At 71.8% G+C, this 113,552-nt stretch carries 101 protein-coding genes, 3 pseudogenes and 1 riboswitch (2 of these 105 running past the window's edge); of the genes and pseudogenes, 63 read left to right on the top strand and 41 right to left on the bottom strand.

The features are described from left to right. Both AC5L38_RS05660 and AC5L38_RS05665 read left to right on the top strand, forming a co-directional pair. Window positions 1-2,390 carry the 3' portion of a serine/threonine protein kinase gene (locus tag AC5L38_RS05660; RefSeq protein ID WP_495241684.1) on the top strand. Its footprint begins 262 nt before the window's first position, so 2,390 of the gene's 2,652 nt are visible here — the last part of the coding sequence; its start codon lies off the left edge, out of view; its stop codon occupies window positions 2,388-2,390. A gap of 1 nt (window position 2,391) precedes the next feature. Further along, window positions 2,392-3,144 (top strand): maleylpyruvate isomerase family mycothiol-dependent enzyme, encoded by a 753-nt coding sequence (locus AC5L38_RS05665; RefSeq protein WP_495241685.1) that lies wholly within the window; start codon window positions 2,392-2,394, stop codon window positions 3,142-3,144. A 336-nt stretch (window positions 3,145-3,480) separates the two neighbouring features. On the opposite strand, the gene AC5L38_RS05670 is transcribed toward AC5L38_RS05665, so the two are convergent. Both AC5L38_RS05670 and AC5L38_RS05675 read right to left on the bottom strand, forming a co-directional pair. Then, window positions 3,481-4,791: an FAD-binding oxidoreductase gene (locus tag AC5L38_RS05670; RefSeq protein WP_495241686.1), complete on the bottom strand. Its 1,311-nt coding sequence runs from the start codon at window positions 4,789-4,791 to the stop codon at window positions 3,481-3,483. Then, window positions 4,788-5,687: an LLM class flavin-dependent oxidoreductase gene (locus AC5L38_RS05675; RefSeq protein ID WP_495241687.1), complete on the bottom strand. Its 900-nt coding sequence runs from the start codon at window positions 5,685-5,687 to the stop codon at window positions 4,788-4,790. Before AC5L38_RS05675 ends, AC5L38_RS05670 begins: the two co-directional genes overlap by 4 nt. 64 nt (window positions 5,688-5,751) lie before the next feature. Between AC5L38_RS05675 and AC5L38_RS05680 the strand changes: the two genes are divergently transcribed. Both AC5L38_RS05680 and AC5L38_RS05685 read left to right on the top strand, forming a co-directional pair. Beyond that, window positions 5,752-6,135 carry a winged helix-turn-helix transcriptional regulator gene (locus tag AC5L38_RS05680; RefSeq protein WP_495241688.1) on the top strand — a complete coding sequence of 128 codons (384 nt, stop codon included), beginning with the start codon at window positions 5,752-5,754 and terminating at the stop codon, window positions 6,133-6,135. A gap of 357 nt (window positions 6,136-6,492) precedes the next feature. After that, window positions 6,493-7,218: an SIMPL domain-containing protein gene (locus tag AC5L38_RS05685; protein ID WP_495241689.1), complete on the top strand. Its 726-nt coding sequence runs from the start codon at window positions 6,493-6,495 to the stop codon at window positions 7,216-7,218. 136 nt (window positions 7,219-7,354) lie between these two features. Here the strand turns inward: AC5L38_RS05685 and nadA are convergent, their stop codons facing one another. Next, window positions 7,355-8,509 carry a quinolinate synthase NadA gene (gene nadA, locus AC5L38_RS05690; RefSeq protein WP_495241690.1) on the bottom strand — a complete coding sequence of 385 codons (1,155 nt, stop codon included), beginning with the start codon at window positions 8,507-8,509 and terminating at the stop codon, window positions 7,355-7,357. 211 nt (window positions 8,510-8,720) lie between these two features. Here nadA and AC5L38_RS05695 point away from each other — a divergent pair, with 211 nt between their 5' ends. Beyond that, window positions 8,721-9,074, top strand: a complete 354-nt coding sequence (locus AC5L38_RS05695) for a HesB/IscA family protein (protein ID WP_030910261.1) — start codon at window positions 8,721-8,723, stop codon at window positions 9,072-9,074. A gap of 220 nt (window positions 9,075-9,294) precedes the next feature. Then, the gene (locus AC5L38_RS05700; RefSeq protein ID WP_495241691.1) at window positions 9,295-10,281 is read left to right on the top strand and encodes a carbohydrate kinase family protein; all 987 of its coding nucleotides are present in this window, start codon (window positions 9,295-9,297) and stop codon (window positions 10,279-10,281) included. Window positions 10,282-10,378: 97 nt separating this feature from the next. Here the strand turns inward: AC5L38_RS05700 and AC5L38_RS05705 are convergent, their stop codons facing one another. The 3 genes from AC5L38_RS05705 to AC5L38_RS05715 all read right to left on the bottom strand — a co-directional run bounded on the left by AC5L38_RS05705 (window position 10,379) and on the right by AC5L38_RS05715 (window position 12,303). Further along, the gene (locus tag AC5L38_RS05705) at window positions 10,379-10,801 is read right to left on the bottom strand and encodes a CBS domain-containing protein (protein ID WP_495241692.1); all 423 of its coding nucleotides are present in this window, start codon (window positions 10,799-10,801) and stop codon (window positions 10,379-10,381) included. Between the two features lie 61 nt (window positions 10,802-10,862). Next, window positions 10,863-11,132, bottom strand: coding sequence for a sulfurtransferase TusA family protein (locus AC5L38_RS05710; protein ID WP_389914373.1), 270 nt, complete (start codon window positions 11,130-11,132; stop codon window positions 10,863-10,865). Between the two features lie 34 nt (window positions 11,133-11,166). Continuing rightward, complete coding sequence (locus AC5L38_RS05715) at window positions 11,167-12,303, bottom strand: cysteine desulfurase family protein (RefSeq protein ID WP_495241693.1); 1,137 nt, start codon at window positions 12,301-12,303, stop codon at window positions 11,167-11,169. Between the two features lie 218 nt (window positions 12,304-12,521). Here AC5L38_RS05715 and ctaC point away from each other — a divergent pair, with 218 nt between their 5' ends. From ctaC to AC5L38_RS05735, 4 genes are all read left to right on the top strand, one after another. Further along, window positions 12,522-13,268, top strand: a complete 747-nt coding sequence (gene ctaC, locus AC5L38_RS05720; protein ID WP_495241694.1) for an aa3-type cytochrome oxidase subunit II — start codon at window positions 12,522-12,524, stop codon at window positions 13,266-13,268. 32 nt (window positions 13,269-13,300) lie between these two features. Continuing rightward, entirely contained in the window at window positions 13,301-14,926 is a 1,626-nt protein-coding gene (gene ctaD, locus AC5L38_RS05725; protein ID WP_495241695.1) for an aa3-type cytochrome oxidase subunit I, read from the top strand. After that, complete coding sequence (locus tag AC5L38_RS05730; RefSeq protein WP_495241696.1) at window positions 14,923-15,318, top strand: cytochrome c oxidase subunit 4; 396 nt, start codon at window positions 14,923-14,925, stop codon at window positions 15,316-15,318. Before ctaD ends, AC5L38_RS05730 begins: the two co-directional genes overlap by 4 nt. A gap of 156 nt (window positions 15,319-15,474) precedes the next feature. Further along, the gene (locus AC5L38_RS05735) at window positions 15,475-16,710 is read left to right on the top strand and encodes a L,D-transpeptidase (RefSeq protein WP_495241697.1); all 1,236 of its coding nucleotides are present in this window, start codon (window positions 15,475-15,477) and stop codon (window positions 16,708-16,710) included. 235 nt (window positions 16,711-16,945) lie between these two features. On the opposite strand, the gene qcrB is transcribed toward AC5L38_RS05735, so the two are convergent. Genes qcrB through ctaE form a run of 4 tightly spaced genes read right to left on the bottom strand, consistent with a single transcriptional unit; the run spans window position 16,946 to window position 21,168 of the window. Continuing rightward, window positions 16,946-18,610, bottom strand: a complete 1,665-nt coding sequence (gene qcrB, locus AC5L38_RS05740) for a cytochrome bc1 complex cytochrome b subunit (RefSeq protein ID WP_495241698.1) — start codon at window positions 18,608-18,610, stop codon at window positions 16,946-16,948. Further along, entirely contained in the window at window positions 18,610-19,722 is a 1,113-nt protein-coding gene (gene qcrA / locus AC5L38_RS05745; RefSeq protein ID WP_495241699.1) for a cytochrome bc1 complex Rieske iron-sulfur subunit, read from the bottom strand. The genes qcrB and qcrA overlap by 1 nt, the downstream gene beginning before the upstream one ends. Next, complete coding sequence (qcrC, locus tag AC5L38_RS05750; protein ID WP_495241700.1) at window positions 19,719-20,534, bottom strand: cytochrome bc1 complex diheme cytochrome c subunit; 816 nt, start codon at window positions 20,532-20,534, stop codon at window positions 19,719-19,721. The genes qcrA and qcrC overlap by 4 nt, the downstream gene beginning before the upstream one ends. Before the next feature lie 16 nt (window positions 20,535-20,550). Further along, window positions 20,551-21,168, bottom strand: a complete 618-nt coding sequence (ctaE, locus tag AC5L38_RS05755; RefSeq protein ID WP_362873241.1) for an aa3-type cytochrome oxidase subunit III — start codon at window positions 21,166-21,168, stop codon at window positions 20,551-20,553. 195 nt (window positions 21,169-21,363) lie between these two features. Between ctaE and AC5L38_RS05760 the strand changes: the two genes are divergently transcribed. The 3 genes from AC5L38_RS05760 to AC5L38_RS05770 all read left to right on the top strand — a co-directional run bounded on the left by AC5L38_RS05760 (window position 21,364) and on the right by AC5L38_RS05770 (window position 24,024). Then, window positions 21,364-21,762 carry a DNA-binding transcriptional response regulator gene (locus AC5L38_RS05760; RefSeq protein ID WP_362677922.1) on the top strand — a complete coding sequence of 133 codons (399 nt, stop codon included), beginning with the start codon at window positions 21,364-21,366 and terminating at the stop codon, window positions 21,760-21,762. 29 nt (window positions 21,763-21,791) lie between these two features. Continuing rightward, a complete protein-coding gene (gene trpD, locus AC5L38_RS05765; protein WP_495241701.1) occupies window positions 21,792-22,862 on the top strand; it encodes an anthranilate phosphoribosyltransferase in 1,071 nt (356 codons plus the stop codon). A gap of 298 nt (window positions 22,863-23,160) precedes the next feature. Then, window positions 23,161-24,024, top strand: a complete 864-nt coding sequence (locus AC5L38_RS05770; RefSeq protein WP_495241702.1) for a sensor histidine kinase — start codon at window positions 23,161-23,163, stop codon at window positions 24,022-24,024. Here the strand turns inward: AC5L38_RS05770 and AC5L38_RS05775 are convergent. The 3 genes from AC5L38_RS05775 to AC5L38_RS05785 all read right to left on the bottom strand — a co-directional run bounded on the left by AC5L38_RS05775 (window position 23,967) and on the right by AC5L38_RS05785 (window position 27,415). Further along, window positions 23,967-24,254 carry an Lrp/AsnC family transcriptional regulator gene (locus AC5L38_RS05775; protein ID WP_495241703.1) on the bottom strand — a complete coding sequence of 96 codons (288 nt, stop codon included), beginning with the start codon at window positions 24,252-24,254 and terminating at the stop codon, window positions 23,967-23,969. The genes AC5L38_RS05770 and AC5L38_RS05775 overlap by 58 nt on opposite strands. A gap of 55 nt (window positions 24,255-24,309) precedes the next feature. Continuing rightward, window positions 24,310-26,034 (bottom strand): DEDD exonuclease domain-containing protein, encoded by a 1,725-nt coding sequence (locus AC5L38_RS05780; RefSeq protein ID WP_495241704.1) that lies wholly within the window; start codon window positions 26,032-26,034, stop codon window positions 24,310-24,312. Window positions 26,035-26,257: 223 nt separating this feature from the next. Continuing rightward, complete coding sequence (locus AC5L38_RS05785) at window positions 26,258-27,415, bottom strand: phosphotransferase family protein (RefSeq protein WP_495241705.1); 1,158 nt, start codon at window positions 27,413-27,415, stop codon at window positions 26,258-26,260. A gap of 150 nt (window positions 27,416-27,565) precedes the next feature. Between AC5L38_RS05785 and AC5L38_RS05790 the strand changes: the two genes are divergently transcribed. From AC5L38_RS05790 to AC5L38_RS05820, 7 genes are all read left to right on the top strand, one after another. Next, entirely contained in the window at window positions 27,566-28,888 is a 1,323-nt protein-coding gene (locus tag AC5L38_RS05790; protein ID WP_495241706.1) for an NYN domain-containing protein, read from the top strand. 47 nt (window positions 28,889-28,935) lie between these two features. Further along, complete coding sequence (locus AC5L38_RS05795; RefSeq protein ID WP_495241707.1) at window positions 28,936-29,568, top strand: hypothetical protein; 633 nt, start codon at window positions 28,936-28,938, stop codon at window positions 29,566-29,568. 225 nt (window positions 29,569-29,793) lie between these two features. Beyond that, window positions 29,794-30,750 (top strand): C40 family peptidase, encoded by a 957-nt coding sequence (locus AC5L38_RS05800; RefSeq protein ID WP_495241708.1) that lies wholly within the window; start codon window positions 29,794-29,796, stop codon window positions 30,748-30,750. 762 nt (window positions 30,751-31,512) lie between these two features. Then, window positions 31,513-31,672: riboswitch (cyclic di-AMP (ydaO/yuaA leader) on the top strand. 169 nt (window positions 31,673-31,841) lie between these two features. Next, complete coding sequence (locus AC5L38_RS05805) at window positions 31,842-32,321, top strand: C40 family peptidase (RefSeq protein ID WP_495241709.1); 480 nt, start codon at window positions 31,842-31,844, stop codon at window positions 32,319-32,321. 183 nt (window positions 32,322-32,504) lie between these two features. Next, window positions 32,505-33,344, top strand: coding sequence for a hypothetical protein (locus tag AC5L38_RS05810; protein ID WP_495241710.1), 840 nt, complete (start codon window positions 32,505-32,507; stop codon window positions 33,342-33,344). Next, window positions 33,341-34,618 (top strand): M48 family metallopeptidase, encoded by a 1,278-nt coding sequence (locus AC5L38_RS05815; RefSeq protein ID WP_495241711.1) that lies wholly within the window; start codon window positions 33,341-33,343, stop codon window positions 34,616-34,618. The genes AC5L38_RS05810 and AC5L38_RS05815 overlap by 4 nt, the downstream gene beginning before the upstream one ends. After that, complete coding sequence (locus AC5L38_RS05820) at window positions 34,615-35,739, top strand: glycosyltransferase family 4 protein (RefSeq protein ID WP_495241712.1); 1,125 nt, start codon at window positions 34,615-34,617, stop codon at window positions 35,737-35,739. Before AC5L38_RS05815 ends, AC5L38_RS05820 begins: the two co-directional genes overlap by 4 nt. A gap of 140 nt (window positions 35,740-35,879) precedes the next feature. On the opposite strand, the gene AC5L38_RS05825 is transcribed toward AC5L38_RS05820, so the two are convergent. Next, the gene (locus tag AC5L38_RS05825; protein WP_495241713.1) at window positions 35,880-37,673 is read right to left on the bottom strand and encodes an AMP-dependent synthetase/ligase; all 1,794 of its coding nucleotides are present in this window, start codon (window positions 37,671-37,673) and stop codon (window positions 35,880-35,882) included. A 216-nt stretch (window positions 37,674-37,889) separates the two neighbouring features. Between AC5L38_RS05825 and AC5L38_RS05830 the strand changes: the two genes are divergently transcribed. From AC5L38_RS05830 to AC5L38_RS05860, 7 genes are all read left to right on the top strand, one after another. After that, a complete protein-coding gene (locus tag AC5L38_RS05830; protein ID WP_495241714.1) occupies window positions 37,890-38,657 on the top strand; it encodes a metallophosphoesterase family protein in 768 nt (255 codons plus the stop codon). 168 nt (window positions 38,658-38,825) lie between these two features. Beyond that, on the top strand, window positions 38,826-39,263 hold the full coding sequence (locus AC5L38_RS05835) for an SRPBCC family protein (protein WP_344749467.1): 438 nt from the start codon (window positions 38,826-38,828) through the stop codon (window positions 39,261-39,263). 67 nt (window positions 39,264-39,330) lie between these two features. Continuing rightward, entirely contained in the window at window positions 39,331-40,503 is a 1,173-nt protein-coding gene (locus tag AC5L38_RS05840; RefSeq protein ID WP_495241715.1) for an ArsA family ATPase, read from the top strand. Further along, a complete protein-coding gene (locus tag AC5L38_RS05845; protein ID WP_495241716.1) occupies window positions 40,493-41,704 on the top strand; it encodes a hypothetical protein in 1,212 nt (403 codons plus the stop codon). Before AC5L38_RS05840 ends, AC5L38_RS05845 begins: the two co-directional genes overlap by 11 nt. Window positions 41,705-41,730: 26 nt before the next feature. Further along, complete coding sequence (locus AC5L38_RS05850) at window positions 41,731-42,675, top strand: ROK family glucokinase (protein WP_495241717.1); 945 nt, start codon at window positions 41,731-41,733, stop codon at window positions 42,673-42,675. 276 nt (window positions 42,676-42,951) lie between these two features. Beyond that, on the top strand, window positions 42,952-43,827 hold the full coding sequence (locus tag AC5L38_RS05855; protein WP_495241718.1) for an endonuclease/exonuclease/phosphatase family protein: 876 nt from the start codon (window positions 42,952-42,954) through the stop codon (window positions 43,825-43,827). 251 nt (window positions 43,828-44,078) lie between these two features. Further along, window positions 44,079-45,101 (top strand): hypothetical protein, encoded by a 1,023-nt coding sequence (locus tag AC5L38_RS05860; protein WP_495241719.1) that lies wholly within the window; start codon window positions 44,079-44,081, stop codon window positions 45,099-45,101. Between the two features lie 66 nt (window positions 45,102-45,167). Here AC5L38_RS05860 and AC5L38_RS05865 read toward each other — a convergent pair whose 3' ends face one another. Together AC5L38_RS05865 and AC5L38_RS05870 are read right to left on the bottom strand one after the other, a co-directional pair. After that, window positions 45,168-45,644, bottom strand: coding sequence for a hypothetical protein (locus AC5L38_RS05865; protein ID WP_495241720.1), 477 nt, complete (start codon window positions 45,642-45,644; stop codon window positions 45,168-45,170). A gap of 66 nt (window positions 45,645-45,710) precedes the next feature. After that, window positions 45,711-46,475, bottom strand: a complete 765-nt coding sequence (locus AC5L38_RS05870; protein ID WP_495241721.1) for an alpha/beta hydrolase — start codon at window positions 46,473-46,475, stop codon at window positions 45,711-45,713. 149 nt (window positions 46,476-46,624) lie between these two features. On the opposite strand from AC5L38_RS05870, the gene AC5L38_RS05875 reads away from it, so the two are divergent. Then, window positions 46,625-47,365, top strand: coding sequence for a lysophospholipid acyltransferase family protein (locus AC5L38_RS05875; RefSeq protein ID WP_495241722.1), 741 nt, complete (start codon window positions 46,625-46,627; stop codon window positions 47,363-47,365). A 175-nt stretch (window positions 47,366-47,540) separates the two neighbouring features. Here the strand turns inward: AC5L38_RS05875 and AC5L38_RS05880 are convergent, their stop codons facing one another. Beyond that, on the bottom strand, window positions 47,541-48,548 hold the full coding sequence (locus AC5L38_RS05880) for a LacI family DNA-binding transcriptional regulator (protein ID WP_495241723.1): 1,008 nt from the start codon (window positions 48,546-48,548) through the stop codon (window positions 47,541-47,543). A gap of 246 nt (window positions 48,549-48,794) precedes the next feature. On the opposite strand from AC5L38_RS05880, the gene AC5L38_RS05885 reads away from it, so the two are divergent. Further along, a complete protein-coding gene (locus tag AC5L38_RS05885; protein ID WP_495241724.1) occupies window positions 48,795-50,837 on the top strand; it encodes a bifunctional aldolase/short-chain dehydrogenase in 2,043 nt (680 codons plus the stop codon). Between the two features lie 94 nt (window positions 50,838-50,931). Beyond that, a complete protein-coding gene (locus tag AC5L38_RS05890) occupies window positions 50,932-52,464 on the top strand; it encodes a rhamnulokinase (RefSeq protein ID WP_495241725.1) in 1,533 nt (510 codons plus the stop codon). Between the two features lie 94 nt (window positions 52,465-52,558). On the opposite strand, the gene mmuM is transcribed toward AC5L38_RS05890, so the two are convergent. After that, window positions 52,559-53,431 (bottom strand): homocysteine S-methyltransferase, encoded by an 873-nt coding sequence (gene mmuM / locus AC5L38_RS05895; protein WP_495241726.1) that lies wholly within the window; start codon window positions 53,429-53,431, stop codon window positions 52,559-52,561. 190 nt (window positions 53,432-53,621) lie between these two features. On the opposite strand from mmuM, the gene AC5L38_RS05900 reads away from it, so the two are divergent. Further along, window positions 53,622-54,113 (top strand): SigE family RNA polymerase sigma factor, encoded by a 492-nt coding sequence (locus AC5L38_RS05900; protein ID WP_495241727.1) that lies wholly within the window; start codon window positions 53,622-53,624, stop codon window positions 54,111-54,113. Beyond that, window positions 54,110-54,883 (top strand): hypothetical protein, encoded by a 774-nt coding sequence (locus AC5L38_RS05905; RefSeq protein WP_495241728.1) that lies wholly within the window; start codon window positions 54,110-54,112, stop codon window positions 54,881-54,883. Before AC5L38_RS05900 ends, AC5L38_RS05905 begins: the two co-directional genes overlap by 4 nt. A gap of 165 nt (window positions 54,884-55,048) precedes the next feature. Here AC5L38_RS05905 and AC5L38_RS05910 read toward each other — a convergent pair whose 3' ends face one another. Both AC5L38_RS05910 and AC5L38_RS05915 read right to left on the bottom strand, forming a co-directional pair. Next, window positions 55,049-57,400, bottom strand: a complete 2,352-nt coding sequence (locus tag AC5L38_RS05910) for a VIT domain-containing protein (RefSeq protein ID WP_495241729.1) — start codon at window positions 57,398-57,400, stop codon at window positions 55,049-55,051. Continuing rightward, window positions 57,397-58,320, bottom strand: coding sequence for a MerR family transcriptional regulator (locus AC5L38_RS05915; protein WP_495241730.1), 924 nt, complete (start codon window positions 58,318-58,320; stop codon window positions 57,397-57,399). Before AC5L38_RS05915 ends, AC5L38_RS05910 begins: the two co-directional genes overlap by 4 nt. 126 nt (window positions 58,321-58,446) lie before the next feature. Here AC5L38_RS05915 and AC5L38_RS05920 point away from each other — a divergent pair, with 126 nt between their 5' ends. The 6 genes from AC5L38_RS05920 (at window position 58,447) to AC5L38_RS05945 (ending at window position 64,418) form a co-directional block, all read left to right on the top strand. Beyond that, entirely contained in the window at window positions 58,447-58,914 is a 468-nt protein-coding gene (locus tag AC5L38_RS05920) for a Dps family protein (RefSeq protein ID WP_495241731.1), read from the top strand. A 274-nt stretch (window positions 58,915-59,188) separates the two neighbouring features. Further along, complete coding sequence (locus AC5L38_RS05925) at window positions 59,189-59,638, top strand: MarR family winged helix-turn-helix transcriptional regulator (RefSeq protein WP_495241732.1); 450 nt, start codon at window positions 59,189-59,191, stop codon at window positions 59,636-59,638. Further along, window positions 59,616-62,054: a PEP/pyruvate-binding domain-containing protein gene (locus tag AC5L38_RS05930; protein ID WP_495241733.1), complete on the top strand. Its 2,439-nt coding sequence runs from the start codon at window positions 59,616-59,618 to the stop codon at window positions 62,052-62,054. Before AC5L38_RS05925 ends, AC5L38_RS05930 begins: the two co-directional genes overlap by 23 nt. Before the next feature lie 188 nt (window positions 62,055-62,242). After that, on the top strand, window positions 62,243-62,797 hold the full coding sequence (locus tag AC5L38_RS05935) for a DUF421 domain-containing protein (protein ID WP_495241734.1): 555 nt from the start codon (window positions 62,243-62,245) through the stop codon (window positions 62,795-62,797). A gap of 52 nt (window positions 62,798-62,849) precedes the next feature. Continuing rightward, window positions 62,850-63,563: a hypothetical protein gene (locus AC5L38_RS05940; RefSeq protein WP_495241735.1), complete on the top strand. Its 714-nt coding sequence runs from the start codon at window positions 62,850-62,852 to the stop codon at window positions 63,561-63,563. 342 nt (window positions 63,564-63,905) lie between these two features. Further along, complete coding sequence (locus AC5L38_RS05945) at window positions 63,906-64,418, top strand: copper chaperone PCu(A)C domain-containing protein (protein ID WP_495242072.1); 513 nt, start codon at window positions 63,906-63,908, stop codon at window positions 64,416-64,418. A 61-nt stretch (window positions 64,419-64,479) separates the two neighbouring features. Here AC5L38_RS05945 and AC5L38_RS05950 read toward each other — a convergent pair whose 3' ends face one another. The 3 genes from AC5L38_RS05950 to AC5L38_RS05960 form a co-directional block, all read right to left on the bottom strand. Further along, a complete protein-coding gene (locus tag AC5L38_RS05950) occupies window positions 64,480-65,223 on the bottom strand; it encodes a matrixin family metalloprotease (RefSeq protein ID WP_495241736.1) in 744 nt (247 codons plus the stop codon). 164 nt (window positions 65,224-65,387) lie between these two features. Beyond that, a complete protein-coding gene (locus AC5L38_RS05955; protein WP_495241737.1) occupies window positions 65,388-66,533 on the bottom strand; it encodes a cation:proton antiporter in 1,146 nt (381 codons plus the stop codon). Window positions 66,534-66,537: 4 nt separating this feature from the next. After that, window positions 66,538-67,017 carry a cation:proton antiporter regulatory subunit gene (locus tag AC5L38_RS05960; RefSeq protein ID WP_495241738.1) on the bottom strand — a complete coding sequence of 160 codons (480 nt, stop codon included), beginning with the start codon at window positions 67,015-67,017 and terminating at the stop codon, window positions 66,538-66,540. 49 nt (window positions 67,018-67,066) lie between these two features. Here AC5L38_RS05960 and AC5L38_RS05965 point away from each other — a divergent pair, with 49 nt between their 5' ends. Next, window positions 67,067-67,474 carry a nuclear transport factor 2 family protein gene (locus AC5L38_RS05965; protein ID WP_495241739.1) on the top strand — a complete coding sequence of 136 codons (408 nt, stop codon included), beginning with the start codon at window positions 67,067-67,069 and terminating at the stop codon, window positions 67,472-67,474. Between the two features lie 85 nt (window positions 67,475-67,559). Here the strand turns inward: AC5L38_RS05965 and AC5L38_RS05970 are convergent, their stop codons facing one another. The 6 genes from AC5L38_RS05970 to AC5L38_RS05995 all read right to left on the bottom strand — a co-directional run bounded on the left by AC5L38_RS05970 (window position 67,560) and on the right by AC5L38_RS05995 (window position 75,886). After that, window positions 67,560-70,892, bottom strand: coding sequence for a KAP family P-loop NTPase fold protein (locus AC5L38_RS05970; RefSeq protein ID WP_495241740.1), 3,333 nt, complete (start codon window positions 70,890-70,892; stop codon window positions 67,560-67,562). Window positions 70,893-71,158: 266 nt separating this feature from the next. Beyond that, window positions 71,159-72,043 (bottom strand): ABC transporter ATP-binding protein, encoded by an 885-nt coding sequence (locus tag AC5L38_RS05975; RefSeq protein WP_495241741.1) that lies wholly within the window; start codon window positions 72,041-72,043, stop codon window positions 71,159-71,161. Next, window positions 72,024-73,073, bottom strand: coding sequence for a taurine ABC transporter substrate-binding protein (locus AC5L38_RS05980; protein WP_495241742.1), 1,050 nt, complete (start codon window positions 73,071-73,073; stop codon window positions 72,024-72,026). The genes AC5L38_RS05975 and AC5L38_RS05980 overlap by 20 nt, the downstream gene beginning before the upstream one ends. Window positions 73,074-73,093: 20 nt before the next feature. Continuing rightward, window positions 73,094-73,939, bottom strand: a complete 846-nt coding sequence (locus AC5L38_RS05985; RefSeq protein ID WP_495241743.1) for an ABC transporter permease — start codon at window positions 73,937-73,939, stop codon at window positions 73,094-73,096. Continuing rightward, window positions 73,936-75,018, bottom strand: a complete 1,083-nt coding sequence (locus AC5L38_RS05990) for an LLM class flavin-dependent oxidoreductase (RefSeq protein WP_495241744.1) — start codon at window positions 75,016-75,018, stop codon at window positions 73,936-73,938. Before AC5L38_RS05990 ends, AC5L38_RS05985 begins: the two co-directional genes overlap by 4 nt. Window positions 75,019-75,238: 220 nt before the next feature. After that, the gene (locus AC5L38_RS05995) at window positions 75,239-75,886 is read right to left on the bottom strand and encodes a TetR/AcrR family transcriptional regulator (protein ID WP_495241745.1); all 648 of its coding nucleotides are present in this window, start codon (window positions 75,884-75,886) and stop codon (window positions 75,239-75,241) included. 108 nt (window positions 75,887-75,994) lie between these two features. Between AC5L38_RS05995 and AC5L38_RS06000 the strand changes: the two genes are divergently transcribed. Beyond that, entirely contained in the window at window positions 75,995-78,232 is a 2,238-nt protein-coding gene (locus AC5L38_RS06000; RefSeq protein ID WP_495241746.1) for an MMPL family transporter, read from the top strand. A 152-nt stretch (window positions 78,233-78,384) separates the two neighbouring features. On the opposite strand, the gene AC5L38_RS06005 is transcribed toward AC5L38_RS06000, so the two are convergent. After that, window positions 78,385-79,305, bottom strand: a complete 921-nt coding sequence (locus AC5L38_RS06005; protein ID WP_495241747.1) for a bifunctional helix-turn-helix transcriptional regulator/GNAT family N-acetyltransferase — start codon at window positions 79,303-79,305, stop codon at window positions 78,385-78,387. 150 nt (window positions 79,306-79,455) lie between these two features. On the opposite strand from AC5L38_RS06005, the gene AC5L38_RS06010 reads away from it, so the two are divergent. Together AC5L38_RS06010 and AC5L38_RS06015 are read left to right on the top strand one after the other, a co-directional pair. Next, complete coding sequence (locus tag AC5L38_RS06010) at window positions 79,456-80,493, top strand: lactonase family protein (RefSeq protein WP_495241748.1); 1,038 nt, start codon at window positions 79,456-79,458, stop codon at window positions 80,491-80,493. 266 nt (window positions 80,494-80,759) lie between these two features. Further along, window positions 80,760-81,785, top strand: coding sequence for a 6-phosphofructokinase (locus AC5L38_RS06015; RefSeq protein ID WP_495241749.1), 1,026 nt, complete (start codon window positions 80,760-80,762; stop codon window positions 81,783-81,785). A gap of 192 nt (window positions 81,786-81,977) precedes the next feature. On the opposite strand, the gene AC5L38_RS06020 is transcribed toward AC5L38_RS06015, so the two are convergent. Continuing rightward, window positions 81,978-82,835 (bottom strand): MHYT domain-containing protein, encoded by an 858-nt coding sequence (locus AC5L38_RS06020; RefSeq protein WP_495241750.1) that lies wholly within the window; start codon window positions 82,833-82,835, stop codon window positions 81,978-81,980. Window positions 82,836-82,912: 77 nt separating this feature from the next. Between AC5L38_RS06020 and macS the strand changes: the two genes are divergently transcribed. The 3 genes from macS (at window position 82,913) to thiI (ending at window position 86,209) form a co-directional block, all read left to right on the top strand. After that, window positions 82,913-84,040: a MacS family sensor histidine kinase gene (gene macS, locus AC5L38_RS06025; protein ID WP_495241751.1), complete on the top strand. Its 1,128-nt coding sequence runs from the start codon at window positions 82,913-82,915 to the stop codon at window positions 84,038-84,040. 201 nt (window positions 84,041-84,241) lie between these two features. After that, window positions 84,242-84,871, top strand: a complete 630-nt coding sequence (locus AC5L38_RS06030) for a response regulator (protein ID WP_495242073.1) — start codon at window positions 84,242-84,244, stop codon at window positions 84,869-84,871. A gap of 135 nt (window positions 84,872-85,006) precedes the next feature. After that, window positions 85,007-86,209 (top strand): tRNA uracil 4-sulfurtransferase ThiI, encoded by a 1,203-nt coding sequence (gene thiI / locus AC5L38_RS06035; protein WP_495241752.1) that lies wholly within the window; start codon window positions 85,007-85,009, stop codon window positions 86,207-86,209. A 23-nt stretch (window positions 86,210-86,232) separates the two neighbouring features. Here the strand turns inward: thiI and AC5L38_RS06040 are convergent. Next, window positions 86,233-86,378 (bottom strand): annotated as a pseudogene (locus AC5L38_RS06040) (3-deoxy-7-phosphoheptulonate synthase); the annotation flags it as partial. A gap of 122 nt (window positions 86,379-86,500) precedes the next feature. On the opposite strand from AC5L38_RS06040, the pseudogene AC5L38_RS06045 reads away from it, so the two are divergent. Further along, window positions 86,501-87,739 (top strand): annotated as a pseudogene (locus AC5L38_RS06045) (RNA-guided endonuclease InsQ/TnpB family protein). Here the strand turns inward: AC5L38_RS06045 and AC5L38_RS06050 are convergent. Beyond that, window positions 87,717-87,908: pseudogene (locus tag AC5L38_RS06050) on the bottom strand (3-deoxy-7-phosphoheptulonate synthase); the annotation flags it as partial. The pseudogenes AC5L38_RS06045 and AC5L38_RS06050 sit on opposite strands and share 23 nt — an antisense overlap. A 68-nt stretch (window positions 87,909-87,976) precedes the next feature. On the opposite strand from AC5L38_RS06050, the gene AC5L38_RS06055 reads away from it, so the two are divergent. The 3 genes from AC5L38_RS06055 (at window position 87,977) to AC5L38_RS06065 (ending at window position 90,791) form a co-directional block, all read left to right on the top strand. Next, entirely contained in the window at window positions 87,977-88,639 is a 663-nt protein-coding gene (locus tag AC5L38_RS06055) for a sulfite oxidase-like oxidoreductase (RefSeq protein ID WP_495241753.1), read from the top strand. Between the two features lie 48 nt (window positions 88,640-88,687). Next, window positions 88,688-89,917, top strand: a complete 1,230-nt coding sequence (locus AC5L38_RS06060) for a histidine kinase (RefSeq protein WP_495241754.1) — start codon at window positions 88,688-88,690, stop codon at window positions 89,915-89,917. A gap of 76 nt (window positions 89,918-89,993) precedes the next feature. After that, a complete protein-coding gene (locus tag AC5L38_RS06065) occupies window positions 89,994-90,791 on the top strand; it encodes a LytR/AlgR family response regulator transcription factor (protein WP_495241755.1) in 798 nt (265 codons plus the stop codon). Window positions 90,792-91,847: 1,056 nt separating this feature from the next. On the opposite strand, the gene AC5L38_RS06070 is transcribed toward AC5L38_RS06065, so the two are convergent. Then, entirely contained in the window at window positions 91,848-92,687 is an 840-nt protein-coding gene (locus AC5L38_RS06070) for a deoxyribonuclease IV (protein ID WP_495241756.1), read from the bottom strand. A gap of 415 nt (window positions 92,688-93,102) precedes the next feature. Here AC5L38_RS06070 and uraD point away from each other — a divergent pair, with 415 nt between their 5' ends. From uraD to alc, 9 genes are all read left to right on the top strand, one after another. Beyond that, window positions 93,103-93,753 carry a 2-oxo-4-hydroxy-4-carboxy-5-ureidoimidazoline decarboxylase gene (uraD, locus tag AC5L38_RS06075; protein ID WP_495241757.1) on the top strand — a complete coding sequence of 217 codons (651 nt, stop codon included), beginning with the start codon at window positions 93,103-93,105 and terminating at the stop codon, window positions 93,751-93,753. After that, the gene (gene uraH / locus AC5L38_RS06080) at window positions 93,750-94,079 is read left to right on the top strand and encodes a hydroxyisourate hydrolase (RefSeq protein ID WP_495241758.1); all 330 of its coding nucleotides are present in this window, start codon (window positions 93,750-93,752) and stop codon (window positions 94,077-94,079) included. The genes uraD and uraH overlap by 4 nt, the downstream gene beginning before the upstream one ends. A gap of 1 nt (window position 94,080) precedes the next feature. Beyond that, window positions 94,081-95,001, top strand: a complete 921-nt coding sequence (gene pucL, locus AC5L38_RS06085) for a factor-independent urate hydroxylase (protein WP_495241759.1) — start codon at window positions 94,081-94,083, stop codon at window positions 94,999-95,001. A 6-nt stretch (window positions 95,002-95,007) separates the two neighbouring features. Next, a complete protein-coding gene (locus AC5L38_RS06090) occupies window positions 95,008-95,883 on the top strand; it encodes an FAD binding domain-containing protein (protein WP_495241760.1) in 876 nt (291 codons plus the stop codon). Continuing rightward, window positions 95,883-96,356: a (2Fe-2S)-binding protein gene (locus AC5L38_RS06095; protein ID WP_495241761.1), complete on the top strand. Its 474-nt coding sequence runs from the start codon at window positions 95,883-95,885 to the stop codon at window positions 96,354-96,356. Before AC5L38_RS06090 ends, AC5L38_RS06095 begins: the two co-directional genes overlap by 1 nt. Before the next feature lie 137 nt (window positions 96,357-96,493). Beyond that, complete coding sequence (locus tag AC5L38_RS06100; RefSeq protein WP_495241762.1) at window positions 96,494-97,864, top strand: 8-oxoguanine deaminase; 1,371 nt, start codon at window positions 96,494-96,496, stop codon at window positions 97,862-97,864. 333 nt (window positions 97,865-98,197) lie between these two features. Then, on the top strand, window positions 98,198-99,439 hold the full coding sequence (locus AC5L38_RS06105; protein WP_495241763.1) for a glycerate kinase: 1,242 nt from the start codon (window positions 98,198-98,200) through the stop codon (window positions 99,437-99,439). Window positions 99,440-99,463: 24 nt separating this feature from the next. Continuing rightward, on the top strand, window positions 99,464-100,777 hold the full coding sequence (allB, locus tag AC5L38_RS06110; protein ID WP_495241764.1) for an allantoinase AllB: 1,314 nt from the start codon (window positions 99,464-99,466) through the stop codon (window positions 100,775-100,777). A gap of 64 nt (window positions 100,778-100,841) precedes the next feature. Then, window positions 100,842-101,843 (top strand): allantoicase, encoded by a 1,002-nt coding sequence (gene alc / locus AC5L38_RS06115; RefSeq protein ID WP_495241765.1) that lies wholly within the window; start codon window positions 100,842-100,844, stop codon window positions 101,841-101,843. An 18-nt stretch (window positions 101,844-101,861) separates the two neighbouring features. On the opposite strand, the gene pknB is transcribed toward alc, so the two are convergent. The 4 genes from pknB to thiO form a co-directional block, all read right to left on the bottom strand. Beyond that, complete coding sequence (gene pknB, locus AC5L38_RS06120; protein WP_495241766.1) at window positions 101,862-103,802, bottom strand: Stk1 family PASTA domain-containing Ser/Thr kinase; 1,941 nt, start codon at window positions 103,800-103,802, stop codon at window positions 101,862-101,864. Between the two features lie 75 nt (window positions 103,803-103,877). Next, window positions 103,878-104,684, bottom strand: coding sequence for a thiazole synthase (locus AC5L38_RS06125; RefSeq protein ID WP_495241767.1), 807 nt, complete (start codon window positions 104,682-104,684; stop codon window positions 103,878-103,880). 6 nt (window positions 104,685-104,690) lie between these two features. Continuing rightward, complete coding sequence (gene thiS / locus AC5L38_RS06130) at window positions 104,691-104,891, bottom strand: sulfur carrier protein ThiS (protein ID WP_344745009.1); 201 nt, start codon at window positions 104,889-104,891, stop codon at window positions 104,691-104,693. Continuing rightward, complete coding sequence (gene thiO / locus AC5L38_RS06135; protein WP_495241768.1) at window positions 104,888-106,174, bottom strand: glycine oxidase ThiO; 1,287 nt, start codon at window positions 106,172-106,174, stop codon at window positions 104,888-104,890. Before thiO ends, thiS begins: the two co-directional genes overlap by 4 nt. 326 nt (window positions 106,175-106,500) lie before the next feature. On the opposite strand from thiO, the gene AC5L38_RS06140 reads away from it, so the two are divergent. The 3 genes from AC5L38_RS06140 to thiE are packed head-to-tail and all read left to right on the top strand — an operon-like array spanning window position 106,501 to window position 108,723. After that, window positions 106,501-107,679: an NAD(P)/FAD-dependent oxidoreductase gene (locus AC5L38_RS06140; RefSeq protein ID WP_495241769.1), complete on the top strand. Its 1,179-nt coding sequence runs from the start codon at window positions 106,501-106,503 to the stop codon at window positions 107,677-107,679. Window positions 107,680-107,729: 50 nt separating this feature from the next. After that, entirely contained in the window at window positions 107,730-108,104 is a 375-nt protein-coding gene (locus AC5L38_RS06145; protein WP_495241770.1) for an Rv2175c family DNA-binding protein, read from the top strand. Continuing rightward, window positions 108,082-108,723: a thiamine phosphate synthase gene (gene thiE, locus AC5L38_RS06150; RefSeq protein ID WP_495241771.1), complete on the top strand. Its 642-nt coding sequence runs from the start codon at window positions 108,082-108,084 to the stop codon at window positions 108,721-108,723. The genes AC5L38_RS06145 and thiE overlap by 23 nt, the downstream gene beginning before the upstream one ends. 101 nt (window positions 108,724-108,824) lie before the next feature. On the opposite strand, the gene AC5L38_RS06155 is transcribed toward thiE, so the two are convergent. Further along, window positions 108,825-109,892: a polyprenyl synthetase family protein gene (locus tag AC5L38_RS06155; RefSeq protein ID WP_495241772.1), complete on the bottom strand. Its 1,068-nt coding sequence runs from the start codon at window positions 109,890-109,892 to the stop codon at window positions 108,825-108,827. 429 nt (window positions 109,893-110,321) lie between these two features. Here AC5L38_RS06155 and metF point away from each other — a divergent pair, with 429 nt between their 5' ends. Further along, window positions 110,322-111,254, top strand: coding sequence for a methylenetetrahydrofolate reductase [NAD(P)H] (gene metF / locus AC5L38_RS06160; protein ID WP_495241773.1), 933 nt, complete (start codon window positions 110,322-110,324; stop codon window positions 111,252-111,254). A 138-nt stretch (window positions 111,255-111,392) separates the two neighbouring features. Here the strand turns inward: metF and AC5L38_RS06165 are convergent, their stop codons facing one another. Both AC5L38_RS06165 and AC5L38_RS06170 read right to left on the bottom strand, forming a co-directional pair. After that, window positions 111,393-111,941 carry a GNAT family N-acetyltransferase gene (locus AC5L38_RS06165; RefSeq protein ID WP_495241774.1) on the bottom strand — a complete coding sequence of 183 codons (549 nt, stop codon included), beginning with the start codon at window positions 111,939-111,941 and terminating at the stop codon, window positions 111,393-111,395. Between the two features lie 402 nt (window positions 111,942-112,343). Beyond that, window positions 112,344-112,820 carry a YbaK/EbsC family protein gene (locus AC5L38_RS06170; RefSeq protein WP_495241775.1) on the bottom strand — a complete coding sequence of 159 codons (477 nt, stop codon included), beginning with the start codon at window positions 112,818-112,820 and terminating at the stop codon, window positions 112,344-112,346. A gap of 119 nt (window positions 112,821-112,939) precedes the next feature. On the opposite strand from AC5L38_RS06170, the gene AC5L38_RS06175 reads away from it, so the two are divergent. After that, a protein-coding gene (locus tag AC5L38_RS06175; RefSeq protein WP_495241776.1) for a L,D-transpeptidase family protein crosses the window boundary here: on the top strand, window positions 112,940-113,552 show its 5' portion. 200 nt of this gene lie beyond the right edge of the window; the window shows 613 of its 813 coding nt (coding positions 1-613); the start codon lies at window positions 112,940-112,942; its stop codon lies beyond the right edge, outside the window.

Consider the following 113,552-nt stretch of genomic DNA (forward strand, 5'->3'; position numbering starts at 1 on the left):
ATCGCCCGTACATCATCAGCGAGTACATCGACGGCCCGACGCTCGACGCGGTCGTGGAGACCGAGGGGCCGCGCGAGGGGGCGAGCCTGCACCGCCTGGCGATCGGCACGGTCACCGCGCTCGTCGCCATCCACCAGGCGGGGATCGTGCACCGCGACTTCAAGCCTTCCAACGTGCTGCTGGCCCCCGACGGCCCCCGGGTGATCGACTTCGGCATCGCCAAGGCGCTCGACCGGACCTCCACGCTGACCGCGATGGCGATCGGCACCCCTTCGTACATGACCCCCGAGCAACTGGCCGGGGAGAACGCGGGCTCGCCCGCGGACATGTTCGCGTGGGGCTGCACGATGGTCTTCGCGGCCACCGGACAGCCGCCGTTCGGTACGGACAGCCTTCCGGCGATCTTCAACCGGATCATGAACATGGAGCCGGACCTGGGGGCGATCACCGATCCGGCGCTGCGCGACCTGGTCGGGCAGTGCCTGTCCAAGGACGCCGCCCAGCGGCCCGCCGCGGGTGAGGCGCTGCTGCGGCTGCTCGGCCACGCGGGCGGCCCTGGTGGCGCGGGTGGCGCGACCGGTGCCGCGACGCCCACCGCGCCGCGCGGCATCCTCGCCGAGGGCTCGGCCGCCGCGGCGCAGCAGACCGGCCCGAGCTCGGGCGGGAACGACCCCGGGAACCCCGGGGACACCGTGTACGGGCAGCGACGCCCAGACGACGACCGTGCCCGGTGGGACCACCGGCAGGACTCCGGGCCGCAGCCGTATCCCCAGCAGCCGCATCCCCAGCAGCGGTTCGCCCAGCAGGGCGGGCCCGGCGAGGGCTACCCGGCGCAGGGCCCGCAGGGCGGTCCCGCCGGTTACGCCCAGCACCATCCCCAGCAGTCGGACCCGCGCGGTCAGGCCCCGCACCTCCAGCAGTCGGACCCCGGTGGTTACGCGCCGCATCCCCAGCAGTCGGACCCGCGTGGCCAGGCTCCGCACTCGTGGCAGCCGGACTCCCGTGGCCACGCCCAGAGCCCCGAGCACGCTTCGCAGCCGGACCCGCGCGGTCACGCCCAGCAGTCCTGGCCCCACGGTTCCCCGCAGCAGGGGCCGCCTTCCACGCGGTCCTTGCCCGGCGGGTATCCCGGCCCCGACGGCTACGCGGGCGGCTTCCCCCCGCAGGGCCCCGGGTACCAGCAGCCGGGATATCCGGGACATCCAGGCCACCCCGGGTCCCAGCCCCACGGCGGCCCCGCGACCTACCCCTCCTCCTCCCCGGAGGGCGCCCCGTACCGGAACCCCGGCGCGCCGGCGTACCCGGGACAGGCGGCCCCCGCCCGGAGCGGGCGCCGGGTGTGGCCGGCGGTCGTGGGAGGCGTGCTGGTCACCGCCCTCGTGGCCGGGGGCGTCGTGCTGGCGCTGCGCGGCACCACCCCCGACACGCCGGGGACCACCCGGGCGGACACCACGCCGGCCGCGCGCACCCCCGCTCCCGCCGCCCCGACGGTGCCGGAGGCCGACAGCACGATCAAGCTGCCCGGCAGCTCGCTCACGCTCCACGAGAGCGACCAGGACCCGATCAAGCTGAGCTCCTACAGCCTCGACTGGGACAAGACCCTCTACGTCCGCGAGCAGGGCGGCGAGCGGTTCGTCAAGAACGGCAAGTACTTCCAGTACACGGTCAACGCCGAGGGCACCCAGGCGCTGGGCACCGACCGGATGTACGACGCGCAGAGCTACGCGATTGTGTCGATCGTCGATCATCGATCCGGCGCGGCGAGTAGGATCAGGATCACCAAGGCGCCGGTCTACCCGACGCTGCCGCAGTGGTCGCCGGACGGCAGACGCGGCCTGGTGACCCTCTACGAGGCGGTCGGCGACATCAGCAAGGAGTACGGCTTCGCGATCATCGACGTCGCCACGAAGAAGGCGAAGGTCGTCCGCGTGAAGGAGAAGGACGCCGGCAAGTGGAGCTATTTCTGGCGGGGCGACGGCCGGGCCGTCGGCACCTGGGCGCTCACCGGCAAGACCCAGCGCATCCGCTTCTACGACACGCAGGGCACCGTGCTGCAGACCCTGCTGGACGTGGGCACCCCGATCACGGTCGAGGGCGACGACATCTCCCCGTCCGGCTCGTCCCTGCTGACGTACTGCAAGGAGAGCAAGAAGGAGATCTGCGTCTGGTCCACCGGCTCCGACGCCCCGGCGAAGGTGCGGATCCCGTTCGAGACGGAGCGGCTCATCGGCTGGTACGACGACGAGCACATCGCGGGCTGGCGGCGAAAGGGCTCCGGCTACGAGGCGGTGGTGTTCGACTTCAAGGGGAAGGTGCAGCGGTTGCTGGCCACCAGCACCGATGCCAAGGAGTACGAAAAGCAGTTCATGCGCTTCACGCGAGAGGGTTGACATGAGGGAGTGGACCCACGCCGAGCACGCCGCGGCCGCCGCCACGGAGATCGCCCGCATGGCCGACGTCCTGAAGGGGCGTGACATGTCCGTCTCCGTGCTGACCTGCCCCGGCTGGGACCTGGCGAGGCTCGTCACGCACACCGGAGGCGTGCACCGGTGGGTGGCCGCCATGGTGCGCGACCTGGCCGAGCGGCGCCTCGACCGCGACGGCATGGACCTGGGCCTGCCCGCCGACCCGGCCGGCTACGCCGCCTGGCTCGGCGAGGGGGCCACCTTCCTGCCCGAGGCGTTGCTGTCGCAGGACCCGCAGGCGCCGATGTGGACCTGGAGCGGGGACAAGCGGGTGCGGTTCTGGTCGAGGCGGATGCTCCACGAGACCCTGGTGCACCGGGTGGACGCCGAGCTCGCGGTGGGCGTCCCCGTCGTGATCGACGAGGACGTGGCGGCCGACGGGGTCGAGGAGTTCCTCGACGTCCTGCCGTACGCGAAGTGGAACCCGGAGGTGGCCGAGATCAGGGGCGGGGGCGAGACGATCTCCCTGCAGGCCGACACCGGGGCCGGGTGGGTGATCACCCTCGATCCCGACCGCTTCCACCACCGGCGTTCCCTGCAGCCGGGCACGGTGACCGTGCGCGCCGCCACGTCGGCGGACCTGATGCAGGTCGTGTGGGGGAGGCGCAGCCCCGACGACTACGCCATCGAGGGCGACGGCGGGCTGCTGGGCTGGTGGCGAGGCCTCACCCGGCTCTAGGGCCACGACCCGGTAGTGCTTTGCCGGGCCGGCCTGTTGCGGGGTGGTTCGACGCGGGCGTGATCCCCGGACGGCTCGCCCGTACCCTCGGTGACCCGCTGTGCCGTTCCCGCCGCCGAACGGCATCGTCCCAGGTGGCGGTCGGCCGTGGGGATGCTCGATGAGCTCACCGCGTGGGGGGTGACGCCTCGTCCGAGCCGATCGGCCGGCACGAATGGGCGGGAGCCGGAGACACGGCGTCCTTTCGGCCCGAGGCAGGCTCGCGGTACTCCGGTTCGAAGGAGCCCCGCGCATCGGCGCCTGCTCCTCCGCGGCGGGTATGGCGAAATCCTCGCCCTACGACTGCCACGAGGTTCGGAAGATCCCGTCCGGGTCGTAGCGGTGCCAGAGCCGGCGGACCCGGTCGCCGGTCGCGCCCGGGTAGATCCGCTCGAAGGCGCTCTTGTCCGGACGGCCCTCGAAGTTGACGTACGTCCCGTCGACCCGTTCGGCCAGGGGCTGCCAGACGGCGTCCAGTGCCGCGCCGCGTCCCGGAGGAAACACCGTGGCGACCACCAGCGTGCCGTGGCGCCGGTGCGCGTAGGCGGTCGCATCCGGCGGCACGTCGTTGACCGCCCCGCCCACGGACCGCATCTGGATCATCGGCCGATGTGGGTCGCGCATGACGGCCGCGATCGTCGCGGCGTCCTGGTCGGTCATGGCCGTCAGCAGCCCGTTGGTGGTCGTGGTGGGCTGCTGGCCGACGTTGGCGTGCAGGTGCGCCGTCGACATCAGGGAGGAGTACGGGATGATCTCCGCGTGCTGGTCAAGCGTGGCGCCGATGCGGAGCAGCGGCTCGACCGCCCTCCGCAGCCGTCGCTCGCTCCCGTCGGCGACCACGGCGGTGATGGACGCGACCAGGGAGCGGTCGTCCGGCAGCAGGTTGACGAGGGTGGACAACTCGCGCGGCGCTTCGGCCAGGTAGTCGGCCCAGCGCCGCAGGACGCGGCCGTCCCGGTCGAGCGGCACGGTGATCTGCGCGTACCCGACGTCGCGCAGTTCGGTCGCCTCGATCTCGAAGGCGGTCACGATGCCGACCCCGGAGCCGGCGCCGCGCACGGCCCACAGCAGGTCCGGTTCGTGTTCGGCGTCGGCGCGCACGACGGTGCCGTCGGCCAGGACGACCTCCGCCGCGTGAAGGTGGTCGATGGTCAGCCCATACTGGCGAACCAGCCAGCCGATGCCGCCGCCGGTGGTCAGGCCGCCGACGCCGACGTTCCCGTAGTCGCCGGAGCTGATCGCCAGCCCGTACGGCGCGAGCGCCTGGGCGACCTGCGCCCAGCGGGCCCCCGCCTGGATCCGGACGAGCCGCGCCGCCCGGTCGAGCACCTCGACGCGGTTCAGCGCGGACAGGTCGATGACCACTCCGCCGTCGTTGGAGGAACGCCCGGACAGGCCGTGACCACCGCTTCGCACGGACAGCGGCAGGCCCTGCTCGCGAGCGAACCCCAGCGCGGCGACCACCTCCGAGGTGTTCTCGGGAACCAGCACGCCGGCGGGGGCGGCCACGGTCGTGTATGTGGAGCGCAGCAGCGGGTACCGCTGGTCTCCGGGGACGACGAGCCTGCCCTCGAGGGCGGCCGGGAGCGGAGACAGCCTGGCGGTCATCGCTGCCCCCGAATCCGGCCGACGCGCTCACGGACGGCCGGGACGACCTCGGCGGCGAACACGTCGAGCTGCGCCCGCGTTTCGGCCACCGGCCAGAAGATGAACGTGTCGAAGCCCAGCTCGACCGCCCATTCGGTGAGCGTGTCCGTCCACAGGCTCACATCCCCGACCAGCCCGGGTCCGCCACGGAGGCCGCCGATCGCGCCGATCACGTTGTAGATCCTCCGGATGTCGGCGGGGACGCGCCCCGCCATGAGAGCCGCCTCGTCGACGATCTTCTGTTTGGCGGGTACCTGGTCCGGCGTGACGTAGATGTTGAGCGGGGAGATCCAGCCGTCACCGGCGCGGCCGGTCACGTCGAGCATCTTGGGCCCCTGGCCGCCGAGCCACAGCGGAATGGGGGAGGGCGGCACCGGGCCCGCCTTGTACCCCTCGATCGTGTGCTGGTCGCTGAGCAGCCGCACGCCGCCGCCGCCCAGCGCGGCCCGCATCACGCGCAGGGACTCCTCGGTGTAGGCGACCATCTCGCCACCGGCGCGGCGCCGGCCGCCCATGCCGGCGATGGCGTCGGCGAACGCCCCGCCACCGACCCCGAGGACGGTCCGCCCCCCGGCCAGCACTCCGAGCGAGGCGGCCGCCTTGGCCAGCATGGCCGGTGGACGCAACTGCAGGTCCGCGACATCGGTGAGGAACGAGATGCGCTTCGTCCGCGTGGCCATGTGGGTGATCAGGGTCCAGGTGTCCAGGTGCCCGGGTTGGTAGGCGTGATCCTGGACGGCCAGGTAGTCCAGCCCCTTCTCGTCGGCGGCGTTGGCCAGCCGCCTGGTCTCGTCAAGCCGGTCGGCTTCTGGGTCGAGGCTGAGCCCGAAAGTTAAGGTGTGTCCGTAATCGGTCATGGCTTCATACTTCACACGCCTGTACCGTTAGGCAAAGGCAAGGTTAGCCGCTAATCTTTAGTAAGTGAACGTCAAAACGCCGCGGAGTGCACACCCCGCCCAGCCGGACATCCACGAACCGAGCTGCCGCAGCTTCCAGGGCATCGTCGAGCTCGTCGGCCGCCGGTGGACCAGCGCGATCCTGCTCGCCGGCCTGCGCGGCGCCCGCCGATTCGGCGAGTACCGCCTGTCCGTGCCGGGAATCTCCGATCGGCTGCTCACGCAGCGGTTGAAGGAGCTGGAGCACGAGGAGCTGATCTCCCGCACCGTGATCCCCACCACGCCGGTACAGATCCGCTACGAGCTTTCCCCCGACGGCGAGGAGCTGATGAGGATTCTGCATCCGCTGGTGGACTGGGGCCACCGGCGCCGCGCGGCGGATGCGGATCGATCCGCCGACGCCGTGTGAAGCGACGCCGGACTGCCGCGCAAGCCCGGGAACCGAGCCTCGCGCACCTGTGACAGGTGAGAGCCGATGTCCGGGACCAGGTGCCTGCGCCGGGTGTCGGGCATCCGGCGGACACCACCCGCTCCGCCTCACTCAATGAGAGATTTGTCATGTCCGTAATTCACGGCATCGCGATCGAGTGCGGAAGGGGTGAGCTCGCCCCCGGGCACGCCGGTATCCCTTCGCCGCCGATCGCCGTGATCCGGCCGGAACCCGGCCCGGCCGGCGGCAAAACACCTCCTCGGGATTCGGCCAAGACACGACAGGGCCCGCGCAGCGCTCGCCGCCGCGACCGGGGCCCCGTGGTGCCATGACTTTATGATCAAGATGTCTCAGGCGGTCGCCTCGGCCGTGCTCGTCTCCACGGGACTGTTCTGCGCCGGTCTGCCCGGCGGCACCGCGTTCGCCGACTCCACGCCTCAGGCGGTGACCGCGGAGGGGAACCGCCCCCAGATCACGATCGTGGGAGAGGGCAGCGTGTCCACCACCCCCGACATCATGCGGCTGGACACCGGCGTCGAGGTGCGCCGGCCCACCGCGGGGGCGGCGTTCACCGCCGCCCGCGACGCCGCCGCCGCCCTGACGCGGGCGCTGCTCGCGGCCGGGATCGCACGCAGGGACCTGCGGACCGACGAGCTGACCCTCGGTCCCGAGTACAAGGAATACCCCACGATCTCCGGCTACCGGGCCACGCAGGGCATCGAGGCGATAGTGCGCGACATCGACGACGCGGACGAGGTGGTGGAGGCGGCGGCCGCGGCCGGTGAGGCGGTCCGGCTGAACGGCATCTCCTTCGAGGTGTCCGACAACCGTGTGCCGCTCAGGCTGGCGCGCGACATCGCCTTCAGGGACGCCCAGGCCCGCGCCACGCAGTACGCCAGGCTCGCCGGCCGCGCGCTCGGCCGCGTCCTGGAGATAAACGAGCAGAACGTCACCCCGCCGACGCCGATCGCCGGCTTCGCCGCGGCCGTCGACAGGGCGTCGATCAGCCCCGGCCGCCGGGACGTGTCGGTCAGTGTCAAGGTGGTCTACGAGCTCGAATAGGCCCCGCTCACGCGGTGCTCCCCCGACCCCGGGTACGCGACAGGTCCCCGGCACGCGACGGGCCCCGGCGGGTCACCACCCGCCGGGGCCCGTCCACGCGTCGCTGAGATCGCGGAGATCGCCGAGATCGCCGAGATCAGGGCAGGGCCAGCATCCGGTCCAGGGCGACCCCGGCCCAGTGGGCGGTGTCGGCGTCCACGGTGATCTGGTTGACGACCTGGCCGGCGGCGAGCGACTCCAGCGCCCACACCAGGTGCGGGAGGTCGATCCGGTTCATCGTCGAGCAGTAGCAGACCGTCCGGTCCAGGAACGTCACGTCCTTGTCGGGGAACATGGCGCCGAGCCTCTTGACCAGGTTCAGTTCGGTGCCCACCGCCCAGGAGGACCCGGCCGGAGCCTCCTCGATCTTCTTGATGATGTACTCGGTCGAACCGACGTGGTCGGCCTTGGTGACGACCTCGTGCCTGCACTCGGGGTGGACCAGCACGTTGACGCCGGGGATGCGGGCACGGACGTCGTCCACGCACTCGGCGCTGAAGCGGCCGTGCACCGAGCAGTGACCCTTCCAGAGGATCATCTTGGCGTTCGCGAGCTGCTCGGCGGTGAGGCCGCCGTTCGGCCGGTGCGGGTTGTAGACGACGCAGTCGTCCAGCGACAGGCCCATCTCCAGCACCGCGGTGTTGCGGCCCAGGTGCTGGTCGGGCAGGAAGAGCACCTTCTCGCCGCGTGAGAAGGCCCACTCCAGGGCGCGCCTGGCGTTGGAGGAGGTGCACACGGCGCCGCCGTTGCGCCCGCAGAACGCCTTGATGTCGGCGCTGGAGTTCATGTACGTGACGGGGACGGTGATCCCGGCGATCCCCGCGTCCTCCAGGGCCTCCCAGCACTCCTCCACCTGGTCGAAGGTGGCCATGTCGGCCATCGAGCACCCGGCCGCGAGGTCGGGCAGCACGACCTTCTGGGAGTCCGACGTGAGGATGTCGGCGGACTCGGCCATGAAGTGCACGCCGCAGAAGACGATGTACTCGGCGTCGGGGCGGGCCGCGGCCTCCTTCGCGAGTTTGAACGAGTCGCCGGTCACGTCGGCGAACTGGATGACCTCGTCGCGCTGGTAGTGGTGGCCCAGCACGAAAACCCGGTCGCCGAGCGCCGCCTTGGCCCTCCTGGCGCGCTCCACGAGCGCCGGGTCGGAAGCCGACGGCAGCTCGCCGGGACAGTCGACGCCGCGCTCGCTGTGCGGGTCGACACCTCTGCCGAGGACGAAGAGCGGAAGCCCGGTCTCGGTGGTCGTCATGGCCACACCCCCTTATCGTCGAAGTGACGACTAATGATGACACACGAGATTGGGGCTTTATTCCGGGGGAGGGGGGTTTGTCCAAGGACGGATGTGTCTGTCGTCTCAGGAATGTGTACAGGGGGACGGGTGTTGGTAGCGTCTGAGAAGGACGTCATAAACAGACAGCCGCTCCCGGGGAGCGGCTGACGCAGACGCGGGAGTCACCAACATGTCGGTTGAGAGCAGCGAGACCACGGCGCAGGGTCTGATCCTCAGTTCCGCGGCCGCGGCGAAGGTCAAGAGCCTGCTGGAGCAGCAGGGCGAGGAAGGTCTCCAGCTGCGCGTGGCCGTGCAGCCCGGCGGCTGTTCCGGCCTGCGCTACCAGCTCTTCTTCGACGACCGTTCGATGGACGGCGACGTCGTCTCCGACTTCGACGGCGTGAGCGTGGTCACCGACCGGATGAGCGCTCCCTACCTCGTGGGCGCCACCGTCGACTTCGTCGACACGATCGAGAAGCAGGGCTTCACGATCGACAACCCCAACGCCACCGGCTCGTGCGCCTGCGGCGACTCGTTCAACTAGGCGAACCGGCGGGTTGGGCCAAGGCAGGCCGAACCGGCGGGAACATCCGGCCCCGCGGGGTGACATCGGTCACCCCGCGGGGCTTTCGCGCGCCCGATCGGGGTAGTCCGTGGGGTACGAGCGGGGCGCGGGAAAGGTCGCGTATTCTTGCGTGGCTCAACTTCCCGCGTGGCCCAATCGCCCACGTTCCGAAGATGCAGACAACGAGGAGAAGAACCCCGTGCGCATCGCCGTCACCGGCTCAATCGCGACCGATCAACTGATGACCTTCCCGGGCCGCTTCAGCGACCAGCTCATCGCCGGTCAGCTCGACCGGGTTTCCCTGTCGTTCCTCGTGGACGACCTGCAGGTCCGCCGAGGCGGCTGCGCGGCCAACATCGCGTTCGGGATGGGCTGCCTGGGGCTCACGCCCCTCCTGGTCGGCGCGGTCGGTGCGGACTTCGCCGACTACCGCTCCTGGCTGGAGCGCCACGGTGTCGACTGCGACTCCATCCACGTCTCCGAGACCCACCACACCGCCCGCTTCCTGTGCACGACCGACGAGGACCACAACCAGATCGCGTCGTTCTACACCGGCGCGATGGCCGAGGCCCGTCTCATCGAGCTCGGCCCGGTCGCCCAGCGGGCCGGCGGTCTCGACCTGGTGCTGATCAGCCCCAACGACCCCGAGGCGATGCTCAGGCACACCGCCGAGGCCCGCCAGCGCGCCATCCCGTTCGCGGCCGACCCCTCCCAGCAGCTCGCCCGCATGCCCGGGGAGCAGATCCGCGAGCTGGTCGACGGTGCCGCCTACCTGTTCGGCAACGACTACGAGAAGGGCATGATCGAGCAGAAGACCGGCTGGAGCGACGAGGAGATCCTCGACCGCGTCGGCGTCCGCGTCACCACGCTCGGTCCCAAGGGCGTCGTCATCGACCGCAAGGGCGAGCCGTCCCTGCACGTCCCCCCGGCGCCCGAGCTCGGCAAGGCCGACCCCACCGGTGTGGGCGACGCCTTCCGCTCCGGTTTCCTGGCCGCCCTGGCCTGGGGCCTGTCCCTGGAGCGCTGCGGCCAGGTCGGCAACCTCACCGCCACCCACGTCCTGGAGCAGGTCGGCGGCCAGGAGTACGAGCTCGGCCAGAAGGTCTTCCTGGAGCGCTTCGCCGACGCCTACGGCGCCGACGCCGCCGCGGAGGTGGCCCCCTTCGTGAAGTGCCACCACGCCTGAGCCGCCGGGCGGACCACCGGCCGGGCCGTCGCCCGGCGGTGGCCCGGCCGCTGTCGCCGTACGGCGACCGCTGTCAGACGCTTGTGTGGGCCGGGTGTCAGCCGCTCGCGTAGACGCGGTGCACGAACTCGGCCAGCTTGTCGTCGGGCAGTTTCCTGGCCAGGTCGGCCTCGGTGATCATGCCGACGATGCGGCCGTCCTCGATCACCGGCAGCCGCCGGATCTGGTTCTGCTCCATCTTGTCCAGAGCCTCCTCGACACCCGCCTCCGAGGACACCCAGACCAGGCCGGTCGCGAGGTCTCCCGCGGTCATCTTGGAGGGATCGAGCCCCCGGGCCACGCACTTGACCACGATGTCGCGGTCGGTGATGATCCCCTTCAGCCGGTCGTCGCTGCCGCAGATGGGCAGCGCGCCCACGTTCATGTCCCGCATCATCTGTGACGCCCGGTCGAGTGTCTCGTGTGCCTCGACGCACCGGACCCCGGTGTGCATCAGATCTCTGGCCGTCTCACCGCTCATGCCGTCCCCCCGAACCGTTTGACGTGTTTCCGGGGGAGGTCATACCCAATTTCAGGACATGTCAGTAATTGCGGCGCACGTGGATGGCCCAGCCGCGCTCAGGGAGCTCGTGGCTGCCCACGTGGTGGTGCGACTTCAGCCGGCACCAGGCGGGGATGTCGGTGACGGCGGCCGGATCGTCGGCGAGGACGGCGACGATCCCGTTGCGCGGCACGTCGTTGATCTGCGCCGCCAGCATGATGATCGGGATCGGGCACTTCTTGCCCAGCGCGTCGATGGTCAGGGCGGGAGGCTGTGCCGATCCCGCCGGAGTGGCCTGACTGGACGTCATCGCGTCTTCACTCCCGAAAGTCCCCGAATGTTGATCAAAGCTTGACACCCGCCTCCTCGCGGATCCTCCGGACCGCGTCCGGCAGGAAGGCGAGGAAACGGTCGACATCCGTCGCCGAGGTGCCCCGGGGAAGCGAAACGCGGACGTTTCCGTGCGTGAGCACGCCCATGGCCTCCAGAACATGCGACGGACGAAGCGTACTCGCCGTACAGGAGCTGCCGGACGATACCGAGAACCCGGCCTTGTCGAGTTCCGTCAGCAGGGCCTCACCTTCCACGTAAAGACACGAAAAGGTGACGATGTGCGGTGCTCGTGCGACCGGGTCACCGATGACCTCGACGTCCGGGACCAGCCTGGGGACCTCGGTCCTGACGCGGTCCACGAGCGCCGAGAGCCTGGCCGACTCCGTGGCCGACTCGGCCACCGTGGCGCGCAGCGCGGCGGCCGCCGCGACGATCGCCGGCACGTTCTCGAATCCGGGGACCCTGCGGCGCTCGCGGTCGTCCTCGGGCAGGGGGGTGCGCCACCGGGTGCCCTTGCGGACCACCAGCACGCCGACCCCCGCGGGGCCGCCCCACTTGTGCGCGCTGGCGGCCAGCACCGACCAGCCGGGGGGCAGCGGCATCCTGCCCGCCGTCTGGGCCGCGTCCACCAGCAGCGGCACCCCCGCCTCGGCGCACGCCGCCGCCGCCTCGGCGACGGGCTGGAGCGTCCCGACCTCGTGGTTGGCGCTCTGCAGGCAGGCCAGGGCCGTGCCCTCGGCGCGTACCGCCTCGCCGAAGACCTCCGGGTCGACCGCGCCGGTGATCCCGACGCCGACCGTCTCGACCGAGCCGCCGTCGCGCTCGTGGACGCCCGCCGCGTGCAGCACGCAGGAGTGCTCCACGGCCGAGGTGACCAGGCGGCGGCCGGCCCGGTGGCGGCCGCGCAGGGTGCCGAGCACGCCCAGGTGCACCGCCTGGGTGCCGGAGGAGGTGAACGAGACCTCGTCGGCCCTGGCGCCCAGGGCTTCGGCCACCTCGGTCCGCGCCTGTTCCAGTAACATCCTTGCCCGGCGGGCGGAACCGTAAAGCCTCGCGGGGTCGGCCCAGCCGACGTCGAGGGCCGCGATGAGAGCCTCGCGCGCCTGGGGGTGCAGCGGCTCCGTGGAAGCCGCGTCGAAGTACGCCACGTCCCCAATCGTCGCACCACACGCGGTGCGGGCGGGGGCTGCGGGGGAGGGCGAGGGGTGTCCGCGCTAATGTGTCCCCCAGCGTGAAGCTGTGAACTACGAAATCTTGAATGTGAACAAACGACCGCCCAGGAGCGACTCCTGGGCTTCATCTGTGGGGTAGGCGATCCGTGAGTCCGACCCGCCGTTCTGCACGGCGTCCGTTGGCCCGCCGCCGGGTGCCACGCGCTGCCGCTCTGGCGCTGCTGCTGGTTTCCCTGACGGCGTGCAGTGCCGAAGACTGGTCCCGAGGGGGCCTGCCCGAGGGCGTCACCAAGCAGTCCGACGCCGTTCAGAATCTGTGGAACGGCTCCTGGATCGCCGCCCTCGCCACCGGTGTGGTCGTGTGGGGTCTGATCCTGTGGTCCGTTGCCTTCCACCGCAAGAAGAAGCACTCCAAGGAGGAGCTGCCGCCCCAGGTGCGGTACAACCTCCCGATCGAGATCCTCTACACGGTGGTGCCGATCATCATGGTCGGCGTGTTCTTCTTCTTCACCGCGCGGGACCAGAACTACCTCAACGAGATGTCCGGCAAGCCTGACGTGAAGGTCAAGGTCGAGGGCTTCCAGTGGAGCTGGCGCTTCACGACGGAGTACAACGGCAAGACCGTCCAGGTCGTCGGCGAGCCCGCGGGGGACTACATGCAGGGCCCGCAGCTGGTGCTGCCGGCCGGCAAGAAGGTCGAGTTCGACCTCCACTCGCCGGACGTCATCCACTCCTTCTGGGTCCCGGCGTTCCACTTCAAGCGCGACGTGATCCCCGGCGTGAACAACAAGTTCGAGGTCGACACCGTGAAGAAGGGCGTCTACGCCGGCCGCTGTGCCGAGCTCTGCGGCGTGGACCACAGCAGGATGCTCTTCTCGGTGAAGCTCGTCGACCCGGGCGAATTCGACACGTACATCGCTAGTCAGGCGGGTGCCCAGTGACCGCGCACAACGAATCCCTCCCTCTTCCCCCGGTGCCGACCCGTAAGGGCTCGATCATCACGAAGTGGGCGTCGTCCACCGATCACAAGATCATCGGACATCTCTATCTGATCACCTCGTTCATCTTCTTCCTCATCGGCGGCGTCATGGCGCTGGTCATGAGGGCGGAGCTGGCGCAGCCGGGTCTTCAGTTCACCAGTAACGAGCAGTTCAACCAGCTGTTCACCATGCACGGCACCGTCATGCTGCTGATGTTCGCGACCCCGCTGTTCGCGGGCTTCGCCAACGAGCTCATGCCGCTGCAGATCGGCGCCCCCGACGTCGCCTTCCCGCGACTGAACATGGTCAGCTACTGGCTCTTCACCTTCGGCAGCACGATCGCGCTGGCGGGGTTCATCACCCCGGGCGGCGCGGCCAGCTTCGGCTGGTTCGCCTACGCCCCGCTGTCGGACGCCATCTACTCCCCGGGAGTCGGCGGCGACCTGTGGATCGTGGGCCTCACCATCAGCGGTCTGGGCACGATCCTCGGCTCGGTCAACTTCATCACCACGATCATCTGCATGCGCGCGCCCGGCATGACGATGTTCCGCCTGCCGATGTTCACCTGGAACGTCCTGCTCACCTCGATCCTGGTGCTGATGGCGTTCCCGGTGCTGGCCGCCGCGCTGCTCGCCCTGGAGTCCGACCGCAAGCTCGGCACGCACATCTTCGACTCCCAGACCGGCGGCGCGCTGCTCTGGCAGCACCTGTTCTGGTTCTTCGGCCATCCGGAGGTCTACATCATCGCGCTGCCGTTCTTCGGCATCGTGACCGAGGTGCTGCCGGTCTTCAGCCGCAAGCCGCTGTTCGGCTACATCGGCCTGGTCGGCGCGACGATCGCCATCGCGGGCCTGTCGATCACCGTGTGGGCGCACCACATGTTCCCCACGGGACAGGTGCTGCTGCCGTTCTTCTCCTTCATGACGTTCCTCATCGCGGTGCCCACCGGGGTGAAGTTCTTCAACTGGATCGGCACCATGTGGCGCGGCCACCTGTCGTTCGAGTCGCCGATGCTGTTCTCGATCGGCTTCCTGGTGACCTTCCTGTTCGGCGGCCTGACCGGCGTCATCCTGGCCTCCCCGCCGCTGGACTTCCAGGTCTCCGACTCCTACTTCGTGGTCGCGCACTTCCACTACGTGGTCTTCGGCACCGTGGTGTTCGCGATGTTCGCGGGCTTCTACTTCTGGTGGCCCAAGTTCACCGGCAAGATGCTGAACGACACGATGGGCAAGATCCACTTCTGGACGCTGTTCGTCGGGTTCCACACCACGTTCCTGGTCCAGCACTGGCTCGGCGCGCAGGGCTTCCCGCGCCGCTACGCCGACTACAGCCCGATCGACGGCTTCACCGACCTCAACATGGTCTCCTCGGTCGGCGCGTTCCTGCTGGGCGCCTCCACGCTGCCGTTCCTCTACAACGTGTGGAAGACCCACAAGACCGCGCCGCAGGTCACCGTGGACGACCCGTGGGGCTACGGCAACTCCCTCGAATGGGCGACCTCCTGCCCGCCGCCGAGGCACAACTTCACCTCGCTGCCCCGGATCCGGTCCGAGCGCCCGGCGTTCGACCTCAAGCACCCGCACATCCCGGCCGATCGTGAGCTGGAGGAGGTCCGATGAAGGTCCAGGGCTGGTTGTTCATCCTCTGCGGCGTCTTCTTCGCCGCCGTGGACGTCGTCTACTGGTACTGGTCCAAGGAGCCGGTCGGCACGACGGCGATGGCCATCTCGGTGGGCTTCGCGTTCATGATCGGTTACTACCTCATGTACACGGCCCGCCGCATCGGCGAGCAGCCGGAGGACGACAAGCAGGGCGAGATCAGCGACGGCGCCGGGGAGCTCGGCTTCTTCAGCCCGCACAGCTGGTGGCCGCTCTTCGTCTGCCTCGCCGTCGCCCTCAGCGCGGTCGGCCTGGTCATCGGCTGGTGGCTCTTCCTGATCGGCGTTTTCGCGATCGTGATGAGCATGATCGGCTTCGTCTTCGAGTACTACCGGGGCAACTTCTCGCACTGACCCCGCGTTCCACCGCCACCTGAGCGGGCCACGGAGAAGCTTCCGTGGCCCGCTTTTTGGCGTTTATTTGGGGCTCAAGGTGGATGTCTTATGTGGTGAACCGCTTACTCCGGGTAATAACTGAATCAGTGGTTCAGTCCGGACAGGGGAGTTCATGTGGGGCACGCGATCCGGGGTTCGAGCCAGGGAGCGGGACTGCTGACCCTCGCGCTGGTGACGGCCTCCTGCTCGGGAAACACCGCCGTACAGGGCGGTCAGACGCCACAGGCGTCGCAGAACTCTCCCGCCGCGGCCGCCGCGGCCGTCGTCACCGTGACCCCCCTCGACAAGGCCAGGGGCGTTCCCACGGACACGCCCATCCTGATCGCCGCGCAGGGCGGCACCCTGCGGCAGGTCGTCGTCAGGGCCGTGAAGGGCGCCAGGAGCGTCCTGCCGGGCGTTCTCAGCGTCGACGGCACCCAGTGGCGCAGCCGGGGCAACGCGGCCCCCGGGACCTCCTACGAGGTCTCCGTGACGGCCGTCAACCCGGCCGGCGCCGTCACCACCACGACCTCCTCCTTCTCCACGGTGCGCAAGCGCGAGACCTTCGCGATCGAGAACTTCATGCCGGGCAGGGACTCGACCGGCCTGACCGTCGGCGTCGGCATGCCGGTGATGATCACCTTCGACCGCGACGTCTCCGACCGGGTCTCCATCGAGCGCAACCTGCTCGTCCGTACCTCCAGGCCGGTCCTGGGGGCGTGGCACTGGTTCGACAACCGCAACGTGCACTTCCGCCCGAAGAAGTTCTGGCCCGCCGGCACGAGGGTCCGGGTCGAGGCCCGCCTGGCGGGGGTGCGCGGCGGCAGAGGCCTGTACGGAGCGGCGAACAAGACCGTCAACTTCAAGATCGGCCGCTCGCAGATCACCAAGGGCAGCGTCCAGTCGCACCACCTCACGGTGAGGCGCAACGGCAAGGTCGTCCGCGAGATGCCCATGAGCGCCGGGCAGGGCGGCAACTGGAAGTACCACACGACCAGCGGCGTGCACCTGGCCATGTCACGGGAGAACGTCACCGTCATGACCTCCCCGGGCATCGGGCCCGGTTCCCCCGGCTACTACCAGCTGACCGTCTACGACACCGTCCGCATCTCCAACAGCGGCGAGTACATCCACAGCGCCCCGTGGTCGGTGGGCTCCCAGGGCAACTCCAACGTCAGCCACGGCTGCGTCAACGTCAGCCCGAGCAACGCCAAGTGGTTCCTCGACAACACCCTGATCGGGGACCCGATCATCATCACCGGCTCGCCCCGCGTCCTGGAGCCCCTGAACGGGTGGGGTCACTGGCAGGAGAGCTGGAAGGAGTGGCTCAAGTGGAGCAGCCTCAAGCACTTCGACAGCGACGACGTCTGACCGGCGGTCTCCCCTCAGGTCCTCTCAGGTCCTCTGAGGTCTCCTGAGGTCTTCTGAGGTGCCGGAGGCGAGGGGCGGTCCCTTCGAACGCCCCGGCCCGTGAAAGGCCCGCAGGGGCCTCCTGGGGGCTTCCCGGGGGCCTCACGGCAGCCCGGTTCGTCCGGTGAGGCGCAAGGCGAAGGGCCCGGACACCATGTGGTGTCCGGGCCCTTCGTGTGGCGTCAGCCGTGGTGGATCAGCGGGTCAGGGACTTGTCGTCTCCGGCCTTGCCGACCGCCGCGTGCTCCTCGTGGTCCTCGCCGTGGCCGTGGCCGTCGTCGAGCGGGATCTTCTCGCCGCCGTACGCCGCGCTCATCTTGGCGCGCAGCTTGCCGAGCGGGCCGCGCATCCCCTTGGACGGGATGTCGTCGCGGTTCTTCGGGTCCGTGCCGCCCCCGGAGACGATCGGGATCGCCTCCTTGCCCCGCATGTGGGCCTCGATGGCCTCGTGCGGCGGGACGTGGACCTCGATGTACTCGCCGTGGGGCAGCCGCTTGATCACACCGGACTCCACGCCGTGGCTGATGATCGCCGCGTCGCTGCGCTGCAGGCCCAGGCAGGTCCGGTAGGTGATGATGTACGCCAGCACGGGACCGGCGATCACCAGGAACCGGCCCGCGTAGGTCGTCCAGTTCAGCGAGATGTGGAAGAACGCGGAGATCTCGTCGTTGGCGCCCAGCAGCCACAGGACGCCGTAGAACGTGACCGCCGACATGCCGATCGCGGTGCGGTGCGGGTTGTTGCGGGGACGCTCCGCGACGTGGTGCTCGCGGCGGTCGCCGGTGACCCACTGTTCGATGAACGGGTACAGCGCCAGGCCCGTCATGACGATGCCCATCGGCACCAGGGCCGGGATCAGCACGCTCATCGCGAGCGTGCCCCCCGCGCCGCCGAAGAGGTTGATCTCCCAGGCGGGCATCAGGCGCAGCGAGCCTTCGAGGAAGCCCATGTAGAAGTCGGGCTGCGAGCCCGCCGAGATGTCGGCCGGCGTGTAGGGGCCGAACAGCCAGATCGGGTTGATCTGGGCGAAGGTCCCCAGCAGCGCGATGACACCGAAGGTGAACATGAAGTAGGCGCCGGCCTTGATCATGAAGGCCGGGTAGAACGGCGCGCCCACCACGTTCTCGTTGGTGCGGCCCTTGCCCGGCATCTGCGTGTGCTTCTGCACCCACATCAGGATCATGTGGGCCGAGATGAGCGCGAGCAGGATGCCCGGGATGAGCAGGATGTGCAGCGAGTAGAAGCGGGCGATGACGTCCTCGCCCGGATACTCGCCACCGAAGAGGAAGAAGGTGATCCAGGTGCCGACCAGCGGCAGCGAGATCGCCACACCCTCGGTGATCCGCAGACCGGCGCCGGAGAGCAGGTCGTCGGGCAGGGAGTAACCGGTCAGGCCCTCGGCCAGCGCCAGCGTCAGCAGCAGCACGCCGATCAGCCAGTTGAGCTCGCGGGGCTTGCGGTAGGCGCCGGTGAAGAACACCCGGAGCGCGTGCACCATCATGCCGCCGATGAACAGCAGGGCCGCCCAGTGGTGCATCTGCCTCATCAGCAGGCCACCGCGCACGTCGAAGCTGATGCTCAGCGCCGACGCGTACGCCTCGGACATGGTGACGCCCTGCAGCGGGCCGTACGAACCGGCGTACTCGACGTGGCCCATGCCGGGCTTGAAGAAGAACGTCAGGAACGTGCCGGTCAGCAGCAGGATGATGAACGAGTAGAGCGCGATCTCACCCAGCAGGAACGACCAGTGGTCCGGGAAGATCTTCCGCAGGTTGCGGCGGAGGAAGTTCCCCGCGCCGATGCGGTCGTCGACGAAGGTGCTCGCACCCTCGATGGGCTTGGGAACGGTCTCGATGCTCATTACTGTTGGGCTCCGTTCTCACGGACCTCGGCCTCGGCGTCGCCGCGCTCCCAGAAGCTGGGACCGACGGGGACCGCGAAGTCCGCCGTGGCGACGAGATATCCCTCATTGTCGACGGCGATCGGCAGCTGAGGCAAAGGCCGGGCGGCCGGGCCGAAGATGACCTTGGCGCCGTCGGCGGCGTCGAAGGTCGACTGGTGACACGGGCACAGGATGTGGTGGGTGGTCTGCTCGTACAGGGCCGCGGGGCAGCCGACGTGCGTGCAGATCTTGGAGTAGGCCACGATGCCTTCGGGTGCCCAGTTCAGGTTAGTCCCGGACTTGAGCTCCTCGGGACGGAACTTGATCAGGATCAGGGTGGCCTTGGCCAGCGCGTTCAGGTCGTGCTCGTACCCCTCGGGCACCACGGAGAGGATGCCGCCGGGGGAGTTGAAGTCGGCGGCCCTGATCGGCGAGCCGCTTCCCTCGACGATGAGCTTGCGCGGCTTGCCGTCCTTGGTCTTCTCGCCCCAGACGGTGTGCCGCAGCTTGGCCGGGAAGTTGGTGTGGCTCGGGCCGAGGTCGCGCAGCAGGACCAGCGGGGCCAGGCCGAGCGGGGCGGCGGCGGCCAGCAGGGTGCGGCGCAGCAGCGGGCGCTTGACGAGACCGCTCTCGTTCGCCCCCTGCAGGAAGGTCTCGGCCACGTACGACCTGGTCTCGGGGTCGGAGGCCATCGCGTGGCGCTCCTGGACCAGGTTGTACTTGGGCATGACCAGGCGGACCCAGGTCGTCAGGCCCGCGGCCAGCCCGAGCAGGGCCAGCGTGAGTGTGCCGCCCAGCGCCAGGTTGGAGACCTGCGTCTTCTCGATGTCGCCGACCTGGAAGACGACGTACGACACCACGAAGCCGATGCCGCCCAGGAAGGCGACGACGAAGCAGAGAGCGGCGTACCGCTCGCCCTTCCTCGCGGTCGCCTCGTCCTGCGGGACCACCCCGGGCACCTGGACGACGTCCGTCTTCTTCGGCTCGTCACGGCCGAGAAGTGAGGTGCTCGCCGCCGGGGAGGGGGTGCCGATCACGCGCTTGGGCGCGCGCTCCTCCGGCTGTTCGATGTCGTGATTGTTGTCAGTCATTTGGCCTGTCGCCTCTTCGCGGTGATCCAGATGGCAGCCAGGGAGAGGAGGCTGAGCCCGACGACCCAGGCCACCAGACCCTCCGTGACCGGGCCGATGCGGCCGAGACCGGCGCCGCCCGGGTTGGGCTCCTCACGCACGCCCACGATGTAGGCGATCATGTCCCGCTTCTGCTCGGGGGTGATCATGCTGTCGTTGAACACCGGCATCGCCTGCGGGCCGGTGACCATCGCCTCGTAGATCTGCCTCTCGGTGGCCGCGTGCAGCGGCGGCGCGTACTTGCCCTGGGTGAGGGCTCCGCCGGCGCCGACGAAGTTGTGGCACTGGATGCAGTTCGCGCGAAACAGCTCCCCGCCCTTGGACTTGTCGCCCTTGCTCGCGTCGACCTGCTCGGCGCTCGGGACGGTCGGGCCGCCGCCGAGGGACTGGATGTAGGCGCCGAGCTGCCGGACGGTGTCGTCGTTGACCCAGGGCGCCAGGGGCTTGCGCGGTGCCTGCGCGCCGGGGTTGGCCAGGGGCATGCGGCCGCTGCCGACCTGGAAGTCCACGGAGGCCGCGCCGACGCCGATCAGGGTCGGACCCTGGGCGGTGCCCTCGGCGTTGAGGCCGTGGCAGCTGGAGCAGCTTCGCTCGAAGAGTTTCTTGCCCTCGGCCACGTCGTCGGCCCTGCCGGACGCGATGGCGGCGTCGGCCTGCCGGCTCGGGGAGACCGCGAGCGCGACGGTGTAGATCCCGCCGATCAGGCCCAGGGCCAGGAGCAGGACGGCGTATCTCGCGAGGGGATGCCGCCGCCCAGCGGTGATCCTATTCACAGAGATCCCCGATTCCTTAGTGAATGCCATAGATGGTTACGAAAAGGCCAATCCAGACCACGTCGACGAAGTGCCAGTAGTAGGACACGACGATCGCGCTGGTCGCCTGCTCACGGGTGAAGCGCTTCGCGGCGTACGTGCGTCCCAGCATGAACAGGAACGCGATCAGTCCACCGGTCACGTGCAGGCCGTGAAAGCCCGTGGTCAGGTAGAACACGGAGTCGTACGCGGAGTGCGACAGCGTGTGCCCCTCGTGGACCAGCTGGCTGTACTCGTACAGCTGGCCGCCCACGAACACGGCGCCCATCAGGAAGCTGACGACGTACCAGAAGCGCAGCTTGGCGACCTGGCCCTTCTCGGCGGCCCACACGCCCAGCTGGCAGGTCACACTCGACAGGACCAGGATGATCGTGTTGGCCAGGGCGAACGGGATGTTCAGGTGGGCCTCGGGCCAGGGCAGGCCCTGGCCGATGCTCACTGACCGGATGGTGAAGTACATCGCGAACAGCGCCGCGAAGAACATGAGCTCGGAGGACAGCCAGACAATCGTCCCGACGCTGACCAGATCGGGTCTGCGGGACGAGTGTGCTGTCGTCGTCGTTGAAATTGCGGATGCTGTCGCCACGGGCAGCATTATTGCGGCTCTCCTGCTCGGGTCGCCGCACGACCCCCCGATAGCGGGTGCACACGTCCCCTCAAAGTGGACGTATGGGGCAATTCGCCCGGCACTGACTCCAGCCTGGGTCTCCGGACCGGCTGACCGGTAGCATCCCAGGTGACCATACATCGACGAGGGATAGTGAGCGCGACCGTGAGCACCGACGACAAGATGAGGGTCCTCGTCTACAGCGACGACGCGAGCACCCGCGAGAAGGTGCGGCAGGCGATCGGCCGTCGCCCCGCAGGCGACGTGCCCCTCGTGGAGATCGTGGAGTGCGCCACCCACGCCAAGGTCGTCCAGCACTTCGACTCCGGAGAGATCGACGTCGCCGTGCTCGACGCCGAGGCCCAGCCGGCCGGCGGCATGGGCGTGGCCCGCCAGGCCAAGGACGAGGTCCACGACTGCCCGCCGATCTGCCTGCTGATCGCCCGCCGCGACGACCGCTGGCTGGCCGAGTGGTCGCGCGCCGAGGCCGTCGTGCCGCAGCCGATCGACCCGGTCGTCCTGGCCGAGACCGTCGCCGACCTGATGCGCCGCCGCCTGTCCACCCGACTGCCCGCCCGGTAGACCCCCCGAAAACCCCCCTGGAGACCTCCATGGACGCGCGTACCACCTGGCCCGCGCTGCTGTCCGCCCTGATCGCGGGCGAACACCTGACGGCCGACGAGGCCGCCTGGGCGATGAACCAGATCATGTCCGGCTCCGCCACGTCCGCCCAGATCGCGGGCTTCGCGGTGGCGCTGAGGGCCAAGGGCGAGACGGTCGCGGAGGTGACCGGCCTGGCGCGCACGATGCTGCAGCGGGCCACCCCGCTGTCGGTCGAGGGGCCCGTCGTCGACGTCGTCGGCACCGGCGGCGACCGGGCCCACACCGTCAACGTCTCGACCATGGCCGCGATCGTGGCCGCGGCGGCGGGGGCCAGGGTCGTCAAGCACGGCAACCGGGCCGCCTCCTCCTCCTGCGGCGCCGCCGACGTGCTGGAACACCTCGGGATCGTGCTCGACCTGGCCCCGGCCGACACCGCCAAGGTCGCCGTCGAGGCCGGGATCGCCTTCTGCTTCGCGCCGGTCTACCACCCGGCGCTGCGCTTCGTGGGCCCCACGCGCAAGGAGCTCGGCGTCCCCACGATCTTCAACTTCCTGGGCCCGCTGACCAACCCGGCCAGGCCCGCCGCCCAGGCGATCGGCATCTTCGACTCGGGGATGCTCCCCACCGTCGCGGGCGTCTTCGCCGAGCGCGGGGTCTCCGCGCTGGTCTTCCGGGGCGACGACGGGCTGGACGAGCTCACCATCGCCACGACCTCCACGGTCTGGGTGGTGCGCCAGGGCGCCCTTGAGCAGGTCGTCTTCGACCCGGCCGCGCTCGACATCCCCAGGGCGGCGCCCGACGCGCTGCGCGGCGGGGACGTGGTCTTCAACGCCCAGGCCGTACGCGACCTGGTCGGCGGCAAGACGGGGCCGGTCCGTGACGCGGTGCTGCTGAACGCCGCCGCCGCGCTGGTGGCCCTCGACGGCGCGGGGGAGGGCGCGGACGACGGCGCCGGCGACGACCTGAACGCCGCGATGGCCGTGGGGTACGAACGCGCGACCCGGGCCGTCGACTCCGGCGCCGCCGCCGAGACCCTCGACCGCTGGGTCCAGGTCAGCCAGGCCCTGAAGTCCTCCTGATCTTCGGCCGCCGGATCCGGGCCGGACGGGTCCTGAAGTCGTCTTGACCTTCGGCCATCGGATCCGGGCCGGACGGGTCCCGAAGTCGCCCTGATCTTCGGTCGCCGGATCCGGAGCGGGCCCGGCGCCGAGGTCGTCCTGACTCCCGGCTTCCGGACCCGGGTCGGGCGGGCCTCGAAGCCGTCCCGGCCCTCGCCGGGAAACCGTGCCGGTGCCGGACGTCCTCCGCTCGTGGGCGGACACAAGATCCGCCCACGAGAGGATGTGTCACCCTGAGTGACCGTTCTAGATTGCGGTCATGTGGCGTGCTGACCTCCTGAACGAGCAGATGTTCCCCATCCTGCTGTCGTGCGCGGCCCTCGTACTGTGCGCGGTCGTGGCGAGCCTGGCGTGGGAGCGCAGGCTCCTGCTGCTGAGGCTCAGGTCGTGGGAGGCCCGGTTCGCCGACCAGGGGGAGGCGCTGGCCGGTGCCCAGCTCGCCGAGAGGCGGGCGCGCATCGCCCGCGAGCTGCACGACGTCGTCGCCCACGGGATCAGCATGATGACGCTCGGGGTGGGCGCCGGTCGGATGATCATGGACAAGGACCCCGAACGGGCCAGGGAGACCCTGAGGGTGGCCGAGGAGTCGGGGCGCCAGGCACTCGTCGAGCTCCAGCGCACCCTGTCGCTGCTCGACCTCGACGGCCTCTCCGCGGGCAGGACGCCCCAGCCCAGGCTGTCCGACCTCCGCGACCTGCTCGCCGGGGTCAGGGAGCGGGGCCTGCGGGTGGACATGGTCGAGGAGGGCAGGCCCGCCGAGGTCGGGCTCGCCCTCGAACTGGTGGCCTACCGCATCGTCCAGGAGGCGCTCGACAACACCCTGCGGCACGCCGGCGCCCGCTCGGCCCGCGTCACGCTGCGCTGGCGGCCGGGCTTCCTCGACGTTCTCGTACGCGACGACGGCAGGACCGTCCCCGCGGCGGTCGCGGGGCACGGCCTGCTCGGCATGCGCGAGCGCGCCACCCTCTTCGGCGGGACGCTGGCGGCCGGGACCCTGCCCGCAGGGGGCTTCGAGGTGCGGGCGCGGCTGCCCACCGCGGGCGAGGTCGGCGAGGCGGGTGAGGATCAGTCGGACTCGCCGAGGCCGATCGAGAAGGCGGCCTCCAGGTCGTGCCGCGAGTAGGCGCGGAAGGCGACGTGGGTCTCGGTGTGCAGCACCCCGTCCACCTTGTTGATCCGGCCGGGGACGACCTCGGCGATCTCCTCGTAGGAGGGGACGCGGACCATGGCCATCAGATCGTACTCCCCGGTTATGGAGTAGACCTCGCTCACCCCGTCGATCTCGGCGACCGTCTGGGCGACCTCGGAGATCCGGTCCACCTCGGCGTTGATGTGAACGATCGCGGTGACCACGAGCTTCCTCCTCGTTGAGTGCGGCTTTCCGCCTCAGAAGCTATCAGCGCGGGCCTCAGCGCAGCGGGCGGCCCTCGCGCGCGCGACGCGGCTCGGCCGTCTGGTAGGCGCGGTCGATGCGGGCCTTGAGCCGCCCCGCGCCCGAGACGGGCAGGCTCCAGGTGCCCTCCACCTGCACCAGCCGCACCCCGGGGGACTCCAGCCAGCGCAGGACGCACTCGGTCTCCTCGGCGCTGGCCGCGTGGACCGGCCCCGGGCCCGGCGGCACCGTCTCGGCGGTGGCGGTCAGCGCCTCGACGAACGGGGTGGGGTGGGCGCCCTTCGGCATCACCCCGGCCGAGGCGAGCCGTCCGTACCGGATGACGTGGATCTCCCAGGCGCCGCCGGTCAGGGGGGCGGCGGCGACCATCTGGGGGATCGCGGTCAGTGAGCGCAATCGCTGCATGCGGGCCGAGGTGCGGACGTAGGAGGCGAGCCGGTCGCGGTCGGCGGCGGCCTCCTCGTAGCGCTGGTCGAGGGCGAGCCGCTCCATCCTGGCCTCGATCGCGGAGAAGACCGGGGCCGCGTCCAGCTCCATCGCCCGGCGGGCCGCCACGACGTGCACGGCGTACTCGCCGGGGCTCTGGCGGCCCTCGCACGGGGCCCCGCACTTCCCGATCTCGGCGAGCGCGCAGGCCGAACGCCTGGTGCGCGGGGTGATCCGCTCGGTGCACTGCCGCAGCGGGACCGTCTCGTGCAGGGCCGTGCGGGCGTCCTCGGCGGCGCGGGTGCTGTTGAACGGGCCCAGGTAGGAGGCCTCGTCGTCCTTGACCTCGCGGACGACCGACAGGCGGGGGAACGGCTCGTCGGTCAGCTTGAGCCAGAACATCTTCTCGGGGAAGCGCGACCTGCGGTTGTAGCGGGGTTTGGCCGAGCCGATCAGCCGCAGCTCCCTGACCTCCGCCTCCAGCGAGGTCGCGCAGGCGATCGACCTGACCCGCGCGGCGATGCCGATCATCTCGCGGACGCGCGGCCTGGTCTCGCTCGCGGTGAAGTAACTGCGCACCCGGTTGCGCAGGTTGGTGCTCTTGCCGACGTAGAGCGGGTCGCCGCCCTCGTCCTCGAACACGTAGACGCCGGGGCCCGCCGGAACCGAGTCGGCCAGGTGCCGCTTGCGGCGCTGCTCGGGGGTGGGGGCGCGGACGAAGCCCTTGAGCTCCTCCAGCGTGTGCACCCCGAAGGAGCCCGCCCGCTCCAGCAGGGCGTGCAGCACGTCGACGGTGGCCCGCGCGTCGGCGAGCGCCCGGTGACAGGGCTCGGTGTCGCTGAAGATCCTGGCGAGCGTGGACAGCTTGCAGTTGGGCGCCTCGTCGCGGGTCAGCAGCTTGCGGGCCAGGTCGACGGTGTCGACCACCTGGTGGGCCGGCGGGGGATACCCGTGCGCGGCGCAGGCCGCCCTGACGAACCCCAGGTCGAACCCGGCGTTGTGCGCCACCAGGGTGGAGCCGGCCGCGAACTCCAGGAAGGACGGCAGCACCGCCTCGATCCTCGGCGCCGCCACCACCATGCTGTCGGTGATGCCGGTCAGCACCGAGATGAACGGGGGGATCGGCGAGCCGGGGTCGACCAGGGTGGCGAACTCGCCGAGCACCTCGCCGCCCCTGACCTTGACCGCCCCGATCTCGGTGATCGCGTGTTCGCCCGCCGAGACGCCGGTGGTCTCCAGGTCGAACACGACGAAGGTGATCTGGCCGAGCGGGGTGCCCAGCTCGTCGAGTGTTCCCTGCACGGCGTAGTCCACGACTCACGACCATAGAAGCCCCGACCGACATTTATCGCACCGGGCCCTTCCCTGGCCGGTGCGCGCCGGGTGCCGGGAGAACCCCCGCCGCACAGGTCCGCGGGGGTTTCCGGAGGACCTCGGAGGACCTCGGCTCCGGTTCGGCTCCGGTGGGCCCGCGAGGGTCTTCCGAGGGCTCCGGAGGCCCCGGCACCGACAGGTCCGCGCGGGTTTCCGGAGGGACTCAGCTCCAGTGGCTCCCGTCCAGCATCCGTTCGAGGAGGGCCCGGTGCATCACCAGGTCGTCGGGGTCGTCGGGCATGGCCTTCTCGCCGAAGTGGACCTGGCGCTGCCAGATGCGGGCCATGATGATGCCGTGCCGCAGGGCGGCGTACGTCTCGTAGAACTCCATGTCCCGAGGCTTGTATCCCGTCATCTCGTGGTACGTCTGGCAGACGTCCTCGCGCCGCATGAAGTCCGGCATCCCCGGCAGTCCCATGAACTCGGTGATGTCCTGGAAGAAGGTGTGCAGGAAGATCATCCAGGAGATGTCCAGCTCGCGGGGGGCGATCGTGGCCATCTCCCAGTCGAGCACCGCCACCGGGGTGAAGTCGCGGTACATCACGTTCCCGATGCGGGCGTCGCCCCAGTTCAGCACGTCGGGCCCCGGGGCGGCGGGCCAGTGCTCCTCCAGCCAGCCGAACGCCCGCTCCAGCAGCGGGACGGGCGTCGAGCCGTGCGCCCACTCGTAGTAGGCCCGCTGGTCGTCGACGTGCCCGCGCAGCGCCGTGCCGTCGGTCCCGGAGATCTCCAGGGGGCGCAGTTCCTCGGCGGTGAACGGGGTGTCGTGCAGCCTGGCCAGGATCTCGACGCTGTCGCGCTGCAGCCGGTGGCGGTCGGCGGGGGAGGCGTCCAGCAACCAGCTTTCGAAGGTGTAGGGCATCACGTCGGGCGGCACGTCGCCGGTGAGCCGCTCCATCACGAAGAACGGGGCGCCCATGGGCCCGGGGTCGGGCTCGTACCACAGGGCCCGGGGCGCGAGCACGCCCGCGCGCTCCCTGACCAGCCGCATCACCTCGTACTGCCTGCCGAGGTCGTAGCCGGGGAAGACCGGCACCGCCTCGCTCGCCGGGGCCAGCCTGGCGACGCACGGGATGTCGTGCTCGCCCTCGGCGGAGGTCCAGGAGGCGTCGAAGAGCAGGGTCTCGCTGGACATGCCGTTGCCCGAGGGGCGGGACAGCGGGGAGAGTGTGACGGGGGACCCCACCCTCCCCGCGAGCCACGAGCGCATCCGCTCCCCCAGCTCCTCGAGGTCGCGGGTCGAGGTGCGCATCTCCTCGGCCCGCCGGCCACGCTCGTTCGTCGGCTCGTCCATCGCGCTCTCCCGGGTGGCGTGCGTCACAGGTGATCCGCACAGTCGTAACCCAGCAGCAAGCGCTTGTCCACAAAGGGTTCACGACCTCGTCGGCCGCCGGTCGATTTACGGTCAGGTCGGGGTCAGGGTGCGGTAGCCGTACCCTTGACGTGAAGACCGATCCGAGTAGGGGCCGTGATGAGTTCAGCCGGAGAGGGCCTGTCTCGTCCGTTACCCGAGCAGGTCCGCTTACATGTCGTGGAGCTGGCCTCCCAGATTCTCGGTTCGATGCCCGCCGCCTCCGTCCCGCTGCCCCTGAAGGGGATCGCCAAGTTCGACCCCCGCAAGCGGGCCAGGCTGGGCGGGGCGCCGATCGCCGCGCAGCTGGAGACCGACAAGAAGTTCCGCGAGCTCGTCGCCGAGACGCTGACCGAGGGCTGGCCCGAGCTGGTCGCGAGCCTCGCCGAGGGCACGGTCCCGCCGGCGGCCGAGCCCGTCATGGTGGCCGCGGCCGCCTACCTGACCCGGCCGCCCGGCTGGGCGGAGATGGTCGAGACGGCCCGCGCCGACCTGGAGCGGTCGGCCGCCGTCGCCGAGGGCTCCGCGCAGGAGCAGACGGTCTCCCGGCTGCGCGAGCAGCTGGCCGCCCAGAAGACCGCGGCCAAGGAGGAGTCCGAGCGGCTGCGCGAGCAGCTCAAGACCTCGCGCTCGGAGGTGTCCGACCTGCGCCGCAGGCTGCACGACGCCCGTGAGCGGACCAAGGCGGCCGAGGCGCGCGCCGCCGCCGCCCAGGAGGTGGCCGAGGAGGCGAGGACCGTCGCGCTCTCGGCCGGAAGCACGGTCGAGAGCGAGCTGCGCCGCCTGCGCGAGCGGCTGGCCGACGCCGAGCGGCAGCTGGAGTCGACGCGCAGGGCGGCCCGCGAGGGCCGCAGCGTCGAGGACACCAAGGTGCGCATGCTGCTCGACGCCCTGCAGGACGCCGCCGCCGGGCTGCGCAGGGAGCTCGCCCTGCCCTCGGGCATCCACCGCCCCGCCGACTCCGTGGCCTCGGTGGCGCCCGGCAGGCAGGGTGTCCAGGCGGTCCCCGCGCGGGCGCTCGCCGACGACGACCCCGCCCTGCTCGACCAGCTGCTCGCGCTGCCGCAGATCCACCTGATCGTCGACGGCTACAACGTGACCAAGACCGGTTACGGCACGTTCACCCTGGCCGACCAGCGCAGCCGCCTCCTCACCGGTCTCGGCGCCCTCTACGCGCAGACCCGCACCGAGCTGACCTGCGTCTTCGACGGCGCCGAGCTGAACGGCCCGGTCCCGGTGTCGGCGCCCAGGGGGGTGCGCGTGCTGTTCAGCGCCCCGAACCAGATCGCCGACGACCTGATCCGCCAGCTGGTCCGCGCCGAGCCCGCCGGGCGCGCGGTCGCGGTGGTCTCCTCGGACCGCGAGGTGGCCGAGTCGGTACGCAGGATGGGCGCCAGGCCGGTGCCCTCGGTGCTTCTTCTCAGACGTCTGGGGCGCGCGTAAACCTTTCGGGGTCGCCGGGCATCGGATCACCCAGGAGGTTCGATTCGATGAAGAAGATCATAACGCTCGCCCTCGCCGTCCTGGCCGCCGGAGCGACCGTCACCGCGCCCGCGGCGGCCACGACGGCCGCCGTCCCCAGAGGCTTCCTGCTGTACGAGAAGGACGCCGCCAAGAAGGACGACGACCCCGAGACCAACTGGAAGGTCGCCAACTCGGCGAGGACCAGGCTGGCCGTCAACCCGTGTGACAGGAGCACACTGGCCGCGACCGGCCGGGTGGCCGCGCGGACGGTGACCTTCACCGGCGTGCCGGACTTCATGAAGGTCGAGCAGGTGATCCTGTACGGCTCGCGGGCCTCGGCCGTCGCGGCCGTCGCCCAGGTGCGCGCCGCCCTGGCCCGGTGCGGGGCCAGGGCCGGCTCGGGCTCCGGTTACCGCTACGCCTCCTCGCGCCTGACCGGGCTCGGCGACGAGGCGCTGAGGGTCTCCGGACAGGTCTACTACGGGAAGAAGGCCGGGGTGGGCGGCGACCGGAGCGTGCTGGTCAGGAAGGGCAACGCCGTCGTGGTCTACCTCTGGGCGGGGGAGTACTCCAAGCCCGCGAGGAGCGACTGGACCGTCCAGCTGCGCGACGCCAGGAGGATGACCGCCAAGATCTGCGACATCGCCACCTGCGGGTAGCGCGAACGGGGTCGAGGCCGGGCGCTCCCCGTGACCGGGGGGCGCTTCCGGGTGGCGGGACGGCCGCCGCCGGTCGCGGGTAAAGCGCTTCCACCTGCGAATAAGGAGCAAACCCGGCGAAAAGGTGAGTCAATCATTACTTCTTCTGTACTATTCGCCGCAGGTCTGGTGCAGTCGGGAGGCGTTGACGTGGCCGTGGCGGGTTTGCCGGTTGGACTGATTCGGATGCCGGTGGCGGCCGGGCTCGCCCTCGCGTTGCTGATGATGCCGGTCGGCGGAGCGTTCGCCGAGCCGAAGCCGACGCTCGCCCAGGCCAAGAAGAAGCTGGACAAGCTCAACGAGCAGGCCGACCAGGTCGTCGAGAAGTACAACCAGGCCTCGGAGAAGTGGAAGCGGGCCAGGAAGAAGTACCGCACGCTCAACGACGACCTGAGCCGCCAGAACGAGCAGGTCGCCGGGCTGCGCAAGGAGCTCGTCACGATGGCGGTCAGCACCTACCAGGTCGGGGTGATCAACGGCTGGGAAGGCATGATCTACCAGAGCGACCCCGGCGCGCTGCTGAGCGGCCTGGCCGCCGCCGACCAGATGTCCACCTCCCGCGCCCAGTCCCTGAGCGCCTTCGACGAGGCCACCAAGGCGCTGCGGACCAGTCGCGACCAGGCCAAGGACGCGCTGGCCGAAGCCGACGAGACGCGTGACGACCTGGCCAAGGAGAAGGCCAAGGCCGACAAGATGGTCAGGGCCCAGACGAAGCTCCTGCGCGAGCTCAACGTCTTCAAGACGGGCAACCCCGAGAGCTCCGGACTCCAGTACAACGGCTCCGCCTCGGGCAACGCCCGTGCCGCCCTGCAGTTCGCCTTCGCCCAGATCGGCAAGCCCTACCGGTACGGCGGCACGGGTCCCAGCGGCTGGGACTGCTCCGGCCTGGTCCAGGGGGCCTGGCGCAGCGGGGGGGTCAGCCTTCCCCGTACGACCTGGGAGCAGTGGAGCTGGGGCGCGAGCCGCAAGGTGTCGCTGAGCGAGCTCCAGCCGGGCGACCTCATCTTCAGCGAGGGTCTCGGCCACGTCAGCATGTACGCGGGCGACGGCAACATCGTGCACGCCCCGCAGACCGGTGACGTCGTGAAGGTCGTCCCGCTCTCCTCCTACGGCCGCCGCATCGTCGGAGCCGTCCGCCCCTGAGCCCTGCCCGCCGAGCCCTGAGCGGGGCCGATGGGTTCCGGCTCCGGCGCGTGGTGACGGTGGACGTCTCCCGGGTGCCCGCGCCGTCCGGAGCGGGCTCCCAGGGCCTGGGCGCGTGTCCTCCGTCCTGAGAGCGCATCGGGTTCGTGCGGGCTCCCCTTGAGGACACGTGCCGGGGCCCGGGTGGGCTCCGCCCTGAGAGCGCGCAGGGCCCTCACTGAGGCGTTCACACCTCGCCGTGCGCTCCACCGGCTCCCCGGCCCCTGGGAGGCCGCCAGGCTCCACCGCGTCCCGTGCCCGCGCGATCGGGGGGCCGGGTGAACCGATGTCCGTCCTGGCGCTCGGCGCCGCCGGTTTTGAGGTCGTTCGGGCGGATTTCCGGAGGTCGATCCATGGTGCCGGCACGTGCGCGCAGGGGCCGAGAGGCCCGATCGTCCGGGGGCGGCGCATTCTAAGGCCAAGCCTCAGGCGCGGCGATGTGATGAATATTACAGAAATCACTATTAATCAGAGTGATGCCGGTCGTGTGACGAGGGTCATATCTCAATAGCATAAATAGCCATTTAGCAGGGGTAACAGGAAGATCAAGAGGGCTGTCCGGTCACCCGATTTGGCGAATGCTTTGCCGAAAGTTGGAGATCGGGGTAACTTCTGGCGTCGCGACGTGCAAGCCACGCCGTCGCGGCGAATGTCGGTCTTCGGGCCGGTGTCCCTATAGAAATCCAACCGGCCGCCGCGCCCCCACCCGGGGGCAGGGCTCATCACGGCGGCCCGCCGAATCTATGCAGCCAGGAGGCATGGAACCGGGGACCCAAAAGGCCCAGCACAGTGTGGCCAGGGGTGAATCGGCACATTTGTGCCGTAGGGCATCTTCCAAGCCCGAACCCGTCAGCTAACCCGGTAGGCATCAGTGGAAGTCCCAAGGAGAAATCCTGTCTACCACCCCGTACAACCCCCGTCTGTCGCGCCTTTTCCGCCTTTCCATCGGCGGTATCGCCCTCACCCTGACCGCCTCAGCCGGAGCGGTCACCCTAGGGCCCACGGCGGCGCAGGCGGTGGCGGACGGCCCCTCGGAGATCTTGTTCAACAGCGTGACCGACGCCTCCGAGAAGGCCGAGAGCACCAAGAAGACCGCCCCTCGAACCGTGACCACCGCGACCAGGGCCAAGGCCAAGGGCAAGGTCGGGAGGAGCAAGGCGGCACTGCAGAAGGTCCGGGCCGGTAAGGCGGTCTCGGCGGCCAAGAAGCAGATCGGCGACCCGTACCGGTGGGGAGCCTCCGGTCCCGGAGCGTTCGACTGTTCGGGGCTCGTCCGGTACGCCTGGCGCAAGGCGGGCGTGTCCCTCCCCAGGATCACGCACAGCCAGTACAGGTCGATCAAGAAGAAGGTCTCGTGGAGCAAGCTGCGCCCCGGTGACCTGATGTTCTTCAGTGGGAAGGGCCACGTCGGCATGTACGTCGGCAAGGGCAGGATGGTCCACTCGCCGAGCAGCGGCAAGACGGTCCGTGTCGTGAGGCTGGCCGGCTACTACAGGTCCTCCTTCGCAGGAGCGGCACGGCCCGGGGGCTGAGCCCCGCACGGAGCCCGGGCACGGAGCCCGGACTACGAGGCCTGAGCGAGAAGCCCAGGCCCGGAATCCGAGTACGGGCACCGAGCCCGCGTCCGGGCAGGCGTCCGAGCACGCAAGAGCGGCCCCGGCCCTCCACCAGGAGGGCCGGGGCCGCTCCATGCCGGTCGAGTACCATCGGCTCGTATGTCCGTCCCGAAAGGGCGCCGCGCCGTGCTCGCCGGGATGCTGGCGCTGATGAGCGCCGGTCCGTTCGCCGGGACGGGCCCCCTCCTGGCCGGAGCCGCACCGCTTTTGCCCGACGCCCCTCACGGCCCCCGGACACCTCCGCGCGACCCTCACGATCTGTGGCCGGGCGCCGCGGTCACCGTCCGGGGAGAGCACTCGCTCGTGATCGGCCACGGCGTCCCGGCCGCCGTCCTGCGGGATCTGGCGGCCAGGGCCGACCGGGCCCGCGCGACGGTCGCGGCGATCTGGGGGCCGGTCCACGCGGTGGTCCTCTTCCCCGCCACCGACGCCGAGGCCGCGTCGCTCGCCGGGGCCGGGAGCACCCGCGGCCTGGCCGCGATGGCGACCGCGGACCGGGTGATCGTCCTGCCGTCGGGATACGCCCGGCTCACCGGGACCGGCAGGGATGTCGTGATCACCCACGAGCTCGCCCACGTGGCCACCGGCGCGACCCGGGGCGGCCGGGTGCCGATGTGGCTCTCGGAGGGCTTCGCCGACTACGCGGGCTACCGTGACGCCGGGCTCGCGGTGCGCACGGCCGCCGCGGAGCTGGCCGCGGAGGTGCGCGCGGGCGTCCTGCCCGCCCGGCTCCCCGCCCCGGCCGACTTCGCCCCCGGCGCGCCGCGGCTCGCGCAGGCGTACGAGGAGGCGTGGCTCGCCTGCAGGTTCGTCGCGGAGCGCTTCGGAGAGAAGGCCCTGGTGAGGCTCTACGGTAGCGATGTCGGGAGCACGCTCGGCCTGCCGGTGGCCGAGTTCACCGGAGCCTGGCGCGACTACCTCAGGGAGGAACTCACGTGACGCTGAGCACGACGGACACGCCCCCGGGCGTGCGGTCGGCGGGGTGGGCGCTGGCCGTCCTGGGGGTGGTCACGCTGGCGGTCGTGGCGTTCACCACGCCCTGGCGGGCACTGCCCGAGGGGGCCCCGCCCGTCGTTCCCGATCCGGCCCGTGACTTCACCGCCGAGCAGATCGCCAGGGCCGAGAGGTTCGACGCGCTGGTCAGCCTTCCCGGCTACCTGTCGCTCGGCCTGACGCTGGTCGTGGCGGGGGTGCTGGTGGCCACCCCGCTGGGCGCGCGGCTCGCCGACCGGCTGCCGGGGCCGTGGTGGCTGCGGACGCTCCTCGGCGTGCTGGCGCTGTCGGCGGCCGTGGCGATCCTGCGCTGGCCCCTGGGGATGTGGTCGGAGGGCTACCTGCGCGACTTCGGGCTGTCCACCCAGGCCTGGCCGGCCTGGTCGGCCGACCGGGCCAAGAGCACCGGCATCGGCACCGCGCTGACCGCGATCATGGTGCTGGCGGTGGTCGCCCTGGCGCGGCGCTACCGGCGCTGGTGGATCCCCGCGTCGGCCGGGGCGTTCGTGCTGACCGTGGCCGCCTCCTTCGCCTACCCGGTGCTCGTCGAGCCGGTCTTCAACGACTTCAGGCCGCTGGAGGCCGGACAGCTTCGCGACGACCTGCTCGCCATGGCCGCCAGGGACGGCGTGCCGGTCGAGAACGTGCTCGTCGCCGACGCCTCCCGGCGGACCACCGCGCTCAACGCGTACGTCTCCGGGTTCGGCGCGACCCGCAGGATCGTGGTCTACGACACGCTGCTCCGCGCGCCCGCCGACGAGGTCGAGCTGGTGGTCGCGCACGAGCTGGGCCACGCCAAGGCGGGCGACGTGCTGTCGGGCACGCTCGTCGGCGGCCTGGGCGCGGCGTTCGGGGCGTGCCTGCTCTACGCGGTGACCTCGGCGGGTGTCGTACGGCGCCGGACGGGGGTCGCCTCGCTCGGCGACCCGAGGGCGGTGGGCCTGGTCATGGGGATGCTGAGCCTGGCGACGGTCCTGTCCGGACCGGCCCAGAACCTGGTGAGCAGGCAGATCGAGGCCCGGGCGGACGTGCACGCGCTGGACCTGACCAGGGACCCGGCGACGTTCGTCGCCATGCAGAAACGGCTGGCGGCCACCAATATTTCGGATTTGTCGCCTGATCTAGTCGAATATGTACTTTATGCATCGCATCCCACGACGCCGCAGCGCATCGCCCTGGCACGCTCCTGGGCCGGGCTGAACGGCCTGCCCGAACCGTGAGCCGCACGCTGGTCGTCACGAACGACTTCCCGCCCCGCGCGGGGGGGATCCAGTCGTTCGTGTACGGCCTCATCGCCCGCCGCCCGCCCGGCTCGGTCGTCGTCTACGCCCCCCGGTGGGCCGGCAGCGCGGCCTTCGACCTGCGCCAGCCGTACCCCGTCGTGCGGCACCCCACCTCGCTGATGCTGCCCACGCCCGCCGTCGCCCGCCGGGCCGCCGGGCTGGTCGCCGAGTTCGGGTGCGACAGCGTGGTCTTCGGGGCGGCGGCACCGCTCGGGCTGCTCGCGCCCCGGATGCGCGAGGCCGGGGCCCGCCGCGTCGTCATGGTCACCCACGGCCACGAGGCGGGCTGGGCCGGCGTCCCGGCCGGCCGCCGGGTGCTCGCCAGGATCGGGGCGGACGCCGACGTGGTCACCTACCTGGGGGAGTACACCCGGCGGCGGCTGGCCCGGGTGATAGCCGCCGACAAGCTGGTGCGGCTCGCGCCCGGCGTCGACACGGAGGTCTTCCACCCCGGGGCCGGAGGGGAGCGGGTGCGCGCGCGACTCGGCCTGGGGGAGCGGCCGGTGGTGGTCTGCCTGTCCAGGCTGGTGCCGCGCAAGGGCCAGGACACGCTCCTGCGGGCCTGGCCCGCCGTGGTCGGGGACGTGCCCGGCGCGGTGCTCCTGATCGTCGGCGGGGGCCCGTACCGCAGGACCCTGGAGCGGCTGGCGCGGCCGATGGGCGGTTCGGTCAGGATCACCGGCCCGGTGCCGGAGGCGGAGCTGCCCGGCCACCTCGCCGCGGGCGACGTGTTCGCCATGCCGTGCCGTACCCGCCTGGGCGGCGTCGACGTGGAGGGGCTCGGCATCGTCTACCTGGAGGCCTCCGCCAGCGGCCTGCCGGTGGTGGCCGGTTCCTCCGGCGGCGCCCCCGACGCCGTGCTGAACGGGGAGACCGGCCTGGTCGTCGACGGCACCCGCCCCGACGAGGTCGCGGCGGCCCTGGTCGGACTGCTCAAGGACCCGGCCGGGGCGCGCGCGATGGGGGAGCGCGGGCGCGAGTGGGCGGCGCGCGAGTGGAACTGGGACCTCGCCGCCTCCCGCTTCGCCCGCCTCCTGGAGCCCGCGGAGACTCCTTAGCCGTACGGAGTCTCAGCCGTACGGAGTCTCAGCCGTACGGAGTCTCAGCCGTACGGAGTCTCAGCCGTACGGAGTCTCAGCCGTACGGAGTCTCAGCCGTACGGAGTCTCAGCCGTACGGAGTCTCAGCCGTACGGAGTCTCAGCCGTACAGGGAGTCGACCTGCTTGGCGAAGTCGCGCATCACGATGTTGCGCTTGATCTTCAGGGTCGGGGTGAGGTGCCCGCTCTCCTCGCTGATGTCGATGGCGAGGATGGTGAACTTCTTGATCTGCTCGGCCTTGGAGACGAACTTGTTGGCGCCGTCCACCGCCTTCTGCACCTCGGCGACGATCGCCGGGTCGGAGCTGAGCTCGGTGAGGTCCGCCCCCGCCTTGCCGTTGGCGGCCTTCCACTGCTCCAGGGCCTCGACGTCGAGCGTGACGAGCGCCGCGACGAACGGCCTGTCGTCGCCGACCACCATCGCCTGGCTGATCAGCGGGTGGGCGCGGATGTGGTCCTCCATCGGGGCCGGGGCGACGTTCTTGCCCGCGGCGGTGACGATGATCTCCTTCTTGCGCCCGGTGATGCGGAGGTAGCCGTCCTTGTCGAGCTCGCCGATGTCGCCGGTGTGGAACCAGCCGCCGGTGTCGATCACCTCGGCGGTGGCCTCGTCGTTGTTCCAGTAGCCCTGGAAGACGTGGCGGCCCTTGACGAGCACCTCGCCGTCGTCGCCGATGCCGATGGTGACGCCCGGGAACGGCTTGCCGACGCTGCCGATCTTGTTGGCGCCCGGCATGTTGACCGAGGACGGCGCGGAGGTCTCGGTGAGGCCCCAGCCCTCCAGGGTCTCGATGCCCACGCCGCGGAAGAAGTGGCCGAGCCGCTCACCGAGGGCGGAACCGCCGGAGACCGCCGTCGTCAGCCTTCCGCCGGTCGCGGCGCGGATCTTGCCGTAGACGAGCTTGTCGAACAGCGCGTGCTTGATCTTGAGGCCCAGCCCCGCGCCGCCCGCCGACTGCGCCCTGCTCCAGGCGACGGCGGTGTCGGCCGCGGCGTGGAAGATCTTCCCCTTGCCCTCGGCGGTCGCCTTCTGCTCGGCGCCGTTGTAGACCTTCTCGAACACGCGGGGCACGCCCAGCAGGAACGTGGGCTTGAAGGCCTGCAGGTCGGGCGCGACGTTCTTCATGTTGGGGGTGTGCGCGAGGATCGTGCCGGTCTCGATCAGCACGATCTCGATGATGCGGGCGAAGACGTGCGCGAGCGGCAGGAAGAGCAGCGCCGCCCTGCCGTCCACGACGAACAGGCGCTCCAGCGGGCCGTTCGCGACGTTCCTGGCGGTGAACAGCAGGTTGTCGTGGGTCAGGCTGCAGCCCTTGGGCCTGCCGGTGGTGCCCGAGGTGTAGACGATGGTCGCCAGGTCGGCGATGCCGCGCCCGGTCCTGCGCTCGGCGAGCGTGTCGTCGGAGACCCCGGCGCCGAGCGCGGTGAGCTCGTCCAGGGCGCCGCCCTCGATGCGCCAGACGTTCTTCAGGCCCGGCAGGCCGGAGGCGTCCTCGCGGATGGTCTCCTCGTGCGACTCCAGCTCGGCGAACACGGCCTTCGCGCCGCTGTCGGAGATGATCCAGGCGACCTGGTCGGCCGAGGAGGACTCGTAGATCGGCACGCCGACCGCCCCGGCGCTCCAGATCGCGTAGTCGATCACGGTCCACTCGTAACGGGTGCGCGACATCAGGGCCACCCGGTCTCCGGGCTCCACCCCCGCGGCGATCAGGCCCTTGGCCACCCCGGCGACCTGGTCGCGGAACTCCCTCGCGGTGACGGCCTTCCAGTCGTCGCCGACCTTGCGCCGCAGGGCGACGACGTCGGGCTCCTCCTCGGCACGCTTGAACACCGTGTCGGTGAGGTTGGCGGAGGGGGGGACATCCACCAGCACGGGGACGCTGTACTCGCGCACGGGTCACTCCTGGAGACGCACGATCGATGGGCTGCCTGGAAGCTATCGCGATAAGTTACGCATGGGTAAATTCGTCACCCAGGCGTTATGAAGAGGGATTTCACCGTAGCAACTACCGTCGCGCCGGACCTTCGGCCGCGCCGTGCGTCCCGTCGCGCTCTTTGCTCGCGCGGTTCATCACATATGGCCGGATTTATTGGTAGTTAGGATGTTCGCATGCGGGTCCATGTCGTCAGCGATGTGCACGGAAGAGCCGATGCGCTGGCCCGCGCGGGGGACGGTGCCGACGCGCTGATCTGCCTGGGTGACCTGATCCTGTTCGTCGACTACGAGGACCACTCCCAGGGCATCTTCGCCGAGCTCTTCGGGGCCGAGCGGGCGGGGGAGTTCATCGCGCTGCGCACGGCCAAGCGGTTCGACGAGGCGCGGGCGATGTCCTCCGCGCTGTGGGCCTCGCTGGAGGGCGACCCGCGCGACCACATCGAGCGCTCCGTCCGGCGGCAGTACGGCGAGATCTTCGCCGCGATGCCGACTCCCGCGTACCTCACCTACGGCAACGTGGACCTGCCGCTCTACTGGCCCGAGTACGTCCGTGAGGGCCATCACGTGCTCGACGGCGAGACAGTGGAGATCGGCGGCCTTCGCTTCGGCTTCGTCGGGGGCGGGCTGCGCACCCAGTACCGGACGCCGTACGAGATCGACGACGAGGAGTTCGCGCGCAAGGTCGAGGCCGTCGGCGAGGTCGACGTGCTCTGCTGCCACATCCCTCCCGCGATCCCCGAACTGCTCTACGACGTGGTCGCCCGGCGCTTCGAGCGGGGCAGCGAGGCCACCCTGGAGGCGATCAGGCGGACCCAGCCGCGCTACGCCCTGTTCGGCCACGTGCACCAGCCCCTCGCCGCCCGCACCCGGATTGGCAGGACCGAATGCCTCAACGTGGGGCACTTCCGGAACAGGGGCGTCCCCTACGTCCTGGAGTGGTAGCCGCGCGCTCCTCCCGTGTCCGGCGTCCCGTGTTCGAGGGGTGCCCCCTAGACGAGAGCGGCGGGCTCGCGGGGTGTCCGCTTCCCGCCACCGCTTCCCGCCACCGCCGCGGCCGTGCCCGGCCCCGCCGGGCGTACGCGGACGATCGTGAAGCAGTACGGTTGCCCCATGGCTGATCGCACCACCTCCAGCATCAAGATCGGCGCGGACCGGTCGACCATCATGACGGTCATCGCCGACTTCCCCTCGTACCCGGAGTGGGCCGGGCAGGTGAAGGCCGCGCGCGTCCTCTCCACGGGCGAGGACGGCCGGCCCGAGACGGTCCGGTTCGTTCTCGACGCGGGCGTGATCAGCGACGAGTACACCCTCCGCTACACCTGGCACGACGACGAGTCCGTCGACTGGAGCATCGCCGAGGCGGGAAAGATGGTCTCCGGGCTCACCGGGAGTTATCGTCTTGCCGACGCGGGCAACGGCACCGAGGTGACGTACGAGCTCGCCGTCGATCTCAAGGTGCCGATGATCGGCATGATCAAGCGGAAGGCGGAGAAGGTCATCATCGACACCGCCCTGAAGGGGCTGAAGAAGCGCGTCGAGACCCCATGAGGGAGCCGGGCGCGCGGCACGGCGCGGTCGCGGAGCGGAGCCCCGCGCCGTCCCGCCGGGAGGTGGCGTGAGCAGGGTCCTGCTCTTCACCGGCAAGGGCGGCGTCGGCAAGACGACCGTCGCCGCGGCCACGGCCACGCTCGCCGCCCGCTCCGGCCTGAAGACCCTGGTGGTCTCCACCGACACCGCCCACTCGCTGGCCGACGCGCTCGGCGTGCGGGCCGGCGGTGAGCCCACGGAGATCGCGCCCGGCCTCTCCCTCCACCAGGTCGACACCCAGCGGGCGCTGGAACGCCAGTGGGGCGAGCTGCGCGACTACGCCAGGGGCGTCTTCGCCGAGCTGGGCCTCGACGAGGTGACCGCCGAGGAGATCACGGTGCTGCCCGGCGCCGAGGAGGTCATCGCGCTGCTGGAGCTGCGCGAGCAGGCGCGCACCGGGCTGTGGGACGTCATCGTCATCGACTGCGCCCCGACCGCCGAGACGCTCCGGCTGCTCGCCCTGCCCGAGGCCCTCGACTGGCACGTGAACCGGCTGCTGCCCATCGGCAGGCGGCTGCTGAGCACCATCTCCCCGCTGGTCCGCCGCCTGGCGCAGGTCAGCATGCCGGAGGACCACGTGATCGGCGCGGGCGAGCGGCTCCACCGGGGGCTGATGGAGGTGCGCGAGCTGCTCACCGGGCCCGGCGCGAGCGTCCGGCTGGTGCTCACCCCCGAGGCCGTCGTGCTCGCCGAGGCCCGCCGCACGCTCACCTCCCTCAGCCTGTACGGCTACCGGGTGGACGCGGTGATCGCCAACCGCGTCTTCCCCTCCGAGGGCGCCGACCCGTGGCGGCAGAAGTGGGTGAGTGCCCAGGCCCGGCACCTGGCCGAGGTCGAGGAGTCCTTCGCGCCGCTGCCCGTGCACCTCGTGCCGTACCTGGAGGCCGAGCCCGTCGGCCTCGACGCGCTCGCCGCCGTCGCCGAGGCCATGTACGGCGAGGGCGACCCCTTCGCCCCGCCCTCCGTGGACCCGCCGCTGCGGATCACCGCCGAGGGCGAGCTGATCCTGGCCCTGCCGCTCGCGGACAAGGACGAGGTGGATCTGGCGCGCAAGGGCGACGAGCTGATCGTCAACGCCGGTTCCTACCGCCGGGTCCTGGCCCTGCCCGCCGCACTGGCCCGCAGGTCGGTGCGGGACGCGGCGCTCCGGGATGGGTTTCTCCGGGTACGGTTCGAATCGGGAGGGCCTGATGACCGATAACACGAACGACGCAGAGAAGACCCCGAAGCCGCGCGCGCCGAGGAGGCCACGGAAGGCCGCCGCCGTGACTCCGCCGTCCGAGGCCGCAGGCGTCGAAGGCGCCGAGAGCACCGGGGCCGCCGGGGCCGCCGGGGCCGCCGGAGACACTGCGGGCGCCGAGAGCGCCGAGGGTGCGAGCAAGGTCCAGAAGGGCCGCCGCACGGCGAAGACGACCGAGGGGAAGACGACCCAGAAGGGGCGGGGCGCCGGCTCGGCCGGGAAGTCCCCGAAGGGCGGGCGTGCCGGCTCGTCCGAGCCTCTCGAGCCCGTCGAGCCCGTTGTGCGGATCGAGCAGGTCGAGCGGGTCGAGGCCGTCGAGGCCGTCGAGCGGCCGGAGAACGCGGGGAAGCCCGCGCGGGCCGAGCGCGTCGAGAAGGTCGCGCATCTCGAGGTGGTCGAGGTGGAGACCGTGGCCGAGGCCGCGCCTTCCGGGCGGACTTCGGGCTCCGAGCGGGGCCCGGGCTCCGAGCAGGTCCCGGGTTTCGAGCCGGGCGCGGGCACCGAGCCGAGCGCGGGCACCGGGCGGGCCTCGGGTTCCGCGCAGGCCGATCGCGACGCGCGCGCCGAGTGGTTCGAGCGCGCCGAGCGGGCCAGGCGTGAGGAGCGGACCGGATGGACCCCGTGGGCCAGGCCCGGCGACCGCGCCGGGTCCGCGGAGCGGGAGAAGGACGCCACGGCCGGGGAGCGGGCGCGTGACGAGCAGCGGTCGCAGGGCGGGTCGCAGGGCGCGTCCCAGGGTGCGTCCCAGGGTGGCAAGGACCCGCTGGGCAACGCCGCCGAGGAGGCGTTCAAGCTCTTCGACACGCTGCAGCGGAAGGCGACCAGGGAACTGCGCAAGAACCTGATCAAGGGCACGATGACCGGGGTCGGCGGCGCGTTCTCCGGTGGTGGCCGAGGAAGAAGAGAGCGGGACGTGTGGGAGGAGGCGGTCTCGGAGCATGAGGAGTACATCTGCCGGGCCTGCCCCGTCTGCCGTGCGATGGCCGCGCAGCGCGAGGCGGGCGGTGGCGGTGCCGTCACCGACCACCTCATGCAGGCGGGCACCGAGCTGTTCGCCGCCTTCAAGTCGGCCGTCGACGGACTCGGCAAGCCCGCTCCCGCACAGCGGGAACGGGAGCGCGAGCGAGGAGACACCCCCGTGGAGCACATCGACCTGGGGTGAGCCCAGGGGGAGAGGATGAATGGACAATGGCGCTGACCATCGGTGTGGACATTGGCGGTACGAAGGTCGCGGCGGGAGTCGTCGACGAGGACGGCCAGATCGTCGAGCATCTTTTGCGACCCACCCCGGCGGAGAATCCGGACCAGGTCGCCCACACGATCGGTGACGCGATCCTGGAGCTCTCCAAGGGCAGGGAGATCGAGGCCGTCGGTCTCGGCGCGGCCGGGTTCGTCGACGAGACCAGGTCCATTGTCCGCTTCGCCCCCAACCTCGCCTGGCGCGAGGAGCCTTTGCAGAAGAAGGTCTCCGACATGGTCGGCCTTCCCGTCGTGGTGGAGAACGACGCCAACGCGATGGCGTGGGGCGAGGCCAGGTTCGGTGCCGGTCGCGGCGAGACCCACCTGGTGTGCGTGACCGTCGGTACCGGCATCGGCGGCGGCATCGTTCTCGACGGCTCCCTCTACCGGGGGCGCTGGGGCATGGGCGCCGAGCTCGGCCACATGCAGGCGGTCCCCGGCGGGCGCCTGTGCGGGTGCGGCAACCTCGGCTGCTGGGAGCAGTACGCCAGCGGGAACGCCCTGGTCAGCGAGGCCAGGAGGATCGCCGAGGCCGAGCCGGACAAGGCCGTCAAGCTCCTGGAGATCGCGGGGGGAACGCCCGACCAGATCGAGGGCCAGGAGGTCACCGAGGCCGCCAGGCAGGGTGACCCGGCCGCGCTGGCCGCGTTCTCCTCGATGGCCCGCTGGGTCGGCCAGGGCCTGGCCGACCTCGCGGCCGTCCTCGATCCGGGCTGCTTCGTCCTCGGCGGCGGCGTCTCGCGTGCCGCCGACCTGTGGATCGACGAGACCCGCGAGTTCTACAACACTCATCTGAGCGGCCGGGGACACCGCCCGCTGGCCGACATCCGCTGCGCCGAGCTCGGCGCCTCGGCGGGCCTGGTGGGCGCCGCGGACCTCGCCCGCAGGCGCTGACCCGTTCCCGGCGCGCACCGGCCGCCCACGTACCCATCGGTGCGGGCGGCCGGTGCGTCCGGCGGTGAGCGTGCCGGTCGGGGCGGACGGCTGATGCGTACGGTCACCCGCGTACCCACATGGGTGCGGGTGGCCTTCGCATCCGGCGGTGAGCGTGCCGGTCGGTGCGGGTGGCCTTCGCGTCCGGCGGTGAGCATGCCTGTTGGGGCGGGTGGCTGGTGCGGCCGCTGGTGCGCGGTTATCCTCGCGGCACGCGTCGCGAAGTGAGGTGCCGTGGTGCTCAGGATCGCCAGCTACAACGTGCGCTCCATGAAGGACGACGTCCCGGCGCTGGGGCGGGTGGTCGCCGCCCTCCGCGCCGACGTGCTCTGCGTGCAGGAGGCGCCCCGGTTCCTGTGCTGGCGCCGCAGGCGAAGGCGGCTGGCCGCCTTCGGCGGGCTGTCCGTGGCCGCGGGCCGCCGCAGGGGCGGGGTCGCCGTGCTGACCGGCCCCGGGGTGCGGCTGCTGCACGGGGAGGGCCGTCTCCTGAAGTCCTTCTTCCCGCTGGAGCGGCGCGCCATCGCGATCGCCGTGGTGGAGGCGGAGGGATGGCGGCTCGCCGTCGGCTCCATCCACCTGGACCTCGACGAGAACGCCCGGCACCACCACGCGGACGAGGCGGTGAGGTTCCTGCGGGAGGTGGCCGACCGGTTCGGCGCGCTGCCGGTGCTGGCGGGAGACATCAACGAACAGTCCGGCCAGCCGAGCTGGCGACACCTCGCCGAGCGGCTGACCGACTGCTACCCGGTCTCGCCGCGCGGTGACGGCTTCACCTTCCCCGCCAGGGGCCCGCACAAGCGGATCGACGCGATCTTCGCGGTCGAGGGCCTCTCCGTGCTCTCCTGCGGCGGGGTCGACGCCGACCCCGCCGACCTGGTGGCCGCCACCGACCACCTGCCGGTGATCGCGGAGCTGGACCACTCGCGCCCTGGGACCGACGAGCCGGGCCGTCCGCGCCCGGAAGCCGACGTTCCCCCGGACCCCGCCCCGGACGCCGCTCCCGGTACGTCCCCGGCGGGGTCCTCCGGCACCGGCGACCACGCGGGCGCCGCGCGGGGCGAGCCCGATCCCGGCCTTCCGGGAGAGCCGGGGGAGCCGAAAGAGCCGGGGTGACCGGCGTCCCGGTGCCGGGGAAGGACGGGGAAGGACGGGGAAGGAGGCGAGGAGGGCGGCGAAGGACAGGGCGTCTTTCCAGATCGTGCCGGTCAAGTGGGGAGACCGGCACACGGGGAGAGCATGAGCCCCGTACCATTTGAAACATGACCCGTCGCCTTCCGCGGCGTGCGCTGGTTCTTTGCGCGGGAGGCCTGCTTCTGCTGTCTCCGCAAACGTTCCCAGCCCATGCCGATCCCGTCAGCCCGCCCGTGGCCGAGGCCTGGCAGGCTCCGGTCAGCGCGGGCCTGAGCAGTGACGGGTCGCTGTCCGACGTGGCGGGGGTCTCGGCCACGAGCGTGTGGGCGGTCGGCCAGCAGAGCGTCTGGGACGTCTGGCAGAGCCGAGGCGCGATCACCCACTGGGACGGCACCTCCTGGAAAGAGGTCGGCATCCGCAACGACCCGACCGGTGCCGGGCCCCTGCGTTCCGTGACGGTGGCCTCGGCGACCGAGCTGTGGGCCGTCGGCGAGGGGCACGACGGCCTCCCCTACCTGGCAAAGGGGGACGGGGCGTCCTTCGACCGGGTCATCGTCGACAAGCTGCACTCGGGCGACTGGCTGGGCGGGGTGGCGGCCGTTCCCGGCCGGATGGTCGCGGTCGGCCGCCGCGACAAGCTGCCCATGATCGTCACCGGCGCGGGGTCGAAGTGGAAGCTCACCCACCTGCGCGACCGGGGCACGCTGTACGGGGTGGCGCTGTCGGGCAGGAGCGACGGGTGGGCGGTGGGCGACACCGGCGGCAGGCCATTGATCATGAGGCAGTCCGGCGGGCGTTGGAAGACCTTCAAGGCCCCCGACATCCCCGGCGGATACCTGCGTGACGTCCACCTCGACGGGCCCAAGCGGGCCCTCGCCGTCGGCGGCGTCTACCGGGAGGCCGGCGGGATCGTCCCGCTGGTCCTGTCGTGGAACGGCAAGAAGTGGTCCCGGCTGTCCCTCCCCGACGGCGACGTCCGGCTGTACGGGGTGACGGGTGACCGCAAGGGGCACTTCTGGATCTCCGGGGTCGACCTGGAGCGGCCCGGCGAGGCGTTCCTGCTCCGGTACGACGGGCGCGCGGTCAAGGCGCTGCGCGGTCCGGAGACGGCCGCCCCCCGGACGGTGCGGCTCCAGTCGGTGGCCTACCTGCCGGGCACCGGCACCGTGTGGACCGTCGGCCACGTGGTCGACGCCTCCGGCAAGTACACCGACGTGATCGAGCGCTTCGGCACCTCCGAGCGCGCCAAGCCGTAGTCCGGCGACGGTCACGACCGGAGGTCCGTCCGCTGGGTGAAGCGGTTGCGACCGGACGAGACCCGCTCAGATGACGGCGCCGTCGTCCCAGCCGGAGTCGTTGGGCGGGCCGTCGCCCATGCGGACCACCAGTGCCACGAAACCGCCGATGAACGCGGCGACCGCGGTGAAGAGCATCCACCCCTGCAGGTGCCAGTTGAGCGCGGCGCTCAGCAGGAGGTAGGCGGGGCCGCCGAACAGCGCCAGCCACGCGATCTTGGTGGTGGCGTCGGTCTTGGGCAGCGGGGGCGGGGGCGGGGGGACGTAGTGCCCTTCCTCGTCCTCGCCGCCGGACTGTTCCGTAGCGGACTCGGCGTCGTCGGAGAGGTCGTCCTCCCGCAGGAGGTCCTCCTCGTCCGACTGTTTGATCACCCGTCGCGGAGGCTCGGCCGGGAGGTTCTCACTGTCCGGCCACGGCTGATCCGCCGAGTCACGCTCGGCGGTGTCGTTGAAGGACGCGACGATCTGACGCCAGACCTCGTCCTCATCGCTTTGAGGTGTCACCTAGCTGGGCCCGTTGTTCATCGGCCGATCACTTTCTCCCGGAGACCACGCATCCCCCGCCGGCGATCAGTCTCTCTGCAAGGGTACAGACGCGTTCGCGGTGATGAACTCCAGGCTCCCCGCAAAGATCCGATCAGCATCGTTGTCAAGCGTCGCGACGTGATAGCTGTCGGCGAGCTCCACCACATTCAGATTCCCCCCGGTCAGCCTCTCACGCAGAATACGCACACTCCCCGGTTTCACAACATGATCCTGCGGACTATGGAAAACCAGGACGGGCTGGGTGATCTTACCCAGCTCCGACCGGGTCAACGACCACAGCCGCAGGAGGGTGGCCGCGGCCTTGACCGGCGTACGCGTGTAGCCGAGTTCGGTCGCCCCCTCCTTCTTGATGTCCCCGGCGACGCCGGGCACCGACGCGACCACGAACTTGAGCAGCGGCGCCAGCTTGAGCAGCGGCACGTCGTTGACGATCGACGGGTTGACGACCACCAGCCCCTTGATCCCGTCGCCGTGCACCTCGGCCAGCCGCAGCGCCATGCACCCGCCGAGCGACAGTCCCATGACGAAGACCTCGGCGCAGCTGCCGCGCAGGTCGGCCAGGGCCTTGTCCAGCTCCGCGTACCAGTCCTCCCAGCGGGTGCGGGCCATCTCCCGCCAGGTGGTGCCGTGGCCGGGCAGCCTGGGCAGCGCCACCGTCATGCCCGCCGCCGCCAGGTATTCGGCCCAGGGGCGCAACGACTGCGGCGATCCGGTGAATCCGTGGCAGAGCAGGACGCCGATCTGTCCTCCCGCATGGTGGTACGCCTCCGCACCGGGCATGACTGGCATCGCGGCTCCTAGTAAGGTTCGCCCGATCGTCGCACGACTGGGACGTGTTTTGCGAGAGGTCGATTTGGGTGGTTCGGTGGGGTAGGTGACCGGGATCGGAAGTGGGAGGATAACTCCAGGTCCACGCCTGTCAACCGAAGGAGCATCGAGTGTTCTACTGGGTGGTGAAGGCCATCCTCTCGCCCTTCCTCCATCTGATTTTCCGTCCCTGGGTGGAGGGCGTGGAGAACGTGCCGAAGCAAGGGCCGGTGATCCTGGCCGGAAACCACCTGTCGTTCGCCGATCACTTCTTCGGCGCGCTGTTCCTGCGACGCAAGGTGATCTCCCTCGGCAAGTCCGACTATTTCACCGGCCGCGGCCTCAAGGGGATGATGAGCAAGGCCTTCTTCAGCGGTGTCGGCACCGTCCCCATCGACCGCTCCGGAGGCAAGGCCAGCGAGGCGGCGTTGCGCACCGGCAAGCGCATCCTCGACGAGGGCCACGTGCTCGCCATCTACCCGGAGGGCACCCGCTCCCACGACGGCCGCCTCTACAAGGGCAAGACCGGTGTGGCCCGCCTGGCGCTGGAGTCGCGCGTGCCGGTCATCCCGTGGGCGATGGTCAACACCTTCGAGATGATGCCCCCGGGCAGCGTCCTTCCCAAGATGGGCATCCGTCCCGGGGTGAAGTTCGGCAAGCCGCTCGACTTCGCCCGCTACTACGGGATGGAGGAGGACCGCCTCGTCCTGCGCGCCGTCACCGACGAGATCATGTACGCGCTGATGGAGCTCTCCGGCCAGGAGTACGTCGACAAGTACGCCGCGAGCGCCAAGGTCGAGGCCGCCCGCGCCGCCAAGGAGGCGAAGGAGGCCGCCAGGCAGGCCGCCAAGGAGGCGCGCAAGCGCCCCTGACCCGGGACGCCCGGGGCGCCCAGGGGCGCCCGGGGTCACCGGGCGAGCGGGACCACCGGGCGAAGCGGGATCAGAGAGCGAGCGGGACCACCGGGCGAAGCGGGGTCACCGGGCGAGCGGGACCACCGGGCGAAGCGGGGTCACCGGGCGAGCGGGACCACCGGGCGAAGCGGGATCAGAGAGTCGACTCGCGGATGACCAGCTCGGGCTGGAACATGATCTGCTGATGGGCGTGTGAGTCGGGGTTGTCGCACTCGTCCAGCAGCAGCTCGGTGGCGACCCGGCCGAGCCGGTGGGTCGGCTGCCGGATGGAGCTGAGCGAGACCGTCGACGCCGAGGCGAAGTCGATGTCGTCGTAGCCGATGAGGGAGATGTCCCGGGGGACCCGCACGCCCGCCTGGAGCAGCCCGCGCAGCATGCCCAGGGCGAGCAGGTCGTTCGCGCAGAACACGGCGTCGGGCAGCCGCCCCTCGGCGATCAGCTTCTCCGCCGCCTGCTGTCCCGACCTGGCGTTCATCGCGCTCATCGGGATCTCCTCCAGCGTCTCGCGGGGGTCGCGGCCCGCCGCGGTCAGCGCCCGCTCCGCGCCGATCAGGCGGTCGGCGCACTGGCGGATGGTGAGGGGGCCGGTGACGTAGGCGATCCGCTCGGCGCCGGTGGACAGCAGGTGGGAGACCGCCAGCGAGCCGCCGGTGATGTCGTTGACCGCCACCGAGCACTGGTCGGCGCGTTCGGAGGGGTGGTCGACCAGCACCACGCTGATGCCGCGCTCCTTGAGCTGGTCGAGCTTGGCCAGGTTCGCCCCGGCGGGCGTGATGAGCACCCCGCGGACCCGCTGCTCGGCGAAGACCAGCAGGTTACGCTCCTCCTTGAGCCGGTCGCCCGAGGAGTTGCCCAGGATCACCGCGTACCCGCGCTCGCTGGCCACCTCCTCGACGCCGGCGGCCACGTCGGTGAAGAAGGGGTTGCCGATGTCGATGACCGACAGGCCGACGGTGCGGCTGTGTCCGGCCCGCAGGCTGGAGGCCGAGCCGTGCCGGACGAACCCGAGGTCGCGGATGGCCTCCTCGACCCGGGAGCGGGTGGACTCGGCGACCTTCTCCGGACGGTTGAGCACGTTGGACACCGTTCCGGGGGACACCCCGGCCCGTGCCGCGACTTCCTTTATGCTCACCGAACTCATGTGCATTGATTAAAACGTAACAACCGTTGGTTCGCCAGTCAGGGTCGTACTTTCGGCCCGGCTGACGGCTTTCGGCCCGCGATCCGACGTGACGGCGTTGACAGTGCCGTACGTGTCACATAGCTTTTTCACCGTTGTTAAAACGTTTTTAAGAAGATCTCACCTCGCCTCGCCCCCGGGCCTCCCACAGCGGCCCCGCCGGGTGTCCGCGGGGATGACGGGTGAACGAGCGAGCGGAGAGGTGCCATGACGTCGCCGGTTGAGGAACTGCTGCAGCGGTCGCACGCGCTGGGGGCCGATCCGCGGAACACGAACTTCGCGGGGGGCAACACCTCGGCCAAGGGGACGGCGGCCGACCCCGTGACCGGTTCCCCGGCCGAGGTGATGTGGGTCAAGGGGTCCGGGGGAGACCTGGGCACCCTGGCCGAGCGGGGCCTCGCGGTGCTGCGGCTGGACCGCCTGCGGGCGCTGGCGGGGGTGTATCCCGGGGTCGAGCGCGAGGACGAGATGGTCGCCGCGTTCGACTTCTGCGCCTTCGGCACCGGCGGCGCCGCGCCGTCCATCGACACCGCGATGCACGGCCTGGTGGACGCGGCGCACGTCGACCACCTGCACCCCGACGCGGGGATCGCGATCGCCACCGCCGCCGACGGGGAGGCGCTGACGGCGCGGATCTTCGGCGACCGGGTGGTGTGGGTGCCCTGGCGGCGGCCCGGCTTCCAGCTGGGGCTGGACATCGCGGCGATCAAGAAGGACAACCCCCTGGCGATCGGGTGCGTTCTCGGCGGGCACGGCATCACCGCCTGGGGCGACACCTCGGCCGCCTGCGAGGCCAACTCGCTGGAGATCATCCGCGCCGCGGAGGCGTACATCGCCGAGCACGGCGGGGCGGAGCCGTTCGGGCCGGTGCTCGCCGGGTACGAGCCGCTGGACGAGGAGGCGCGGGCCGAGCGGGCGGCGGCGCTGTTCCCCGTGGTGCGCGGGCTGGCCTCCACCGACGCCCCGCAGGTCGGCCACTACACCGCCACCGGCGAGGTGCTGGACTTCCTGTCGCGCGAGCGCCACCCCGAGCTGGCGGCACTGGGCACCTCGTGCCCCGACCACTTCCTGCGGACCAAGGTGGCCCCGCTGGTGGTGGACCTGCCCGCCGGCGCGCCGATCGAGGACGTGGTCGCCCGGCTGCGGGAGTTGCACGCCGCCTACCGCGAGGAGTACGCGGCCTACTACCGGCGGCACGCCGTGGAGGGCTCGCCCGCGATGCGGGGAGCGGACCCGGCGATCGTGCTGGTGCCGGGGGTGGGCATGTTCTCCTTCGGCAAGGACAAGCAGACCGCGCGGGTGGCCGGGGAGTTCTACGTCAACGCGATCAACGTGATGCGCGGGGCCGAGGCGCTCTCCTCGTACGCGCCGATCGAGGAGAGCGAGAAGTTCCGGATCGAGTACTGGGAGCTGGAGGAGGCCAAGCTGCGCCGGATGCCTCCCGCGCGCCCGCTGGCGACGCGGGTGGCCGTGGTGACCGGCGGCGGCTCGGGCATCGGGGCGGCGACCGCGCGCAGGCTGGCGGCCGAGGGGGCGTGCGTGGTGGTGGCCGACCGCGACCTCGGCGCCGCGAGCAAGGTGGCCGCCGAGCTGGGCGCGAAGGCGTACCGGCCGGAGGACGTCGCGGTCGCGGTGGAGGTGGACGTCACCGACGAGGCGCAGGTGGCCGCCGCGCTCCGGGCGGCGGTGCTGGCGTTCGGCGGGGTTGACCTGATCGTCAACAACGCGGGCCTGTCGCTGTCGCGCTCGCTGCTGGAGACCAGCGTGGCCGACTGGGACCTGCAGCACGACGTGATGGCCCGCGGGTCGTTCCTGGTCTCCCGGGAGAGCGCCAGGGTGATGATCCCCCAGGGGATGGGCGGGGAGATCGTCTACATCTCCTCCAAGAACGCGGTGTTCGCCGGACCGAACAACGTGGCCTACGGCGCGGCCAAGGCCGACCAGGCGCACCAGGTGCGGCTGCTCGCGGCCGAACTCGGCGGGTACGGGATCCGGGTCAACGGGGTCAACCCCGACGGGGTGGTGCGCGGGTCCGGCATCTTCGCCTCGGGGTGGGGGGCCAACCGGGCGGCGGTGTACGGGGTGCAGGAGGAGAAGCTGGGCGAGTACTACGCGCAGCGCACCCTGCTCAAGCGCGAGGTGCTGCCCGAGCACGTCGCGGGGGCGGTCTTCCAGCTGACCCAGCTCACCCAGACCACCGGGCTGCACATCCCGGTCGACGCGGGCGTCGCGGCGGCCTTCCTGCGCTGACCCCGTCACACGTCCCCGGTTCCCCCGTGCGGCTCCTGCCTCGCCGGGCGGGGGCCGGGGACATCCCTGATCTCAACTCCTGAAAGGGGCTCGCATGCAGTCGGCACCGGGGACCGGACGGCCCGAGGGGACCAAGCGGACCAAGCGGACCGGGCGGACCGGGCGGTACGCCGCGGTCGACCTCGGCGCGTCGAGCGGCCGGGTGGTCGTCGCCGAGGTCGGGCCGGACACCCTGGAACTGCGCGAGGCGCACCGTTTCGCGAACGTGCCCGTCCGGGCCGGCGGCACGCTGTACTGGGACATCCTGCGGATCTACCGGGGCGTGCTGGACGGCCTGCGCGCGGCGGGTCCTGTCGACGGCATCGGGATCGACTCCTGGGCGGTCGACTACGGGCTCCTGGACGAGGCCGGGGTGCTGCTCGGCAATCCCGTCCACTACCGCGACGCCCGCACCGAGAGGACGACCAGCCAGGTCCCCTTCGAGGAGCTGTACGCCCGCACGGGCATCGCCCGCCAGCCGTTCAACACCATCCACCAGCTCGCCGCCGAGCCCCGGCTCGCCTCGGCCGCGACGCTGCTGCTCATCCCCGACCTGATCGCGTACTGGCTGACCGGGGAGGTCGGCGCGGAGCTGACCAACGCCTCCACCACCCAGCTGCTCGACGCCAGGACCCGCCGGTGGGACACCGTGCTGACGGACGGGCTGACGGGCGGGCTGACGGGCGGGCTCGGGTCCGCGGCCGGGGTACTGCCGCCGATCCGGCGTCCCGGAGAGGTGATCGGCCCGCTGACGCCGGAGGTCGCGGGCGAGCTCGGGCTCTCCCCGGACACCCGGGTCGTCGCGGTCGGTTCCCACGACACCGCCTCCGCGGTGGCGGCGGTCCCCGCGGAGAGCGAGCGGTTCGCCTACATCTCCTGCGGCACCTGGTCGCTCGTCGGCGTCGAGCTGGACCAGCCCATGATCAGTGAGGAGGGGCGGCGGGCCAACTTCACCAACGAGGCGGGCATCGACGGCACCGTGCGCTACCTCCGCAACGTCACCGGGCTGTGGCTGCTGCAGGAGTGCATCCGCACCTGGGAGGCGGAGGCGGGGGAAGGGCGGGTCGACCTGGAGGAGCTGCTCGGGCAGGCCGCCCTGGAGGAGCCGTTCCGGTCGGTCGTGGACGCCGACGACCCGGTCTTCCACCCGCCCGGCGACATGCCCGGACGCATCGCCGACTTCTGCCGCCGTACCGGCCGGCCCGTGCCGGAGACCCGCGCCCGGATCGTCCGCTGTGTGGTCGACTCCCTGGCGCTGGCCCACCGGGCGGCGGTCGAGGACGCCCGGCGGCTCACCGGGCAGGCGGTGGACACGATCCACATCGTCGGGGGAGGCTCGCGCAACGCGCTGCTCTGCCAGCTCACCGCCGACGCCTGCGGCCTCCCCGTGGTCGCGGGCCCCGTCGAGGCCACCTCGATCGGCAACGTCCTGGTCCAGGCCAGAGCCGACGGGGTCGTCTCCGGAACCCTCGGCGACCTGCGCGCCCTGATCCGGCGCACCCAGCACCTGGAACGCTACGAGCATCGTCCCGATGCCGTGATCCCGCCCGTGGAGACGTTCGGCGGGTCAGTTCCCGCCGGCGGGTGAGTGAGGGGGCGCCGCCGGATCCCCGGGGGTGTGCGGCCGGGGATCCGGCGTTCGTCCGCGGGCGTGTGACGCGCGCGGGGGGCGGGTCAGGCCCTCACGGGGTGTCCGACCCGGTGAGGTGGGCGCGGATCTGGCGGATGTGCTCCGGAGTGGTACGGCAGCAGCCGCCGACGAAGGCGGAGCCCGCGGCGGTCCACCCGGCCGCGGCCTCCCCGAACTCCACCGGGTCGGCCAGCCCGAGCCAGCGCCGGTTCGCGGAGTCCCAGACCTCGCCGGAGTTGGGGTAGACCATGGTGGGCTTGCCCTTGATCTGCGAGATCAGGCTGAGCACGTGGCGCGGTGCGGTGCAGTTGACGCCGATCGCGATCACCTGGGGGTTCCCGGCGAACAACCCCGCGGCCATCTTGAGCGGGGTGCCGTCGTTGATGTGCTCGCCGTCGCGGCAGGAGAAGCTCACCCACGCCCGCATCCCCGGCGTCTCGGCGAGCAGCCGCCTCAGCGCCCTGGCCTCGGTGTAGGACGGGATGGTCTCGCAGGCCATCAGGTCGGCCTCGCTGTCGGCCAGGATGTGCCAGCGGTCACGGTGCCAGTCGGTCAGGCCGTCCTCGTCGAGGTCGTAGTCGCCGGTGTACTCGGCACCGTTGGACAGGTAGGCGCCGTACGGGCCGACGCTGGCGGCCACGGTGCCCGAGCCGTGGGCGTCCCTGGCCTGGGCGGCCAGGTGCACGGAGAGCAGGATGAGGTCCTCGGCCTCGGTGGCGCTCAGGCCGCGCCGTACGAACGCGGGGATGCTCGCCTGGTAACTCGCCGTTATCGCCACCTCGGCGCCCGCGTCGAAGTAGTCGAGGTGCGCCTGCCGGATCACGGAGGGGTTCTCCAACAGGAGTTTCGCCGACCAGAGGTCGTCTCGCAGGTCCGCGCCCAGCTCCTCCAAATGGGTGGCCAGGCCGCCGTCCAGAATCACCATCCCGCTACTTTATGTGGAGCGGCCGGGGTTGGAACCCCGCTCCGCCCGCCCTTGGTCCCGCTCTGTCCCATATCGGTCTCGCGGCATCTTCACCTACACGTCACTTCTCGCTGTCGTCCGAACCGGCTCGCCGCCGAGTAGATGCTTGTGAGGCTTCAAGACGGAGGAGGCTTCAGGACGGAGATCGCGAATGGACGACGGGTTCGACGGTTATGTGGCGACGCGTTACGAGCGGCTCCGACATACGGCGTACCTGCTCACCGGGAACAGGGCGACCGCCGAGGATCTCGTGCAGACGGCGCTGGCCAAGGCGTGGGTGGCGTGGCGGCGGATCGAGGGCGACCCCGACCCGTACGTGCACCGCATCATCGTCAACACGCACGCCTCCTGGTGGCGCAGGAAGTGGCGTGACGAGGTGCCCGCCGAGCACCTTCCCGAGCGCGCCGACCCGCGGGACTTCACCGCCGAGGTCGGCAGCCGCCAGGTGCTCCGGGAGGCGCTCGGCGGCCTGTCGAGGCGGCAGCGCGCGGTCATCGTCCTGCACTACTTCGAGGAGCTCACCCTCGCGCAGTGCGCCGACGTGCTCGGCTGCTCCCTCGGCACGGTGAAGACCCAGCTCGGCCGGGCGCTGAGACGCCTGCGCGTCCATTCGGAGATGCAGACGACGGGAGCGAGGCGATGACCCACACCGAGGACGAACTGCGCGCGGCGCTGGCCGAGGACGTTTTCGAAGGTCCCCCCGACGTGCGGGAGATCGTACGGCGCGGCCGTCGCATCAGGCGGCGCAGGGCCGTGGCGGGCGTGGCGGGCGCGGCGCTGGCGGTGGCCGCCGTGGCCGTCGTGGCCTTCCCGGTCCAGGGGCTGTGGAGGGACGCGGAACCGGTGGAGAAGGAGCCGCCGACGGCGGCGAGGATCTCACCGCCGTCCGCCCTGCCCGCCCAGGACCTCCTGGACGCCCCTCTGATCACGTCGTACGGCTCCACGACCGTGCCCGGCAGCACGACGGTCACGTTCCGGCCATTGAGCGCCTTCACCTCGTACATGGTCGTATGCGCCGATCCGAAGGCGGTGGTGGTGATCCGGAAGGACGACGGAAGCGGTTCGGTCGGCGCGTGTAGAAAGGACGGCCTGTACGGCTACAACTTCGATCGCACCATCTCGTTGGAGCGGCCCCAGCGTCTCAGGATCTGGGTCCTGCCCGGTGACGTGATGATGGATTCTCCCGGAATCCCCCCGGACTCGTACGACGGCTGCAAGGTGGTCAGGAAGGAGGTGGGTCTGTGTGACGGCAAGTACATAGTGTCGGAGTTGCTCGAACCGGGAGTCGTCGAACGGGTGTTCGCCGAAATCGAGCGGCGACCGGGGCGGTGGGCAGTCGGGGTCTACGATCAGGCGGACAGGACCGGACCGCCGAGGCCGACCCCGACGAGGACCGTCACCGTCGAACCGTGAGGAGGGCGAACCCCTCCGCCGGCAGGTCCGGAAACCGGCCCGATGCGGGCTCTTCGCGGGTGTTCGTGCCCGGAGGTGGTCCGGTGACCGTTCGAACGGTCACCGGACCACCTCCGGACCGGCCGCCTCAGATGGCGGCTGTTGCCCGGCGCGGGATCGGGGAGGTCAGCGCTTCCAGAACGGGCGCCGCTTGGCGGGGCCCGCCAGGGACTCCAGGACCTCCTCGGCCCGCCGCCACAGGACGTCCACGTCCCCACCGGCCCGCAGCTCCTCGGCCAGGGCCGCCAGCTCCGCGTGGCCGCCGAGGTAGGCGACCAGGGCCGCGAGGCGGCTGCCCAGGTCCTCCAGCAGGCGCAGCCGCTCGGCGGCGGGCAGGGAGGCCGCGGCGCGCAGCCGCTTCAGCTCCTCGGCGAGCTGCTCCCTCGGCGGGTCCTGCTGCGTGCCCTGCTTCGGGGGAGCCCCGTCCGGCGCGGGGTGGCGCATCATCCGGGCGCGGTCGCCGAAGCCTCCGGCCGCCGCGTCCTGCGGCAGGCCGCCGCCGAGCGGGCTCGCCGCGAACCTCGGCGCGGCGCCGGGAGCGGCCATCCCGGGCGGGCCCATGGGCGCGGGGGGCGGCGGGGCCGCCGCGCTCTCGAAGGACATCGAGGTCATCATCATCGGAGCGGCTGCGGGGACCGGGTTCTCCCAGCCGCTGGGCAGCTCCACGGGCTGGATCACCCGGTGTCCCGGGCCGCCCTCGGCGACCACCTGCGTGTCGACCGCGACGAAGGCGGTGAAGCGGCAGAGCACGCCGTACCTGAGCGAGGTCTCGACGATCTCGGCCTCCAGCGACCGGTCACCGGCCGCGTAGCGGTCCTCCAGGGCCCGCAGCCGCGCCCGCGCCCAGATCGCCCGTACGGCGGGATTGTCCACCACGGACGCGGTGACCCTCCGCTCCCACGGCGAGCCGTCGGCGCCCAGGCCCCGCACGGTCAGCGCTCCGGCGGCCGTGCCGCGGTAGCGGCCGAGCACGGTGAGCGGGACGCCCGAGTAGATCGAGCCGACGTGGCTCACCGTCTCGGTGACCAGGTCGAGCCCGTCGGCCTTGAGGGACAGGTCGGTGACCAGGGGGGCGCCGATGCGGCGGTGGATGTGCTCCATCGCCTCGTCCAGCCGGTCCTCGGACTCGACCAGCTCGCACCTGCCCCCGCCCAGCCCGGCCAGCCTGCCCAGGAAACCGGCGTTGACCGCCCTGTCGATGCCGACCGTGTGCACCCGCACCCCGGCGAGCGCGGCGCCGAGCCGCTCCAGGATCTGGTCCTCGTTGCCGACCTGCCCGTCGGTGACGAGCACCAGCACCCGGTCCCCGGCGGAGTCGGCGAGCAGCGCGGCGGCCCGCTCCAGCGGTGACAGCATCTCGGTGCCGCCGCGCGCCTCCAGCCTGGCCAGGTGCTCCACGGCCCGGTAGCGGTTGCGGTCGGACGCCTCGCAGAGCCCCTCGCCGAGCTCGTCCGGGTACTCCACGACGGTGTCGAAGGAGAGCACCGCGAACCGGTCGTCCGAGGTGAGCGTGTCGACGATGCGCGCGGCGGCGCGACGGGCGGCCACCATCTTCCAGCCGGTCATGCTGCCCGAGCGGTCGAGGACCAGCACCACGTCCTTGGCCCGGCCGCCGGCGGGCGCCGGTTCGGGGACGACGGTCAGCGTGAACGTGCCTTCCCCTTCGCTGTTCTCGTCGGGAGCCAGCGCGAGGGAGGTGGAGGCGTCGAAGGCCAGGCGCAGGATGAAGTCGCGGTCCAGCCGCTCACCCGGCTGGAGGCGGATCACGGTGCCCTCCTCCCGGACCACGTGCAGGCTGGAACGGACCTCGCGCAGCTCCAGCCCCGCCGGGTCGACCGAGACGGCGAGCGACAGGCGGACCGGGTTGGGGAAGCCGGGCAGCAGCACCGGCGGGGTGATCCGGGAGGCGTCGGGGACCGCGTCGGTGTCCGGGGCCCAGCCGTCGCCCGCGCGCTCGCCGTCCAGCGGGGTGCCCGGGATGTAGCGGGGGGCGACGACCAGCGGGAAGCGGAAGGTGGCCGCGCCGTCCTCGTACGGGAGGGGCTGGTTCAGCGTGAGGTGCACGGTGACCCGCTCGCCCGGCACGATGTTGCCGACCCTCATGGTGAAGACGTCCGGCCGGTCCTCCTCGGCGATCGCGGCACGCTTCCCCTGGGAGATCGCCTGGTCGTAGTCGGCCCTGGCCTGGCCGCGCTCCTTGAGCACGCCCTCGATGACCCGGCCGTCGGCCTCCATCCTGAAGGCGGTCACGGCGGCCCGGTCGGGCAGCGGGAAGACGTACGTCGCCTCGAGGGCCACGTCGTGCGGGTTGCGGAAGCCCTGGACCACCTCGACCCCGGCGCTCAGGCCGGACACGGCGGCGGTGACGTCCACGCTCTCCAGCGGCAGGTTGCCGCGCTCGGTGCTGAGCGCCCCCAGCCCGGCGTCGGGGACGGGCAGGCACTCCTCCGGCGGCAGTGTTGTGATCGAAGTGGTCATGCGCTAATTCCTTCCGGAGGTGTGAGGCCGCGTTCGCGAAGGAGCGACAGGAGCCCCTCCGCGGCGGCGGCGATCTCGGCGAGGTCATCGGGTGTGGGGGCGTGTCCGCCCGTGTCGAGCATCAGCGTCACGCCGTCCGCCAGCCGCACGCCGTGGACGAGCACGGCCTCCGGGGCGTACGGCGCGGGGGGCGGAGCGCCGCCGGGTGCGCTCCGGACCGGCGGGACTTCGCCGGAGGAGGCGGAGGAACCGGAGGTGGCGGGAGAGGGCGGGACTTCGCCGGAGGAGGCGGAGGAAGCGGAGGCGGCGGGAGGTGGCGACGGGGGAGGCGGCGGGGGAGGCTTCGGCGGAGCCGGGGCGGTGGCACCCGGGACGGTGGCACCCGGGACGGTGGCACCCGGGACGGTGGCACCCGGGACGGTGGCACCCGGGACGGTGGCACCCAGGACGGTGACCTCCGAGGTGGCGGGCGCCGAGGTGGCGGATGCCGGGGCGGCGGACGGCCCGGCCCAGAAACGCGGGCGTGCCGGCCTGGGGAAGCCGGTCTCGGCCGGAGGCGCGGGTGAGGACTCCGGCGGGTGCTCAGGCGGGTGCTCCGGCGTGTGTTCCGGTGCGGGCTCGGGGAGCCGGGCGATCGACTCCAGGGTCTGGTCGGTGGCCCCGGCCAGCTCGGCCTGGATCTCGGCGATGCTCCGGCCGTCGGACTGGCGCCGCTTGACGGCGACGATCTGGAGCAGGTGGCGCCTGCCGTACACGGCCACGCGGCCCCTGCGGGCCAGCGGGGGGTCGAGGAGGCCGATCGTGGAATACCAGCGGATGAGGCGCTCATTGGGCATGTCCCTGACCCGCCCGTTGAGCTGGGCGGTGGGGGCCAGCGCGGCGGATGCCCGCCCGGCCAGTTCACCGATGGTCCATTCCATGCCTCGATAGTGACACTGTCATCGTGACAGTGTCAACATGATGGCCGGAGTAGGGAGGCGGGTAGATGGGTACGGACATTTCGTAGCAAAGGGGAAACTAAGCTCGAAACAGGGGGAGGACGCTTCATGTCCGCGATCACCAGCCCACTCAAGCCAGAAGACAAGAAGACCATCGCCGTCGTGCTCCAGGGGGCTCTCGTCGACCTGCTCGACCTGTCGCTCTTGACCAAGCAGGCCCACTGGAACGTGATCGGCCACAACTTCCGGTCGCTGCACCTGCAGCTCGACAAGATCGTCTCGTCGGCCAGGAAGCACGCGGACACCGTCGCCGAGCGCGCGGTGGCCCTCGGGTGCAACCCCGACGGCCGGGCCTCCACGCTCACGAGCACCAGCGAGGTGCCGCAGCTGGAGTCGGGCTACCTCAACGACGGCAAGGTCGTCGCCGCCATGACGGACATGCTCGGGTCCATCATCCGCCGGATGCGCGAGCGCATCGAGGCGGCCGAGCAGCCCGACCTGGTCACCCAGGACCTCCTCATCGAGATCACGCAGGACCTGGAGAAGCACCACTGGATGATCGAGGCCCAGCGCTAGACCGTCCTTCGAGGCGCCCCGGCCCGTGAGGGCCGGGGCGCCTTTCGCGTTCCCGGCGCCTTTTCTGCGCTTCCGGGGTGTGTCGGCGCGGCGGCCTCCGGCTGTGTCGGCGCGGGGGCTTCCGGGTGTGTCGGCGCGGGGAAGGGGAAACCCGGCCCGGTTCGGGTCCGGTCATCCCGCCGGCCGGCACCGCGGCACCCGCTGAGAAGGGGCTCGACGACCGGCTGCCGGCGGGTTAACTTATTGCTAGTTCGCAACTAGTGCGGGATGGCAAATGAGTGATCGGGAGCGTCTTCTCGAACTGTTGGCCTCGATGCAGCGCGACCTGATGCCGTCGCTGGTGCGGATGCACGAGAGCGACGACCTGAGGATGCTCGACAGCGTCATGCTCCAGGTCCTCGACCGGGGCGGCGCGCCGACCGTGAAGGAGCTGGCGGCCCTGATCGGCAGGTCGGTCTCGCGGACCAGCAGGATCGTCGACGGCCTCGTCCGGCGCGGGCTCGCCGAGCGCTGCGAGGACGAGACCGACCGTCGCGTCCGCAGGATCCGCATCAGCGAAGGGGGCGCCGCGGTCCTGCGGAGGGTCCGCGCTGTCCGCATCGACGGGCAGATGGCGCTCTGGAACCAGTTCACGGAGGAAGAGCGGGGGATCGTACTCCGCTCCATGGAGATCTACGCGAAGGCCGCGAGGAGGATACGGGATGAGACTGATCCACCTATCTGAGATCGATCCCTCCATGACCGGCCTGGTGGGCGGCAAGGCCGCCGGGCTGGGTGGGATGATCAAGGCGGGTGAGCGCGTTCCGGACGGTTTCTGCCTGACCACCGAGGCCTACACGTCCCGTGATCTCCCGGAGGACGAGCTGGTCGACGCCTACGAACGGCTCGGCGGCGGGCGCGTGGCGGTCCGCTCCAGCGCCACCGCCGAGGACCTGCCGTACGCCAGCTTCGCCGGTCAGCAGGACACCTACCTCAACGTCGAGGGCGCCGGCCCGCTCATCGACGCGGTCCGCAAATGCTGGGACTCCCTGTACACCGAACGCGCCGTGGCCTACCGCGCCGCGGCGGGCATCGACGACGCCGCCATGGCCGTGGTGGTCCAGCGCATGATCGATCCCGTGGTCGCCGGTGTCCTGTTCACCGCCAACCCGATCACCGGCTGCCGCACCGAGATGGTCGTCGACGCCGCCCCCGGCCTGGGGACCGCCATCGTCGACGGCACCGTCGTCCCCGACCACTACGTCCTCGGCCACCCGCCGCCGGCCGTACCCGACGGCGGCGGGTGCCTCGGCGGGCGGCAGCTCGAAGAACTGCGGGAGGCCGGGCGGCGGCTGCGGGAGCTCTTCGGCTCGCCGCAGGACATCGAGTGGGCGATCGATTCCGCCGGCACGCTGTGGCTGCTGCAGTCCCGGCCGATCACCACCCTGTTCCCCGCCCCGCCGGACACCGGCGACATGCGGCTCTACCTTGAGTTCGGACACATCCAGGGGATGCTCCGGCCGACCACCCCGATGGGGGTGTCGCTGCTCAAGACGAGCTCGGGCGTGTGGTTCAAGGCCGCGGGCGCCACGGTCGATCCGCGTGATCCGCTGCCCCGGCTGATCGCCATCGGCGGGCGGCTCTACTTCGACCTGACCGACTTCATCCGCAACAGGTCCATGCGGAAGCGGCTGGGGGCATCGCTGCAGGTGTACGGGCCGCGGGTGCAGGGCGCCGTCGAGCGCGTTCTGGACGATCCGCGGTTCGCCCCGCGCGGCGGCCTGCCGTTCCGTCTCGGCAGCGCCGTGAGGATCACGCTGCGGCTGGCACCCGGTGCGGTCTTCGGACTCGCCCGTAGCCTGGCCAGGCCGGACGCCGCCCGGGCCAGGGCCTACCGCGCCGTGGAGGAGATCAAGCGCCTGACCGTGCCGCCGAGCGAAGCGGCCACGTCGGCCGAGCGGCTCCGCTGGGTGGTCGAGGACTCCCACCGGGCGGTCATGAGTCCCGACATGATGGGGCTCGTGTGGCCGATGACGGCCGGGATCCTCGCAGGCGTCGTGCCGTCCGCACTGCTCGAAGGTGTCGCCACCGCCGACGAGCTGGACATCGTCCTGGGCGGGATGCCGCACAACGTGACCACGGAGATGGACCTCGCGCTCTGGCAGGTCGCGGTGAACGCGCGCGGACACCGAGACCTGTTCCTCGCCACCCCGCCGGAGGAACTCGCCGCGAGGTACCGCGCGGGGGAACTCCCCGACATAGGGATGGCCGGCTTCCTTGACCGGTACGGCATGCGCGCCGCCGCCGAGATCGACGTCGGCATGCCACGCTGGGAGGAGGACCCGGCCCCCCTGTTCGCCACGATCGCCAACTACCTCCGGGTGGACGGCTCCGAGCAGGCGCCCGACCGGCGGTTCGCACAGGCCGCCCGGCGGGCGGAGAAGATGATCGAGACGCTGTCGCGGCGGGCGCGGCGCAGCAGACCGGTACGCGCCCGGCCCGCGACCTTCCTCATGCGCCGGTCGCGCAAGCTCACCGGGCTCCGGGAGATCGGGAAGTTCGCCTGGTTGCAGGCGATCCAGGCGGCACGCCGTCAGCTCCTGCTGATCGGAGACGACCTGGCCCGTCGCGGCCTGCTGGAGAGCGCCGACGACATCATGTTCCTCGACCTGTCCGAGGTCCGCTCCGCCGTACACGACCGGGCCGACCACCGGGACCTGGTCGCGGCACGCCGCGCCGAGTACGAGCGGGAACTGCGGCGGCACACCGTCCCGGGAGCCCTGCTGTCCGACGGGACCGACGTGGAGACACTCGCCCCTCCCGGGCCCGCGGAAGCCGGGGTGCTGGTCGGGATGGCGGGGGCCGCGGGCCGGGCGACCGGCAGGGCGCGGGTGATCCGCGATCCGGCCGGCGCGCACATCGAGCCGGGCGAGATCCTCGTGGCCCCCACGACGGATCCCGGCTGGACCCCGTTGTTCCTGACGACGGCGGGGCTGGTGACCGAGACCGGGTCGCCGATGGCGCACGGCCCCACCGTCGCCAGGGAGTACGGCATCCCGGCCGTCATCTGCGTCCGCAACGCCACGCACGAGATCAGGACAGGGCAGCTCATCACGATCGACGGGGCGGCCGGCACGGTGCGGGTGGAGGAGGACGGCTGAGGGCCCGCCCGTTCGGGCCGTCAGGCCTCCGAGGGCCATCGGACACCACCGGCGTCCCCGCCCCGTGACCGAGCCGCGCCGCCGAGGCCGGACAGGACGGGCACGGGCCGGGCCGTCACCGAGGTAGAAGCCGTCCGCGCTGGGTAAATCCGGGGAGGACCACACGGCCGGCGGGGGAGGAGGCGGGCGTGGTATTCGACTCCTGGAACGGGATCGTCCGGACCGTCGTCGCCGCCGTGGTGGCGTACGCCGTGCTGGTGGCGGTGCTGCGGCTGTCGGGCAAGCGCACCCTGGCGAAGATGAACGCCTTCGACCTGGTGGTCACCGTCGCGCTGGGTTCCACGCTGGCCACCGTGGTGCTCTCGTCCGATGTCGCGCTCGCCGAGGGCGGGCTCGCGCTGGCCCTGCTGGTGGCACTGCAGTTCGCCGTCGCCTGGCTGGCGATCCGCTCAGCCCGGGTGCGGCGGCTGATCAAGTCCGAACCGACCACGGTGCTGCGCGACGGGCGGCTCCTGGAGCAACCGATGCGCCGCCAGCGCGTCACCGCCTCCGAGGTGCGCCAGGCGGTCCGTTCCAGCGGCTCCGGCGCGCTGGAGGACGTCGCCGCCGTCGTCCTGGAGACCGACGGCAGCTTCAGTGTCATTTCCCGCCAGAAGCTCGGCTCGGGCAGCGCCCTGGCCGGCCTGACCGGATTCGCCGCCCCGGGGGGTTCCGCCGGTTCCGGGCACCGGCCGTCCCGATGACCTCTGCTCCGGCCGCGTCGCCACCTCACGCCGGAGCGGGCCCGGCCCCGGCATGAACCCCCGCGACGACGAAACGGCCGACGACCGCCAGACCTGGGCCGAGCGGCTGATCGACCGCCTCGACGGTCTCATGAGCGTCCTGGGCCTGCTGTTCCTGCTGGTCGTGCTCGGGCAGAATCTCGCCCGCCACCCCGTGCTGGCCGATGTCCTCTTCGCGGCGGGCTGGCTGCTGTGGGCCGCGTTCGCCGCCGAGTACGCGCTGAGGTTGTACGTGGCCCCGGCGCGGCTGCGGTTCCTGCGCCGCACCTGGTGGCAGTTGATCTTCCTGCTCGTGCCGTTCCTGCGGTTCCTGCGGCTGCTGCGGTTGTTCCGGCTCGCCCGGGCCGGCGGCGTGCTCGGCTCGGCCGTGCGCGGCAGCCATTCGGCCGGGCGCCTGCTGTCGGGCCGAATGACCTGGCTGGCCGCGCTCAGCGCCATCGTGGCCCTGGCCTCCGGCCAGGTGCTGCACGAGTTCGCCGAATACGACGACTACGCCCTGGCGCTGCACGACGCCGTCATGGGCACCGTCACCGGTGAACCGCTCACCGTCAGGACCACGGCCCTGGCCGCCGTCGTCGAGGTGTTCCTGGCCGTCTACTCCGTGGTCGTCTTCGCCTCCGTCGCCGCCGCGATGGGCGCCTACTTCCTCAGTCGCCACCCCTCCGGTCCGCGGGACGGCGAACGTCCGGGCGACGAGCCCCCGGCCGACCAGGCCACCCGTTCATGACGTGCGGGTATGTCCCCGCTTGAAGAAACCGATCCGTTTCGCATGCGGTGATCCGACCGGCCGACGGGTACCGGCCCTTCACGTGACCTCCACCACCGGAAGGAGCGCGCCATGCCGGTGCGCGAAATGATCGACACCCGGCCCCGCCGACATCGACCTGACCGCCGAGGCCGTCCAGGCGCCGATCGGCCGCGTCCGGGCCCGCGCGAGCGGGGGATCGCGATCTGCCGGCCCGGTCGAGGTGACGGCCCGGTACCCCCCGGAGGACGCGAAAGCCCCTCAGCACCTCCCGGCGGCTGTTCGCCCGCACGCAGCGTACGTAGAAGATCGTTGGTGAGGAACATGCGGAGCAGGACCAGTAGATTGTGCGCGGCCGTACTACTGCTGGCCGCATGCGCCTGTGGCAAGGAGGGCGATGCCGGATTCTCCACGGAGGAGTTCGCGCCGAACACGGGGGCCAACGAGATCGTCAACGACGTGTACGTGAGGAACGCCTTCATCATCGGTGGTCCCGCGGGCGAGCCGCTGCCACCCGGGTCGGGTGTCCCTCTCTACGTGACGCTGGTGAACCAGCGAACCGAGCCGGACCGGCTCGTCTCCGTCAGCGCGTCGCCCACATTCGAAGGTTCTCGCGTCCGCGGAGGCGGCCTGGACCTTCCGGTGAGTCAGCCGGTCGGCGGGGACGTGAACCCGCAGGCGTTACTGACCGGGTCGACCGGGGACCTGCGTAGCGGCACCTACCTTCCGGTGTCGTTCCGGTTCCAGGATGCCGGGACCGTACGGGTGCAGGTGCCCGTCCTGCCGCCCTCACAGTGGCGGGCCACGTACTCGCCCTGGCCGTCGCCCGGCTCGTGACGGAGGATGCCGGCCTCGATACCGCGAGCTTCGGCGACGGGCGCGGCTTCCGTCCGGCAGCTTAACGCCCGATATCGCGTGGTTTCACCCGCTTGTAGCACTGCCCGTCGCCGACGGCCTTGAGCCCGGCGAGGTCTCCTTCCTGAAACGTGGTCACCCGCCGGCCGTACTGGACCGGATTCATCAGCTGACGCGGGTCGTCCACATGCCCCAGACCGACCAGATGCGCCAGCTCGTGCAGCATCACAGCCCGTATGGCGTCGTCCCCGCCCATCGACGTCATCTGGCCGGCGTCGAAGACCACCGTCCCGCTCACATACCGGGGGACGCCTCTCCCGGCGCGGACGTAGACGGGACCGCCGTACCCGACCGCCTGCCCGCGCAGGCGCGCGGACTCCTCCGGGCCGGAGTAAGCGATCAGCACCGGTGCCCACCGGTCGCCGTACCGGTCCGGCTGGTAGGCCTTCCTGCCGTCACCGGGCGCCTCGTCGGTGCTCCCCCGGTAGGAGAACTTGAGTCCTGTCGCTTCGGAGATGCGCCCGAGGCTCTCCCGCAGCAACCGATCGCCCCCTTCCGGCCGCCCTTTCGTCCGCACGACGTAGCTGATGGGCTCGCAGGTACTCCACCGCACGGGCTCGCCGTCGTCCCGCGTGTGCAGGAAGCTGTAGCCGTCCTTCGCGCCCTCCTTCCGGTTGCGGCCCCCACCGGATTCCTCCGCGGACGGGGGCGTGCCGGGCACCTGGGTGGTGACCACGCAACCGGAGAGCACACCGATCATCAGTACGGCCGCGATCGTCGCCTTCATCGGCCCCCCTCTCGTCGCCCGCTCTATCCCCCTACCCGGTACCGCACCCCGGATGCGGCTGCCGGCTCCGGCGGCAACCGCCGCCACGCACCACGTCCACCGCCCTTCCCCGCGAGTCACGTCCCCGCCCATAGGGGCCGGTGCGATCGACACCGGTCGCCGTGTCACCGCACCCGTGCGGGGCGGGTACCGGTGAAGCGGGTGATGAGCGGTCCCGCGACCGCCAGGACGAGGACGTAGGCCGTCACCAGGGGTGCCAGGACGGGGTGCTGGGTCGCGGCCAGGCCGACGATGACGATGGAGAACTCGCCCCGGGCGATCAGCGCGGCCCCCGCGCGGGCCCGGCCGCGCCTTCCGACCTCGTCCCGGGAGGCGGCGTAGCGGCCGGTGACGACTTTGGTCGTGCCGGTGACCACGGCCAGCGCCAGGGCGGCGGGCAGCACCGGCGGCAGCTCGCCGATGTCCACGGACAGGCCGATGGCCACGAAGAACACCGCGGCGAACAGGTCGCGCAGCGGGGCGAGGACGGCACCGGCGCGTTCGGCCGTCTCACCGGTGACGGTGAGCCCGACCAGGAAGGCGCCCACCGCGGCCGAGGCGTGGATGTACTCCGCCAGTGCCGCCACCACCAGGGTGACGCCGAGCAGCCTGAGCATGAGCTGCTCGGCGTCCGGATGCGTCACCAACCGGCTGACGTGGTGGCCCCACCGGTAGGAGGTGACGAAGGCGGCCAGCACCGCGCCGAGCGCGACCAGCACGCCGAGCACGGCCTGCCACCAGGTGCCGCCGGAGACCAGCACCGCCAGCACCGGCAGGTAAGCGGCCATCGCGAAGTCCTCCAGGACCAGCACCGACAGCACGGCCGGGGTCTCCCGGTTGCCCAGCCGGCGCAGGTCGCCCAGCAGCCGGGCGATGATCCCCGAAGAGGAGATGTACGTCGCACCGGCCAGCGCCAGGATGCTCACGCCGTCCAGGCCGAGCAGCCATCCGGCCACCGCGCCGGGTGCGGCGTTCAGCACCAGGTCGACCGCGGCGGAGGGCACGTGGCGGCGCAGGCTGACGGTGAACTCCCCGATGGAGAACTCCAGGCCGAGCACCAGGAGCAGCAGCACGATCCCGATGGACGCCCCCGCTCGCAGGAACCCTCCCGCCGCGGGTACGGGCAAGAGGCTTTCCTCGCCCAGCACCAGCCCCGTCAGCAGGTAGAGCGGCACCGGTGACAGGGTGAGGCGGCGCGCCATCGCGCCGAGGACACTGAGCGCGACCAGGATGAGGCCCAGCTCCAGCAGCAGGACGACGGAGACGTGCACCCGCTCAGCCCCGCAGGATGCGGGTCACGTCGGCGATACCCCTGTCGGTCCCGATCACCACCAGGACGTCACCGGCCCGCAGCACCTCCTGCGGGCCCGGCGAGGCGATCACCTCCTGTCCTCGGACGATCGCCACCACCGACACGCCGGTGCGGGTTCGAGCCCTGGTGTGCCCCAGCGGCCGGCCGGCGTAGGCGGAGCCGGCCGGGAGCTCGACCCTGCTCGAGTTCAACCCGGGCACCTCCCTGCTCAGGTCGGCGAACCGCTCGGCGATGCGCGGGGCCCCCAGGATCTGGGCCAGGGTCTCGGCCTCCTCCTCGTTCAGCCGGAACACCGGCCTGGCCTCGTCCCGGTCGTCGTCGCCGTAGACGACCACCTCGAAGTCACCCGTACGGCGTGCGACGACGCCGATCAGGTCCCCTTCGTGGTTGGTGAACTCGTACCGCAGTCCGACACCGGGCAGGAGCACCTCGTTGACGTCCATGTGCTCATCATCACGGTGGGCACCCCCGGTGCTCTGCGGGAACGAGTCCGTGTCGCGTCCGCGTCGCGCGGCCGTCGTCCTGGACCCGACACGTTCCCGGCTTTCAGGGTCTCCCTTCGCCGAGCCGGTCGACTGGCGGCTCGCCTGGCCCGCCGAGGGGCATCCGGCGGTGCCGTGGATTCGCCCCCGGTCCGGCCGGGTGGATGTGGCGGACCATTTCCGGTCGCTGGAGGCCCATCACGTGCCCGAACTGAACGGCACGTCGGTGGCGCGGGTCCTGGTCGACGGGGCGGACGCCGTCGTGCTCGGGGAGATCGCGCAGACGGTGCGGGACGGCGGGACCGCGTACACCTCGCCGTTCGCGCTGCACCTCACCGTCGAAGACGGGCTCGTCACCCGCTTCCACATCTACGAGGACAGTCTCACGGTCGCGCGGGCCCTCAGCGCTCGGCTGTGATCGCTAAGGGGCCCCTTTCCGTCCGGAGCTTTGAGCCCTGCCTTTTCTGGACACACCACCGGCCGCGGAGTGGCGGGACGGTGGCTCAGAGGAGATAGCGCGCCAGATCGGCGACGGGGTGCGGTCCGGAGAGGAGGTCGCGCAGGGAGTCCAGGTGGGTGCCGCCGAGGGTGTGGTGGGCGATGAGGCCGGTGTCGTGGACGGCCCGCACCCAGCCCCCGTCGTCGTTCGCGGCCTCCTCCAGCCGCCGCAGCACGCTCGCCCCGTCCGTCTCCCCGGCCAGCAGCGTCAGCAGGTGCGGCCACTGGACGGCGAGCGCCGCGAGCTTGGCGACCTCGCCGTCCGAGGCGGGGGCCGCCCCGGCGAGGGCGCGGCGGTAGGTCAGGAACGAGTAGAAGCGGAACACGTTCACGTACCGCTTGATCTCGCGCGGGTTGAAGAACGTCAGGGCCGGGAGCACGAACTCGATCGCCCGGTAGGCGTTCTCGTCGCTGTAGAGGTCGTCGAAGACCCGGTCGGCGGCCTCGCGGGTCGCCGCGCACAGGCCGCCGACGGCGTCGGAGCACTCGATGCCCAGGGCGTCCTGCGCCAGCCGCGCCGCCTCGTCGAGGGTGGTCGTGGTCGGGCGCAGCGCCCAGATGGCGTCCTGCAACCGGCTCACCTGGACCGGGTCCGGCGGTTCCGCCGCCCGTGATCCGGGGCCGGGCGTCTCCACCGGCGTTCGCGGCCCGAATCCCTGCAGCTCCATCGTCGCCCGCAGCCCGAGCCCCGGTATCTCCACCGGCGTTCGCAGCCTGGGCCTCCGTGGGGCCGCCGGTGCCCGCAGTCCCGGCACGGCCGCTCCCGGTGGCGTGGTGCTGCCGGGGAATCCCGGTGCGACCGCGCCGAGCGAGGAGGGCCGTGCGGGAGGCAGGGGACCGCGCGAACGCGGCCCGGCCGGATCCGGTGGCGGGTCGAGCCGTTCCAGGGCGGCTGAGGGGCCCGCCGGACGCGGTCCGGCCGGATTCGGTGTCCATTCGGGTACGCCCAGCAGGGCCCGTACGAAGGCGGGCAGCCGGTCGGCGTCGTCCAGCAGCGGCACGCTCAGCGGGAGCTGCACGATCTTCTCCAGGAACCGCCAGCCCAGGCCGGAGCGCCCGCCGCCCGGCAGCGTCCCGGCCAGTTCCGGGTAGGCGGCCTCGACGTGCGCCACGACCACCTCCGGTTCCATGGCCAGCACGAACACGCAGTTGGGGAACTCCCCGGCCAGGAACAGGTTGATCGCCTCGATGACCTGCGCCACCGTTCCCGGCGAGCAGCGGTCCAGGTCGTCCACGAACACCACCAGCGGGCGCTCCCCGGTGGCGACGAGGTCGAGGACCTGCCGCATGTCGGTCTGCACCAGGTGCAGGAAACCGGTCCTGGAGCGGTACCCGGGGGTGGTCGCGACCTCGTTGACGAACCCGTCGGCCGCGCCGGGGCCGAGCAGGTCGGGCTGGGTGACCAGGCCGCGGAACGCGTTGTCCGCCGACTCGCCGAAGAAACGCGCCAGCCGTACGGCGCCCGCCGCCACCACCACCGCCGACCCGGCGGAGCCGACGGCCGCCGCGGCGTTCCCCAGGAAGGCGCCGAACGCGGGCAGCAGCGCGGCGGCGGCCAGGAGCGCCCCGGTGAGGACGACGGTGGCGACCAGTCCGAGGGCCACCGGCGCCAGGCGGGTCACCGCCAGGTGGTAGGCGCGCCTGCGGACCGCCTCCCGGTCGATCCTGGACAGGTTCAGCTCCAGCCAGAACCGTTCCCGCTCGGCGCGGGGCAGCCGCCGGGTGACCTGGCTGATGATCTCGTGGGCGAGGCCGGCCCAGACCTGCTCGCCGCTCTGGTACATCCACGGGTTGAACCAGACCGTGGGCCGCCAGTCCGCCGGCCGCATCGGGAGCGGGCCCGGCTCGGCCTGCCCGGCGCTCTCCCGGGGACGCCGGCCCGTCCGGGCGAGCACCTCGGCGTTGGTCAGGGTCCGCTCCGCGCGGGAGCCCGGCAGGTGGATCGGGGCGGGGGCGTCCCCGGCGGCCCCGGGGTCCAGCAGGTCCTGGATCATCCGCATCAGCGAGGTCTTGCCCGCTCCCCAGGGGCCCTTGACGCCGATCGTCAGCGGGGGCCGGGTCTCGGGGTGACGGACGAACGCGGCGATGGCCTCGGCGTAGACCCGGTGCCCGAGCTGGTCCTCGGTGGTCCACCGGTCGGCGGTGAGCCTGGCCCTGGGCCGTACCGTCCGCAGCCCGGCCCGGCGGCGGCGCAGCAGTGCGGAGGTCTGGGCCCGCTCGGCCGCCGACAGCCGCGAGTGGCCGAAGGTCCGCACGTCCGGGTGGACGAACGTGGTCGTCTCGCCCAGCAGGCCCCAGTGCCTCAGCTCGGCGGCGTCGCCGAGGATCTCGTCGATCGGCTCGCCCTCGTCGAGCAGGGCCGCCCTGCGCAGGATCTCCCTGGCGGGCTCGCTCAGGTGGAGCTCGTAGACCCGCCGGACGATCTCGACCCCGCAGGCGGGCGGGGCGTGGTCGCCGAGCCGCGCCAGGACGCGGGCGAAGGCGGCGTGCGGCACGGCGGCGGTGTCCCGCGCCGGGGTCAGGGCGACACCCGCGACGGCACCGTAGGAGATCAGGATGGGCGTGCGGGCGGCCGAGGCCGCCGCGTAGCGGGCGAGCGCGTAGGCGTGCAGGTCCCCGACGCTGATCGTCCCGTCCCCGTCGAGGTCGGCGGCCCGCGTCGTCAGGCCCTCCGCGATGACGTCGGTCAGCGTGCGCACCGGGCCCGGTACCGTCTCGTCGAGCCTCAGCGTGAGGGTGAGGGCCGCGGCGGCCACCCTCGGCTCCCCGGCCACGGCGAGCTGCCTGACCGGTTCCGCGGAGCCGTCCAGGGCGCTCCAGCCGAAGTCGACGATCATCAGTACGGCGGCCGCCAGCGATTCGCCGACCTGCCGCCCGAACGCGCCGATCATCGACCCCAGCTGTCCCGAGGTCCAGCCGCCGTCGGCGGGCAGCCGGATCACCAGCAGGTCGCCCTCCCGCGCCGAGCGCAGCAGGTTCCACACGCGCTCGCCGTCCGCGTCCGCCCCCTCGCTGGTCTCGGCCTCGACGGTGAACCCCTCGGCGCGCAGGGCGCTCACCAGCCGCGCGTCCGGCCTGGTGCCGTCCGGTCCGGTGACGGGCGCGCCCGCGCCCGCGTCGGGCGGGGGCGCCGGCGGGATCGGTGGTGGGATCGACGGCGGGATCGGTGGCGGGGTCACCGAGGGAGGAGCCGGTGACACCACGGTGGGCAGGACAGAGGGCAGGCCGGGGGGCGCGGTCGCGGCCGTGGGGGAGTCGAGGAAGACGAGAGCTCGGCGGGTGCCCACGTGGGGCGTGGTCTCGAAGACTGGATTCGCGAACGCGAGTCCCTCGCTCAACGGTCCTCCCGATCTGACGGCGGTCATTCCACTGTGGACGCGTCAGACGGGACAGATGGCGATCTTGGCGATAGGTCGACCTGTTTTGACGGATGTTTGCTCGCCGGTTTCCGCAAAGTTTGCGGCGGGGGAGTCCGGAGGCGTCACCGGCCCCTCCGCCGCCGGGCGACGCGGCCTCGCTGGATCACCGGCCTCTTCGCCGCCGGGCGACGCGGCCTCGCTGGATCACCGGCCTCTTCGCCGCCGGGAGAGGTGGCCTCGTTGGATCAACGGCCCTCCGCCGCCGGGCGACGTGACCCGGCTGGATCACCGGCTTCCTCCGCCGCGGGTGACGCGGCCTCCCTGACCACCTCCGTCAGCTCCTCGCGCAGCCCGGCGAAGAGCGGGTCGGTGCGGGGATGGTCGCCGTGGGGCAGCTCCGAGGCGCGGTCGAGGATCACCCGGCCCGGCCTGCCGCTCAGCGCGAGCACGCGGGTGCCGAGGTAGACGGCCTCGTCCACGCTGTGGGTGATGAACACCACCGTCGTACCCGCCCGCCGCCACAGCTCGCGGACCTCCTCCTGCATCCGTTCCCTCGTGAAGGCGTCCAGGGCGGCGAACGGCTCGTCCATCAGCAGCAGCGCGGGGCCGGGGGCGAGGGCGCGGGCGATCGCCGCGCGCTGCTGCATGCCCCCCGACAGCTCGTACGGCCTGGCCCTGGCGACGTCGGCCAGCCCGGTCAGCTCCAGCAGCTCGGCCACCCGCTCGCGCCGCGCGGCCCTGGGCAGGCCGCGCAGCCCGAAACCGACGTTCCCCTCGACCGAGAGCCAGGGGAAGAGCCGGTGCTGCTGGAACACGTACCCCCTGGCAGGGGCGGGTCCCGACACCGGCCCGCCGGAGGCCGTGATGGTCCCCGCCGACGGCGCGGTGAAGCCCGCCACCAGCCGCAGCAGCGTGCTCTTGCCGCACCCCGAGGGGCCCACGACCGTCACGAACTCCCCGGCGGCGATCTCCAGGTCGATCGGGCCCAGCGCGTCGACCGTCCCGGCGCGCCCCCGGTAGGAGTGCGACACCCCGGCGAGGGCGAGCGCCGTGTCCCGGGGGGCCGTGCTCTCCAGGGTCGTCTCGGGGGGCGCGTCCGCGCGGGTGGTCTCAGCTTCCGGCGAAGGCATCCGCGAGCTCCTGCGTGGCCAGGCCCTTCTGGAAGACGCTCAGCTCCGGTACGGCGTCCACCTTCTTCTGGCCCTTGAGGAACTCGGCCGAACTCCGCAGGTTCTCGGCGAACTTGCCGGGAGCCGAGGGAGTGCCGAGATACTCGGCGGAACGCTGCTCGGTGGCGTCGAGGAGCACGAGCTGGCCGAGCTGGCGCCCGGCCTCCGCCGGGTCGAGGTTGAGCTGGCGGCCGATGGCCGCGGCGGCGGCGTCCTTGTCGCCCCTGGCCAGCTTGACCGCGCGGTCCTGCTGCTGGAGCCAGACGTGCAGCGCCTTGGGGTACTTCTTCGCGAAGTCGTCGCTCACCACCGCGAGGTCGGCGGTGAGCTTGCCCCGCTGGGCCAGCTCGCGGCTGGTGACCAGCGTCGTGCCGCCGTTCTTCTGCAGTTCGGCGAGGGTGGGCGTCCAGACGTAGGCGGCGTCGACGTCGCCGCGCTGCCAGGCGGCCTGGATGTCCGGCGGCTCCATGTCGAGGATCTTCACGTCGGCCTCCGACAGCCCGGCCTCCTCCAGCGCGGCGAGCAGGCTGTAGTGGGTGGTCGAGGCGAAGGGGGCCGCGACCCGCTTGCCCGCGAGCCCCTTGACGTCGGTCACGCCGCCCCGGGCGACGAGCGCCTCGTTGTCCCCGATCACGTCGAAGATCCACGGCACCCGGTACGGGATGTCGAGCGGTGCCGACAGGCCACGGGTGACCGGGCTGCTGCCCGCCAGCCCGATGTCGAGCGATCCGGAGATCATCGCGGTGTTCACGTCACCGCCCGAGTCGAACTTGCTCCACGTGATCTTGGTGTTGGGGAGCGCCTTCTCCAGCCACTGCTGGTCCTTGACGATCAGGTCCCCGTTGGGGATGAGCTGGTAGCCGATGCGCAGGGTCGCCGGGGAGCCGTCGGCGGCGGGCTTGGCCTCCTCCGTACCGGACCCGCAGGCGGTCAGGGCGAGCGCGGCGGCGGTCAGGGCGAGCGCGGCGCGCTTCACGGGGGTCACTCTCATGTGTCTCATGGGGGTCTTTCCTAGGTACGGCCGCGCCAGGGCACCAGGCGGCGGTCCAGCGTTTGCAGGAGGAAGTCGATGAGCAGGCCGGACAGGCCGATGACGATGATCCCGAGCACCACCACGTCCGTCTGGTTGTAGCGCTGGGCGTCGCGGACCATGCCGCCGATGCCGGGCACGCCGTTCACGGTCTCGGCGGCGACCACGGTGGTGTACGCGACGCCCACGGCCACCCGTACCCCCGTGATGATCTCGGGCAGCGCGCTCGGCAGCACCACCCGCAGCGGCAGCTCGTGCCGGCGGGCGCCCAGCGAGCGGGCCGCGTTCAGGTAGTCCTCGTGCACCCCGCGCACGGCGTCGGCGGTGGCCACCGCGACCGGCGGGAGCGCGGCCAGCAGCAGGAGCCAGATCTTGGGCTCCTCGTCGATGCCGAACCAGATCACCAGCAGGCTGAGGTACGCCAGCGGCGGCAGGGTGCGCACGAAGGTGACCAGCGGCCCCAGCAGCGCGCGCAGCGTGGGGACCATGCCGATCAGCAGCCCCAGCACGATGCCGCCGGTCACCCCGTACAGGCAGCCGAGCAGGATGCGGCGCAGGCTGGTGAGCAGGTGCTCCTGGAGGGTGTGGCCGCTCACCCCCTCGACGGTGGTGCGCAGGAACTGGTCCCAGACCGCGACGGGCTCGGGCACGAAGACCGGCGGCCAGATCCCGGCCATGGCCACGGCCTGCCAGATCGCGACCAGCGCGACGATCGCCCCGGCCCGCAGCGCCAGGGCCCGCCAGAATCCCGTCGCGGGCCGGAGACGGGGCCGGGCACGGGGCCGGGCACGGGGTTGGGGGCGGGGAGGGGAGGTGAGAACGCTCACGCGACGAGCGCGGGGGCCGCCAGCAGGGGGAGGACGAAGTCGCCCACCCGCCAGGCCTCCTCCAGGTGCGGCCAGCCGGACAGCACGAACTCGGACAGGCCCAGGTCGGCGTACTCGCGGATGCGCTCGGCGACCTCCGCGTAGCTGCCGACCAGCGCGGTGCCGGCGCCCTCCCTGACCAGCCCGACTCCCGCCCAGAGGTTGGGCGAGATCTCCAGCGAGTCGGCGGAGCCCCCGTGCAGGTCGGCCATGCGGCGCTGCCCCACGGAGTCCATCCGGGCGAACCGCGCCTGGGCGGCGGCGATCCTGTCGGGGTCCATGCCGTCGAGCAGGCGCCGGGCGTGCGCCCAGGCCTCCTCGGCGGTGTCGCGGGCGACGACGTGCAGCCGGATGCCGAACCGCGGCTCGCGGCCCGCCTCGGCGGCGAGCTTGCGCATCCTGGCGACCCTTTCGGCGATCATCGCCGGGGGCTCGCCCCACATCAGGTAGACGTCCGCCCCGGCGGCGGCCACCCGTTCCGCGGCCGGGGAGGCGCCGCCGAAGTAGATGTCGGGGGTGTCGAGGAGCGGTGTGGCGAGCCCTCCCCCCGACACCCGGTAGTGGGTGCCCCGGTGGTCGAACGGCTCGCCGGTCCAGGTGCGCCTGAGCACCTCGATGAACTCGCCGGTGCGCTCGTAGCGGGCGTCGTGGTCGAGGAAGTCGCCGTAGGCGCGCTGCTCCCGGGGGTCGCCGCCGGTGACCACGTTGAGCAGCAGCCGCCCCCCGCTGATCTCCTGGAGGGTCTGCGCCTGCTGGGCGAGCAGCGTGGGCAGGGTGAAGCCGGGCCGGAAGGCCACCAGCAGCTTGAGCCGCTCGGTCCGGGCCGCGACGGCGCTGCACGCCACCAGCGGGTCGGGGCATCCCGCTCCCACCGGGGTCAGCGCCGCCTCGAAACCGGCCGCCTCGGCGGCGCGGGCCACCTGGGACAGGTAGTCGAGTGTCGCGGGCCTGGCCGCGGTGTCTCCCGCCGCGACGGTGGTCGTGGCGGGCCTGACGTGATGGCCGTCGCCGGTGGTCGGCAGGAACCAGTGCAAGCGCATCTTCGCCTCATAGGGCTCAAACGGAACGGGGTGGTGCCCCCGATAGTAACCACATAATACCTATCTATAAATAGGGAATTAGGGCGATGGTTGGGGTGACCCCCTGTGGTGCCCTGACCTGGAGGGATCCACGAGAGCGGTCTGGGGTGAGCCGGGGGAGTTCGACCGAGGAAGGGCTTCGGGGTCGCCGGCCGGGGGCCGTGGGGGCGGACCGGCTGGTTCAGGTGCCCGGTTCCCGGCCGGAGTTCGTGGAGGTCGACAGGTAGCCCGTGAGCAGGGTCTTGAGCTCGGCGGTCAGCTCCGCCGCGCGTTCCGGTGATCCCGCCGCGATCAGCGGGAGTACGGCCCTGATGGTGGCCAGCATCATGGTGGCGACCAGCAGGCGCCGCTCCTCGTCGAGATGGGGGGCGCGTACGGCGAGGACCTCGGCGATGCGCCGGGCCACGCCCCGGTGCAGCCGCTCGGACGCCGCCGCCAGCCGGTCGCCGGTGGCGGAGCCGTGCAGCAGGGCCCAGTAGGCGGGACGGGAGGCCTTGTAGGCGACGATCTCGTCCACCACCTGGTCGATCAGATCGGCCGCGGGCATCCGGATGACGTCGCCGGTGAGCCTGGCCTCCCAGTGCGCGCCCCGCCCCTCGGTGAAGCGGTCGAGCAGGCCGTCCAGGATCTCCTCCTTGTTGCGGAAGAACTGGTACAGCGAGCCCGGGGACATCCCCGCCCGCTCGGCCACGGCGTTCGTGGTCATGTCCGCGTAGCCGATCTCGGCGATCACCGTCTCGGCGGCGTCGAGGATCTCCTCCATCCGCTTGAGGCCGCGCGCCTGCCGCCTGACCGTCCGCTGCCCGGTCGCCGGGCGCCTCTCAGGCATGCGTCGTCCCGTGGGCGTGTGTCGCCCCGTTGACAAATACGAGCATTTACTTGTATTCCTGTCCCGAGTCGCAAAATACGAGCAGTTTACCGACTTTCGGGGATGATCATGAAGACCGACCCACGTCCGGTCGTGGCGCCTCCTGTGCCGCCGCTGAGACGACTTGGCCACCTCCTCGTGCGGCGCCGCCGCCTGGTGATGCTCCTCTCCCTGCTCGGCGCCGTCGTACTGGCGGCGCTGGCCGCGGGCACGGTGTCCGGGCTCTCCCTGGCCAGGTACGAGGCGCCGGGCTCGGAGTCCGACCGGGCCCAGGCCGAGCTGGCCGCGCGTTTCGGCACCGGAAGCGCCGACCTGGTCCTGCTGGTCACGGCGAGGACCGGGACCGTCGACACCCCCGCCGTCGCGGCTTCCGGCCGGGCGCTCACGACCCGGCTCGCGGCCTTCGAGGGCGTGGCCGAGGTGGCCTCCTACTGGTCGCGGGGCAACCCCGCCACGCTGCGTGGCGAGGACGGCAGGCACGCGCTCGTGGTCGCCCGCATCCCCGGCGACGCCGACCGGGTCCGCTCCGAGATCCTGCCGAGGATCGTTCCCGAGGTGCTGCGCGGCGACGCCGCGACCACGGTCAGGGCGGGCGGCGGCGAGGAGGTCTTCCGCCAGACCGTCCCATTGGCCAGGCAGGACTTCGTCCGTGCCGAGCTGGTGGTCGTCCCGCTCGTGCTCGTGCTGCTCTGGGTCCACCTGCGACGCGTCCTCGCCGCCGTGCTGCCGGTCCTGCTCGGCGTGCTGGCCATGGTGATCGGGCTGGCGCTGCTGCGGATACCGCTCCTGTACGCCGACCTGTCGACGTTCGCGCTGAACCTCACCCTGGCCATGGGGCTCGGCCTGGGCGTCGACTACTCGCTGTTCATGATCGTCCGCTTCCGGGAGGAGGTGGCGCTGGGCAGGGACGGGCACGAGGCGGTCGCCCGCGCCGTCGAGCGGGCCGGCCGTACGGTGATCTTCAGCGGGCTGACGGTCGCCGCCTCGCTGAGCGTGCTCCTGTTCATGCCCTTCGACTTCTTCCGCTCCTTCGCCTATGCCGGGATCGCGGTCGTCGCCGGGGGAGTGGCCGGTGCCGTGATCGTGCTGCCCGCGATCCTCGCCGCCGTCGGTGACCGGGTGCTGTCGCGCCGCCCCACCGCGACGGGAGGAACCTTCTGGCACGGCCTGGCGACCCGCGTCATGCGCCGGCCGGTCGTCTACGGCGGGGTCGCGACCGCGCTGCTCCTGCTGCTCGGCTCGCCCTTCCTCGGCCTGCGCTTCGGCGTCGCCGACGACCGCGTCCTGCCCGTGTCCGCGCCCGCCAGGCAGACCTCGGACGTGATCCGCGCGGAGTTCCCGGCCGAGGAGACCGACGCTCTCCAGATCGTCTCCACGGGCGCGGCCGGAGCCGCTCCCGAGACCGTCCCCGGTTACGCCGCCGCCCTCTCCCGCCTTCCGGGCGTCGCCCAGGTCGACTCCGCCGCCGGGTCGTACGCGAAGGGCGCCCTGGTCTCCGCCGGAGACCCGTCGCGGTTCGCGGGCACAGCGGGCACAGCGGGCACGGCGGGCACAGGGGGTACAGGGGGCACAGCGGGCACCTGGTTGTCGGTGGTCCCCTCCGCCGAACTGATGGAGGACGACCCCGTCCGGCTGGTCCACGACGTCAGGGCGCTGCGGGCACCGTTCGAGGTGCTGGTCGGTGGCTATCCGGCCGAGCTGGCCGACTACCGGCAGGCCGTGATCGAGCGGCTGCCGGCGCTGCTCGGGCTGATCCTGGCGATCACCTTCGCGGTGCTGTTCCTGATGACGGGCAGCGTGCTCATCCCGGTCAAGGCGACGGTGCTCAACCTGCTCAGCCTGTCGGTCATGTTCGGCGCCCTGGTCTGGATCTACCAGGACGGCAACCTCTCGGGGCCGCTGGGCTTCACCCCCACGGGGACCCTCGACCCGAGCATCCCGATCCTGATGTTCTGCGTCGCGTACGGGCTCTCGATGGACTACGAGGTCTTCCTGCTGTCGCTGATCAAGGAGGAGTACGACCTGACCGGCGACACCTCGGGAGCCGTGGTGACCGGACTCCAGCGCGGTGCCCCCCTCGTCACGGCGGCGGGCGGGATCCTGGCGGTGTCGTTCGCGGCCTACGGGACCGCGGAGGTGGTCTTCGTGCAGATGCTGGGCGTGGGGATGGCGGTGGCGATCCTCGTGGACGCGACCGTGATCCGCGCGATCCTCGTCACCGCCGCCATGCGCCTGGCCGGTGAGGCCAACTGGTGGGCCCCCGGCCCCCTGCGCCGCCTCCACGACCGCGTCGGCCTGCCGGGCTGACCCTCCCGGCCCGCCCGCCCACTCGCCGGACGGGGGCGGGCGGGGCCGGGGGAGACAAGCCGGGGGAGACAAGGGGAGAGGGCGGGGGAGCCGGGGGAGACGCGCGGTCGCGGCTCCGGCCGGTCGCGGGAAAGGTCGCGGGAAAGACGGGCTCAGAGGTCGCGAGCCCAGATCTCCTCGACGAAGGCCTCGCCGCCCTTACCGCCCTCGCCCCGCTCCTTCTCGACCAGCTCGAAGCCCGCCGCCTGGTAGATGCGCCTGGCGCCCACCAGCACGTCCCTGGTCCACAGCACCATCCGCCGGTAGCCGGCCGCCCTGGCGAAGCGCACGCACTCGTCCACGAGCCGGGTGCCGATCCCCATGCCGCGTGTGGACGGCTCGACCAGCAGCATCCGCAGCTGCGCGGTCTCGTCGTCCTTGCGCACGCAGAAGACGCACCCGGCGCGCTCGCCGTCCACCTCGGCGATCCAGGCCGCCTCGCGCCGGGGGTCGTGGCCGTCCACGTAGTCGGCCACGACCCTGGCCACCATCGCCTCGAAGTCCATCCCCCAGCCCCGCTCCTGGCTGTAGAGCGTGCCGTGCCGGTAGACCACCCAGCCGAGGTCGCCGGAGCGCGGCGGGCGGATGACGTACGGCCGCTCCGCCTTCGGTGTCCGGCCGAAGATCTCTCTGATCGTCGCCATGCTCGCGACCAGCCGGTCGCCGTCCTCGTCGGTCACGTCGGCCATCAGGTCGCGTACCTCCTCCGCCGCGCGCTCGTCGAAGCCCGCGAACCTGGTCCTGCCCTCGGCGGTCAGCTCGACCACCTGCCGCCGCGCGTCGGCGGCGGACCGCTCGCGCACCACCAGGCCGTCGCCCTCGAACCCGCCGAGCATCCGGCTGAGGTATCCGGCGTCGACCCCGAGCAGCCGCCGCAGGTCGCTCACCTCCATCCGGCCCGCCCGGTCCAGCTCGAACAGCACCCTCATCTCGGTCAGCGAGTAGGGGCTGTCCAGGAGGCCCTGGTGCAGCAGGCCGATCAGCCGCGTGTAGAAGCGGTTGAAGGCGCGGACGTCCGCGACGTGTCTCTCCATGCTTGACAGAATCAACCAATTCGTTGACGGAGTCAATGAATGAACCGGCCTGGCCTCCTGTGAGTTCCGCGGCCCGCTGCGCTAACTTCGCACTTTGGCTGAGAACGGATGATGAGCGGGGGCGGCGCGTGCCGCGCCCATGGCGGGAGCATGATGGCTGAGGTCGCGTACGTCGGCGGATACACCCCGGACACCAACGGGTCCGGGCCGGGGATCACCCTGGTCGAGCTGGGGAGCCTCGCGCGGCTCGGGGAGACGGCGGCCTCCGGCCCCTCCTTCCTCGCCGTCCACCCCACCCTTCCGGTCCTCTACGCGGTGGGGGAGAGCGAGCGCGGCACGGTCGGCGTCTACGCCCGCGCCGGGGACGGCACGCTGAGCCCGCTCGCGCAGCGGCCCAGCGAGGGATCGGCCCCCTGCCACCTGGCGGTGGACCCCACCGGCACGCGCCTCGCGGTGGCCAACTACGGCGACGGCACGGTCAGCGTGCACGGCATCGACGGATCCGGCCTGCTGACCGACGTGTGGATCTTCCCCTACCGCGAGGGCGCCCACGCCCACCAGGCGGTCTTCGGCCCCGACGGGGTGCTGTACGTCAGCGACCTGGGCTGCGACGAGGTCCGCCGCTACCTGGTCGGGGACGAGGTGGTCCCGCACCCCGACGGCCCGGTGCGGCTCGCCTCCGGCATGGGCCCCCGGCACATGGCCTGGTCGGGCGGCCACTGGTACGTGGCGGGCGAGCTGGACGGCACCGTGCGCGTCTACGAGGTCTCCGACGGCCTTGACGGTCTTGACGACCTCGGCGCTCTCGACGGCTCCGACGGCTCTGAGGCCTCCGGTGGGCCCGGCGCCTCCGGCGGGCAGTGGCGCGAGATCGCCGCCGTCCCGGCCAGCGGGAGGGTGGGGCACAACCAGCCCTCGCACCTGGAGGTCTCCGGCGGGCTCGTCTACGTCGCGAACCGGGGGCCCGACACGATCTCGGTCTTCACGGGACCTGGGCTGGAGCCGGTGGCGGAGGTCCCCTGCGGCGGCGACTGGCCGAGGCACTTCGCCCTCGCCGACGACCGCGTGTACGTGGCCAACCAGCGCTCGGACGGCATCGCCGTGCTCCCGCTCAAGGGAGGCGTGCCGCAGCCCCTGGAAGGGGTCTTCGCCGTCGGCAGCCCCTCCTGCGTGCTGCCCCTGCCGTAGCATTTCCCGAAAAGGGGCCCGCCCCCGACGTCGTCCCCTGAGGCGCCTGTGACGCGCGCGCCCGGCCGGACTCGGGAGAACCGGGTCCGCCGGGCGGCTCACCTGTCGATCGCGGGAAACGACATGTGCGGACTACTCCCTTGGTCTAGACCACTGGGCGCATCTGCGGGCAGAATGCGTTGCGTCGGTGGCGAAAACCCGTCGCCGGACCGACCGTGCCACTTAGTCTGGCCATCTTGTTACCGAACTCATTACCGGAGGATGCCATGCGTATCGGAGTGCTCACCGGGGGCGGCGACTGCCCTGGCCTGAACGCCGTTATCCGCGCCGTCGTGCGCAAGGGAGTGGGCGTTCACGGCCATGAGTTCGTCGGGTTCCGCGACGGCTGGCGGGGCCCCCTCGAGGGCGACACCATGCAGCTTGACATCGACGCCGTACGCGGGATCCTGCCGCGCGGCGGAACGATCCTTGGCTCCTCCAGGACCAACCCGATCAAGATCGAGGGTGGCGTTGAGAAGATCAAGGAGAACCTCGCGAAGGGCGGGGTCGACGCGCTGATCGCGATCGGCGGCGAGGACACCCTCGGTGTGGCCAAGCAGCTCTTCGACAAGGGCGTGAAGGTCGTCGGCGTGCCCAAGACGATCGACAACGACCTCAACGCGACCGACTACACCTTCGGCTTCGACACGGCTGTCAACATCGCCGTCGAGGCGATCGACCGCCTGCACACCACCGCCGAGTCCCACCACCGCGCGCTGATCTGCGAGGTCATGGGCCGCCACGCGGGCTGGATCGCCCTGCACGCCGGAATGGCGGGCGGCGCCAACGTCATCCTCATCCCGGAGAAGCCCTTCGACATCGACAAGGTCTGCGCCTACGTCGAGTCCCGCTTCGAGACGCGCTACGCGCCGATCATCGTCGTGGCCGAGGGCGCGCACCCGGTCGAGGGCCAGATGGCGCTGCAGGCGGGCGAGCTCGACGCTTTCGGCCACGTCCGGCTCGGCGGCATCGGCGAGAACCTCGCCAAGGAGATCGAGAAGCGCACCGGCAAGGAGGCCCGCACCACCGTGCTCGGCCACATCCAGCGCGGCGGCACCCCCACGGCCTTCGACCGGGTGCTGGCCACCCGGTTCGGCCTGCAGGCCATCGACGCGGTGCAGGAGGGCGACTTCGGCAAGATGGTCGCCCTGCAGGGCACCGACATCGTCAGGGTCGGCCTCGACGAGGCCACCAAGGAGCTGAAGACCGTTCCGGTCGGCCGCTACGAGGAGGCCGAGGTCTTCTTCGGCTGAGATCGCCCCATGGGTCGCGGCCGTCGCGGCTCCCGCCGCCACCCGGGCCTCGGGAAGTCGTCACGTCCCCGGGCCCGCCGGTAAGCGTTCTGCAAGCGGCCTCCCCTAACCTCCCGGCAGGGCGGCCGCCGCGACTCCCCCCATGTACGGCTTGCGCCTTGACCAGGCATCAGCGGGGGCGCAAGCCGTACATCACCGCCCTCGGGAGTCGAACAGCGACGGGCCCTTCGGCGTGGGAGCCGGGGCAGGGGTGACCGGCTCCCTGAGCCGGTCCTCGTCGCGTCGGCTCTCCAGCCTGGCCAGCAGGGCGGCGTCGGTCTCCAGTTCCCGCTGCGACGGCGCCAGGATGACGGCCAGCAGCAGGCCGAGTGTGAGCAGGCTCACCAGGGCCAGCGTGGGCAGCATGAAGTCGACACCCCTGGCCCCCTCGACCGGGGCCAGCGAGATCATCGGCTGTACCTCAAGGGCGAACATGCCGGTGTAGTGCATGCCGCAGACCGCCAGAGCCATGATCAGCGCGGCGCCGCCGGTGGCGAGCGCGCCGCTGACCCGCAGGGTGAACCAGAGCGCCACCGTGGAGGCGGCGATCGCGATCAGCACCGAGAGCCCGACCAGCAGCGGGTCGTAGGAGACCCGCGCGGACATGTTCATCGCGAACATCCCGATGTAGTGCATGCCCGCCACGCCGAGACCGGTGAGCACGCCCCCGGACAGCAGCGGGAGCACCTTCTCCCCCCGGTAGGAGACCAGGAACAGGCCCGCGCCCACGATGACGACCGCCAGGGCCGCCGAGCCGACCGTCAGCGGCACGTCGTAACGGATCTGGCCACCGCCGACGGCGAAGCCCATCATGGCGACGAAGTGCATGACCCAGATGCCGGTGCCGCCGATGGACAGCGCCCCGCCCGCCAGCCAGCGGGCGCGGGTCGCGCCTGTCGTCGTACGGGCCCTGGCGGTGAGCAGAAGGCCGAGCATGCATCCGACGCTCGACATGACGTAGGCCAGCACGGGGGTGAGCAGGCCATAGGAGAAGTGATCTACGTGGGACATGTTCCGGTTTCTCGTGAGAGGGAAATCAGGGGATTATTGCAGTTCGTCACCTTTGCGGGGAAAAGCGAGGGTGGCCGGTGACGGGAATCGAGGATCCGTTCTGGCGGGCGGTGGCGGTTTTCCGTGTCGCGTCCCTCGCGTACGCGGCGCTCCTGCTCATCCGGGCCGGGGGGTACGCCCACCCGGCGACCGGCTGGCTGGTGATCGGCGTCATGGCGCTGTGGACCGTGGGGACGATCTTCGCCTACTCCGTCAGGGAGCTCCGCGGCCGGCCCCTGCTCGCCGCCGACATGCTCGTGACCGTGGGCTGCCTGCTCGCCACTCCGGCGGTGCAGGGCGCCTACCAGCAGGGCAGCCTGCCGATCACCGGCACCTGGATGGGCGGGGCGGTGCTCGCCTGGGCGGTGTACGGCGGGCGGCGGCTGGGGGCGGTGGCCGCGCTGATCGTCTCGCTGGCCGACCTGTGGTTGCGCGGCGGTCTCGCCGGCGACCTCGAAATGCTGCCGATCAACGGCACCGTCCTGCTCTTCCTCGCCGGGGTGGTCGTCGGGCACGTGGCCCGGCTGGCCAAGAAGGCCGAGGAGCGCATGCAGCAGGCGATCGAGCTGGAGGCGGCCGGGCGGGAGCGGGAGCGGCTCGCCCGGGGGATCCACGACTCGGTGCTCCAGGTGCTCGCGCTGGTCCAGCGGCGCGGGCAGGAGATCGGCGGCGAGGCGGCCGAACTGGGCAGGCTCGCGGGCGAGCAGGAGGCCGCGCTGCGCGAGCTGGTCAGGCTCAGGCCCGAGGCGTCCGCCCTGGGCACCGCCGACCTGTGCGTGCTGCTGCACAGGTACGGCTCAGCCACGGTCACCGTCTCTGCCCCGGCGACCCCGCTGACCCTGCCCGCGGCCACCGCGGCCGAGATGGCCGCCGCGGTCGGGGCCGCCCTGGACAACGTGGCCCGCCACTGCGGGGCGCGGGCGCCCGCGTGGGTCTTCGCCGAGGGCGACGGCGGGCTGGTCACCGTGACCGTCAGGGACGAGGGGCCCGGCATCGCGCCCGGACGCCTGGAGGAGGCCGCCGCCGCCGGGCGGCTCGGCGTCGCGCAGTCCATCAGGGGCCGCATCGCCGACCTCGGCGGCACGGTCACCGTGATCTCGGGCCCCGGCCGGGGCACCGAGATCGAGATGTCGGTTCCGGCCGGTCAGGCCGGTCAGGCCGGTTAGGCCGCCCAAGACGCGCGAGCCCGCACGACGCCACACAACGCCGCGCGAGGCCGCACGACGCCGCGCGAGGCCGCACAACGCCGTACGCGCTTCCGTTCGTGGCGTACGGAAGGTGTGAATCGCCGGCCGCCTCGGGGCGGGTGACGGGAAGAAGAGCGGCCGGTCGGGACAGAACGGTTCTAAGGTGGGCCAATGCGCGTGATGGTGGTGGACGACCACCCGATGTGGAGGGACGGGGTGGCCAGGGACCTGGCCGAGGCCGGGTACGAGGTCGTGGCGACGGTCGGGGAGGGGCGGCAGGCGGTCCGGGTGGCCGCGGCGGTCCGGCCCGAGGTGGTCGTGCTCGACCTGCAACTGCCCGACCTGCCGGGCGTCGAGGTGGCCAGGAGGCTGGCCGCGTCGGAGCCGCCGCCCAGGGTGCTGATGCTGTCGGCCAGCGGCGAGCAGGAGGACGTGCTGGAGGCCGTCAAGGCCGGCGCGTCCGGATACCTCCTGAAATCCGCGAGCAAGGAGGAGTTCCTCGACGCGGTCAGGCGCACCGCCGAGGGCGACGCGGTGTTCACCCCCGGCCTGGCGGGACTCGTCCTGGGGGAGTACCGCAGGCTGGCGGCCAGGCCCGCGCCCGAGGCGACCCCCCGGCTGACCGAGCGGGAGACCGAGGTGCTTCGCCTGGTCGCCAAGGGCCTGTCGTACAAGCAGATCGCCGAGCGTCTCGTGCTCTCGCACCGGACGGTGCAGAACCACGTCCAGAACACGTTGAACAAGCTCCAGCTCCACAATCGGGTGGAGTTGGTCCGCTACGCGATCGAGCAGGGCCTCGACGAGTCGTAAGCGCGACTAAAGTGACAAGGTCGAGACGTTGTCTTTGCGCGAGCACGCGAGAGACTTGACCGAGGTTCCCCGATATCGGTTCCCCGGCGTCTCCCGACTCCCCGTCCCCCTCGAAGTTCCACCGGAGGTCGCACCATGACCATGTCCGCCTTGGGCGAGCCCTGCGTTCTGCTCAAACTGGGCGAGGTCGTCCTCAAGGGCAACAACCGCGAGCTCTTCGAGCGCAGGTTGCAGGCCAACATCAAGGCCGCCCTGAAGGACGTCGGCGTCAAGGTCGACGTACGGCAGCGCCACGGTGTGATCGCGCTCTTCCTGCCGGACGGCAGCGGTGCGGAGATCGCCGACGCGGTCGCCGAGCGTGTCTCGTACGTCCCGGGCCTGGTCTGGGTCCACCGCGCCTGGCGGGTGGAGAAGGACCCCTCGACGATCACCAAGGCCGCCATCGAGTTGCTGGCCGACCGCGACGACGTCAGGCGCGGCGTCTCCTTCGCGGTGCGCTCCCGCCGCCGCGACAAGCGCTTCCCGCTCACCTCGATGCAGCTGGACCGCTCGGTCGGCGGCGAGCTCAACGACATCTACGGCCTGCCGGTCGACCTGAAGCGCCCCGAGCTGGTGGTCTCCATCGAGGTCGACCGCGACGAGGCGTTCGTCTTCACCGGCGGGCAGCCGGGCCAGGGCGGGCTGCCGGTCGGCACCAGCGGCAGGGGCCTGGTGCTGATGTCCGGCGGCATCGACTCCCCGGTGGCCGCCTACCGGATGATGCGCCGCGGCCTGCGGGTCGACTTCCTGCACTTCTCCGGCATCCCCTTCACCACCTCGGAGTCCATCTACAAGGCGTACGCCCTGGTCAGGGCACTCGACAAGTTCCAGGGCGGGTCCCGGCTGTGGGTCGTCCCGTTCGGCAAGGCCCAGCAGTCGATCAAGGCCTCGGGGCAGGACCGCCTGGCGATCATCACGCAGCGGCGCCTGATGCTGAAGACCGGCGAGGAGGTCGCCCGCCGCCTGCGCGCCGGGGCCCTGGTCACCGGCGACTCCCTGGGACAGGTCTCCTCGCAGACCCTGCAGAACATCACCGCCCAGGACGACGCCGTCGACATGCCGATCCTGCGTCCCCTCATCGGCCTCGACAAGACCGAGATCATGGCCGAGGCCCGCCGCATCGGCACCCTGGCGATCTCCGAGCTGCCCGACGAGGACTGCTGCACGCTCCTGGCCCCCCGCAAGGCCGAGACCGCCGCGAAGGTCGCCGACCTGAAGAAGATCGAGCGCCGCCTCGACGCCGAGGAGCTCGCCGTCCAGCTGGCCGGTTCCCTGCAGGAGTACAAGATCGACGCCTGACCCCCTCGGGCCGCATCCGAGGGGGCGTGCGGGACCGCCGGGACGTCCGGGGTGTTGCTGGTGGAGGTCTCGAAGGTGCGGATTCGCCCTCGCACAGCACGATGCCGAGGTTGCCGCGCCGGGCGACGTACTTGGCGGCCATCAGCCACTCCTCGATCGTGGCGCTCATCGGATACCTCCAGCGTGGAGACCACGGCTTTAGCCCTGGGGAGGAAACGCGGCACGGCGCCGCGTGGTCTGGGATCGAGCACATGGTCATGCTCAGCTGATCTTGCGGCAGAATTCTGAAGCGTGGCGCAGATCGTGAAGCGGGCTTTCAAGTTCCGCTTTCATCCGACGGACGAGCAGGCGGCGGAGCTGTCTCGTACGTTCGGCTGCGCCCGCCTGGTATATAACAAAGCTCTGGAAGAGCGGACCCGCGCCTACATCCTCGAAGGCCGCAGGGTCTCCTACGTACAGTCGTCGGCCGCCTTGACGGAGTGGAAGCGCACTGACGCGCTGGCGTTCTTGAACGAGGTGTCGTCGGTGCCGTTGCAGCAGGCATTGCGGCACCTGCAGGCGGCGTTCGTGAACTTCTTCGCCCGGCGGGCGAGGTATCCGACGTTCAAGTCCCGTAAGAAGTCCCGCCGCAGCGTCGAATACACCCGCTCCGCGTTTAAATACCGCAATGGTCGGCTCACCCTGGCGAAGATGAACGGCCCGCTGAACATCGTGTGGTCACGCCCTCTGCCTGAAGGTGCGGAGCCGTCCACGGTGACGGTGTCGAAGGACGCGGCGGGGCGCTGGTTCGTGGCGATCCTGTGCGAGGACCGCATTTGCCCGCTCCCTCCGACAGTCGACACGGTCGGGGTGGATGCGGGTATCACGGCGTTGGCGACGCTCTCCACCGGAGAGAAGATCGTCAATCCCAAGCACGAGCGGGCCGACCGCCGCAAGCTCGCCAAGGCTCAGCGCGCCCTGGCTCGCAAGGAGAAGGGGTCGGCCAACCGAGCCAAAGCCAAGGTTGAGGTCGCCCGCGTTCATGCCCGAATCGTCGATCGGCGCCGTGATCATCTGCATAAGGTCACCACTCGTCTCGTCCGTGAGAACCAAACGGTCGTGATCGAGGACCTCACCGTGCGCAACATGGTGAAGAACCACAGCCTGGCCCGCGCCATCTCGGACGCCTCGTGGCGGGAGATGCGGTCCATGCTGGAGTACAAGGCGCAGTGGTACGGGCGAGAACTCCTGGTCGTGGATCGGTGGTTGCCCTCTTCGAAACTGTGCTCGGCTTGCGGCGCGATCCAGCGGTCCATGCCGTTGGGCGTCCGGGACTGGGTGTGTGCCTGCGGCGCGTCCCATGATCGGGATGTGAACGCCGCGAAGAACATTCTCGCCGCCGGGCTGGCGGAGAGGTGAAACGCCTGTGGAGGGCTGGTAAGACCCGATCCGCGAAAGCGGCGAGGGCGCGGCCCTGTGAAGCAGGAAACCCAACCGGTGAGGGTTGGAGTCCCCGGCTTTAGCCGTGGGAGGATGTCAACCCGCGCTTGAGCATCACCGGCTTGCCGGAGGCGCCGACGACATGCGGCAGCGCGAAGTTCTGCGCGTTGCGGGTACCGACCTGAAGCATGTCGGTGTAGGAGGCCACCAGCTTCACGTCGTCGGCGTCGATGACCTCGGTGACGATGGGCAGCCCAGTCTGCTCGCGTACGTCGCCGAGAACGCGTCTGTCCCGTGACCCGTGGAAGAGGGTTACGCGGTGGCCACCGGGATGCCGGGAAACCGACGATGGCAGGATTACCCCGTGCCAGCGGGGAAACGGCGAGGGGAGTGACGGTGGAGCAGTCCGAATCGCCGGAGGAGCCTCGCCTGCCCCCGGGCCAGTACGTCCCACGGGGCAGACCGGTGATCCACTACGGCCGGGTGCCCACGTTCCGCCCGGCGACCTGGCAGTTGCACGTCATGGGCGCGACCGCGTCGGGCGAGCAGCACCGCTTCACCTGGCCCCAGTTCTCCGAGCTGCCGCGCACCACGATCGTGGCCGACTTCCACTGCGTCACCAAGTTCTCGATCATGGGCAACGAGTGGAGCGGGGTGTCCACGAAGACGCTGATGGAGATCGCCCCGCCCGCGCCCGACGTGAAGCACGTGATGATCTGGGGCGAGTACGGCTACAGCGCCAACGTCCGACTGAGCGACTTCGTACGCTCCCAGACGATGTTCGCGCTGGAGTTCGACGAGAAGCCCATCTCCCCGGAGCGCGGGTTCCCGGTGCGGATGATCGTCCCGCACCTGTACGCCTGGAAGAGCGTCAAGTGGGTCCGCGCCGTGGAGTACCTGGTGGAGGACAAGCGCGGCTTCTGGGAGGAGCGCGGCTACCACAACATCGCCGACCCCTGGCGTGAGCAGCGCTACTCCTATCAGGAGGAAGCGGGCGAAGGCCCGCCGTGATCTGCGTTCTTCCCTGATCAGAGGGGCGGGTTGACTACGGTTTCCCGCATGTCGACGACCGGCTGGGCGCTGCTCTGCGCCCTCAGTGTCCTCCTCGGATTCCTTCTTCCCCGCCCGCGGCGGGAGCACCCGGACCGTTCCGGCGGTCCGACGGACGAGGCCACCTTCCTCACTTTGCACATCGCGGCGATGGCGGCCCCCTCGCTGCGGGCCGGGCTCACCCGCGAGTCCGCCCGCAAGGCGGTCCGCCACCTGCGCGCCCTGCTGGGCACCGGCGCCATCGCGGTCGTCGACCCCGGCGGCCTGCTCGCCTGGGACGGCGCGGCGGGCTGCCACCGCGACCACGCGCCCGAGCACGCCCGCGCGGTCCTCGCCTCCGCCCGCCCGCGCGTGATGGCCCCGGAGGAGCTGGCCTGCGACACGCCCGGCTGCGCCGTCCGGGGCGGCGTCGTCGTGCCGCTCACCGTCGACGGGCGGGTGGTCGGCGCGCTCGCCGCGTACGACACCGTGGTGAGCGCGGCGCTGGTGCGGACCGTCACCGAGGTCGGCCGGTGGGTCTCCGGGCAGCTGGAGCTGGCCGAGGTCGACTCCTCGCGGCGGCGGACGATGGCGGCCGAGATGCGGGCGCTGCGCGCCCAGATGTCCCCGCACTTCGTCTACAACGCGCTGACCACCATCGCCTCCTTCGTCCGCACCGACCCCGACCGGGCACGGGAACTGCTGGTGGAGTTCGCCGACTTCAACCGGTACGCGCTGCGCCGGGCCCGCGACTTCACCACCCTCGCCGAGGAGGTGCACTGCGTGGACCGCTACCTGCTCCTGGAACGTGCCAGGTTCGGCGACCGGCTGCGCGTCACCCTCCGGGTCGCGCCGGAGGTGCTGTCGCTGCCCGTCCCGTTCCTGTGCCTGCAGCCCCTGGTGGAGAACGCCGTCAGGCACGGGGTGGCCGCGGCGGGACGCCACGGCGAGGTGCGGGTGGTGGTCAGCGACGCCGGTCCCGAGGCGCACATCAGCGTGGAGGACGACGGCCTGGGCATGTCCCCCGAGCGGACCCGGCTGCTCCTCGACGGCGGCTTCTCGCGCCTGGGGTCGTACGCGGGCCCGCACGGGGACTCCCACGGAGACCCGCGAGGGGACGAGGAGGAGGGGATCGGGCTGGCCGGGGTGGACGTGCGGTTCCGGCAGATCTACGGCGAGGACTACGGCCTGGTCGTGGAGAGTGCCCCGAACGCGGGCACCACGGTGAGGCTCCGCGTGCCCAAGCTCCCCCGACCATAGCTACTTGTAGTCAAAGTATTACCTGAAGTCGCGATGAAGCTTGCGGCGGATGTGGTCGAGGGGGCAGCGTAGGGTCATGTTGCGAGTCCTGGCCGTTGACGACGAGGTCCCCGCTCTTGAGGAGATCGCCTATCTCCTCCGCCAGGACCCCCGGATCGAGCACGTGTCCACCGCCGTGGGCGGCGTCACCGCGCTCCAGGACATGGTCCAGATGATCGGTACGGGCGAGCGGCTGGACGGGGTCTTCCTCGACATCCGGATGCCCGGCCTCGACGGCCTCGACCTGGCCAGGCTCATCGCGGGCTTCCCCAACCCGCCCCGGCTGGTCTTCGTCACCGCCCACGAGGAGTGCGCGGTGCAGGCCTTCGAGCTGGAGGCGGTCGACTACCTGCTCAAGCCGCTTCGGGCCGACCGGCTGGCCGAGGCGGTGCGGCGCCTGGAGGCGCTGATCCCCGCGACCCCCGCGGCGGCCGACCCGGTGTCCGAGGACGTCATCCCGGTCGAGCTCGCCGGGCGGACGAGGTTCGTGCCCCAGCAGGCCGTCTGGTTCGCCGAGGCGCAGGGCGACTACGTCCGGCTGCACACCGACGAGGGCAGCTACCTGGTCCGCATGCCGCTCGCCGCCCTGGAGCGGCGCTGGGCCGGATCGGGGTTCATCAGGGTGCACCGCAGCACGCTGGTCTCGGTGCGTCACGTGAGCGAGCTGCGCTTCGACGGAGGGCGGGTGATGCTCAGGGTGGGCACCGAGACGCTCCCGGTCAGCCGCCGCCACACCCGCCAGGTCCGCGAGCGGCTCATCCGCCAGTTCCGCGACCACCCGGCCGTCCCCGGAGTGGCCCGGGGCAGATCCCTGCCCTCCGCCGCCCTCCGCTAGCCGCGCCCCGCCCCTGGGGCGTGAGGGTCCTGCTGGCGTGGTTCTTCTGAGGGCGTAGTGCTTCTGAGGGCGTGGTTCTTCTGAGGGCGTGGTTCTTCTGAAGGCGTGCTCCTTCTGAAGGCGTGGCCCTTGTGAAGGCGTGGCCCTTGTGAAGGTGAGGGCATCTCTGCGGGGCCGCGCGCTTTCCTGGGGCGAGGGGCTCCTTCTGTCGGGTTGCGCGTTCCTTCCCGCCCGCGCCGGTGAGCCGTGCGCGCCCGGGTGACCCCTTGCCTCTCTCGGAGGTTATGCGACCGCCTGCGGTCGCCGTACACCCCGCCTCAGGCCCTCTTGCGTACCCCTACGCCCCCGTGTGGCGATTCACGCCCGGGTGGACCCCGGTAACGCCCGCTCCCGGCCGCCGGGCCTTCGGTCGTGTCTTCAGACGTCGCCTCGAGTCCTCCTCGGCCGTGGCCCGGACGGTGTCCTGTGCTCGCCGGCGGTGACCATCGGCCGGAACGCCTACCTGCCCCGTCGCCGAGGTCCCGATTCCGGATCCCGTGCGTCGGCGCGCGTCTCACGTGTCCCGGCGGCGCCTTTCCGTACCGGTGGTCTCACCGGCACCGGATGCCCCCGATCGACCGTTCGTCGTCCGTCGGCCGCCGTTCGTCGCGCTGCCACTCTCCGTACATCGACAACTACGAACCGTTAATCGCGCTGGAGGGAAAGCGCCGCTCGCTCGTCTGGACGCGCCTCTAGTGTTCCCTCATCGGAGAGCGAGACCCGCCGCGTCAGGGGGGACACGGAGCCGCAAGGCTCGCAAAGGCCTGACGCGCGGATACCGGGTGACCGTCGAGAGCCGGAGACATCCGGTCACTCGGCCGCCGGGTCCTTGGCCGGAAGGGGAGGGGCCGCCGATCTCCGATGTGACGGGACGCCCGCGTTAGCCAGCGGCCGGACCGTGATCCGGCCACACGGGGGCGGCCGGATCACGAGGACGGGCGTCCCGTCTGATCTCGCGGCTTCAGGGGACGCGGGCCCTGCCCGCCGGTGACCATCGGCGGGCAGCCGGTCGCGGGATCAGGTGTCGCGGAGCTTCTTGAGAGCGTCGATGTCCTCGCGGTGCTTCTCGGCGCCGCCCGGCGTCTCGATGCAGAACGGCACCCCCGCCACCGCCGGGTGGCGCATCATCTCGGCGAAGGGGGCGGAGCCGATGTGGCCGGCGCCGATGTTCTCGTGCCGGTCTCTCCTGGAGCCGCTCGGGTCCTTGGAGTCGTTGGCGTGGACCAGCTTGAGCCGCCCCGGGGCGATCGCGTGCAGGGCGTCCAGGGTCTCCTTGACGCCTTCGGAGGTCGACAGGTCGTGCCCGGCGGAGAAGACGTGGCAGGTGTCGAAGCAGATGTTCGCCTTCGGGTGCCAGTCGAGGGCCTCCAGGTAGGGCTCCAGGTCCTGGACGGTCGCGCAGAGCACCCCGCCCTGCCCGGCCATCGACTCCAGCAGCAGGTCGGGCCCGTCTTCGGGGATCTCCTCCAGGAGCGGCAGGAGGTGCTCGTGCAGCTGGCGCAGGGCGGCGTCACGAGGCTGGCTCACCGCCGACCCCGTGTGGACGACCACTCCCTTCGCGCCGATCGCGTGGCCGCGCAGCAGGTTGTGCCGCACGGTGGCCACCGACTTCTCCAGCGTCTCGGGGCTGGGAGACCCCATGTTGACGAGGTAGGAGGCGTGCACGAAGGACAGCACGCCCGATTCGCGCAGCGCGGCGTCCTGGGCGGGGTCGCCCGCGGCGAGCGCCCAGCCGCGGGGGTTGGTGACGAACACCTGGATCATCTCGGCGCCGATGTCCGCGGCGTAGCGCAGCCCGCCCTTGGCGAGACCGCCGGTGACGGAGACGTGCCCGCCGATGGGGGAGAGTGAAGTCATAGTGCCTCCATTTTAGGCGTCACCCAGGGGGTTGACCCGCCCCCGGCGATCGGTGTTCCTTATCGCCGCCGTCGCCCGCCGTGACATACCGTCACTCGTTCTCACTCCCTGTCTCCGAACGGGAAGTGGTGCGGGGGACGTGGCGGGCCGGAGTGGCGTACGAGAGCCGGATGGGGCGCCCATGAAGGCTCGACGGTGATTCGGCGGGTCGACCGGTCCGTTTCGCCGAGGCCGGTAACCCGGTGGCGGCCGGATTTCGCGGCTGCGCGGGGCTTTCGGCCGCACGTCACGGAGGTGAGCGGGCGATGAAGATCAACCGGTTTGGAGCATGTTACGAAAATCCGGGGCAAATCATGGCTCACTTTGCGGTTCTTGGCGCTGGACCGCGCACACCGGCGGTGTGTGTACTGCTCACATGCCTAAGGTGAACTCCGCACCGCCGGTCCCGGGGCTGGCCGCGTTCAACGCGCTGGGCGCCGAGGAGGCCGAGGCCGGGCTGCTGGCCTGCTGCGCCTGCCGGGCCTTCGCCCGGGAGGTGGCCGCGCTGCGCCCCTACCGCGACCTCGACCGGCTGGGCGAGGTGGCGGAGGCCGCCGTGCGGGGGCTGGACTGGCCCGGCGTCCGCGAGGCGCTGGCCGCCCACCCCCGGATCGGCGAGCCGCCCCGGGAGGATGGTCCCACCGCTGCTTCCGAGCCGCCCGGCCTCTCGGAGCGGCGCGGGGAAAACCCCGCGGAGGGGCACTCGGCGAGGGAGGCGGCCTGGTCACGCGGGGAGCAGGCGGGGGTCGACACGGCGGGGCGGGAGGTCCTCGACCGGCTGGCGGAGGGCAACCGCGCCTACGAGCGGCGCTTCGGCCACGTCTACCTGATCTGCGCCACCGGCCTGTCGGCGGAGGAGATGCTGGCCCGTCTCACGGAGCGGCTCGGCAACGACGAGGACACCGAACGGGACGTCGTCAGGACCGAACTCGCGAAGATCACCCGTCTGCGGCTGGCGAAGCTCCTGGGAGCCGCCACGAGCCCCCTGCCCCTCGAAGATCGCACCCTCGGGAAAGGTCCCGCATGAGCCTGTCCACCCACGTGCTGGACGCCGCCCTGGGCAGGCCCGCGGCGGGGGTCGCCGTACGCCTGGAAAGACCGGGAAGCCCCGAGCGGGACGGCGAGGTGCTCGCCGAGGGCGTCACCGACGCCGACGGGCGGATCGCGGGATGGACCTGCGGGGCGGGTGAGCACCGCCTGGTCTTCGACACCGGCGGCTACTTCGCGGCCCGCGCGGTGGACGCCTTCTACCCCAGGGTCTCGATCGACTTCACGGTCACGGACCCGGCCGAGCACCACCACGTGCCCCTGCTGCTCAGCCCGTTCGCCTACTCGACGTATCGAGGGAGCTAGCATGCCCGTCGTTCTCGGCCCCAACCGCTACGGCAAGGCGGAGACCCGCCTGGTCCGTGTCGTCAGGGACGGCGGCGTCCACCACATCAAGGACGTCACCGTCGGCTCGGCGCTGTCCGGCGAGATGGAGGCGGTCCACCTCACCGGGGACAACGCCGCGGTCCTGCCGACCGACACGCAGAAGAACACCGTCTACGCCTTCGCCAGGAAGCACGGCGTGGCGGAGATCGAGGACTTCGCGATCCTGCTGGCCCGCCACTACGTGGAGTCGCAGCCCACCGTCCACCACGCCCGCGTGGAGATCGAGGAGCACTTCTGGGACCGCATCCCGGTGTCCGACGACGTCGCCGGGGAGCGCGGGCGGCACTCCTTCGTCCGCTCCGGCCGGGAGACGCGCACCTGCGCCGTCCACCACGACCGCGACGGCACCACCACCGTCGTCTCCGGGCTGAGGGACCTGGTGGTGCTCAACTCGACCGACTCGGAGTTCTCCGGATTCGTCGAGGACGAGTACACCACCCTCCCGCCGACCAAGGACCGCGTCCTCGCCACCGCCGTCTCGGCCCGCTGGCGGCACCTGCCCGGCGCGGAACCGCCGGGGACGGCGTACGGATCGGGGACGGCGTACGGGGAGTCGTACGACGAGGTGCGCCGCCACCTGCTCGGGGCGTTCGCCGAGACCTACAGCCTGTCGCTGCAGCAGACGCTCTACGCGATGGGCGAGCGGGTGCTGAACGCCCGCGAGGAGGTCTGCGAGGTGCGCCTGGCGATGCCGAACAAGCACCACTTCCTGGTCGACCTCACCCCGTTCGGGCTGGACAACCCCAACGAGGTGTTCCACGCGGCCGACCGTCCCTACGGGCTGATCGAGGGCAGCGTGCTGCGCGACGACGCCCCCGACGCCCGCTTCGCGTGGGAGTGATCGACAATGGACTTCCTGCGACCCGCCACGTGGGCGGAGGCACTCGCCGCCAGGGCCGACCGGCCGGACGCGGTCCCCATCCAGGGCGGCACCGACATGATGGTCGAGCTCAACTTCGACGTGCGGCGGCCCGGCGCGCTGCTCGACCTGAACCGGGTCGCCGAGCTCGCGGAGTGGAGCGAGGAACCGGACGGCAGGCTCAGGATCGGCGCGGGCGTGACGTACGCCCGGCTCATCGCCGAGCTCGGCGACCGGCTGCCCGGCCTGGCGCAGGCCTCCCGAACGGTCGGCTCGCCGCAGATCCGCAACCGGGGCACCGTGGGGGGCAACCTCGGCGCTGCCTCGCCCGCCGGGGACAGCCACCCGCCGCTGCTGGCGGGGGAGGCGGTCGTCGAGGTCGAGTCCGCGGCCGGAGGCGTGCGGATGATCCCGGCGGCCGACTTCTACCTCGGGGTCAAGCGCAGCGCGCTGGAGGCCGGCGAGCTGATCCGGGCGTTCTGGATCAGCCCCGCGAGCGGCCCCCAGTACTTCTCCAAGGTCGGCACCCGCAACGCCATGGTGATCGCGGTCTGCTCGTTCGCGATCGCGCTCCACCCCGACGAGCGCCGGGTCGGCACCGGCATCGGCTCGGCCGCCCCCACCCCGCGCCGCGCCGTCGCCGCCGAGGAGTTCCTCGCCGCCGAGCTCGACTGGGAGGCGCGGCTCGATCCCGCGGTGCTCGGCCGTTTCGGCGAGCTGGCCGCCGAGGCCGCCTCGCCGATCGACGACGTGCGCGGCACCGCCGGCTACCGGCGCCACGCCATCGCGGTGATGGCGCGGCGCACCCTCACCTGGGCGTGGAACGAGTTCCGCTCCGGACACTTCGAGAGGAGGGCCGGCTGATGCGCGTCACCTTCACCGTCAACGGCCGCACGGAGACCGCCGACGACGTCTGGGAGGGCGAGAGCCTCCTGTACGTCCTGCGCGAGCGGGTCGGCCTGCCGGGTTCCAAGAACGCGTGCGAGCAGGGCGAGTGCGGCTCCTGCACGGTCTACCTCGACGGGGTCCCCGTCTGCGCGTGCCTGGTCGCGGCCGGGCAGGCAGAGGGGCGGCAGGTCCGCACCGTCGAGGGGCTCGCCGACGGCGACCGGCTCGACCCGATCCAGGAGGCCTTCGTCGAGTGCGGCGCCGTCCAGTGCGGCTTCTGCACCCCCGGCCTCCTCGTCCAGGCCCACGACCTGATCGAACGGGTCGCGCGGCCGTCCGACGCGGAGATCCGCGAGGCGCTGGCGGGCAACCTGTGCCGGTGCACCGGCTACGAGAAGATCCTCGACGCCGTACGCCTCGCCGCGGCGCGGAAGGCGGAGGCCCGGTGATTCCCGTCCTGATCGAGAACGTCCGTGTGGAAGGCGGCGGTCGGTGAGTTCCACCCTGGTCGAGAACGTCCGTGTGGAAGGCGGCGGTCGGTGAGTTCCACCCTGGTCGAGAACGTCCGCGTGGAAGGCGGCGGCCCGTGAGTTCCACCCTGATCGAGAACGTCCACATCGCCCCGGTCGTGGGCCCGGAGATCCCCTCGGCGCACATCCACGTCGAGGGCGACAGGATCGCGGCCGTGGGCGCGGGGCCCGCGCCGGAGGTCCCGGGAGCGGCCAGGATCGACGGTACCGGCTGCCTGGCCACCCCCGGCCTGGTCAACACCCACCACCACCTCTACCAGTGGGCCTCCCAGGGGCTCGCCCAGGACGCCACCCTGTTCGAGTGGCTGACGGCGCTCTACCAGGTGTGGGCCGCGATGGACGCCGAGGTCGTCAGGGGCGCGGCGGGCGCGGGGCTGGGTCATCTGGCGCTGTCCGGCTGCACCACCTCCAGCGACCACCACTACATCTTCCCCAAGGGGCGCGGGGACCTGTTCGCCGCGGAGATCGAGGCGGCGCGCGAGGTCGGCCTGCGCTTCCACCCCGCGCGGGGCTCGATGGACCGGGGGAGGTCGCAGGGCGGCCTGCCGCCGGACGTCGTGGTCGAGCGGCTCGACGAGATCCTCGACGCGACGGCCGAGGCCGTCGACACCTACCACGACCCGTCCTTCTCCTCCATGCTCCGCGTCGCGGTCGCCCCCTGCTCGCCGTTCTCCGTCAGCGCCGAGCTGATGACCGAGGCCGCCGCGCTGGCCAGGTCCAAGGGGGTACGCCTGCACACCCACCTCGCCGAGACCCTCGACGAGGAGGAGCACTGCCTGCGGCAGGTCGGGCAGCGCCCGGTCGACTACATGGAGAAGCTCGGCTGGCTCGGCCCGGACGTGTGGTTCGCCCACGCCGTCCACCTGAGCGACGGCGACATCGACGTCTTCGCCCAGACCGGTACGGGTTCGGCGCACTGTCCCAGCTCCAACGGCCGCCTCGGCGCCGGGATCGCCCGCGTCTCCGAGATGCTCCACCGGGGCGCGAACGTCGGTCTGGGGGTGGACGGAAGCGCCTCCGCCGAGCTGACCTCGCTCTCCGGCGAGATGCGGCAGGCCCTGCTGTTCCAGCGGGCCAGGTACGGGCCCACCGCGCTCACCGCCCGGCAGGCCCTGGAGATCGCCACCCTCGGCGGGGCGAGGAACCTGGGCCGCCAGGAGGAGCTCGGCTCCCTGGAGGCCGGGAAGCTCGCCGACATCGCCCTCTGGCGCACCGGGGCATTCGCCTCCGCGGTCGCCGACCCGGTCTGCGCCCTGGTCTTCGGCACCCGGCAGCCCCCGCTGGCCCGGCTGCTGATCGGCGGCAGGACCGTGGTCGAGGACGACGAGCTGCGCACCGTCGCCCAGGACGAGCTCGGCCGCGCGGGAGGCGAGGCGCACCGCCGCCTCATGCGCCTGGCCGCGGAGCAGGGCTTCGGGATCGTGTGACCTTCCCCGCCGTCGGCCCGGAGACGTCGCCGGGGAGGACCGGGCGCCCGGTGAACCCGGTGAGCCCGGGGCGTCCGGGGTGGATCGGCCGCCCGGTGTGTTCGGGGTGGGTCGGCCTCTCGGAACGTCCGGGGTGGATCGGCCGCCCGGGGCGTCCGGGGAGGACCCCGCGCCCGGGACGTCCGCGACATCCGGGGGAGGGGACCGGGCGTCCGGTGCGTCCGGGGGCGGATGTCAAGATGGTGCTCCGTCTCACCGGGTTCCGGCATCCGTCTCCCGTCCGCTCGTACCGGCCGGGGACGCGTGCCGCCCATCCGTCACCAGGGAGCAGGGTTGTCTGAGTCGTCGGGACACGTCGTGATCGCCCCGGACAAGTTCAAGGGCTCGCTGACCGGCGCCGAGGTCGCCGCGCGGGTCGCGGCGGGCCTCGGGCCCGGCGTCGCCACGGTCGCGCTGCCGGTGGCCGACGGCGGTGACGGCACCGTGGACGCCGTCGTGGCCTGCGGGTTCACCCGCGTCGAGGTCGAGGTCACCGGCCCCGTCGGCGAACCGGTCCTCGCCTCCTACGCCTGGCGCGACGCCGCCCCGCCGCAGGGCGGTTCCCCGGGAGAGGACGTGCCGACGGCGGTCGTCGAGCTGGCCGAGGCCTCCGGCCTGCGGCGGCTGCCGGCCGCCTCGGGGCCCGCGGCCCCGGCGGGGTCCCCCGCGCACGAGGGCGTCGAGCCGGCCCCGCTCACCGCGACCAGCCACGGCACCGGCGAGCTGATCGCCCACGCCCTACGGCGCGGGGCCCGGCGGGTCGTGCTCGGCCTCGGTGGCAGCGCCTGCACCGACGGCGGCACGGGCATGATGCGGGCGCTCGGCGTCCGCTTCCTGGATGTCGAGGGGCGGGACCTCCCCTTCGGGGGAGCGGCCCTCCGTGACCTGGAGAGGATCGACACCTCCGGGCTCGTCCCGATCGACGGGGTCGAGTTCGTGGTCGCGGGCGACGTGGACAACCCGCTGCTCGGCCCGCACGGCGCCGCCGCCGTGTACGGGCCGCAGAAGGGCGCGAGCCCCGACGACGTGAAGCTGCTCGACCGGGCCCTCGCCCGGCTCGCCGCCGTCGCCGCGCACACCCACGGCCTGGTCGGGGCCATCGAGCACGACGGCGTCGTCCGATCGATGGGCGTGGCGGGGCAGCCGGGCGCGGGCGCCGCGGGGGGAGTGGGCTTCGCCGCGCTCGCCTTCCTGGCGGCCGACTTCCGCCCCGGCATCGACTACCTCCTGGAGCTGCTCGGCTTCCGCGACCGGCTGGAGGGCGCGCGACTCGTCGTCACCGGTGAGGGCTCGCTCGACGAGCAGACGCTGCGCGGCAAGGCGCCCGCGGGGGTCGCGAGCGCGGCGGCCAAGGCCGGGGTCCCGGTCGTCGCGGTCTGCGGGCGCCGGAGTCTCGGCGACGAGGAGCTGAACGCGGCGGGCATCACGGCCGCCTACGCGCTCACCGACATCGAGCCCGACCCGGCCGTGTGCATGTCCCAGGCGGGCCCGCTGCTGGAGCGGCTCGCCCGCACGGTCGCGGAAAGGCACCTCTGACAGGCGGCGAGGAACGGAGAGCGGATGAGCGCAGGGGCTGAGAACATACCGGATCTGGTCATCCGGTCCCGCAGGGCCGTGCTGCCCGAGGGAGAGGGACCGGCGGCGGTCGCCGTACGGGACGGAAAGATCGTCGGGGTGCACGCCCACGACGCCGGGCCGGACGCCGTCGAGCGGGTCGACCTCGGCGGCGTCGCGCTGCTGCCCGGCCTGGTCGACACCCACGTGCACGTCAACGAGCCCGGCCGCACCCACTGGGAGGGGTTCGCCTCCGCCACCCGGGCGGCCGCGGCGGGCGGGGTGACCACGATCGTGGACATGCCGCTCAACTCGCTGCCGCCGACCGTGGACGCGGACGCCCTGGAGGTGAAGAGGAGGGCCGCGGACGGGCAGTGCGCGGTGGACGTCGCCTTCTGGGGCGGGGCGGTCCCCGGCAACGTCGGGGACCTGCGGCCGCTGCACGAGGCGGGCGTGCGCGGGTTCAAGTGCTTCCTGTCGCCGTCGGGCGTGGACGAGTTCCCGCCGCTGGACGAGGCCGGGCTGCGGGCCGCCATGACGGAGATCGCCTCCTTCGACGGCCTGCTGGTCGTCCACGCCGAGGACCCCGCGCTGCTCGCCGATCCCGGGGGGCCGGGATACCCGGAGTTCCTCGGCTCCCGGCCGGGGGAGGCCGAGCGCCGCGCCGTCGAACGGGTCGCCGCGCTGGCGGGGGAGACCGGGGTGCGGGCGCACATCCTGCACGTGTCGTCCGCGCTCTGCCTGGAACCGCTGGCGAAGGCCCGGCGGGAGGGGGTCAGGCTCACCGCGGAGACCTGCCCGCACTACCTCACGCTGACGGCCGAGGAGGTGCCCGAGGGCGCCACCCAGTTCAAGTGCTGCCCGCCGATCCGCTCCTCGGCCAACCGCGACGAGCTCTGGCGCGGCCTCGCCGACGGGGTGCTCGGCTGCGTCGTCTCCGACCACTCGCCCTCCACCCCCGATCTGAAGGTGCCCGACTTCGCCGCCGCCTGGGGCGGGATCTCCTCCCTGCAGCTCGGCCTGACCGCCGTCTGGACCGAGGCCGCGCGACGCGGGCACGACCTGGGCGACGTCGTGCGCTGGATGGCGGGGAACCCGGCCGAGCTGGCCGGGCTGCGCGGCAAGGGGGCCATCGCGGTGGGCGCGGACGCCGACCTGGTCGCCTTCGACGCCGACGCCGTCCACACCGTGGACGTCTCCGCCCTGCACCACAGGAACCCGGTCACGCCCTACCACGGCAGGACGCTGCTGGGGGAGGTACGCACGACGTGGCTGCGCGGCCGGGCCGTGGGTAGGGATCCCCGGGGTGTCCTGCTGTAGACCCGCCGGCCCTGTGGAACGACTCCGGCGGCCGGGCCGGCTCCCCGCGAGAAAGGCTCTCCCTTTGACCGAGTTCACCACCGAGTTCACCACCGGGTTGCCGACCGGATTCCCGGCCGGGTTCACCGCGCTGCCCGACCTCGCCCTGCGCACCCTCGGCGGCTCGGTCGTCGCGGCCAACGACGAGTCCTTCGCCGAGAAGGAGAGCCTCATCAGGCCGGGCCGCCCCGGCTTCATGCCGCACACCTTCGGGGCCAAGGGCCAGGTCTACGACGGCTGGGAGACCCGCAGGCGCCGCGAGCCCGGCCACGACTGGGCCCTGGTCAGGCTCGGCATGCCCGGCGTGGTCAGGGGCGTCGTGATCGACACCGCCTGGTTCAAGGGCAACTACCCGCCGTACGCCTCCGTCGAGGCCGCCGAGGTCGAGGGCTACCCCACCGTCGCCGAGCTGGAGACGGCCGGCTGGGTGGAGATCGTTCCCAGGAGCGACCTCAAAGGGGACGCCGAGCACCTCTTCGCGGTGTCCGGCGAGCGCCGCTACACGCACGTGCGGCTGAACATGTTCCCCGACGGGGGGATCGCCCGCCTGCGGGTGCACGGCGAGGTCAGGCCCGACCTGTCCCTGTACGAGGGACTCGGCCTGGACCTGGCCGCCCTGGAGAACGGCGCGCTCGTCACCGCCTGCTCCAACGAGTTCTACTCCTCGCCCAACAACGCCATCTCACCCGGGCTCGCCCGCCACCAGGCCGAGGGCTGGGAGACCGCCCGCCGCCGCGACGGCGGCAACGACTGGCTGGTGATCCGCCTGGCGGGCTCCGGCGTCGTCAGCCTCGCCGAGATCGACACCACCAACCTGGTGTTCAACGCCCCCGCCGAGGTCTCCGTCACGGGCAGCGCGGACGGCACCACCTGGTTCCCGCTGCTGCCCAGGACCCGCCTGCTGCCCGACACCCGGCACCGCTTCCGCGTCCGGGACGCGCCCGCGGCCGCGTACGCCAGGGTGGACATCCATCCCGACGGCGGCCTGGCGCGGGTCTGCCTGCACGGCTTCCTCGCCGGGGGCTGACCCGCGCCGGCAGGGGTGTCAGTACCAGATGGTGACCTGGGTGCCGGGCGGGACCGCCTGGCCGCCCGCCGGGATCTGGGCCAGGACCCTGCCCTTGCCCAGGGCGCGCTTCAGCTTCACCGTGACCCCCGCGGCGCGCAGCTCGTTCTGCGCCGCCCGGAAGTCCTTGAACACGATGTTCGGGATCACGATGACGTTCTCGCCGCCGTCACCGGGCGGGGGCTCGCCCTCGCGCTCCCAGGGCCAGCGCCACTCGCCGCCGCACTGCGACAGGGTGAGCCGGACAACCGCGCCCCGGTCGACCTCGGCCTTGGGCCGCGGGTCCTGGGCGATGACGGTGCACGGCTGGGCGGAGTCGGTCTGCTCGACGAACTCGGGGACGAACCCGGCCCCGCGCAGCACCGCGTCGGCCTGGTCGCGGGGCATGCCCCTGATGTCCGGCATGACCAGGCCCGCGCTCACGACCAGGTCGACCTTGCTGTTCTCCCTGACCGGGTTCCCCACGGCGGGGATGGTCCGCATCACCTGGTCGCGCGGCACGGTCTCGCTGGCCTGCCTCCTGACGTCGTCGACGCGCAGGGAGAACTTCGCCAGCTCGCTCCTGGCCTGCGGATCGGTCATGCCCACCACGTTGGGCACCGCCACCCGCTTGGGACCGGCCGAGGCGATGAGGACGAGCTTGCTCTGCGGCTCGACCTCGGTGCCCGCGCCGGGCTCGGTGCGCAGCACGATCCCCTTGGGAACCTTCTCGTCGTGCTCGGCCTTGCCCGTCTCGACCGTGAAGCCGCTCCGCCTGGCCTCGCCGGTGGCGGTCGTGACGTTCTTGCCCACCAGGGTGGCGGGCACCACGATGGAGGTGTTCTGCGAGAACAGCCAGCCGGTCACCCCCACCGCGATCACCATGACCACGGCCAGCCCGATCAGGAACCAGCGGGCCCCCGAGCTCCGGCGCGCCCTGGGGGCGGCCTCGTGGCGGTCGCCGGCCGGGCCGGTGAGCAGGTCGGCGCGGGGCTGGATCAGCGTGTGGTTGGCCGGGGCGGGAGGCGCGGGCGCCACCGGCTCGTGGCCCTGCGGCGGGCCGACGGGCAGGGACGGCACCGGGCCGCTCTCCCTGGGCAGCATCCGGTGCGCCTCGACGGCGGCGACCAGCAGCGCGGTGGCGTCCGCAGGACGGTGCGCGGGGTCGCGGGCCGTCGCCTTGGCCACCAGGGTGTCGAGCAGCGGGGAGGAGCCGGGCAGCAGCGCCGAGGGCACGGGCACCGTGTCGTGCACGTGCCGGTAGGCCACCGACATCGGGGTCTCGCCCTCGTACGGCTGGCGGCCGGTCAGCAGCTCGAACAGCATGATGCCGGACGCGTAGACGTCGCTGCGGGCGTCGGCGCCCCCCGAGGTCACCTGCTCGGGCGACATGTAGCCGATGGTGCCGATCATGACACCGGTGCGCGTCTGGTTGCTCGCCTCGATCGCGCGGGCCAGGCCGAAGTCGACGACCTTGACCCTGCCGTCGTCGGCGAGCAGCACGTTCTCCGGCTTGACGTCCCGGTGGATCAGGCCGGACTGGTGGGCGGCGCCCAGCGCGGCGAGGACGGGGATCATGACTTCCAGCGCCTCGCGGGCGGGCAGCCTGCCCCGGGCGCGGAGCACGTCGCGCAGGGTCCGCCCCGGCACGTACTCCATCGAGAGGTAGACGTTGTCCCCGTCCGTGCCCTGGTCGAACACGTGCACCACGTTGGGGTGCGACAGGCTGGCCACCGACTTGGCCTCGCCGATGAAGCGCCGTACGAAGGCGGGGTCCTCGGCGAGCGAGCGGTGCATCACCTTGACGGCGACCGTGCGGTCGAGCCGGACGTCCAGGGCCAGATAGACGGTCGCCATTCCGCCCCGGGCGATCCGGGACTCAACGCGGTAACGCCCGTCGAGGAGTTTCCCGACCAGGGGGTCCGTAAGCGTCGTGTCCACGAGGCCGAGTTTACGGGCGATTTGGCGCCGACAGGATCCCCGAATCCCAAACCGATGCCGAGACGTGGTGGTTTTCTATCGATGAACCGGGGGTGGGCTGTCGATCGCGGGGGAGGAGGCTTCCGCGTAGCGACGCCGGGGTATCCGCCCGGCCATACGCGCCGCCCGCCCGGCCGAGACGGCCGAGCGCATCGCCCGCGCCATCAGGTCCGGACGCTGCGCCCGGGTGACCGCCGTGGCCAGCAGGACCGCGTCGCAGCCCAGCTCCATGGCGAGCGCCGCGTCGCTGGCCGTGCCGATCCCGGCGTCCAGGATCACCGGCACGCTCGCGAACTCCACGATCAGCTCGATGTTGTGCGGGTTGCGGACGCCCAGCCCCGAGCCGATCGGCGCGCCCAGCGGCATCACCGCCGCGCAGCCCGCCTGCTCCAGCCTGCGCGCCAGCACCGGGTCGTCGCCGATGTAGGGCAGCACCGTGAACCCGTCGGCGACCAGCCGCTCCGCCGCGTCGAAGGTCTCGATGGGGTCGGGCAGCAGGGTGCGCTCGTCGGCGATGACCTCCAGCTTGACCCAGTTCGTCTCCAGCGCCTCCCTGGCGAGCCTGGCGGTCAGCACGGCCTCGCCCGAGGTGAAGCAGCCGGCGGTGTTCGGCAGCACCTTGATGTCGCGCCGGCGCAGCACGTCGAGCACCGAGCCCCGCGCGGCCGGGTCGAGCCGCCGCATCGCGACCGTGGTCAGCTCGGTCCCCGAGGCGGCGAGCGCCTGGTCGAGGATCTCCAGGGACGGCGCGCCCCCGGTACCCATGATGAGGCGGGAGGAGAACTTCTCCCCGCCGATGATCAGATCGTCCGCTGTATCCGCTGTGTCCGCCATGTCCGCCATCACCGGTCAACCTCCCTGAACCGCGGTGAGCACCTCGACGCGGTCGGCCTCCGCGAGCGCCGTCGACTCCCAGGCACCGCGCGAGACGACCTCGTCGTTCACCGCGACGGCCACCCCGCTCCGTACCCCGGTCAGCCGCTGTACGGCCTGCGCGACGGTCGCCCCCGGGGGCAGCTCGTGCGCGGCGCCGTTGATGGTCACGTTCATCGGTGCTCCTGCGGTGTGTACTCCGTGTGCCCGGTGTGCCCGGTGTGCCCGGTATGCCCTGTGCGTTCGGTGTGCCCCGTGTACTCCTGGAGGGCGCGCTCCCGGGAGTCGTGTGCCAGGGAGCGGTCTTGTCGGGGGCCGGGCTCCCGGAAGCGGAGCGGGGAGCAGAGCGCCGAGAGCGCCGGGAGCGCCGGGAGCGCCGGGAGCGCTGTGCCCGCCTCGCCCGCGCAGAGGTCGGCGGTGAGCGGCGCGAGCAGGACCCCGCCCCGGTGGTGCCCGGTGGCCAGATGGAGACCGGGCACCACCGTGGGGCCGATCAGCGGCAGGTTGTCCGGGGTGCCGGGACGAAGTCCCGCGGCCACCTCGGCCACCTCCAGCTCGGTAACCCCGGGCACGAGCTCGCGCGCGTCGCGCAGCAGCTCCCACAGCCCCCCGGCGGTGACGCGGGTGTCGAAGCCCATCTCCTCCTGGGTGGCGCCGAGGACCATCTCGCCGTCGCCGCGCGGCACCAGGTAGACGTGCGAGCCGTGGACGACCCCGCGCACGCACCGCCGAAGGATCGGCGCGGGGGAGCGCAGCCGCATGATCTGGCCCTTGACGGGCCGCACCGGGGGCAGCGCCTCCGGGGGCATCCCCTCCAGTGAGCCCGACCAGGCTCCGGCGGCGAGGATCACCAGGTCGGCGCCGACGGTCTCGCCGCCCGCCAGGCGTACCCCGGTGACCGTTCCCGAGGTCGTGAGCAGCCCGGCCACCCGGGCGCGCACCAGGGCGCCGCCCGCGCGCTCCAGGGCCGCCAGGAGTGCCGCGGTGACCTTTCTGGGGTCCACCCAGGCGTCGCCGCCCGCGAGCAGGCCGCCCCGGACGGCGGGGGCCAGCATGGGCTCCAGGCGGCGGCACTCGCGGCCGGTGAGCCGCTCGGCGGGCAGTCCCAGCCTGGAGACGAACGCGGCGAGGTCGTCCAGCGCCCCCAGGTCGTCGGAGCCGAAGGCGACGTCGAGCGTGCCGTCGGTGCGGTGGTCGAGATCGTGCCCGCTCGCGTCCGCCAGCTCGGCGGCGAAGGCGGGCCAGCGTTCCAGGGAGGCCAGGCCCAGCCGCAGCAGGGGCTCCTCGGTGTAGGTGACCTCGCTGACCGGGGCCAGCATGCCCGCCGCCGCGTGCGAGGCGCCGGAGCCCGGCGCGGGGTCGGCCACCGCCACCCTCAGCCCCCGCCGGGCGGCGCGCCACGCCACCGACAGGCCGATCACGCCGCCGCCGACGACGAGAAGATCGAAATGGTCCGCCATACGTGCTCCGCTCCCTTCGCCGGCATGACCCGGATCAGGTTCGTGGCGGTCGAGGGCTCGCTCGCGGACGTCTTCCGGACCTCGCTCGCCCGTGCCGTGCCGGATCGCGCCCCAGGGCGCGTCTCCTCGCACATCACCGGCTCGCAGGGTCCTTCCCCGCCCGCAGCCCTCCTCTCAGCCCGGTGCGTTCCGGGCTCCCGCGCGTCTTCACCCCCACCCTAAGGGTTCGGGCAACACACTTAGCGCGTCGGATGTGAGGTAAATCCCGTTTTCGTTATCAACGACCGTTGGTAGGAGTACGGGGTTCCCGCTTATGGTCGGGAAGTGTGAATCATGTCGTGGTGGTTGGCGCCGGCCTGGCCGGTGTGCGCAGCGTGGAGGCATTACGGGCCCGCGGGTTCGGCGGCAAGATCACTTTGATCGGGGAGGAGCGGCACCGGCCCTACGACCGCCCGCCCCTGTCCAAGGGGGTGCTGCTCGGCGAGACCGACTCCACGGTCGTCGACTCCGACCTCGACGCGCTTGAGGTCGACTTCCGCGCGGGCGTGTCCGCCAAGGGGCTCCACCCCGGCGTGGTCGAGACCACCGAGGGCGAGCTGGCCTACGACGGCCTGGTCGTCGCCACCGGCGCCAGCCCGATCAGGCTGCGCGGCGACGGCCCCCAGCACGTGGTGCGCACCATCGACGACGCGCTCCAGTTGCGTTCGCTGCTCGGCGCGAAGACCACGGTCGCCGTCGTCGGCGCGGGCTGGATCGGCGCCGAGGTGGCCACCGCCGCCCGCAGGGCGGGCTGCGCCGTGACCGTCGTCGAGGCCGCCGACACCCCGCTGGCCGCCGCGCTCGGCCAGGTCGGCGCGTACACCGCCCCCTGGTACGCCGAGGCGGGCGTCGATCTGCGCCTGGGCACGATGGTCGCCTCCGTCGACCACGGGGGGCTCACCCTGGCCGACGGCTCGGCGATCGAGGCAGACGTGGTCGTCACCGGCGTGGGCGTGCGGCCCGCGACCGAGTGGCTGGCCGGGTCCGGCATCAGGCTCGACAACGGCGTGGTCACCGACGAGCACCTGAGCACCTCGCTGCCCGGCGTGGTCGCGGTGGGCGACTGCGCGGCCTGGTGGTCGCGCCGCTACGGCATCCGCCTGCGCGTCGAGCACTGGGACACCGCCCTGGGCGCCCCGGACGTCGCGGCGGCCACCCTCGTCGGCGACGCCGCGATCTACGACCCGGTCCCCTACTTCTGGTCCGAGCAGTTCGGCCACATGGTCCAGTACGCCGGCCACCACGACGGCGCCCGCCTGATCCTGCGCGGCGACCCGTCGGCCGAGGGTAAGCCCAGGTGGGCGATCTGCTGGGTGACCGGCGACGACCGGCTCACCGCGGTGCTCTCCGTCAACCGCCCCCGCGATCTCGTCCAGGGGCGCCGCCTCATCGAGGGCGGCCAGCGCCTCGACGTCGATCGCCTCACCGACCCTGCGATAGCGTTGCGCGATTGTACGGTGGCGTAACCTCGCCGCCGGGTGTTTGGCGAAGGGCTCGATGTGGTAGTGGTGGATTCGTGACGCTTTCTGTTGCGCAGATCGACCGGGAAACCGACCAGCTGGTGGGCGAGTGGCTCACCCTGACCGAGGTGGCCAGAAGGCTCAACCTGAGCGCCGGTCGCGCCAAGCAACTTCTCAAGGACCGCAAGCTCATCGGAGTGCGCAGGGGCGGTGGTGAGCCACAGGTCCCCGCCGCGTTCCTCACCGAAGGAGACGTCGTCAAGGGCCTCCCCGGGACCCTCACGGTGCTCCTGGACGCCGGATACGACGACGTCGAATCCCTTCGCTGGCTTTTCACCCCCGACGACACGCTGCCGGGCTCGCCGGTCGACGCGATCGTGGCGGGTCGCCACACCGAGGTGAAGAGACGTGCCCAGGCCCTCGGTTTCTGACGCCCGCCTGTATCTCTGTACGGACGGACGTCGTGACCGGGGAGACCTCGCGGACTTCCTCGACGCCGCCCTCTCGGGCGGGGTCGACATCGTGCAACTGCGCGAGAAGGGTCTTGAGGCGCGCGAGGAGCTCGATCTCCTCGCCGTCTTCCGCGAGGCCTGCGACCGGCACGGCACCCTCCTGGCCGTGAACGACAGGGCCGACATCGCCTACGCGATCCGTCCCGACGTGCTCCACCTCGGCCAGGACGATCTGCCGGTGCCGGTCGTGCGCGACATGCTCGGCGACGACATCCTCATCGGGCGTTCCACTCACGCCCCCGAGGAGGCGTCCGCCGCGGCCGTCGAGCCCGGTGTCGACTACTTCTGCTGCGGCCCGATCTGGCCGACGCCCACCAAGCCCGGCAGGTTCGCCCCGGGCCCCGGCCTGCTCAGGCACGCCGCGGCCCTGGAGACCGACCGGCCCTGGTTCGGCATCGGCGGCATCGACCTCGCCAACCTGGACGAGGTCGTGTCGTACGGCGTGCGCCGGATCGTGGTCGTGCGGGCCATCACCGAGGCCGACGACCCCAAGGCGGCGGCCGAGGAGTTCAAGCGGAGGCTGGCCGCCCCCGCCTGAGGCCCTTCCACCCGGCGGAGGACCGTGCGTCCTCCCGCCGGGGGGCGGTCAGGTGTGCGTCAGGCGCGCGATCAGGTTCACCGCGATGAGGCCCGCCGTGATCAGGTCCGCCGTGAGGTGGCGGCCACCGCGAGGTCGGCCAGGGCCGCGCGGGCCTCGGGAAGGATCGGGGCGCCCTCCAGCGAGCCCAGGGCGTTCTCCAGGTACCCCTTGATCAGGTCCTCGCACGCCACGAGGGCCCCCGTCTCCTCGATGATCCGGCGCAGCCGGTCGACCCCGGCCTCGTCCAGGCCGGGGTCGCCCAGCGTGGTGCGCACCACCTGGGCCTGGGACTCCGAGGCCACGGCCAGCGTGCGGGCGATGAGCATGGTCCGCTTGCCCTCGCGGAGATCGTCGCCCGCGGGCTTGCCGGTCTCGTCCGGGTCGCCGAACACGCCGAGGATGTCGTCGCGCAGCTGGAAGGCGATGCCCACGGACTGCCCGTACTCCTCGCAGAGCCGGTCGATCCACGGCTCCCTGCCCCGGGCGGCCAGCACCAGGCCGAGCCGGAGCGGCTGTTCCACGGAGTACTTGCCGCTCTTGAAGAGGGCGACCCGCAGCGCGCTGTCGAAGGTGCCCTCGCCGTGCGCCTGCTCCAGCAGATCGAAGTACTGCCCGCACATCAGCTCGGTGCGCATGTCGTCGTGGACCTTCTGCGCCGCCGCCAGCGAGTCGGCGGGCAGGCCGCTGTTCCGCCACATCTCACCGGACCAGATGAGCATCAGGTTGCCCAGCAGGATGGCCGCCCCCTCGCCGAACTGCTCGGCCGAGCCGTGCCAGCCCGCCCGCCTGTGCAGCTCCTCGAACCTGCGGTGCGCCGAGGGCATGCCCCGGCGCAGGTCGCTGGCGTCCATCACGTCGTCGTGCACCAGGGCGCTGGCCTGGAGCAGCTCCAGCGATGCCGCGGCGGCGAAGAGCGCGGGATCGTCGTCCCCGCCCGCGCCACGCCAGCCCCAGTAGCAGAAGGCGGGTCGCAGCCTCTTGCCGCCCGAGAGGAAATCCTCGGCCGCCGACACGAGCGGGGCAAGCTCCGGAGCGCTGACCTGTGGGCGCTGCCGTTCGACGAACTGCCGAAGGGAGCGGTCCACCTCGGACCGGATCATGTCCAGCGCGGCTGCAGAAGTGATCATCGAATACCTCCAGTGTGGAGACCCTGGGCTTCAGCTCTGGGGGGAAAACGCGGCATGTCGCCGTACGTCACAGCAACCTGACCGGCGGTGATGACACATCGACCACCGTACGCATGATCGACAAGATCCTCTCCGCCGGCCCGGTGGGGAGGCGGCCGGTGGAGAGGTGGAACGCCTGTGGAGCCGATGTGGGGCACGACACCTCCGGGTTCCTTGCGACTGGCGACGAGGCAGGAAACCCAATCTATGAAAATTGGAATCCCCCGCCTTCGGTGGCGGGAGGAGGTCAGGTAATGAGATTAACGGTCCAAGAGGACATTTCGATCTAGAGGGGTGGTGTTTTGCGCACTAATTGTCACAAGGCCGTTCTGCGGGCCGTGGAGATGATCTGATCGGGCAGCCGGGCGGCCGGGGAAGTATCCTTGCCCCATGGCTCTGGGTCGCGCATCTGTCCTCCCCGATCGTGTCGCCACCGTCCGCGAGCTCCTCGCCGCCGGTGCCCGCTCGTTCTCCTTCGAGTTCTCCCCTCCGAAGACCGACGAGGGGGAGCGGCAGCTCTGGCGCGCCGTCCGCGAGCTGGAGTCGCTGCACCCCACCTTCGTGTCCGTCACCTACGGCGCGGGTGGCAGCACCCGCGACCGCACCGTCGACATCGTCGAGCGGCTCGCCCACGAGACCACGCTCACCCCGGTGGCCCACTTCACCGCCGTCAACCACTCCGTCCGCGAGCTGCGCCACCTGATCGGCCGCTTCGCGGGAGCGGGCGTGCGCAACATCCTCGCCGTGCGGGGCGACCCGCCCGGCGACGTGACGGGCGAGTGGGTGCGCCACCCCGAGGGCGTCCAGTACGCCGAGGAGCTCGTCCGGCTCATCCGCCAGTCCGGCGACTTCTGCGTGGGCGTGGCGGCCTTCCCGTACAAGCACCCCAGGTCGGCCTCGATCGAGTCCGACACCGAGTACTTCGTGCGCAAGTGCCGCGCGGGCGCCGACTACGCGATCACCCAGATGTTCTTCCGCGCGGAGGACTACCTGCGGCTGCGCGACCGGGTGGCGGCCAGCGGCTGTGACACGCCGATCATCCCCGGCATCATGCCCGTCACGCAGATGAGCACCATCGCCAGGTCCGAGCAGCTCTCCGGGGCGCCGTTCCCGCCGGAGGTGGCCGAGAGGTTCGCGGCCGTCGCCGACGACCCGGCCGCCGTGCGCAGCCTCGGCATCGAGCACGCCGCCGAGCTCTGCCAGACCCTGCTCGACGAGGGCGCGCCCGGCATCCACTTCATCACCTTCAACCGCTCCAGCGCGACCCGCGAGGTCTTCCAGGCCCTCGACCACACGTCGCAGCCCGCTCCGCTGTCCGTCTGACGCCGTCGTGCCCCCGGCGGGGGCACCCGGTGACCTTCTCCGGCAGGGCCCGGCCGCCGGGGCTCGTCGCGGACGTACGCGGTGCGCCCGGGAGACGGGCGTCCCGCCGGCGGGTGCCCGGAGTCGCCGGCCGGTGGCTCAGCCGCCCAGCGGCAGCGGGGTCCCGAGGATCGCGTAGCGCTCGTGCCCGCCGGGGAAGACGAACTGCGTGAGCAGGTCCACGAAGCCGATGCTCCGATAGAGGTGCCGGGCCGCGGTGGGCCGGTCGCGGGTCGACAGCACGGCGGTGCGCTCCAGGCGGCCCGCGCACATACCCGTGATCATCGCCCGGCCGATGCCCTTCCCCTGGTAGTCGGGGTGGACGTGGATCTCGGCGAGCTCCAGCGCGTTGCCCAGCCAGCCGCGGGCGCTGCCCTCGCCGTGCCTCTCCACGAGGGCCCGCCTGACCACGTCGTGCCACCACTGGCCGGGAACCCCGTGGAAGCCGTAGGCGATGCCCACCGGCGTGCCGTCGGCGAGCTCGGCGAACAGGCAGGTGAAGGCGGGATGGGTGGCGTGGTTTCCCATGATGAGCCTGCGCCCGGCGATCTGGTCGGCGGGCGGGTTCATCGCGTCGGTGTAGACGCGGAGGACCGCGTCCAGCCGGAGCGTGAACTCGTCGGGGCCGATCCGTCGCAGTCCGATCACGCGTCGCACCCTAGCAGGGCGGACGTGGCGCGGGTCGGCGCGAGGGGCGGGAGTGGTGCCCGGTGCCCGCCCCGGGGTTTCCCGGCCGCTCCCGCCCGCCGCCGGACCCGCCCGCGAGGAGCCTGACCCGCCCGCGAGGAGCCTGACCCGCCCGCGAGGAGCCTGACCGGCCCCTCGCGGCTCATGCGACGGCGTGCGGCCCCCGGCACCGTGCCATGGCCACGGCGTCTCGCGGCCGGGGTCCTTACGGATGCGGGGCCTCGCGAGCGTCCCGTGGTCGCGGGCCCCGTGCGTACGGCATCTGGGGGTGCGGCGTCTCGCGGTCGAGCGGCTCGTGCGCGGGGCGTCCCGGGGAGTCCCGGGCGTCTCGGGAGTGCGGCGCTCAGGCGTCCCGGGGAGCGGTCATTCGACCTCGACGGGGTCGCCGCCGGTGATCCGGACGAGCTCCTCGAAGGAGGTCGGGAAGACGGTGTGCGGATGGCCGGCGGCGGCCCAGACGACCTCGTGCTTGCCCAGCCAGGTGTCGACCAGGGTCCTGACCGGCGCGGGGTGGCCGATCGGGGCGACGCCGCCGATGACCTGGCCGGTGGCCGCCCGTACGAAGGCGGGGTCGGCGCGCTTCACCTTCGCCACGCCCGCCGTCCTGGCGATCAGGTCGGTGTCGACCCGGTGGGCCCCGCTGGTCAGCACCAGGAGCGGCTCGCCGTCGGCGTCGAATATCAGGCTGTTGGCGATGGCGCCGACCTCGCAGCCGAGCTGCGCGGCCGCGGTGGCGGCGGTCGGGGTGGCCTCCGCGAAGATGACGATCTCGCCGGGAACGTCGTGCTCGCGCAGGACGGCGGCGACCTTCTCGATGTTCGGATGCAACTTTTCTGGCACGCGGCCACTCTAAACAGATTGACCGTTGATTGCCGCTTTATAACCGGCGTCCTGCACGGGGAAGCCGTGCGCTATGGTCCCTTGACCCGATCCATAGTGATATGAGGAGTTGATTGAAAGTGGGGGTTGGACAGCGGCGGGGAGTGGCCGCGCTGATGACGGCGGGGGCCGTACTCCTCTCTTCCGCGGGCGTCACCCTTTCCGCGGGCGCCGCCGCGGCCCAGACCTCGGCCTCCCCGGCCGTCACGGCCGTCACGGCTGTCACGGCGACGGGGGCGAGCCCGTTCGCCGCCCCGGGCAAGACGCTCAAGCTCGGCGCGAAGGGCGCCGCGGTGAAGGTGCTCCAGACCCGGCTGGCCGAGCTCGGCTACGCCCCGGGCAGGATCGACGGCCGCTACGGCGGGGCGACCCTCGCGGCGGTCTGGGCCTTCCAGAAGGTCAACGGCGTCACCCCGACCAGCACCGTGGCGCGCAGGACCTGGAACGCTCTGGAGGCCCCGCTGGCGCCGAAGGTGCTCGTTCCCAACGGGAAGCCGACCCGGGTGGAGGTCAACCTCGCCAAGCAGGTGATGGTCCTCTACGTCGGCGGTGCGGTGAAGCTGATCAGCCACACCTCCTCGGGCAGCGGGATCTCCTACTGCGAGACGGCCACCTGGGAGGGCAGGTCCCAGCGGTTCTGCGGCGACGCCCGCACGCCGACGGGCGACTACAAGACCACCTGGCGCAGGGACG

The sequence above is a fragment of the Streptosporangium nanhuense genome, from assembly GCF_059358815.1.

Coding starts and splice junctions, on each gene's coding strand:
- qcrB (WP_495241698.1), bottom strand. CDS start 18,610: ATGAGCATCGAGACCGTTCCCAAGCCCATCGAGGGTGCGAGCACCTTC.
- AC5L38_RS05880 (WP_495241723.1), bottom strand. CDS start 48,548: ATGAGTTCGGTGAGCATAAAGGAAGTCGCGGCACGGGCCGGGGTGTCC.
- AC5L38_RS05665 (WP_495241685.1), top strand. CDS start 2,392: ATGAGGGAGTGGACCCACGCCGAGCACGCCGCGGCCGCCGCCACGGAG.
- AC5L38_RS05960 (WP_495241738.1), bottom strand. CDS start 67,017: ATGGACGTCAACGAGGTGCTCCTGCCCGGTGTCGGACTGCGGTACGAG.
- AC5L38_RS05890 (WP_495241725.1), top strand. CDS start 50,932: ATGCAGTCGGCACCGGGGACCGGACGGCCCGAGGGGACCAAGCGGACC.
- AC5L38_RS05905 (WP_495241728.1), top strand. CDS start 54,110: ATGACCCACACCGAGGACGAACTGCGCGCGGCGCTGGCCGAGGACGTT.
- AC5L38_RS05770 (WP_495241702.1), top strand. CDS start 23,161: ATGTGGCGTGCTGACCTCCTGAACGAGCAGATGTTCCCCATCCTGCTG.
- AC5L38_RS05695 (WP_030910261.1), top strand. CDS start 8,721: ATGTCGGTTGAGAGCAGCGAGACCACGGCGCAGGGTCTGATCCTCAGT.
- thiI (WP_495241752.1), top strand. CDS start 85,007: ATGACCATGTCCGCCTTGGGCGAGCCCTGCGTTCTGCTCAAACTGGGC.
- AC5L38_RS06055 (WP_495241753.1), top strand. CDS start 87,977: ATGGCAGGATTACCCCGTGCCAGCGGGGAAACGGCGAGGGGAGTGACG.
- AC5L38_RS06020 (WP_495241750.1), bottom strand. CDS start 82,835: ATGTCCCACGTAGATCACTTCTCCTATGGCCTGCTCACCCCCGTGCTG.
- AC5L38_RS06060 (WP_495241754.1), top strand. CDS start 88,688: ATGTCGACGACCGGCTGGGCGCTGCTCTGCGCCCTCAGTGTCCTCCTC.
- AC5L38_RS05835 (WP_344749467.1), top strand. CDS start 38,826: ATGGCTGATCGCACCACCTCCAGCATCAAGATCGGCGCGGACCGGTCG.
- nadA (WP_495241690.1), bottom strand. CDS start 8,509: ATGACGACCACCGAGACCGGGCTTCCGCTCTTCGTCCTCGGCAGAGGT.
- AC5L38_RS06125 (WP_495241767.1), bottom strand. CDS start 104,684: ATGGCGGACATGGCGGACACAGCGGATACAGCGGACGATCTGATCATC.
- AC5L38_RS06010 (WP_495241748.1), top strand. CDS start 79,456: ATGATGGCTGAGGTCGCGTACGTCGGCGGATACACCCCGGACACCAAC.
- AC5L38_RS06155 (WP_495241772.1), bottom strand. CDS start 109,892: ATGATCACTTCTGCAGCCGCGCTGGACATGATCCGGTCCGAGGTGGAC.
- pucL (WP_495241759.1), top strand. CDS start 94,081: ATGCCCGTCGTTCTCGGCCCCAACCGCTACGGCAAGGCGGAGACCCGC.
- AC5L38_RS05940 (WP_495241735.1), top strand. CDS start 62,850: ATGAACCCCCGCGACGACGAAACGGCCGACGACCGCCAGACCTGGGCC.
- AC5L38_RS05925 (WP_495241732.1), top strand. CDS start 59,189: ATGAGTGATCGGGAGCGTCTTCTCGAACTGTTGGCCTCGATGCAGCGC.
- AC5L38_RS05845 (WP_495241716.1), top strand. CDS start 40,493: ATGACCGATAACACGAACGACGCAGAGAAGACCCCGAAGCCGCGCGCG.
- trpD (WP_495241701.1), top strand. CDS start 21,792: ATGGACGCGCGTACCACCTGGCCCGCGCTGCTGTCCGCCCTGATCGCG.
- AC5L38_RS05975 (WP_495241741.1), bottom strand. CDS start 72,043: ATGCCTTCGCCGGAAGCTGAGACCACCCGCGCGGACGCGCCCCCCGAG.
- AC5L38_RS05675 (WP_495241687.1), bottom strand. CDS start 5,687: ATGACCGATTACGGACACACCTTAACTTTCGGGCTCAGCCTCGACCCA.
- AC5L38_RS05900 (WP_495241727.1), top strand. CDS start 53,622: ATGGACGACGGGTTCGACGGTTATGTGGCGACGCGTTACGAGCGGCTC.
- AC5L38_RS05950 (WP_495241736.1), bottom strand. CDS start 65,223: ATGAAGGCGACGATCGCGGCCGTACTGATGATCGGTGTGCTCTCCGGT.
- AC5L38_RS05670 (WP_495241686.1), bottom strand. CDS start 4,791: ATGACCGCCAGGCTGTCTCCGCTCCCGGCCGCCCTCGAGGGCAGGCTC.
- AC5L38_RS05685 (WP_495241689.1), top strand. CDS start 6,493: ATGATCAAGATGTCTCAGGCGGTCGCCTCGGCCGTGCTCGTCTCCACG.
- AC5L38_RS05995 (WP_495241745.1), bottom strand. CDS start 75,886: ATGCCTGAGAGGCGCCCGGCGACCGGGCAGCGGACGGTCAGGCGGCAG.
- thiS (WP_344745009.1), bottom strand. CDS start 104,891: ATGAACGTGACCATCAACGGCGCCGCGCACGAGCTGCCCCCGGGGGCG.
- AC5L38_RS05810 (WP_495241710.1), top strand. CDS start 32,505: ATGTCCGTCCCGAAAGGGCGCCGCGCCGTGCTCGCCGGGATGCTGGCG.
- AC5L38_RS06090 (WP_495241760.1), top strand. CDS start 95,008: ATGGACTTCCTGCGACCCGCCACGTGGGCGGAGGCACTCGCCGCCAGG.
- uraH (WP_495241758.1), top strand. CDS start 93,750: ATGAGCCTGTCCACCCACGTGCTGGACGCCGCCCTGGGCAGGCCCGCG.
- AC5L38_RS06065 (WP_495241755.1), top strand. CDS start 89,994: ATGTTGCGAGTCCTGGCCGTTGACGACGAGGTCCCCGCTCTTGAGGAG.
- metF (WP_495241773.1), top strand. CDS start 110,322: ATGGCTCTGGGTCGCGCATCTGTCCTCCCCGATCGTGTCGCCACCGTC.
- AC5L38_RS05920 (WP_495241731.1), top strand. CDS start 58,447: ATGTCCGCGATCACCAGCCCACTCAAGCCAGAAGACAAGAAGACCATC.
- AC5L38_RS05710 (WP_389914373.1), bottom strand. CDS start 11,132: ATGACGTCCAGTCAGGCCACTCCGGCGGGATCGGCACAGCCTCCCGCC.
- AC5L38_RS06005 (WP_495241747.1), bottom strand. CDS start 79,305: ATGGAGAGACACGTCGCGGACGTCCGCGCCTTCAACCGCTTCTACACG.
- AC5L38_RS05990 (WP_495241744.1), bottom strand. CDS start 75,018: ATGCGCTTGCACTGGTTCCTGCCGACCACCGGCGACGGCCATCACGTC.
- thiO (WP_495241768.1), bottom strand. CDS start 106,174: ATGGCGGACCATTTCGATCTTCTCGTCGTCGGCGGCGGCGTGATCGGC.
- AC5L38_RS05705 (WP_495241692.1), bottom strand. CDS start 10,801: ATGAGCGGTGAGACGGCCAGAGATCTGATGCACACCGGGGTCCGGTGC.
- AC5L38_RS05870 (WP_495241721.1), bottom strand. CDS start 46,475: ATGCCAGTCATGCCCGGTGCGGAGGCGTACCACCATGCGGGAGGACAG.
- AC5L38_RS06095 (WP_495241761.1), top strand. CDS start 95,883: ATGCGCGTCACCTTCACCGTCAACGGCCGCACGGAGACCGCCGACGAC.
- AC5L38_RS06030 (WP_495242073.1), top strand. CDS start 84,242: ATGGTGGTGGACGACCACCCGATGTGGAGGGACGGGGTGGCCAGGGAC.
- AC5L38_RS06015 (WP_495241749.1), top strand. CDS start 80,760: ATGCGTATCGGAGTGCTCACCGGGGGCGGCGACTGCCCTGGCCTGAAC.
- AC5L38_RS05930 (WP_495241733.1), top strand. CDS start 59,616: ATGAGACTGATCCACCTATCTGAGATCGATCCCTCCATGACCGGCCTG.
- qcrA (WP_495241699.1), bottom strand. CDS start 19,722: ATGACTGACAACAATCACGACATCGAACAGCCGGAGGAGCGCGCGCCC.
- AC5L38_RS05915 (WP_495241730.1), bottom strand. CDS start 58,320: ATGGAATGGACCATCGGTGAACTGGCCGGGCGGGCATCCGCCGCGCTG.
- AC5L38_RS05910 (WP_495241729.1), bottom strand. CDS start 57,400: ATGACCACTTCGATCACAACACTGCCGCCGGAGGAGTGCCTGCCCGTC.
- AC5L38_RS05795 (WP_495241707.1), top strand. CDS start 28,936: ATGAAGAAGATCATAACGCTCGCCCTCGCCGTCCTGGCCGCCGGAGCG.
- AC5L38_RS05980 (WP_495241742.1), bottom strand. CDS start 73,073: ATGAGAGTGACCCCCGTGAAGCGCGCCGCGCTCGCCCTGACCGCCGCC.
- uraD (WP_495241757.1), top strand. CDS start 93,103: ATGCCTAAGGTGAACTCCGCACCGCCGGTCCCGGGGCTGGCCGCGTTC.
- allB (WP_495241764.1), top strand. CDS start 99,464: ATGAGCGCAGGGGCTGAGAACATACCGGATCTGGTCATCCGGTCCCGC.
- AC5L38_RS05760 (WP_362677922.1), top strand. CDS start 21,364: ATGAGGGTCCTCGTCTACAGCGACGACGCGAGCACCCGCGAGAAGGTG.
- AC5L38_RS05945 (WP_495242072.1), top strand. CDS start 63,906: ATGCGGAGCAGGACCAGTAGATTGTGCGCGGCCGTACTACTGCTGGCC.
- AC5L38_RS05730 (WP_495241696.1), top strand. CDS start 14,923: ATGAAGGTCCAGGGCTGGTTGTTCATCCTCTGCGGCGTCTTCTTCGCC.
- ctaE (WP_362873241.1), bottom strand. CDS start 21,168: ATGCTGCCCGTGGCGACAGCATCCGCAATTTCAACGACGACGACAGCA.
- AC5L38_RS05850 (WP_495241717.1), top strand. CDS start 41,731: ATGGCGCTGACCATCGGTGTGGACATTGGCGGTACGAAGGTCGCGGCG.
- AC5L38_RS05885 (WP_495241724.1), top strand. CDS start 48,795: ATGACGTCGCCGGTTGAGGAACTGCTGCAGCGGTCGCACGCGCTGGGG.
- mmuM (WP_495241726.1), bottom strand. CDS start 53,431: ATGGTGATTCTGGACGGCGGCCTGGCCACCCATTTGGAGGAGCTGGGC.
- AC5L38_RS05830 (WP_495241714.1), top strand. CDS start 37,890: ATGCGGGTCCATGTCGTCAGCGATGTGCACGGAAGAGCCGATGCGCTG.
- AC5L38_RS06070 (WP_495241756.1), bottom strand. CDS start 92,687: ATGACTTCACTCTCCCCCATCGGCGGGCACGTCTCCGTCACCGGCGGT.
- AC5L38_RS06000 (WP_495241746.1), top strand. CDS start 75,995: ATGAAGACCGACCCACGTCCGGTCGTGGCGCCTCCTGTGCCGCCGCTG.
- AC5L38_RS05800 (WP_495241708.1), top strand. CDS start 29,794: ATGCCGGTGGCGGCCGGGCTCGCCCTCGCGTTGCTGATGATGCCGGTC.
- AC5L38_RS05790 (WP_495241706.1), top strand. CDS start 27,566: ATGAGTTCAGCCGGAGAGGGCCTGTCTCGTCCGTTACCCGAGCAGGTC.